Below are 111,575 nucleotides of genomic sequence, written 5' to 3'. Positions count from 1 at the left end.
CGGGAGAGCGAGGCGGCCCTGCGCCGCAGCGAATCCCTGCTCTCGGCGACGCTGGAGCGGCTTCCGGTCGGCGTGATCATCGCCGACGCGGACGGGCGGATCGTGCGCGACAACGCCGCCAACCGCGAGATCTGGGGCATCCCGCCGGAAACCGCGAGCTGGGAGGGTTACGGCGACTGGGTCGGCTACTGGCCGGAAACCGGCGAGCGCCTGCGCGCCGAGGAATGGGGCATGGCCCGCGCCCTGCTGCACGGCGAGACCGTGCGCGGCGAACTCGTGGAGATCGAGCGCTTCGACGGCGGCGGGCGGCGGCTGTTCCTCAACAACGCCGCGCCGATCCGCGACCGCGCGGGCACCATCGTCGGCGGCGTCGTGGCCGAACTCGATGTGACCGAGCGGATCGAGGTCGAGCGGCGGCTGCGGGAGAGCGAGGCGCTGGCCCGGGTCAATGCCGAGCGGGTCCAGCTCGCGCTCTCGGCGGGCGCGATCGTCGGCACGTGGTTCTGGGACCTGCCCACCGACCGCTTCACCGTGGACGAGGCCTTTGCCCGCACCTTCGGCCTCGATCCGGCGCTCGGCCGCGAGGGCCTGAGCCTCGCTCAGGTGGTCGAGACGGTCCATCCCGACGACAAGGCCGGGCTGGCGCAGGCGATCAACGCCGCCATCGCCCGCGGCGGCGCCTACGCCCACCAGTACCGGGTGCGGCAGGCGGACGGGCGCTATTACTGGATCGAGGCCAACGGCCGGGTCGATCACGCGCCCGACGGCACGCCGCTGAGCTTCCCCGGCGTCCTGATCGACGTGGAGGAGCGCCGCGCCGTCGCGGAAGAGCGCGACCGGGCCATCGTGCTCCTGCGCCGGCTCAACGAGACCCTGGAGGAGCAGGTCGCCGCGCGCACCGCCGAGCGCGACCAGATCTGGCAGGCCTCCAGCGACCTCCTGGCCGTGGCCGATCTCGATGGCCGCTTCGTCAGCCTCAACCCGGCCTGGAGCGCCACGCTGGGCTGGAGCGAGGCCGAGCTGAAGGCCGCCCCCTTCCTCGATTTCGTCCATCCCGAGGATCGGGAGCGGACGCTCGCCGCCGCCGCCGACCTCGCCCGCGGCGAGATGCGGCTCGGCTTCGAGAACCGCTACCGCACCCGCGACGGCGGCTACCGCTGGTTCTCGTGGAACACCGTGCCGCGCGACGGCCTCATCTACGCCTCGGTGCGCGACGTCACCGCGATCCGGGAGCAGGCGCGGGCGCTGGCCGAGGCCGAGGAGGCCCTGCGTCAGAGCCAGAAGATGGAGGCGGTGGGCCAGCTCACCGGCGGGCTCGCCCACGACTTCAACAACCTGCTCGCCGGCATCTCGGGCAGCCTGGAGCTGATGCAGACCCGGATTGCCCAAGGCCGGCTCAAGGACGTCGACCGCTACATGGGCGCCGCGCAAGGGGCGGCCAAGCGCGCCGCGTCGCTGACCCACCGCCTGCTCGCCTTCTCACGACGCCAGACCCTCGACCCGCGACCCACCGACGTGAACCGGCTGGTGATGGGGATGGAGGATCTGATCCGGCGCACGGTCGGCCCCACGGTCACCATCGAGGTGGTGGGCGCGGCCGGTCTCTGGCCCTCCCTGGTCGATCCGCCCCAGCTCGAGAACGCGCTGCTGAACCTCTGCATCAACGCCCGCGATGCGATGCCAGAGGGCGGGCGCATCACCATCGAGACCGCCAACACGTGGCTCGACGCGCACGCCGCGCGCCAGCACGAGGTTCCGCCCGGCCAGTACCTGTCTCTATGCGTGACCGACACCGGCACCGGCATGAGCCCGGACGTGCGGGCCAAGGCGTTCGACCCGTTCTTCACCACGAAGCCCACCGGCCAGGGGACGGGGCTCGGCCTGTCGATGATCTACGGCTTTGCCAAGCAGACGGGCGGGCAGGTGCGGATCTATTCCGAACTCGGTCAGGGCACGACGGTCTGCATCTACCTGCCCCGCTATCACGGCGAGGCGCATGAGCCCGATTCGCTCGGGACGCTGGTGGACGCGCCCCGCGCCGAACGGGGCGAGACGGTGCTCGTGGTCGATGACGAGCCGACCGTGCGGATGCTGGTGACCGAGGTGCTGGAAGACCTCGGCTACACCGCGATCGAGGCCGCCGACAGCGCGTCGGGCCTGAAGGTGCTGCAATCGGATGTGCGCATCGACCTGCTGATTTCCGATGTCGGGCTCCCCGGCGGCATGAACGGCCGCCAGATGGCCGATGCGGCCCGGGTGTCGCGGCCCGACCTCAAGGTGCTGTTCATCACCGGCTACGCCGAGAACGCGGCGGTGGGCAACGGCCATCTGGAGCCCGGCATGGCGGTGCTGACCAAGCCCTTCGTGGTCGAGACTCTGGGCCTGCGCATCCGGGAGATCATTTCGCGGGGATAATCATAACATATTTTATAATTAAGCATGGCCACGGCTTCTGTCATTCCATCGCAAAATTAACATTTGGCTATGTTTTCGATCCTGTGAAGCTTGCGCCTCGGTTTCCACACGAAAATCAACTTTCTCGTTCTTCGAGGCTCGCAGAATCGATATTTGCTACTGTAAATAGATTGGTCTCTGGGGTTAGAGCCAAAACGTGAAAATCATAGCGAAATTTGAAGGCGGTGTAGCTGAACGCCACATACTTCCTGCTTTTGAGGGATCTCAATCTATTGATGGATTATCTCGCGCATTGACTTTGACAAGTCATTACCTCGTTACGGGAACGGTGAGAAAAAAGTATCCGTTCAATAATATGGCAAGAATATATATCCATCCCCCTCGGGAGGGTAGCTTTGAAGCAATTTATTCTTTATTTACTGATAAAGACACTGTCGCAACGACAACTCTTTATGGTACTGTTGCTGTCGGTGTGTTCGGTGCGTTTCTAAAAGATGCTATCGAATTGATATTCAAGAGAATCATTGGGAGCGATCACAAGCCAAAGACTGATCAACTTAAAAATCTTCTGGCAAACAGGGCAGGTGAGCTGGAAGCGCTCGGTGAGGCCGTGCAGCCCTCTCTTATTCGGGCGCATTCTGTTATAAATCACGGCGCCGGCAGTATCAATATTATTAGTGGCAGTAACAACATCATAACATTTAACGACAGGTCTAAGAGGTATTTAACAACCAAAGTAGAGGATCCTACTCTTAGGCAGAAAATTGTGAGCTGTGGCATGCTGAATGTTAATACTAGAAATGGGCGCATATTTGATATTGAACTTGAGCGGACTGTTCCAATACGTGTTCCGCGCGAAGCATCTCCCAACACTTTGTCTGCTCTTGCGGGAAGTTTGCAAAGATACAGTTCAAAAAAATTCGGCATATCCGGTAGTGAGGTTTCGATAAGTTATACAATAGAAGCTGACCAGGACGGGGTTGTAAAAAGATATATTGTTTTTGATGCGCAAGAGGTAAGGCCTTAGATTTGTTTACCATTTTTGACGCTATGTGAAAAACCTCGTAATATGTCGAGCCGCCTGATCCGGCCGCTCCCGGTGCGGAAAGTGCCCGGTCTCCTCGAACGGGGCGAGGTCGAGATCCGAGAAGGTCTCGCCGAGGCGGTCGGTCCATTCGTAGGGGAAGAGCGGGTCCCGCGTGCCCCAGCGGATGCAGGTCGGCACGCGGATCGGCGGCAGCGCGGGCGCCTCGCCCCGCACCATCGCGAGCCGTTCCGCCTGCTGGCTCAGATACCAGTTGAAGCCGCCTTGCAGGTTGCCGGGCACGAGGAAGTTGTCGGTGAAGGCGTCGAGCACGTCGTCGAAGGCGGAGGGATTCCCGCCGGCCCAGTGGCTCAGGAAATGGCCGATATAGGCGCGGCAGCTCTCGCGGCTGGCGCCGACCACCCCGGCCGCGAACGGCTTGAGGTGGAAGGATTGGTACCAGATCTCGGCCAGCATCTCCGGTCGGGCCAGCCGCGGGCCGATGCCGGGATAGGGGCAGTCGAAGAAGAACAGGCCGGTGAGCCGGTCCGGGTTCGCTCGGCCGAGGGCCTGCCCGACGGAGGCGCCGACATCGTGCGCGACGACGCCGACGCGCTCCAGGCCCAGGGCATCGAGCAGGCCGACCAGATCGGCGGCGTGGACCTCCGGGCCGGCCCTGTCCGAGGGGCCGGGATCGGGCTTCTCGCTGGCGCCGAAGCCGCGCAGATCCGGCGCGATCAGGCTGAAACGGTCGGCAAGCCGCGCCATCACCGGCTCCCAGGTCAGCCAGAATTCCGGCCAGCCGTGCAGCAGGACCAGGGGACGGCCGGCGCCCGCCCGGGCGACGTGCAGCTGCACGCCGTTCGCCGTCACCGTCTCGTGCCGGATCTCCACCATGCCCGCCCGCGCTCCCCGTGATGCACTGTGCCGTACTGTGCCGTACTGTGTGCCGCCGGGGCAACGCGGCAGCCCCCAGGCTCCGTTCCGGCCGCCGCCGCAGCCCTGCGCGCGGGGCCGGCGGCGACAAGTTCGGACGCGCCGGCTTGACCGGGCAAGCTGGACTGTTTCAATGCGCCCGTTCCTGCCGTTCGCGGAGGATGGCGCGGGAGATGGCACGCGGATGAGGCGCCCGATGGCGACGACGGTTCGGCGGTTCGCGCTCCCGCTCGTATTGGGCGGCAGCCTCGCCCTCTCGGGCTGTACCGGCTTCGGCTACATCTCGCAGACCTATGTCAGCCAAGTGCCGCAGGTCGTGACGATCGGCTGCAACGAGCCCTACGAGATCTACGACAACCGCCAGCGCCGCCGGGTGCTGGTGGTCTCGAACGCCCTGCGCGAGGTGACGGGCTGCGATGTCGGCCAGCTCGGCGCCGGCCGTCCGCCGGCCGAGACCCGGGCCGCGCGCTTCCGCACCGCGGCGCGCACCTATCTCGATGAGACCGTGCGTGAGGATTGCAAGATCACCGGCGAGACCGTGTTCAGCGACCTCCAGACCGAGTTCGCCTATGCCTGCGACGCGCCGGTGGAGAAGCGCGGCACGGTGGTGCCCCGCCTGCCGGGACGGCGCATCCAGCGCTGACCGGCTGCGCCGTCAGGTCTCGTGAGGTCCGACGAAGGTCCGCTCGGTCGCATCGCCCGCTGCGGCGAGCAGCGCCCGGGCGAAGGCCCGCGCCTCCGTCCGGTCGAGGCTGAGGATCGCGGTGACGGGGCGTCCGCCGAGATCGGGCAGGCCCAGTTCTAGGCGCACGCCCTCGCCCTCGGCCCGGGCGGACAGGCTCCAGCCCCGCTCGCCGCCGGTTCCAACGCCCGTTTGAACGCCCGTTTGACTCCCCTCGCCGGGCTCGCTCATCGCATCGATCCTTCCGGTCCGTGTTGGCAAGTGGGGTCGGCGATTGAGATGGAGGGTTTTTCCGCCGCCGACCAGGGGCGTGGCCCGCACTACGCGTCCGGCGAAGGTGATTGACGCGCGCGGCCGGGGATGATGTCTGCGCGCCGACCGCCCGCCGGGCGCGACGTCACACGACACGCAAGGGATGACCGACATGTCCGAGATCTGGTTCCGCACCGGCGAGGCGACCGTGCTCGCCGCCGAAGGACAGTTCACCGACGCGATGCCGGAGGTGCTGATCGGCTCCACCCGCGGCCCCGTGGGCCACGCCTTCGCCGGCATGCTCGGGCAGGTTCAGGGCCACACCCGCATGTTCGTGGTGCGCGACCTCAACCAGCTCGTGCGCCCCTCCACGATCATGACCACCAAGGTCACGATCCACACCGCCGAATACGCCGAGCTTCTCGGCGGCGTGGTCCAGGCGGCCACCGGCGACGCCATCGTCGATTGCGTGATCGAGGGCATCCTGCCGAAGGACGGCCTCGACGAGCTGTGCATGATCATCACGATCTGGCTCGATGAGCGCTGCGGCAAGGACGAGAACCTCGACCGCAAGGATCTCTACCGCACCAACTACGAGGCGACGAAGCTCGCCATCGCCCGCGCCATGAAGGGCGAGCCGACGATCGACGAGCTGATCGCCAACCGCAAGACGGTGAAGCACTACGCGCTCGAAGACATCATCGAGTACTGATTCTTTGGCTGTGGTGGGGCGCGGCTCGGGCCGTGTCCCGCTTGAAGCGGTCGGGCTCGGCCAGGGTGGATTCCTCGAGTCCGCACCCAATCAGCCTGACCATACAAGGGAGCCGTTTTCGACCCGTTGCAGACCGTTTGAGTCCTGGGACGAGGATCAGACCCAGTTCGCCGGTTTGTGGATCTGCGTCCCGTCAGCGAGCGTCAGAGGGTTTGGGAATTGCGCGGCCGTCAGATGCCCGATGCTCAGACGGCGCACGAAGCTCGACGCTGCCGCAAGGTCAGGATTGGGAACCGCTACGGGCGACAATAGCCCCACCACCTTGCCCAACTCCTGTGTGGCGATGCGGATCGGCTCGATCAGGTCGCTGTCCGCCGACAGTACCGCGGCGACGTCGAAATTGTCCCGGAAAGCGTCGAGCAGCAGATGGCTCGCGAGGTTGACGTCGCTGCCTTTCTCCTCGGTCTTATGGACCTTCACCACGGCCGGCCACGGTTGCGGCAGCTGGGCCGCCAGTTGCGGCCGGAATTGCGGGGGATGCACCAGACCCGCGAATTTCTTGGTGGCCAGGAATGTGCCCTGGTGGATCAGCACCTCCGGCACCGTGTCCAAAGCGTTGAAATACACCTGCTGTCGGCTCGGCGCGGTCGGATCGACCCGCGCGGAGACACGGGCTGTATAATAACGAACCTGAATGACCTGATTTTCGGGGCGAAGAGCCTGTTCAGACAGAAGCTTGGGATTGACCCATTTCAGATCAGGACGCTTTTGCAGCATCCGGAAATACAGGTTGAAGCCATCGATGTAGACAATCGTTCGCATCAAAACCGTATATCTGAAAAAGCGAAAGCCGCCTTGAGTTTCCTCTCGGCGGCTTTCGAGCCGACAGCACGCTGCCGGCGGGTAAGGCTTTATGATAGGGCCGATGGCCCTCCGTTACAAGATGCAACGGGCGGTGCATGCCACTGCAACGAGTCGTTGGTGGAACCTGCCGACAGCCGCTCCCCACCCTTGGCAGCCCTTCAACGTCGATCTGACTGAGTTCGATCTCCGGACAAGGCCACGCGCACCCTCAGAACTCGATCCCCTCCTGCGCCTTCACCCCCGCCGAAAAATGGTGCTTCACGCTGCCCATCTCGGTGACGAGGTCGGCGGCCTCGATGAGCGCCGGCTTGGCGTTGCGGCCGGTCACCACGACGTGGAGGTCGGGCCGGCGCGCCTGCAATTCGGCAACGACCGCGTCGAGGTCGAGGTAGTCGTAGCGCAGCGCGATGTTCAGTTCGTCGAGGACGAGCAGGCGGATGCTCTCGTCCGCCATCAGCGCGCGGGCGGTCTCCCAGGCGTTGCGGCAGGCGGCGATGTCGCGGGCCTTGTCCTGGGTCTCCCAGGTGAAGCCCTCGCCGAGCGCATGCCACGCGATCCGGTCGCCGAAGGTCTTCAGCGCGCGGGCTTCGCCGGTGTCCCAGGCGCCCTTGATGAACTGCACCACGCCGACCCGGTGTCCGCGCCCGAGCATGCGCAGCACGAGGCCGAGCGCGGCGGTCGTCTTGCCCTTGCCGGGGCCGGTATGGACGACGAGCAGGCCCTTCTCGATGTTTTTGGACGCGACCTCGGCGTCCTGTACCGCCTTGCGCTTGGCCATCTTTTCACGGTGGCGGGCGTCGTCGTTCATGCGGGATTCTCTCGTGAGGGTTTGACCGTCAGCGGCAGCCCCGCGACGGTGAGCACGACCCGGTCGGCGTCGCGCGCGAGCCGCTGGTGCAGCCGCCCGGCCGCATCGCGGAAACGGCGGGCCAGCGCGTTGTCCGGCACGATGCCGAGGCCGACCTCGTTGGCCACCAGCACCAGCGGACCCGGCGCGGCGGCGCAGGCCCGCGCCAGGGCCTCGGTGGCCGCGTCGAGATCGGCCTCGGCCAGCAGCAGGTTGGTGAGCCAGAGCGTGAGGCAATCGACCAGCACCGGCCCGGTCGCGGCGGCCACCGCCTCCGGCAACGCCGTCGGCACGTCGAGGGTGCGCCACGAGTCCGAGCGGCGCGCGCGATGCTCGCCGATGCGGACGCGCATCTCGTCGTCCCAGGCCTGCGCCGTGGCGATGTAGAGCCAGGGGGCGGGGCAGGCCTCGATCAGCCGCTCGGCATAGGCGCTCTTGCCCGAGCGCGCGCCGCCGAGCACCAGCGTCATCCGGTCGGGTGCAGCCTCCGTCATGCCCGTCCGTTTGCACCGGGCCCAGGCCCTCACGCAATGGCGCTTTGCATAGGCACCGACTCCGCGTTACAAGCGCCCGATGACGGTGCCCCGGCAACGGGGTGAAAAGGGAATGCGGTGAGAGGCTTTTTCGAAAGTCCCGATTCCGCGGCTGCCCCCGCAACTGTGAGCGGCGAGTTCCTGCCACGAGCCACCGGGTGTTCCGGGAAGGCGGCAGGCACGATACCAGCCGCGAGCCAGGAGACCTGCCGTCCGAAACGTTCTGTCCTCGAACGCCGCCGGTGGGGCGGCCGGAGCCCGTGACCCGATGACGACTGCGACCCTTCAGACCCAGGCCACCACCCGCTCGGCCGAGGGCGCCCGCGCGCTCATCGTCGCCGCCTTCCTCGGCCTCGGTCTCGTCTTCGTGGCGGGCTTCGCCCCGGCCACCGTGCTGCACAACGCGGCGCACGACTTCCGCCACGCGCAGAACTTCCCCTGCCACTGATCCGCGCATCCAGCGGCTCAAAGCGGTTCCATGATCACCCGGTTGCTGTCGGCGGCGCTCGTCGCCGGCTTCCTCGCGTCCGTCGTCGCGACGGGCCTTCAGCTCGCGCTGACCTCCCCGCTGATCCTTCAGGCGGAGACCTATGAGGGCGAGGGCGCGCATGCGGCCCACGCCCCATCCTTTGATGCGGCCCCCGCCGTCCAGTTCGCCGCGCTGATCGTCCCGGCCCACGCGCATGCACATGGCGAGGGCGGACACGACCACGGCAAGGCGGACGAGTGGCAGCCCGCGCCGGGCCTGCAGCGCATGGCCTTCACCGGACTTGCCACGCTGGTCGGCGGTGTCGGCTACGCGCTGCTGCTCGCGGCGGTGATGCTGGCCCTGCGCCGCGAGCCGACCCCGCAGGGCGGACTCGTTGTCGGCATCGCCGGCTTCCTCGCGGTGGCGCTCGCCCCCGCCATCGGCCTGCCGCCGGAACTGCCCGGCATGGGCGCCGCGCCGCTCGTGCTGCGCCAGGCGTGGTGGCTGATGACGGTGGTGGCCACCGGCCTCGGCCTCTACCTGATCGCCGTGCGGCGGGTGCCGCTGACGATCCTCGGCGGACTCGTCCTCATCGTCGCCCCGCATCTGGCGGGCGCGCCGCAATCGATCGACACGGTCTCGTCGCAGGTGCCGCCGGCCACGGCCGCGCAGTTCGCCGCGCGTTCGCTCGCCATCGGCTTCGTGTTCTGGGCGGTGATCGGGCTGGCCTATGGCTGGGCCTGGGGGCTGTTTGGCCGCGAGGCGGGCGTTCGCGCGAATGCCTGATCCCGATACGGCCGTCCTGTCGGTCTGCACCACCTGCCGCGCGGCGGGCGACACGTCCGAGCCGCGCGCCGGGGCCAAGCTCCTCGCCGCGCTCCTGGCGGAGGCCGAGCGCGAACCGGTGCCGGGCCTGACGATCGAGGGCGCCGAATGCCTCTCGGTCTGCAAGCGGCCCTGCACCGTCGCGGTCGTCTCACCCGGCCGCTGGACCTACGTCTACGGCGATTTCGACGCCCTCGACGATGCCGAAGCGTCGGCCCGCACTCTCCTCGCGGGCCTGCGCCGCTACATCGAGACCCCCGACGGCGTCGTGCCCTGGCGCGAGCGCCCGGAGGCGTTTCGCAAGGGTGTCGTCGCCCGCATCCCGCCGCACCGGAAGCCCTAGAACCATGAGCCTCGTGCAAAAAATCCCCTGCACCATCGTCACCGGCTTCCTCGGGGCCGGCAAGACGACGCTCGTGCGCCACACCGTCGAGAATGCCGGCGGGCGCCGGCTCGCCATCATCGTCAACGAGTTCGGCGATCTCGGCTTCGACGGCTCCTTCCTCGCCGCCTGCGGCATCGAGGGCTGCGACGAGGATTCGGTGGTGGAACTGCCCAACGGCTGCATCTGCTGCACGGTGGCCGACGACTTCGTCCCGGCGCTGACCAAGCTGCTGGACCGGCCCGAGCCGCCGGAGCACATCCTGATCGAGACCTCCGGCCTCGCCCTGCCCAAGCCCCTGGTCCAGGCGTTCCAGTGGCCGGCGATCCGCTCGCGGGTGACCGTGGACGGCGTGATCGCGGTCGTCGACGGCCCGGCGGTCGCCTCGGGCCTCTTCGCCGAGGATCCGGACGCGCTCGCCGACCAGCGCGCGGCGGACAGTTCCGTCGATCACGACAACCCGCTGGAGGAGGTGTTCGAGGACCAGATCCTCTGCGCCGACCTCGTGGTGCTCAACAAATCCGACCTGCTCGACGAGGCGGGGCGTCAGAAGGTCCGGGCCGAGATCGAGGCGCATCTGCCGCGCGCCGTCGAGATCGTCGCGACCGAGCACGGCCGCCTCGACCCGCGGGTGCTGCTCGGGATCGCCGCGGCGGCCGAGGACGACCTCGACGCCCGCCCCTCGCATCACGGCGAGGGCGAGGACCACGACCACGACGACTTCGAATCCGTCGCGATCCCCGTGGGCATCGCCGGCAGCCCGGACGATCTGTCCGCCCGCGTCGAGCGGGCGGCCGAGGTCGAGGGCGTGCTGCGGATCAAGGGGTTTGCCGAGGTTCGGGCCAAGCCGATGCGCCTCGTGGTGCAGGGCGTCGGCCGGCGCGTCGCCGCCCATTACGACCGTCCCTGGAAGGGCACGGAGCCGCGCGACGGGCGCCTCGTCGTCATCGGCCTCAAGGGGTTCGATCAGGACGCGGTCGCGGCCGCTCTGCGCGGATGAGCCGGGGCCGGGCCGGAGGTCGGCGAGCGCGCGGGCGATGGCACGCGCTTCTGCCGGCCGTCGTCCTTCTCGCCGGCTGCTCCGACAACCGGCGCGAGGCGGCCGGTGACCTGCGCACGGCCGCAGCGCCGGCCCCCGCGCCCTTCGTCTCCGCCGCGCGCGAAACGAGCACGGCCAAGCTCGCCTATCGCCACGACCTTACCGTCGGCCTCGCGCCGGACCGGGTGGCGCCGCACTTCGCCGCCGCCCGCGACCGCTGCCTCAACGAGACCGCGGGCTGCACCCTGCTGACTGCGTCGATCCGCGATGGCAGCGGCACGCGCCAGCCGCAGGCGCAGGTTCAGGTGCGGCTGCCGCACGCCGCGGTCGCGCCTTACGTCGCCTTCGTCACCGCGCCCCTGCCGGGCGAGGCGGCGGGCGACGTCACGCTGATCGAGCAGGCCACCCGCGCCGAGGATCTCACCGCCGCCATCAGCGATACCGGCCGGCGGCTGACCCAGCTCAACGACTACCGCAGCCGCCTGACCGCGCTCGCCGAGAAGCCCGACAACCGCGCCGAGGATCTGATCAAGATCGCGGGCGAGCTGGCGCAGGTCCAGAGCCAGATCGAGGAGGCGGAAGCGACGCGCCGCGGCCTCGACGAGCGCGTGGACACCGAGATCGTCACGTTGAACGTCCGCACCAGCCGGGCGCGGGCGGGGGCCTTCGCCCCGGTTCAGGAGGTCTGGTCCCGCAGCGGGCCGATCCTCGGCGAGAGTGCGGCTTCCGCCCTCCGGTTCACTGTCGCGAGCCTGCCGTGGCTGCCGATCGTCCTTTTTGCCGCCTTGCTCCTGCGGCTGGTCTGGCGCATCCGGCGCAAGCGGGCCCATCCGGCCCGCGTCCGCCTGGAGCCGTGAGGGCGCCCGCGCCATGCACCTGATCCGCCTCGATACGGTCTCCCTCGACGAGGGCGAGGCGGCGGTCGATCTCGGCCAGAGCCCGGGCGAGATCGTCTTTCTGTCGTTTACCGATACGGACTTGGCAGCCGTCGCCCGCGCGCACGCGGCCGAGCCCGGCCTGCCGTCGCTGCGGCTCGCCAAGATGGCGCAGCTGCGCCACCCGATGTCGGTCGATCTCTACGTCGACGGGGTGATCGCCCGCGCCAAGGTCTGCGTCATCCGCTGCCTCGGCGGGCTCGATTACTGGCGCTACGGCATCGAGCGCGCCGCCGCGGCGGCCCGGGCGCACGGTGTGCGGCTCGCGGTCCTGCCCGGCGACGACCGGCCGGACCCGCGCCTCGACGCCTTCTCCACGCTGCCGCCGGAGACCTGCGCCCGCCTCGACGCCTATTTCCGCGCGGGCGGGCCGGAGAACCTGAAGAACCTGCTGCGCTGCCTCGCGTCGGAGGCGGGCGCCGCCTTCGAGCCGGCGCCGCCGCGGGCGCTGCCTCGGGGCTTCGCGTGGTGTCCCGGCTGCGGGCCGCTCCCCGTCGAGGCGGCGATGCAGGCCGCCGGGCCGGGACCGCTGGCGTTGCTGCTGGTCTACCGCTCGGCGGTGCTCTCCGGCGAGACCGCGCCCGCCGCCCGGCTTGCCGCGTCCCTCACCGAACGCGGCATCGGCTGCGTCACGCTCGCGGTGTCGAGCCTGAAGGACCCGGAAGCGGTCGCCGTCCTGCGCACGGCGTTGGCCGCGCGCCGGCCCGACATCGTGCTCGCGGCCACCGCCTTCTCCGCCCGCGACGATGCCGGCTTCGTGCTCGATGCCGCCGCCTGCCCCGTGATCCAGGCCTACACGATCGGCGCGCCCCGCGACGCCTGGGCCGCCTCGGGCCGGGGCATGAACGCGGCCGACCTCGCCATGCAGGTGGCCTTGCCGGAATTCGACGGGCGGCTCTCGGGCTTCCCGATCTCGTTCAAGGAGGAGGCCGAAGCGGTCGAGGGGTTTTCCGAACGCCGCGCCGTGCCCGACCCCGCCGGCATCGCCGCGCTCGCCGACCGTGCCGCCGCCTGGATCCGTCTGCGGCGGACGCCGCGCGGGAAGCGCCGGCTCGCGATGGTGCTCTCCGACTATCCCGCCCGCGGCGGCCGGGCCGGCTACGCGGTCGGCCTCGACACGCCGGACAGCGCCCGTGCCATCGCCGCCGACCTCGCCGCGGCCGGGTTTGCCGCGGGCGCGTTGCCGGAGGCGGGCGCACTGATGGCGGCGCTCACCGCGGGCGAGCCCGGCTTTGCGGTCCCGCTCGCCGATTATGCGGCATGGTTCGAGGCACTGCCGGACGAGCGGCGGGCGGAACTGACCGAGCGCTGGGGCGCACCGGAGGCTGACCCGCTCTGCCGGGATGGGGCGTTCCGGTTCCGGATGGTGCGAGCCGATGTCGCGCACATCGAGAGGCTCGAGCTGAAACGCCCCCTCACCGTCGCTCCCGCTTGTCGCGCCGACGACGAGGTCGTCGCGACCCGCTCCCCGCGTGCGGGGAGAGGGGATGCGCACGACGACGCGCGTGAAGCCGACCGCGCAGGTCTTGCCCTCTTCCTCCAGCCCGACCGCGGCCGCGCCGCCGACCGCAAGGCCGGCTACCACGACCCCGACGAGCCGCCGACCCACGCCTATCTCGCCTTCTATCTCGGCCTGCGCGAAGGCTTCGACGCGCTGATCCATCTCGGCACCCACGGCACCACCGAGTGGCTGCCGGGCAAGGCGGTGGCGCTGTCGCCGGATTGCTGGCCGGCGCGGGCGGTCGGGGCGCTGCCGGTAATCTATCCCTTCATCGTCGACGATCCCGGCGAGGCCGCGCCGGCCAAGCGCCGGCTCGGCGGGATCGCACTGGGACACCTCACCCCCACGATCGAGGCCGCCGGCCTCACCCCCGAGGCCGCGGCGCTCCGCGAACTCGTCGAAGAATACTCCGCGGCGAGCGTGCTCGACCCGCGCCGGGCCGGGTTGATCGCCGAGGCGATCCTGGATGAAGCCGCCTCCGCCGGCCTGCTCGCGGGTGCAGGGATCGACGGCGACACGCCGATGGCCGACGCGCTGACCGCCCTCGACGCGCATCTGTGCGATCTGGGCGAGACGCCGTTCCGCGACGGCCTGCACGTGTTCGGCCGCGCCCCCGCGGACGCCACAGAGCCGGTCCGCGCCAGTGCGGAGGCCGAGCGCGCGGCCCTCGTCGCCGCTCTCGATGGCCGCTTCGTCGCGCCGGGTCCGGCCGGCTCGCCCTCGCGCGGGCGACAGGACGTGATGCCGACCGGCCGCAACCTGACGACGCTCGACCCGCGCAGCCTGCCCACCCGTGCCGCGACGATGCTCGGCGCCAAGGCGGCCGACGCCGTGGTGCGCCGCTACCTGCAGGACGAGGGCGAGTATCCGGCGCGCATCGTCATGGATCTGTGGGCCTCGCCGACTTTGCGCACCGGCGGCGAGGACGTGGCCCATGCCCTGGCGCTGATGGGCGTGCGCCCGGTCTGGGACCATGCCTCGACCCGCGTCACCGGCTTCGAGGTGCTGCCGCTGGCCCTCCTCGACCGGCCGCGCATCGACGTGACCTGCCGCGTCTCCGGCGCCTTCCGCGACACCTTCCCCGAGACCCTGGCGCTGCTCGACCGCGCCGCCCGCGCCGTCGCCGCCCGCGAGGAGGAGGACGAGGAGAACCCCCTCGCCGCCGCCCGGCGCCGGGGCGAATCCGCCGCGCGCATCTACGGCGCCGCTCCCGGCCGCTACGGCGCGGGGACGGCCGAGACGGCGCTCGACGGCGCCTGGGAGGCGCGCGCCGATCTGGGTCGGGCCTATCTTGCCGCCACCACCCATGCTTACGGCGATGCGGACGGCGCGGACGCGGATTTCGCCGCCCGCGTCGCGGCGGCGGACGCCTATGTCCACGCCTTCGACGTCGCCGAGCGCGACCTGCTGGACGGCGACGCGGCGGCCGACGCCATGGGCGGGTTCTTCGCCGCCGCCGCGTCCGAGGGGAGGGCGCCCGCCCTCTACAGCCTCGACGTCTCGAACCCGGAGGCGCCGCGCACCCGCACCGCCCGCGAGGACGTCGCCCGGCTGATCCGCGGCCGGCTCGGCCATCCGCGCTGGATCGCGGCGCAGCTCCGCCACGGTTACCGCGGCGCGCAGGAACTGGCGCAGGGGCTCGACGCGGTGTTCGTGCTCGCCGCCGCGACCGATGCGGTGTCGAGCGAGGATCTCGACCGGCTCTACGGCGCCTGGATCGCCGATCCGGAGACCTTCGAGGCCTTGAAGGCGGCCAACCCGGAGGCGACCCGCGCCATCCTCGAGCGCTTCGAGGAGATGCGGGTCCGCGGCCTGTGGCAGAGCCGGCGCAACGCGGCGCCCACGGATGCGATGATGGCTGCCGAATGAGCCCCCGCCGCTCCCTCCCCGAAGGCGCCCGCCGCGGCTGGTGCCCCTCCCTCGCCCGACCGATGCCGACCGGCGACGGGCTGCTGGCCCGCATTCACCCACCGCTGGGACACCTGACGCCGACACAGATGCGGGCGGTGGCCGAGGGCGCGCGGAAGCATGGCAACGGCCATATCGACGTGACCGCCCGCGGCAATCTCCAGATCCGCGGCGTCAGCGACGCCAGCGCACCCCATCTCGCCTGCGCCCTCGCGGAAGCGGGGCTGAGCGACAGCCGCGACGATGGCGGCCCGCAGCGCCTGACGCTGACCGATCCGCTCGCCGGCCTCGATCCGGCGGAGAGGATCGACGTGCCGGCGCTCGCCCGCGCCGTGGAGGCGGCAGGCCGCGCCGTGCCGGGCCTGCCGCCCAAGACGCTGGTGGCGATCGATGGCGGCGGCGCCCACGGCCTCGGTACGGTCGAGGCCGACTTCTTTCTGTTCGCCGAGGAACCCGGTCGGATCGCCTTCGGACTCGCGGGCGAAAGCGGACCCTTGCGATGCGGCGTGCTGCCGGAGCGCCAGGCCGTCGGCGCCCTGGGCCTCGCGCTGGCAGCCTTCGCCGAGATCGGCGGACGCCGGATACGCGATCTCGAGCCGCGCCAGCGGGCCGTGGTCGCCGCCGTGGCCGGCTTCTTCCCGTTCGAGCCGACGCCGCTCGCACCGTCCCCCGCCCCGGCCGCACCGGGGCTCGTCACCCTGTCCGGGGAGAGAGCGGCCCTCCTCATCCAGGCGCCGTTCGGCCGCTGCACCGCCGACCGGCTGGAGCGGGTCGCGGCTCTGGCCGGCCCGGACGGCGTGCGGCTGAGCGCCGAGCGCGGGTTCGCCCTCGTCGCTCCCGCGAGCCGCACCGCCGCCCTTCAGGCGGAACTGGCGGCCGCCGGCTTCATCGTGACACCGGACGATCCGCGCCGCCGGGTCGCCGCCTGCCCCGGCGCGCCGGCCTGCCGCTCCGGCACGACGCCGGTGCCCGACCACGCCGCCCGGCTGGCGCAGGCGCTGGCCCCGCTCGCCGGTGTCGGATTCTCCGCACATGTCTCGGGCTGCGCCAAGGGCTGCGCCCATCCCGGCCCCGCCGACCTCACCCTGGTGGGCCGCGACGGCGCCTACGATGTGGTGCTCGCCGGGCCTCCCTCTGCCGAGCCGGCAACGCGTCTCGCTTTCGAGGCGGCGCTGGACCGGATAAGGAAGGCCGCAGCCGCCGGGCGTCCGGCGCTGGATTCCGTGTTTCAGGACGACGTCAGATGAGTGCCCGCCACGACTACATCCGCGACGGCGGCGCGATCTACGCGCGCTCCTTCGCGATGATCCGCGCCGAATCCGATCTCGCTCGCTGGTCCGGCGCGGCCGAGCGGGTCGTGGTGCGGATGATCCATGCCTGCGGCATGACCGATCTGCCCAGGGACGTGGAGATGTCCCAAGACTTCGCCGCCGCCGGCGAGGCGGCCTTGAAGGCCGGCGCGCCGATCCTGTGCGACGTGCGCATGGTCGCCGACGGTGTCACCCGCGCCCGGCTGCCAGCCAGGAACGAAGTCATCTGCACGCTCGGCGATCCGCGCGTGCCGGCTTTGGCGGCGGAGATGGGCACGACCCGCTCGGCTGCGGCGATGGAGTTGTGGCGGGAAAAGCTGCCCGGCAGCGTCGTCGCCGTCGGCAACGCGCCGACCGCCCTGTTCCGCCTGCTCGAACTCCTCGACGAGGGCGTTGCGCCCCCGGCGGCGGTGATCGGCATCCCCGTCGGCTTCGTCGGCGCGGCGGAATCGAAGGAGGCTTTGGCGCGGGACGGGCGCGTGCCCTTCGTCGTCGTCCATGGCCGCCGCGGCGGCAGCGCCATGACGGCGGCCGCCGTCAACGCGCTCGCGAACGAGATCGAGTGATGGAGGGGAGCGTGCGCATCGACGCCCCGGTCGAAACCACGGATAGCGGGGGCGAGACTCCCGCCGTCGCGAAGACCGGAACGCTCTACGGCGTCGGCATGGGGCCGGGCGATCCGGATTTCCTCACCGTGAAGGCCATGCGGGTGCTGGAGCACGCCCCCGTGCTCGTCCACTTCTGCAAGCGGGGCAAGCGCGGCAACGCCCGCACGATCGCCGACGCGGTGGTCTGCGACCCGACCCGCGAGTTTCCGCTAGCCTATCCCTACACCACCGAGCTTCACCCCGATCACCCGGAATACGTGGCCGCGCTCGCCGGCTTCTACGACGAGGCGGCGGGCCGGCTCGCCGACCATCTCGGGGCAGGGCGCGACGTGGCGATCCTGTCGGAGGGCGACCCCTTCTTCTATGGCTCGTTCATGCATCTGTGGCGGCGCCTGAAGGACCGCTTCCCCGTGGAGGTGATCCCCGGCGTGACCGGCATGTCCGGCTGTTGGACCCGGGCCGGCACGCCCATCACCTGGGGCGACGACGTACTCACCATCCTGCCCGCGACCCTGCCGCGGGCGGCGCTGGTGGAGCGGATGAAGGGCACCGATGCCGCCGTCATCATGAAGCTCGGCCGGCATCTGCCGAAGGTGCGCGGCGTGCTGGCCGAGACCGGGTTTCTGGCCCGCGCCGTCTATGTCGAGCGCGGCACCATGGCCGGCGAGCGGGTGGTGCCGCTCGCCGAGAAGGAGGACGACGTCGCGCCCTACTTCTCCATGGTGCTGGTGCCCGGCGAGGGCCGCCGCCCGTGAGTGAGGAAGAGACGGAGGCAAAGGGAAGCGTCACGATCATCGGCCTCGGGCCGGGCGATCCGCGCCTGCTCACCGAATCGGCCCGCATCGCCCTCGACCGGGCGCAGGATCTGATCGGCTACATTCCCTATGTCGCCCGCGTGCCGGAGCGCGAAGGACTGGTCCGCCACGCCAGCGACAACCGCGTCGAGGTCGACCGCGCCCGCCACGCGCTCGAACTCGCGATGTCCGGCCGCCGCGTCGCGGTGGTGTCCGGCGGCGATCCCGGCGTGTTCGCCATGGCGGCGGCCGTGTTCGAGGCGGTGGAGCAAGGACCCGCGGACTGGCGCAACCTGACGATCGAGGTTGAGCCCGGCATCACCGCGATGCTCGCCGCCGCCGCCCGGCTCGGCGCGCCGCTCGGCGGCGATTTCTGCGCGATCTCGCTCTCCGACAATCTCAAGCCGTGGGACGTGGTGACCGCCCGGCTGGAAGCGGTGCTGCGGGCAGGCCTCAGCGTCGCCCTCTACAACCCGATTTCCTCCGCACGGCCCTGGCAGCTCGGCCGGGCGCTGGCGCTCGCCGCCGAAATCCTTGCCCCCTCGACGCCGGTGATCTTCGCCCGCGCCGTGACCCGGCCCGACGAAGCGCTGCGGGTGCTGACCCTGGAAGAGGCCCGCACTGCGCCGGCCGATATGGCGACGATGGTGATCATCGGAGCGCCGACGACCCGGCTGATCGAGCGGGACGGGCGCTTGCCCTTCGTCTACACGCCGCGGAGCGTCACGGCCTGAGGCGAGCGCAGCGGATGGCCGAAGACGAGACGAGCGCCGTTCGAGGTTTCAAGGCTCGGTTCCGGCGCCCGGAAGGTTTTAGAACACCCCGAAGAACCAAAGCAGAAGAATGATCGGCAGGGGGATGCCGATCAGCCACAGAAGTCCACCTTTGAGCATCGTGCTGGCTCCCATCCGATGGCGCGCCGATACGCACGCCTTACTTTAAAGACCAGCGAAGCTCGGTTCGCGTTCCTCTTTTGTGCAAAAAATCATAGCCGGTCGCGACCGGAGTCGATGTCGAAGCCGTGCGATCGCGTCCATTTCCTGACTTAATTCCTTCGACGCTGCAAAAATAGGAATTAAGAGATTGACAGCGCGACGCTCCTCGGGTAGGTAGAGGGCACGCTCAAGAAGTGTGAATGGAGACGCCGCGATGCCGGACCCCTCCGAGCCACGCGGTGAGCCGACGCCGAGCGTCTCTTCCAAACCAAATTCCAAGACGATCCGGAAGCGGGCGCCCGATGCCAGGAGGCTGCGGGCGCAGCTACGCATTCACATCGAGCGGCAGATCGCGCGGTTCGATGCGGCGCTCGACGCCGAGCCGCCGCCGGCCGGGTTCGATTCAGGCAAGGTCCTGCGCGATCTCGGCGGCCTGAAGAACCTGCTCGACGACATGAAGGGGCCCAACCGGGCCGCGGGGAAGGGGGAGACGGATGGCACAACCGGCCAACCTTCCCTGTCCGTGGCCGACCTCGTGGCCCTGCGCGCGGATATCGCGCGCCGCTATGCTGCATTCGCGGCGGCGGAGCCGGACGACGGCGTTCTTGACCCGCCTCTCGACGGCGCATCTGCGCCTGCTTGAGGCCGATTGGCTCCATCGCGCGCGGCACGACCAGCTTCCCCCGCCGGGCGACTGGACGACCTGGGCGGTGATCGGCGGGCGCGGCTCGGGCAAGACCCGGACCGGCGCCGAATGGGTGCGCGGCCTCGCTCACGGCGATCCGGTTTTCACGGCGGAAGCTGTCGGTCGCATCGCGCTGGTCGGCGAAACCTTCGCCGATGTCCGCGACGTCATGATCGAGGGGCCGTCCGGCCTTCTCGCTCTGCCGCGGCTCGGCGGCCCGCCGCCGGTCTGGCAGCCGTCACGGCGGCGGGTGATGTTCGGCAACGGTGCGGTGGCGCTCGCCTTCTCCGCCGAGGAGCCGGATTCCCTGCGCGGTCCCCAGTTCGGCGCCGCGTGGTCCGACGAGGTCGCCAAGTGGCGCGAGGCGGAGGCCGCCTACGACATGATCCAGTTCGGGTTGCGGCTCGGGGCGCATCCGCGCGGCCTCGTCACCACGACGCCGCGTCCGGTGCCGCTGATCCGGCGATTGCTCGCCGATCCGCGAACCGTGGTGACACGCTCGCGCACCGCCGACAACGCGCAGAACCTCGCGCCGCGGTTCCTGGAAGAGGTCGTCGGCCGCTATGCCGGCACCCGGATCGGGCGGCAGGAACTCGACGGCGAACTGATCGAGGATCGGCCGGACGCCCTCTGGACCCGCGACGGCATCGAGCGGGCACGCATCCACGCGCCACCGCCGTTGCAGCGCATCGCCGTGGCGGTCGATCCACCGGCTTCCTCTCGGGCCGGCGCCGATGCCTGCGGGATCGTTGCAGCGGGGATCGCGGCGGACGGCACCGCCTACGTGCTGGCGGACGCGACACTGGAACGGGCAGCGCCGGCCGCCTGGGCACAGGGCGCGCTCGCGCTCTATCACCGGCTGAAGGCCGACGCGCTGGTGGCGGAGGTCAATCAGGGCGGCGAGATGGTCGTCGCGGTGCTGACCGAGGCCGATCCGAGCGTCCCGGTCGTCACCGTGCGGGCGACGCGGGGCAAGTTGCTGCGGGCCGAGCCGGTTTCGCTGCTCTACGCCCAGGGGCGGGTCCGCCACGTCGGGCCGCTGCCGGCGCTGGAAGACGAGATGTGTGCCTTCGGTCCCGGCGGCCTGCCGGGCGGCGGCTCACCCGATCGGCTCGATGCGCTGGTCTGGGCGCTCACGCATCTGATGCTCGTGCCGAACGCGGAGCCGCGCATCCGCCGGCTCTGAGCGTCGGCGCGGTTAATTTCACGTGAAACATCGCGAGCGGGGAACGTGCCATGGCTGGATTCATCGCGCGGCTCGCGCGGGCCGCGGGCTACGTGCCTGCGACGAAGGCCGCAGCAGCGGTGGCGCTCTATGGCGAGGCGCGCGCGGTGTGGACTGCCCGCGACTACGGGGCCCTCGCCCGCGAGGGTTTTCAGCGCAATGCCATCGTCCACCGCGCCGTCCGGCTGGTCGCCGAAGCCGCGGCCTCGCTGCCGCTGACGCTGGCCGGCGCCGACGAGGCGCATCCGCTGCTCGACCTGCTCGCCCGCCCGAACCCGCGCGAGGGCGGAATGCGCTTCCTCGACGGCGTCTACGGCCACCTCCTGGTCTCCGGCAACGCCTATATCGAGGCGGTCGAAATCGATGGGAGCCCCCGCGAGCTGTTCTCGCTGCGCCCCGACCGGATGCGGGTGATCGCCGGAACCGATGGCTGGCCGGTGGCCTACGACTACACGGTCGGCGGCCGCCGCATCCGCTACGAGCAGGCGGGTGCGGTGCCGCCGATCCTGCACCTGACGCTGTTCAACCCGCTCGACGACCATTACGGCCTCTCGCCGATGGAGGCGGCGGCCGTGCCGCTCGACATCCACAACGCCGCCGGCGCCTGGAACAAGGCACTGCTCGACAACGCCGCACGCCCGTCCGGCGCCCTGGTCTTCGCACCCAGCACGGGCGCGGCCTTGAGCGACACGCAGTTCACCCGCCTCAAGGCGGAGCTGGAGGCGAGCTATCAGGGCAGTACCAATGCCGGCCGCCCGCTTCTCCTCGACGGCGGCCTCGACTGGCGCCCGCTCTCGCTGTCGCCGAAGGAGATGGACTTCGTCGAGGCCAAGGCCGCCGCCGCCCGCGAGATCGCCCTGGCCTTCGGCGTGCCGCCGCTGCTGCTCGGGCTTCCGGGCGACAACACCCACGCGAACTACGCCGAGGCCAACCGCGCCTTCTACCGCCAGACGGTGATCCCGCTGGTGCGCCGCACCGCCGATTCCCTCGCCCGCTGGCTGGAGCCGGCCTTCGGCCCGGCGCGGCTGGAGCCGGATCTCGACGCCGTCGAAGCGCTGGCGACCGAGCGCGAGTCGCTGTGGCGCCGGGTGCAGGGGGCGGATTTCCTGTCTGCGGACGAGAAGCGCGTGGCTGTGGGGTATCCCGCGCAAGTCCCGGGGTCCGGGGCCTGAGGCCGGAGCCTGAGACCCCTGCGGGATCCGGGCAGAGCCCGCTCTTCACTCCCCTCTCCGAGGTTCGTTCGATGGATGGCCATTTCACCGGCTACGCCAGCCTGTTCGGCGTGCCCGATCTCGGCCGCGACACCGTCGCGCCGGGTGCCTTCGCGGCGAGCCTCGCCCGGCGGGGCGCGGGGGGCGTGCGGATGCTGTGGCAGCACGATCCGGCCGAGCCGATCGGCTCCTGGCTCTCCCTCAAGGAGGATGGCCGCGGCCTGCGGGTCGCGGGCCGGCTCAATCTCGCGGTCCAGCGCGCCCGCGAGATCGACGCGCTGATGCGCGAGGGCGCCCTCGGTGGGCTCTCAATCGGCTTTCGCGTCGTGCGCGCCGCGCCCGAGCGCGGCGGGCGCCGGCTCCTCGCCGTCGATCTGTGGGAGGTCTCGCTGGTGACCTTCCCGCTCCAGCCCGATGCGCGGGTGATCCGTGCCGCGGCACCGCGCCCCTTCGTTCCGCCGCGCCTGCGCCTCGCCGCTGCGCTCGCGGCGCGGGCCTGACCCCTTTCCACCCCGAAAACCGATGAGGATGCCATGACCGAAATGCGTTTCGAGACCAAGGCCCCCGCAGGCCTTCCCGAGAACAAGGCGGCGCTGTTCGGCACCGAGTCAGTGCTCGACGAGTTCGCCCGCGCCTTCGAAGCGTTCAAGGAGGCCAACGACACCCGGCTCGCCGAGATCGAGACCCGCCTGACGGCCGACGTGGTGACCGAGGAGAAGCTCGCCCGCATCGATGCGGCCCTGGATCAGGCGAAGTCCCGTCTCGACCGGATCAGCCTCGACCGCGCCCGGCCGCCGCTCGGCGGGGCGGAGCCGCCGCGCGATGCCTCGGCCACCGAGCACAAGGCGGCGTTCGACCTCTATGTCCGCGCCGGCGAGAGCGCCGGCCTCAAGCGGCTGGAGGAGAAGGCGCTGTCGGCCGGCTCCGGCCCGGATGGCGGCTATCTCGTTCCGCCGACGATCGAGCGCGAGGTGTTGCGGCGCTTGGCCGAGATCTCGCCGATCCGCGCCATCGCCACGGTCCGGACCGTCTCCGGCGGACAGTACAAACGGGCGGTCACCGTCAACGGCCCCGCCGCCGGCTGGGTCGCCGAGACCGCGCCGCGACCGCAGACCGACGCGCCGAGCCTGTCCGAACTCAGCTTCCCGGCGATGGAACTCTACGCCATGCCAGCGGCGACGCAGACGCTGCTCGACGACGCCGTGCTCGACATCGATGCGTGGCTCGCCGAGGAGGTGGAGACGGCGTTCGCCGAGCAGGAGAGCGTCGCCTTCGTCACCGGCAACGGCATCGGCCGGCCGAAGGGCTTCCTCAGCTACGACACGGTCGCCAATGCGAGCTGGGCGGCGGGCAGGCTCGGCTTCATCACGACGGGGGCGTCGGGGGCCTTTGCCGCGAGCAATCCGAGCGACGTGCTGTTCGACCTGATCTACGCGCTACGCGCCGGCTACCGCCAGGGCGCGAGCTTCGTGATGAACCGGCGGGTGCAGAGCGCGATCCGCAAGTTCAAGGATGCGGACGGCAACTACCTCTGGCAGCCGCCGCTCGCCGCCGACCGGGCCGCGACCCTGATGGGCTTCCCCCTCGTCGAGGCCGAAGCGATGCCCGACATCGGTGCCGGCAGCCACTCGATCGCCTTCGGCGACTTCAAGCGCGGCTATCTCGTGGTGGACCGCGTCGGCCTGCGCACCCTGCGCGACCCGTACTCCGCCAAGCCCTACGTCCTGTTCTACACCACCAAGCGCGTCGGCGGCGGCGTGCAGGACTTCGCCGCGATCAAGCTGCTGCGGTTCGCCTGAGCGGCTTCACGGCGTGGGCACCCGCTTGGGTAGCCCACGCTCTCGTCCTACCCCAGGTTGGAAATTATGCACCACCTCGTAAAATTCAGGAGAAAAATCAATCTAGAGATATTTTTCGAGGAACCGCAGACTCCCGCAGCGCTTGAATGTGTCTTAAGATGCGACCGTAGTAACGTCGGGAAGCTGTGGTATGAATTTCGACGGGGTGAAAAACGCTAAGGCCGAGGTTTTCGCCGACGCATTCAGGTTCCAAGAGATTTTGTCCGCACGGGGCGTCGACAACACGGGTCCGACATTCGGTCCAATGTCGGGCACCGAAGTCTACGAAGATATTGCCGCTGCGCGCCGACAGAGGAAGGTCGATCCGAGAGAGATGATCGCCGTCGGAATCCTGCGCTCGGATGGACACAATGCAAATCCAGACGAGTTGCAGCTTGGCATCTTCATTCAGCACAACAAGTTGCGCCAGCATCCAGTCGTCGAGCGCGCTGCACGGATCGCCCGTGGTGAAGTCCGGGTCATCTTCACGGGACCTGCCCGGCGCCGTGCTGTCCTCAATGGGGGACGATACCGTCCCCTGACGATCGGGGCTTCGGTCGGTCATCGCCGCATCACGGCTGGAACATTGGGCTGCTTCTGCCGTAGCCGTCAGGGTGGGGGCATCGGATTGCTGTCGAACAATCATGTCCTGGCGAACAACAACAGGGCCAGACCGGGTGACATCATCCTCCAGCCGGGAAGAGCCGATGGCGGACAACACGGCAATGCGGCGGATGGCGTCGCAGCGCTCTATCAGTTCGTCGAGTTGGATTTCTCCCCTGGTGCCGTGAACCGCGTCGATTGCGCCTTCGCCTATCTCTTGGCGGATGTCGGATGCGATCCCGATCGCTTCAGCGACCCGCACGATGCGAAGAATGTCTGGCCTGTTGGTGCAATCGACGACCTGCTCCTCGAACAGGATTTCGTCCACAAGGTTGGGCGAACCACGGGATACACCAAGGGAAGCGTGACGGCCGTCGAGGTCGACAACCTCGTCGTCCAGATGGATTTCGGTTCCGGCGCGAAACTTGCTCGCTTCGATGGGCAGATCGCGATCGAAGGAAGGGACGGTCAATTTTCCAAGGGTGGCGACAGCGGCTCCATCATCTTCACGAAGGATGGGCGCCCCGCAGCCCTGCTCTTTGCCGGAACCGAAACCCGCAGCAGGGGTACATACGGTATCACCTATGCGAACCCGATCGGTTTGGTTCTCGAGCAACTCGATCTAGATATCTATACAGGCCATTGAGGGAGTCGATCATGTCGAACCAGCGCGATAAGCTGCGGTCGTCCAAGCCGGCTGCCCAGGCTGCGAAGGATGCCTTCGCCTCGAAATACGTGGCCGGTCGAGACGATTTGGCGGTCGGGCTCGGTCTGAACCAGAGTGGCAGCAACTGGGCCATGAAGGTCTTCGCGCAATCACTCTCGGCAGCCGGCGAGTTGCCCGATCACTTCGGCGATTTCGATGTCGAAGTTAAAGTCTCCGGCCGTGCCAAGGCCTTCTGATCGCGAAAGAGCCGGTCTCCGGCCGGCTCTTCTTTCCTGATGACAAGCTCGGTGACGGAGTGCCGGCTCAGTTTCGGCGACGGCCGGGCCGGGCCATCCACTCGGTGCGTCCGGCCTGCGCTGCCGCCATGTCAGCGGGCATCGCTTCCATCTCGGCAGTGCGCGAGGCGATCCAGCTCGCGTGCTCGCCGGTGGGCGTCACGGCGGTGAAGCCGCCGCAGGCGGTGCGGGCGCGCCGGTCCTGGCGCATGGCGCCGCTCGACCAGCTCACCACGCCGACCATCTGGCCGCTGCGCAGGATCGGGCCGCCGGAATCGCCCAGGCACGCGCCCGCGCCCGCGGTCTCGGCCATGCGGCGCGCATCCGTGACGACGGTGACGCGGTTGGCGACCTGCAGCGAGCCGATCGAGACGAGATGCGCCGTGCGCAGCGTCCGCGCGGTGTTGCGGCGGTTCTCGGCGAGCACCCCGAAGCCGGCAATGTCCACATTGTCGCCGGTGGTGATCGCACCACCACGGGGATCGAGCGGGCGGAAGCCCGCGCCGACCGGCTGTTCCAGCTTGATCAGGGCAAGGTCGATGCCCGGCTGCTCCTCCGGCGTCGTGCCGGGCACGAATTCGGGATGCATCGAGACCGCCACGGCGCGCAGGCGGCGCTGACGGAAGTTCGGATCGACCACGACCACGTTGTAGCCGGCCTTGTGCATCACGCAGTGGGCGGCGGTGAGCACGATGTCCTGGGCGATCAGGGTGCCCGAGCAGATTTCGCCCTGCGTGCTCTCGATCCGCACCACCGACGCGCGAAGCCCGCCGGGATCGCGGGAGGTGCGGCCCTCCACCACGGCTTGCGCCGAGAGCGGGACGAGCCCCAGCAGGGCACCGAACAGGCACGCGCGAAGGGGGCTCGCAACCATCTTTTCTGTTCTCCCAGGGCCTGGGCCCGCTCCGCAGGGGGCTGCGGCCGAATCCCGGACCGGTTGAAGCGTATCCGAAGGCAATTCGGCGGCCAAGCTCCGGTTCCGCGTGGGCCGCGGCGCCGCAGTCACGATCCGTTAAGGACGTCACCAGCGGGCCGTGACGCCCCAGCCGGAGAGCGTGCGGTCGATCCAGTCGCGCTGCGGTCCGAGCAGGATGCCCTGGGTGAGGCCGCCGCAGGCATCCTTCACCCAGGCGGCGAGCGCCACCACGGCCTCGCCATCGAGGATCGGCCCGCCGGAATCGCCCTGGCAGCCGCCGGCTCCCGGCGCCTTCAGCCACACTAGGATGCGGCTCGGACCATAGGGCTCGACGACGGAGAGCGCCGCGCCGCGATAGCGGCCGATCGAGCGCCGGTCGTTGCCCCGCGCCGCGCCGTAGCCGGCGAGCGTCAGGCTCTGGCCCGCCCGCGGCATCGCGGCGCTGAGAGGGGCGGGCGCGAACCGGGCGGGCAGGGGATCGTGGGTGCGGAGCAAGGCGAGGTCGATCGAGCGGGTGCGCCCGCGGATGGCGTCGCCGTCATAGGCCGGATGCAGGAGGCGGGCAGCGACCTCGGCCAGGACCGGGCGGCCCGCCGCGTCGCGGTAATGCACGCGGTTCTCGCCCACCCCGGCCACGCAATGGCCGGCGGTGAGCACTGCGTCGGGAGCGACGACGACTCCTGAACAGACCCCGCCGCCGGAGGTCAGCACCATCACCACCGAGGCCGCGCCCGGTATCCCGGCGCCCTCCCGGCCGCCGACGATGGCCTGCGCCGGAGCGGCGCCGAGCAGGATCGCGAGCGCCGCGGCCCGGAGAGCGTGGCGGGCGGCGGACGGGTTCGGCGCGCGCATCGGTTGCGAGAGACGCTTTCAGGAGAGGCTGGCATGACCCCGATACGCGTCGAGGAGACCGGCGTCGAGCCGGTGAGCGTGGCGGAGATGCGTGCCTATCTCCGGCTCGCCTCCGACGAGACCGCCGAGGATGCGCTGATCGCCCGCCTGATCCCGGCGGCGCGCGCCGCGGTCGAGGCGCAAGCGCGCCGGCTGCTGCGGCCGGCTCGCTTCCGGGTGGTGCTGGCGGCCTGGCCCCGGCTCGGCCTGCTGCCGCTGCCGCTGAGCCCCCTCGTCGCCGTGCTCCGCGCCGGCCTCGTCGATGCCCGCGGGACGCTCACCGAAATCGATCCGGGGCCGGTGCGGATCGGCCCCGATCCGTGGGAGGCGCCTTGCCTGAGCTTCGGGCCGGACCTGCCTCCGCTGGGCGCGGCCTCCGCGCTGATCGAGGTGAGCGCCGGCTGCGGCGGCGACGGACCGCCTGTGCCCGAGCCGCTGGTCCAGGCCCTGCGCCTGACGGTCGCCGACTGGTTCGAGAACCGGGGCGATGTGGGCGGCGCGGGTCCGCCCCGGGCGCTGCCGCCCGAGGCGGCGGGTCTCGCCGCCGCCTGCCGCCGGATGCGGCTCTGACCTCATCGCATGGAGACCGACCATGACTCGCAGGCCGCTCGGCGCGCGGCGACGGCGCCTCGTGCTCGAACTCCCGGTGGACGAGCCCGACGGCTTCGGCGGCCGGCTCCGCCGCTACGTCGCCGGACCGGTGCTGTGGGGCTCGCTGGAAGCGCTCGGCGCCGCCGCGCCTCGCGGCGGGCGCAGCGACCGGCCCGGTCTCTACCGGGTGGGTCTGCGCTACCGGCCCGGCATCACCCCGGCGATGCGGCTCGCCGACGGAACCCGCCGCTTCGCGATCCGCGCCGCGGACGACCCCGACGGGCGCCGCCGCGACCTCGTCTGCGAGGTCGAGGAGGTGATCGAGGAGGCCGCCCCGTGACAGCATCGAGCCCGCTCCTGGCGCTGCGCGCCGCCCTCCTCACACACCTTGCGGGTGATACCGCCCTCGTCGCGCTGATGGGCGGCCGCCTGCGGCTCTACGACGAGCCGCCGCGGGGCGTGGCGCCGGTCTACGCCCTGTTCGGCCCGAGCGAGGTAAGCGACGATTCCGTCGACGGCGCCCGGCGCCATCGCCACGCCTTCGCTCTCACCGTCTTCGCCAAGCCGGGCTCGGCCCGCTCGGCTCTTGAGGCGGCCGAGCGCATCGCCGGAAGCCTCGACGCCGCGGACCTTTCTCCGAGCGGTCACACCCTCGTCCTCCTGCGCCTCAAGAGCCTCACCAGCCTGCGTGACGAGCGCACCGGCGAGGCGCGCGCGACCCTCTCCTTCGAGGCGGTGACCGAAGTCGCCGCCTGACCGCATTCCCAGCAAACCGGAGCCGCGAGCATGAGCGCACAGAAGGGCAGGGACCTCCTGGTCCGGGTCAGCAACGGGGCTGGCGGCTTCGTCGCGGTGGCGGGCCTGCGCGCCCGGCAACTCGCCTTCAACGCCGAGACGGTGGACGTCACCAACGCCGATTCTGCCGGGCGCTGGCGCGAGCTGCTGGCGGGTGCGGGCGTGCGCCGCGCCGCGGTCGCCGGCTCGGGCGTGTTCCGCGACGAGGCTTCCGACGCGCGCCTGCGCCAGATGTTCTTCGACGGCGTGATCGGCCTGTTCCAGATCGTGGTGCCGGATTTCGGCACGATCGAGGGCCTCTTCCAGATCACGAGCCTCGAATATCGTGGCGAGCATGCGGGCGAGGTGACCTTCGACATCGCCCTCGACTCCGCCGGTCCCTTGAGCTTCGCGGGGGCGTGAGCATGGCCAACCGTCGACGCGGCGAGGTGCCGCTGACCTTAGGATCGGAGCGCTACACGCTCTGCCTCACCCTCGGGGCGCTCGCGGAACTGGAGGATGCGCTCCGGGCGGGCGACCTCGCCGGCCTCGCCGAGCGCTTCGCCGGGGGACGGCTCGCCGCCCGCGACGTGATCGCGCTGCTCGGCGCGGCCTTGCGCGGCGGCGGCCACGCCCTCGACGACGAGGCGGTCGCCCGGCTGCCCCTCGATGGCGGCCTCGCTGCGGTGACGGCGGCACTCGGCGAGGCGCTGGTGGCAGCCTTCGGCGTGGCACCGCCCGCGGACCCTTGATCCTCACGGGAAGCCCCGCGCCGGAGACGCCCGTCTCCGCCTTCCCGTGGGATTCGGTGCTGGGGCTCGGTCTCGCGACCCTGCGCTGGCGCCCGCGCGACCTCTGGGCCGCCACGCCCCGCGAACTCGCCGCCGCGGCGGGGCTGAACCGGCCGGTGCCCGACGCACCGAGCCGGGCCGATCTCGACCGGCTGCTCGCCGCCCATCCCGATCCGGAGGCCCGCGATGACCGAGAGTGACCGCAGCACCGCCGAGCGCGCGCGGCAGCTCGAAACCCTGGACAAGCTGGCGCAGCGCTTCGGCCAGAGCCTGTCCTCGGCCTTCGACCGCAACCTGAATGCCGGGCGCCAGCTCGACGGCTTGCTCGGCTCCCTGGCGAGCAAGCTCTCCAATGTCGCGGTCAAGGCGGCGCTGGCGCCGGTGAAGGCGGGGGTGAAGAGCCTCGTCGACAGTCTGCTCAGCGCGGCCTCCGAGGCGGGCGGCACCACGGCGCTGGCCAAGGGCGGCCTCGTCTCGGACCGGCGGATCGTGCCGTTCCGCCTCGGCGGGGTCTTGGGTGGCGGGCAGGTGCGGCCCTTCGCGGCCGGCGGGGTCGTCGCGGCGCCGACCTACTTCCCGCTCGCGGGCTCCGACGGTGGCACCGGCCTGATGGGCGAGGCCGGGCCGGAGGCGATCCTGCCGCTGCGGCGCGGCAGCGACGGCCGCCTCGGCGTCGCCGCGGGCGGGGCCGAGCGCCCGGTCGCGGTCACCGTCAACATCGCGACCCCCGACATCGAGGGCTTCCGCCGCTCCGAAGCCCAGGTCGCTGCCCGCCTCGCCCGCGCGGTGGCGCGCGGACGCCGGGCGTTGTGAGGAGCACCGCGATGCCGACCGACTTCCACGAGGTGCGCTTCCCCCTCGACGTCGCCTTACGCGGCAGCGGCGGTCCGGTGCGGCGCACCGAGATCGTGACGCTGGCCTCGGGCCGCGAGCACCGCAACAGCCGCTGGGCCGATTCCCGCCGCCGCTACGATGCCGGACTCGGCATCCGCACCCTCGACGCGCTGCACGCGGTGTTGAGCTTCTTCGAGGAACGGCGCGGCCGGCTCTACGGCTTCCGCTACCGCGACCGGGTCGATCACCGCTCCGGGCCACCCTCGCGGCCACCCGCGCCGACCGACCAGCGGATCGGCACCGGCGACGGCGCGACCCGCCATTTCGCCCTCGCCAAGACCTACGGCAGCGGGCCGGACGCCTATCGCCGGGCCATCGTCAAGCCGGTGGCCGGCAGCGTGCGCGTGGCCGTGAACGGCACCGAGGTCCCGACCCAGAAGTTCACCATCGATCCCGCGACCGGTCAGCTCACCTTCGCCGCCGACGCGGTGCCGCCGCCGGGCGCTGCCGTCGCCGCCGGCTTCGAGTTCGACGTGCCGGTGCGCTTCGACACCGACGAACTCACCGTCGATCTCGCCGCCTTTACAGCCGGCGAGGTGCCGCGGATCCCGCTGATCGAGATCGTGCCCTGAGGGGAAGCCGATGCGCGCCATCCCGCCCGCCCTCGCCGCGCGCCTGAAGGAGAGCGCGACGACGCTCTGCCGCTGCTGGGCCCTGCGCCGCCGCGACGGGTTCGTCCTCGGCTTCACCGACCACGACCGCGACCTGTCCCTCGGTGGCGTGACCTACGCCGCCCGAAGCGGGCTCGAGGCCGCGGAGGCGAGCGCGGAGCTGGGCTTCGCCGTCGGCGGCGGCGAGGTGGCCGGGGCGCTCACCTCCGCCGGCATCACCGAGGCGGACGTGGCGGCGGGCCTCTACGACGGGGCCGGGGTCGAGACCTGGCTGGTCGATTGGGCCGAGCCCGAGGCGCGCCTGCTCCTCGACGTGGCGACGCTCGGCGAGATCCGGCGGGCGGGTTCGGCCTTCGTCGCCGAACTGCGCGGACTGATGCACCGCCTCGACGTCACTGTCGGGCGCAGCTTCCGCGCCGCCTGCGACGCCGATCTCGGCGATGGCCGCTGCCGCGTCAGCCTCGCCGATCCGCGCTTCCGCACCACCGGCACGGTGCGGGCTTTGCCCGAGCCCGGCCGGCTCACCGTCGCGCTGGCCGGCCCATTCGCGGCGGGCTGGTTCTCCGGCGGACGCCTCACCTGGGACGGGGGCGCCAATGCCGGCGGCAGCGCGGATCTGCGCGGCCATCGCCGCGAGGCCGAGATGGTCATCCTCGATCTCTGGGACCCGCCGCCGCGCCCGGCGGCCTCCGGCGACGCCTTCACCCTCACGGCGGGCTGCGACAAGAGCCTTACCGCCTGCCGCGACCGCTTCGCCAATACCGTGAACTTCCAGGGCTTCCCGCACATGCCCGGCAACGACTTCGTGCTGCGCGCCGGCCCCGATGCGGGGGCGCGCCTCGACGGTTCCAGCCTGTTCCGATGAGGTGGCCATGGACGACGCGTCACCGCTTGCCGGGCGGATCGTGGCGGAGGCCCGAGCCTGGGCCGGCACGCCCTACCGGCACCAAGCCTCGCTGAAGGGCGTCGGCTGCGACTGCCTCGGCCTGCTGCGCGGTGTCTGGCGGGCGGTGCTCGGCCCCGAGCCGGAGGCGCCGCCGCCCTATGCCGCCTCCTGGGCTGAATCGGCATCGGGCGACGACCCGCTGCTTTCCGCTGCCCAACGTCACCTCGTGCCGATCACCGAGCCGTTGGCTGCTTACCGACCCCGGGCGGGCGACGTCCTGCTCTTCGCCTTCCGCTCACATTTGCCGGCAAAGCATTGTGCCATCGCCACCGGTCCAGCGGCGATGATCCATGCCCATGACGGAGCGGCGGTGACCGAGGTCGCGCTGACGCCGTGGTGGCGCCGCCACCTCGCCCACGCCTTCCGCTTCCCCGAACCGTCCTGAACCGTCCGCCACAGGAGGCTCCGCCAATGACGACGCTCGTCCTGCAGACGGCCGGCGAGGCGGTCGGCAATGCCCTCGGCGGTCCCATCGGCGGGATGATCGGGCGCGTCGCCGGCGCGGCCGGGGGAGCGGCCCTCGACGACGCCCTGTTCGGCACCGGTACCAGCCCGCGCTTCGTGGATGGCCCGCGGCTCTCCGAACTCGGCGGCCTCGCCTCCACCGAGGGCGCACCGATGCCCCGCGTCTACGGTCGCGCCCGTATCGGCGGCACCCTGATCTGGGCGACGCGCCCGCTCGAGGTCGCCAACACCACCGTCGAGCGCAGCCGCTCCGGAGCGAAAGGAGGGGCCGGCGGGCAGAGGACGGTCCGCACCGCCTACAGTTACTTCGCCAATCTCGCGGTCGGTCTCTGCGCCGGCGAGATCGCCCTGGTGCGCCGGATCTGGGCCGACGGCACCGAACTCGACCTGACGACGCTCGCCTTCCGCATCCATACCGGTTCTGCGGCACAGGAGCCGGACCCGCTCATCGTCGCCAAGGAGGGCGCGGAGAACGCGCCCGCCTATCGCGGCCTCGCCTATATCGTGTTCGAGCGCCTGCCGCTCGCCGCCTTCGGCAACCGCATCCCGCAATTCGCCTTCGAGGTGATCCGCCCCGTGGCCGGGCTGGCCGACAGGATCCGAGCGGTGTGCCTGATCCCCGGCTCCACCGAGTTCGGCCTCGACCCGCTCGCCGTCAGCGAGGATGCGGGATTGGGTTCTACAAAGCCGGCTAATCGTTTTCAGTTGCAGGGCGCCAGCGACGTCGTCGCCTCCCTCGACGCGCTTCAGGCGCTCTGCCCGCACCTCGCGCGGGTGTCGGTCGTGACGAGCTGGTTCGGCGACGACCTGCGCGCCGGCCACTGCACGGTGATGCCGCGGGTCGATGCGACCGTGAAGGCAACGACGGGAGAGCCCTGGTCCGTCGCCGGGCTGACCCGCGCGACGGCACACGCCGTCTCCCGCGCCGGTGACACAGCCGCTTATGGCGGCACGCCGTCCGATGCCGGCCTCGGGCGGCTGGTGGCAGAGCTGGTGCGCCGCGGCCTCGCGGTCGTGCTCTATCCCTTCGTGATGATGGATGTGCCGGCCGGCAACGCCCTGCCGGACCCGTACCGGGCCGGCGCGGTGCAGGCCGCCTATCCCTGGCGCGGGCGCATCACCTGCGATCCCGCGCCCGATCACCCCGGCAGTCCGGACGGTGCGGCCGCGGCCGCCGATCAGGTCGCCGCCTTCTTCACCGGCCCACGGGGCTATGGGGCGATGATCCGGCACTATGCCGGCCTCGCCGCCGGCTGGGCGGCGGCGGGGGCAGGGCTCGCCGGCTTCGTCCTCGGCAGCGAGTTCGTCGGCCTGACACGGGTGCGCGGACCGGCGGGCGCCTACCCGGCCGTCGATCACCTGCGCCGCCTCGCGACCGAGGTCCGTGCCCGACTCGGGGCAGGCGTCCGCCTCGTCTACGCCGCCGATTGGACCGAATACGGCGCCCACGTCCGCGCGGGCGGCGCCTCCCTGCGCTTCCCCCTCGATCCGCTCTTTGTCGATCCGGCTATCGATGCGGTCGGCATCGACTACTACCCGCCCCTGTCGGACTGGCGCGACGGGTCCGATCACCGCGACGCGGCGGAGGCCGCGAGCCCCTACGACCGCGCCTATCTCAAGAGCCGCCTCGGCGCGGGCGAGGCGTTCGACTGGTATTATGCCAGCCCCGAGGACCGCGCCGCGCAGCGTCGCACGCCGATCACCGATGGCGCCTACGGCAAGCCGTGGATCTACCGCGCCAAGGATCTGGTGGCGTGGTGGTCGAACCCGCATGTCGAGCGCGAGGGCGGCGTCGAGACCGGGCCGACCGCCTGGGTGCCGCGGGGAAAGCCGATCTGGCTCACCGAGATCGGCATTCCGGCGGTCGATCGCGGCACCAACGGGCCGAACGTCTTCCCCGATCCGAAATCCTCGGAGAACGCCCGCCCGCCCTTCTCCCGCGGCACCCGCGACGACCTGATCCAAGCGCGTGGCCTCGATGCCGTCCTGTCCCGGTTCGACCCTCAGACTGACGGTTTTGAGCCGGCTCACAATCCGGTCTCGCCACTCTATGGCGGCCGGATGATCGCGGCCGAGGACATCTTCGTCTGGGCCTGGGACGCGCGGCCCTTCCCGGCCTTTCCCGATTTCACCAGCGTGTGGTCGGACGCCGCCAACTGGGACCTCGGCCACTGGATCACCGGCCGGATCGAGGGGCTGGAACTCGACCGGCTGGTCGCGGCGATCCTGGCCGATCTCGGCATCGATGCGCCACTCGACATCGACGCCGCCGGCTTCCTCGACGGCGCCGTCCTCGACCGGCCGCTCTCGGCCCGCGAGGCGTTGGAGCCGCTCGTCCGGCTGTTCGGCCTCGACGTCTCGGTCACCGCCGGCCGCTTGCGGATTCGCGACGGGCGGAGCCGCGCGCCCGCCGTAATCGACGCGGGCGACCTCGTCCTCGGCGAGGAGGATGCTCCTTTACGCCGGGTGCGGGCGCAGGAGAGCGAGTTGCCGCACGCCCTCGCGATCGGCTTCTCCGATAGCGAGAGTTCGGATTACCGCCGTGCCACCGCCGCCGCCGCGCGCCCGGCCGGCGGTCGGCGGCAGGAGGTGCGTGTCGAGGCGGCGGTCGTCACCCGGCGCGAGGCCGCGCAGGCGCTCGCCGAGGCCGTCCTCGACACCGCGCTCGCGGGCCGCGACACGGCGGCCTTCGGGGTGAGCCCGTGCCGGATCGATCTGGAGCCCGGCGACCTCGTCGCCCTCCCGGGCGACACCCGCGGGACGCTCCATCGCATCACCCGCATCGACGACGGGCCCACGGGCCGCCGGATCGAGACCCGTGGCGTGCCGCTCCCCCGGCCCGATCCCGTATCGGCCACAAGCCTGCCTCGACCCGGCCGGATGCCGCCGGCCCTGCCGGGGCCGGTCTTCGCCCTGCCGCTGGTGCTGCCGGTGGAGCGCGGCGATCCGGTGCCGCTCTCCTACCTCGCGGTGTCGGCCGATCCCTGGCCCGGCGCCGTCGCGGTCTGGCGCGCGGCCGGGGAGGGGGCGCCGTTCGGGCTCCACCGCAGCCTCGACCATCCGGCTTGCCTCGGCCGCACGCTGACCCCGCTGCCGCCGGGCCCGCTCTGGCGCTTCGACCGCAACGCCCGCCTCGACGTCGCCTTGCGCCACGCGGACGGCTTGAGTTCGATCGGCGAGGCCGCCGCGCTCGCGGGCGGCAACCTGTTCGCGCTCCTCGGCGCGGACGGGGCGGCCGAGATCCTGTCGGCGGCCAAGGCCGAGCTGATCGGCGCCGGCACATGGCGGTTCTCCGGCCTGCTGCGGGGGCTCGCCGGCAGCGAGGCCGCCGCGGGCCGGCGGGCCGAGGCGGGCAGCCTGATCGTCCGTCTCGACGACGGCGCCGTCGGGCCCCTCGTCGATCGGATCGACGAGGCCGGCCGCCGCTTCCTCTACCGGGTCGGCGCGGCGGAGCGCGATCCGGCCGATCCCAGCGTCGTCGGCTTCGCGGCGACGGCGGACCTGACCGCCTTCCTCCCCTTGAGTCCGGTGCATCTGCGCGCCCGCCGCGAGGCCGAGGGCATCCGCCTGAGCTGGACCCGCCGGGCGCGGCGCGACGCCGACGCCTGGGAGCCGGCCGACATCCCGCTGGACACGGACAGCCAGGGCTACCGCGTCGACATCCTCGGCCAGGAGGGGCGGACCCTGCGCAGCCTGACCGCCGAGGCGACGAGCGCGCTCTACGCCGGAGCCGACGAGATCGCCGATTTCGGCACGGCGCTGACCGAGATCGCCTTCTCGGTAGCCCAGCTCGGCAGGCTGGCCGGCCCCGGTCCGGCCCGCCGGGCGCGGGTGAGCCTGCGCACCTGACATCCGATCCCGCGACGGAGTAGCCCATGGCCGACGCAACCCCGAGCCTCGCCCTGCCGCTGATCGCCGGCGGGCAAGCGCAGAAGCACGTCACCCACAACGAGGCGCTGGCGCTGCTCGACACGCTGGTGCAGCTCACCGTTCTCGACAAGGACCGCGCCGCGCCGCCCGCGAACCCGGCTGACGGCGACCGCTACCTGATCGCCGCGGGCAATCCGGACGGCGCCTGGACCGGCTGGTCCGGCCGCATCGCCCGGTTTCAGGACGGGGCATGGCTGTCGCTCAAGCCGCAGGCGGGCTGGACCGCCTACGTCGCCGACGAGGCCGAGCCCTACCTCTTCACCGGCTCGGCCTGGACGCCGCTGCGGGCCACGCTCACCGCCCTGCAGAACCTGTCCCGCCTCGGAATCGGCACCGGGGCGGACGCGGAGAACCCCTTCGCGGCCAAGCTCAACAAGGCGCTCTGGACCGCGCTGACGACCGCGGAGGGCGGCAGCGGCGATCTGCGCTACACCCTCAACAAGCAGGCGTCCGGCAACGTCCTCTCCCTGTTGCTGCAGAGCGGATTTTCCGCCCGCGCCGAGATCGGCCTGACCGGCGACGACGAGCTGCGCGTCAAAGTCTCGCCGAATGGCGGCGACTGGTTCGAGGCCTTGCGGATCGACCGGACGACGGGGCGGGTGGCGTTCTCCGGGCGCATCACGAGCGCGGACGTGCCGGTGCTGACCGGGCAGGTGATCGCCGGCAATAGCGGGCCGGGCGCCGTCGCCGCCGGGGCGACGCGGTACTTCACCCACGCCCTCGTCGGCGGCCATCAGAGCGAGGTCTACGCCGCCGCCGGCCGGCGGGGACGGTTCCGGCACTTGCGGGTGGTGACCCAGGGCGCTCCGGGGGCCGGCGAGAGCTGGACCTTCACGCTCCAGAACCTGGTCACCGACACCGCCCTGACCTGCACGATTTCCGGGGCCGGCTCCAACCAAGCGGCCGACCTCGTCAACAGCGCGGTCTTCGACGCCGACCAGCGCTGGTGCCTCAAGATGGTGTCGAGCAGCGGGGCGCGCCCCACCACCAACATCCTGTTCTCGCTGCTGTTCGAGGGCCTCGATTAGGCCGCTCGCCGCACCGCTCGATCCCCTCTCACATCGGAGACTTGCGATGGACCTCAGTGCCGTCGGCCGCGCCGTGCTGATCGCCCGGGAGGGGCGACGGCTGGAAGCCTACCGCGACAGCGTGGGCGTCTGGACCATCGGCATCGGCCACACCGCCGCCGCCGGGCCGCCGATCCCGCGGGCCGGCCTGCGCATCGATGCGGCGGAGGCCGACGCGATCTTCGCCCGCGACGTGGCGGCCTTCGTCCGCACCGTCGCCGAGGCGCTCCCCGAGCCGCTGCCGCAACACGCTTTCGACGCGCTCGTCTCCCTCTGCTTCAACATCGGCCCGGCGGCCTTCCGGCGCTCCTCCGTGCTGCGACGCCTGCGGGCCGGCGATCGCCTGGGTGCGGGCGAGGCGATCCTGATGTGGAACCGCCCCGCCGCGATCATCCCCCGCCGCCAGGGCGAGTTCGACCAGTTCCGCACGCCCTACGAGGCCGCCCTGCCGCGGGCCCGGCGCGGCGACGCGCAGCCCGTCTCGACCCCTGTCTCCGCTCCAGTCCCGGCCGCCCGTCCCACCGTGCCGCCCGCGGCCCGCCCCAGCTGGCGCGCGCGCCTGCGGGACTGGCTGGCGCGCGCCGCACTGACCGCTTCCCTCCGCCCCGATCAGGATCGCTCTCATGACGTCCACTGAGTTTTTCGCAGGAATCGCGGTCCGCCGCTTCGCCCGCAGCGTCATCGTCAGGCCCGTCCTGCCGCTCGGCCTTCTCGTCCTCTCGGGCTGCGTGCCGGCGCACGCGGTCCCGCTCCCCGCCACCGACGCCGCCGCGTTCGTGCTGCCCTGGGGCGATGCCGTTCTGGCGTTGGCTCAAGGCTTGGCAACCCTGTCGATGCCGGTCGTCGCCGCCGGGGTCGCGGCGGCGCTCGCCCGCTTCGGCGGCCCCTTGCGCCTTCTCGTCACCGACGCCCTGGTCGAACGCCTCGTGCGCAACGCCACCGACTACGCCCTGAACGCCGTCGCCGGGGCGGTCCGCGGGCGCCGGCTGACCGTCTCCGTCGGCTCGGCGGTGATCGCCCAGGCGGTGCAGCGGGCGCTCGATCAGGCGCCGGCCTGGCTGATCCGGGCGGCGGGCGGCGGAGAGGGCGTCGCGGCGAAGGTGTTCCGGTCCCTGCCGCTGGAGGCGGCGGCGACCGCCGGCAACACCCTCGAACCTGCGCTCGACCGCGTCTTAAGGCGCGGACCCGCGCCGACGCCTCGCGAGACCGCCTGATCCTTCGGGCGTGCGGGAGGCCGGAGCCGGCGTTCCCGGGAGACCACGCCAGGGAAGGGCCGGGATCGGGGCCGGAGATGGAGCCGGGAATCGGGCCATGGACAAGATCGCTGCGGAGGCCGCGCGCCTCCTCTTCGCCGACGGAGGCGCCGGCTGGATCGTCGCGGTGCTGTTGGGGCTGGCCTGCCTTCATCTCTACCGCGACGGCCTGCGCGTGCTGGAGGCGCGCATCGCCGAGACCGGCGCCACCGCCGCGGCCTTGGAGCGCGCCTCGCAGACCAACGCGGCGGTGGCCGCCGCCCTGGAGAGCCGCACCCGGGTGCTGGAGGATCTGGTCCGGCTCACCGGCGAGACCGCCCGGGCCGTCGCGCACGGCGACGAGCGTGCGCGGGAGCGGTTCGAAGACCTGCTGCGGCGCATCGGCGAGTTGCAGCACCGGGCGAATCACTGACGAGCGGAGAGGAAGCGTATGTCCGCACAAATGTTCGCGGGGCACCCCGACGGCACCGGGCGGTTCGCCTCGCGCCGGAGCCGCTCCCGCGCCGCCGCCGGCCGCCTGGAAGCGGCGCGACACGGCTTCGAGCGCTCGCTGATCGCCCTGCGCAAGGCCGCGCTGGATGCCGTCGACAGCGGTGATCTGGCACAACGGGCCCTGCACCGATGGCGCGACCTCCACCCCTGCGCGATCGGCGAAGGGGTGGCGTGAGGCGCCCAGCCCCTGCGCAATCGCGTCACGGGAACCGCTGCGGCGATCCCGCCTTGTCACCGGCAACATCGCTGACCCGGGACATGGCCTCCGACCGCAAGACTGCTTTCGCCGCCCCGAAAGGGACGGCTCCGGCAAACATTCAGGGCGCATTCAGTGCGCTGGCGCGACAGTCACCCTCGATGCGCCAAGCTTTCGCCCTGCTGATCGCCGTCTCGACCGCCGCGGTTCTCGCGGCGGGGGCGGTCGGCCCGCTCGCCGAGGAGACCGGTGCCCTGGCGCCCGTGCCGGCGCAGCAGCGCGAGCCGCTGAACCGCGGCGACGATTGCCTGTCGCCCGCCGACCTGCGCGAGGCGGTGGCCGAGAAGCGCGTCGTCCCGCCCATCGCCGCGATCCGCGCGGCGCGCCAGATCATCCCGCGGGCCGAGATCCAGCGCGCCAGCCTGTGCCGGCACGAGGCGGGGCTCGTCTACCTGCTGACGGCCTTGCGCCGGGACGGGCAATTCATGCACGTCATGGTCGATGCCCAGTCGGGACAGGTGAGCGGGCAGTGGTGAGCGGGGCGGCGTATCGCCCGGGATGAGGAGGGACCGACCGTGCGTCTGCTCGTGGTCGAGGATGACCGGGACATCAACCGACAGGTCGTGGCGGCCTTGGAAGAGGCCGGCTACGTCGCCGACAAGGCTTTCGACGGGGAGGAGGGCGGCTATCTCGGCGAGAACGAGCCCTACGACGCCATCATCCTCGATATGGGCCTGCCCAAGGCCGACGGCGTCACCGTGCTCCAGAACTGGCGCCGGGCCGGGGTGAAGACCCCCGTCATCATCCTCACCGCCCGCGACCGCTGGTCGGACAAGGTCGACGGCTTCGATGCGGGCGCCGACGACTACGTCACCAAGCCCTTCCACATGGAGGAGCTGATGGCCCGGGTGCGCGCGATCCTTCGCCGCGCGGCCGGGCACGCGTCCAGCCAGATCTCATGCGGGCCCGTCACCCTCGACACCCGCTCGGGCCGCGTCTTCGTCGACGGCGCCCCGATCAAGCTGACGAGCCACGAATACCGGCTGCTGTCCTACCTGATGCACCACACCGGCCGCGTCGTCTCCCGCGCCGAGCTGACCGAGCATCTCTACGACCAGGATTTCGACCGGGACTCCAACACCATCGAGGTGTTCGTCGGGCGCCTCAGGAAGAAGCTCGCCGTGGACCTGATCCAGACGGTGCGGGGGCTCGGCTATCTGATCGATCCGAACCAGCCGCCCGGGCGGGGGTGAGGCGGGTTACGCGCCGCCGAGATCGGTGAGCGCGAAATCCTCTCCCTTGTAGAGGAGCGGCACGCCATGACCTTGCGCAACGGCGTAGGCGAAGCAGTCCCCCATATTGAGGCGGGCCGGATGCCCTGTTCCCTTGCCGTAGCGCTCGAAGGCCGCCAAGGCGCGGTCCCCGTCCTCCGGAGTGATCGGGACGAGGCCAATCCGGGCGAGATCCAGCAGCATCGCGATATCCGCTCTGGCCGCCTTGAGCCCACCTTGTTTCTTGCGGGCAATGCCGAGGGCCGCCTCGTAGACGGCAACCGGCGAAGTGATCGGCACCACCGCCGCCTCGAGACGTTCGGCGAGGGTTTGTCCCTCCGGCTCTTCCGTGATGATTGCGATCAGGGCGGAGGCATCGACGAACATCACTCGTCGTTCAGCCCGTCGAAGAAGGCCTTGTCGGCTTCGAGGCCCGTGGAGGGTCGTGCCGCCACGCGCTCGTGCAGCGGCTTCAAGCGTTCCCATAGGCCGGGACGTCGCTCCTCCCGCTCCAGCTCGTTGAGGACGGCGACCTTGACGGCTTCCGTGAGCGGAACACCCTTCCGCTCGGCGAGGAGGCGGACGAGGCGGTCCGTCTCCGCGTCGCGAATGTGCAGGGCCATAAGCACCTCGCTGGCGGCCAGTGTAGAAAGTCGGCACGCATGATGTACATGCCCCCGCTTCTGCGGGCGAGCCGAGATTCGAGCCAGGATTCATGACCGACCGCCTCGCCTGGCTCCCCTTGCGCCGCCGCTCCATCGCGGTGCGGCTCGCGGTCTCCTCGTTCCTGTCGAGCACCGCGATCCTCGTCATCGCGGCCTTCATCCTCACCACGCTCTACCGCGAGAACACCGAGCGCGCCTTCGACAGCCGCCTGCTCGTCTTCGCCAACAATCTCGCCACCGATCTCGTCAGCCCGAGCGATCCCGAGACCCGCTCCTTCTCGCTCGGCGACCCGCGCTTCGACCTGCCCCTGTCGGGCTGGTACTGGCAGGTCGGCCGGCCCGACGCGAAGCCGCGGGACCTGCGCACCTCGCGCTCGCTCGTCGGCGTGCCGCTGAAAGGGCCCGATCAGGCCGGCACCGCCACCATCGGCCAGATCCGCCAGGGCTACGGCAAGGGGCAGGACGACCGGACGCTGCGCATCGTCGAGCGCGACGTCGATGTCGGGGCGGACGGGCGCTATACCGTGCGGGTGGCGGGGCCAGCCGACGAAATCGTCAACGATGTCGAGCGCTTCCGCTTCTCGCTGTTCATGACCTTCGGTCTGCTCGGCTTCTCGCTCGCGGCCACGGCCTTGCTGCAGATCCGCTTCGGCCTCGCGCCCTTGCGCAAGCTGCGCACCGCCCTCGGCACGATCCGCCGCGGCGAGGCCGACCGGATCGACGGCGAGTACCCCCGCGACATCGCTCCGCTGGCCGGCGAGATCAACCTCTTGATCGAGACCAACCGGGAGATCCTGGAGCGCGCCCGCACCCAGGTCGGCAACCTCGCCCATGCGCTGAAGACGCCGCTGTCGATCATCGTCAACGAGGCCGGGAGCAGCGACGCGCCGCCGGAGCTGTCGGAGAAGATTCGCGAGCAGGCGGCGGTGATGCGCGATCAGGTGAACTACCACCTCGACCGCGCCCGCGCCGCGGCGCTGGCCGGCACCCTCGGCACCTCGACGGACGTCGAGCCGGCGCTCGCCGGCCTCGTGCGGACGTTCGGAAAGATCTACCGCGACAAGGACATCGCCTACGAGGTCCACGTGCCGCCCGGCCTGCGCTTCCGCGGCGAGAAGCAGGATTTCGAGGAGATGATCGGCAACCTCGTCGACAACGCCTCGAAATGGGCGACGGGCCGGGTCTCGATCTCCGCCGCGCCGACGAACGATCACGACTATCCCCATCTCCTCGTGGCGGTGGAGGACGACGGGCCGGGCCTGCCGGAGGAGGACCGGGCGGCGGTGCTCAAGCGCGGCCGGCGCCTCGACGAGACCAAGCCTGGCTCCGGCCTCGGCCTGTCGATCGTGGCCGATCTCGCCGCGCTCTACCGCGGCCGCTTCCGCCTGGAGGCGGCGGCGCTGGGGGGCCTGCGCGCGGTCATCGAGGTGCCGGGCGACGCGCCCGCGGGCGTCGGACAACGCTGAGTGGCATCGTTGCGGTGAAGGTTACGGGCGGGTCCGCCTGTGCTATGGCCCTGCTTCGCCCCGCGCGTGACGACGTGTCACCCGGAAGCGATGTCGTGCGGGCCCCGCTCGGGCTCTACACGGGGCCGAGCTTAAAATTTTGGGTCTGATGACGGCGATCTGGTTCATCCTGGCGGCCATGACCGGCGCAGCCGTGTTCGCGCTGCTCTGGCCGATGTCGCGCCGCCGCCGGCAAGGGGCCGGACCGCAGGCGCAGGACGGCAACGGCCTGGCCACCGAGACCGGCTTCTACGAGGATCAGCTCGCGGAGATCGAGCGCGATCTCGGCCGCGGCCTCATCGCCCCGGCCGAGGCTGAGGCGGCGCGGGCCGAGGCCGCGCGCCGGCTGCTGCGGGCGAGCCGCGAGGAACAGGCGGGCGGTGCGGGGCCAGCGCCGATCGCCGAGCCGCATCTGCGCCAGCGCCGGGCGGCCTCCGCCTTCGCCCTGTCCACGATCCCGCTCGTCGCGCTCGTCGTCTACGGCCTCTACGGCTCGCCGAACCTCCCCTCCCAGACCGATGCCGACCGCAAGGCGACGCGGGCCGGCGCGCAGGATCTGATGACCGCCATCGGCCAGATCGAGGCGCGGCTTGCCAACCATCCGGACGATGTCCGCGGCTGGAGCGTGCTCGGGCCGGTCTATATGCGGCTCGGGCGCTTCGACGACGCGGCCCGCGCCTATGCGGCGCTCGTGCGCCTCAAGGGCGAGGACGCCCAGGCCCTGTCCGATTGGGGCGAGGCCCTGGTCGCGGCGGCCGACGGCACGGTCTCGCCGGAAGCGCGCAAGGTGCTGGGCCGGGCGCTCGCCGCCGACCCGAAGGCGGCCAAGCCCCAGTTCTATCTCGCCCGCGGCGACGAGCAGTCCGGCGACGTGGCCGGCGCCGTGCGGCGGCTCGAGGCGATGGCGGCCTCGGCCCCCGCGGACGCGCCCTGGCTGTCGGCGGTGCGGGACAACCTCGCCCGGCTGAAGGGCGAGACCGCCGCCGCGCCGAAGGCCGACGGGGACGCCAAGGACGGCGTGAAGCCCGAGGCCCCGGTGGCCGGGCCCGGCAGCAACATCCAGGCCCTGCCGCCCTCCGAGCGGATCGACGCGATCCGCGGCATGGTCGAGGGGCTGGAGCGGCGCCTGGCCAAGCAGGGCGGCTCCGCCGACGAGTGGCTGCGCCTCGTGCGCTCCCATGCCGTGCTCGGTGAGCGCGACAAGGCGCTGGACGCCCTGGAGCGGGCGCGCAAGGCGTTGCGCGACGACCGGGCGGCGCAGGAGCGTCTCGACGCGCAGGCCCATGAACTCGGTCTCGCCCAGACCGGCGCGGCGGCGCCTCCGAGGGCCGAGACCAAGCCCGACACCGGCGACAAGGCCGGCGAGCGGAGCGCCGTCGAGCCCGATGCCGCAGCTGCCGCGATCAAGGCGATGCCGCCGGCCGAGCGCGAGTCGGCGATCCGCGGCATGGTCGCCAGCCTCGACCGCCGCCTTGCCGCCAAGGGCGGGTCCGCCGACGAGTGGATGCGGCTCGTACGCTCCTACGGCGTCCTCGGCGACCGCGCGGCGGCGGCCCAGGCCCTCGACCGGGCCAAGATGGCGCTCGCCGCCAACCCGACCGCCGTCGAGCGCCTCGACGCGATGGGCCGGGAGCTCGGCCTGAACCCGCCCCAGCCGTAGCAGGCCGCATCCCCTGACAATCGGTCCCGCCCGTCCAACCTTGACCCCGCGGGCGGTCGGGCCGAAACCGGTTGCCTGATCGACAGCACAGGTCGGACCGCCTTCAGGCCTTCGTCAGCCTGATGGAACGAGAAGAAGCCGACGAACCGGGACGGAACCGTTGTGACCCGCAAGAGCCGCCGCCTGATCCTCATCGCCGCCTGCGGCGCCGTGCTGGCGCTGGCGCTCGGATTGATCCTGTCGGCGATGAGCGGCTCGATCGTGTTCTTCCGCTCCCCCGCGGAGGTGGCGTCCCAGGGCGTCCCGCCGGGCACCCGCTTCCGCCTCGGCGGCCTCGTGAAGGACGGTTCGGTGAAGCGCGGGCCGGACCAGAACGTCGAGTTTTCCGTGACCGACACCAACGCCACGGTTCCGGTGCAGTATCGCGGCCTGCTGCCCGACCTGTTCCGCGAGGGCCAGGGCATCGTCGCCGAGGGCACGCTCGATGCCGGCGGCGTGTTCCGGGCCGACACGGTGCTGGCCAAGCACGACGAGAACTACATGCCCCGCGAGGTCGCCGACGCCCTCAAGGCGCAGGGGCGCTGGCAGGAAGGCGGGGGCAAAGAGGCTCCGAAGGACGCGGCGAAGCCGGCCTCGGCCGACGCCACCCTGGGCCAGCGCAGCGAGCGGTGAGAGATCCCATGACCATCCGCACCGAAACCGCGCGAGGAGACCGCCGGTGATCGTCGAGATCGGCCATTACGCGCTGGCGCTGGCGCTGGCGCTCTCCCTGGTGCAGGCGGTGATGCCCGCCTGGGCGGCCCGCTCGGGCGATGCGGCCTTGCGCGAGGTGGCGGGCCCCGCCGCGCTCGGCACCTTCGCCTGCATCCTGTTCGCCTTCTGCGCGCTGACCTACGCGCATGTGACCTCGGACTTCTCGGTCCAGAACGTCATCGAGAACTCGCACACCGCCAAGCCCTTGATCTACAAGATTTCCGGCGTCTGGGGGAACCACGAGGGCTCGATGCTCCTCTGGGTGCTGATCCTCGCCCTCTTCGGGGCCTGGGTCGCCACCGCCAAGAATTCGGTGCCGCCGGTGCTGCGCACCAACGCGCTGATGGTGCAGGCGAGCGTCACCTTCGTCTTCGTGCTGTTCATCATCACGACCTCGAACCCGTTCGCCCGCGTCGCGCCGGCACCGCTCGAGGGCAACGACCTCAATCCGCTGCTGCAGGATTTCGGCCTCGCGATCCATCCGCCGCTGCTCTACCTCGGCTATGTCGGCTTCTCGGTCACCTTCGCCTTCGCCGTCGCCGCCCTGATCGAGGGGCGCATCGACGCCGTCTGGGCGCGGGCGGTGCGGCCCTGGGCCCTGATCGCCTGGAGCTTCCTGACGCTCGGCATCGCCATGGGCTCGTACTGGGCCTATTACGAACTCGGCTGGGGCGGCTGGTGGTTCTGGGACCCGGTCGAGAACGCCTCGCTGATGCCGTGGATCGCCGGCACCGCACTGCTGCACTCCATCGTCGTCATGGAGAAGCGCGACGCGCTCAAGGTCTGGACGGTCTTGCTCGCCATCCTCACCTTCTCGCTCTCGCTGGTCGGCACCTTCATCGTCCGCTCAGGCCTGCTCACCTCGGTGCACAGCTTCGCCTCCGATCCGAGCCGCGGCGTGTTCATCCTCGCCATCCTCGCGCTGTTCATCGGCGGCTCGCTGAGCCTGTTCGCGTGGCGCGCGCCGACGCTACGCCAGGGCGGCCTGTTCGCGCCGATCTCCCGCGAGGGGGCGCTGGTGATGAACAACCTGTTCCTCGTCGCGGCCTGCGCCACGGTGTTCGTCGGCACGCTCTACCCGCTGCTGCTGGAGATGCTGACCGGCGAGAAGATCTCGGTCGGCCCGCCCTTCTTCAACTGGACCTTCATCCCGCTGGCGCTGCCGCTCCTCGTGATCGTGCCGTTCGGGCAGGCGCTGGCCTGGAAGCGGGGCGATGCCGCGGCCGCCGCCCAGCGCCTGTTCGCGGCCTTCGCGGTGGCGCTCGTCGTCGGGCTCGGCGCGGCGGCGTTCGCCTGGGGCGGCCCGGTCATGGCGCCCGTGGGCCTCGGCTTCGGCGCCTACCTGATCATCGGCTCGGCGCTGGAGATCTGGGCGCGCGCCCGCGGCTACGGCCAGAGCCGGACCCACGACCTCGCCACCACCTGGCGCCGGGCGATCGGCCTGCCGCGCTCCGCCTGGGGGACGGCACTGGCGCATGCCGGCGTCGGCGTCGTCGTGCTCGGCATCGCCGGCCAGGGCTGGGCGACGGAGGGTCTCGCGACGATCCGGCCGGGCGGTCAGGTCGCCTCCGGCCCCTACGTCGCCACCCTCGACCGGGTCGGCCCGACCAAGGGCGAGAACTACGAGGAGACCACCGCCTTCCTGACCCTGCGCAACCGCGCGGGCGACTATGTCGGCACGGCCGAGACCGGCAAGCGCTTCTACCCCTCCCGCCGGATGACGGTGACCGAATCCGGCCTGAAGACGGTCGGCGTCAGCCAGATCTACGCCAGCCTCGGCGAGGTGATGCCCGACGGCTCGATCGGCATGCGGCTCTACTACAAGCCGCTGGTGCTGCTGATCTGGATCGGTTCGCTGATCATGGCGGCGGGTGGCGGCCTCTCCCTCACCGACCGGCGCATGCGCGTCGGCGCCCCGGTCAAGGCGCGCGCCAAGCTGCCCCCCTCCGCGGTGCCCGCCGAATGACCCGCCTTCGCTCCATCCTCGCCGCGCTGACCTTGAGCCTCGCCGCCCTGCCGGCGCTCGCCGTGCAGCCCGACGAGGTGCTCAAGGACCCCGCCATGGAGGCGCGGGCGCGGGTGATCTCGGAGGGGCTGCGCTGCCTCGTCTGCCAGAACCAGTCGATCGACGATTCCGACGCGCCGCTCGCCAAGGATCTGCGCGTGCTGGTGCGCGAGCGGCTGAAAGAGGGCGACAGCAACGGCCAAGTGGTCGATTACGTGGTGGCCCGCTACGGCGAGTTCGTGCTGCTGCGCCCCGTCTTCGGCTGGCACACGCTGCTGCTCTGGCTGAGCCCGCTGCTCGCGGTGGGCCTCGGCGCCTTCGGCATCTGGCGCCTGTCGCGCCGCCGCGCGCCGGTGCGGGCGGAGGGGCTGTCGGCGGCCGAGCAGGCCGAGGTCGAGGCGCTGCTCAAGCGGCCTTAGGGCGGGCGCGCCCTGCTTTCGCCCGATCGGACAGGCAGGGTCCGGAGCACCGTCCGACCCGCTTCGACCCGAGCGTCATGCCGTGATCGCCTCTCTCCGACGTCTCGCCCTCGCCGCCGCGCTCGGCCTCGCCGCAGTCGCCCCGGCCTGCGCCCACCCCCACGTCTGGATCACGGCCAAGGCCGAACTCGCCTACGAGGCGGGCCGCGTCACCGGCATCCGTCATGCCTGGACCTTCGACCCCGAATACACCGCCTTCCTGACTCAGGGGTTGGATGCGAACGGCGACGGCACGGTCTCGCCCGAGGAGCTTCAAGGCTCGGCCAAGGAGCATGCCGCCAACCTCGCCGAATTCGCCTACTTCACGAAGCTCAAGGTCGCGGGCAAGGAGCAGGCCTTCGCCGAGCCGCAGGAGGCGCGCATGGCGATGGAGGGCGGCAAGCTGACCCTGAGCTTCCTGCTGCCGCTCAAGACCCCCACCGCCCAGGGCAAGGGCGTTGCGGCCATCGAAGTCTACGATCCGACCTACTTCATCGCCTTCAGCCTCGCCGAGGGCGCCGACGCGGTGCGCCTCGCCGGCGCCGCCCCCGGTTGCAGCATGACGGTGACGCGGGCGAAGAACGCCGAACCCGCGGTGGCCTCCGCCGGCCAGTCGATGACCGAGGCGATGTTCGAGGCGCTCACCGCCGCCGCGAATTACGGTGAGCAATACGCCAACCGGGCCATCGTCGCATGTCCGTGACCGCTGCCCTGCGTCCCGCGGGCCTGACGGGCGGGCGGTGGACGCTCCGGCTGATCCTCGCCGCCGGGGCGGTGTTGGCGGCGGCCGGCCTCCTCGCCGGGATCGCCTGGCTGCTCGGCCCCGCCGCCGCACCGCCGCCGCGCTCGCCCTTCGGCATCGGTTTTCGCGAGGCCGCCCCGGCGACGACCGGGCTCGGCGGCTGGCTGCTGGCGGTCCAATCGAACTTTTCGAGCCAGCTTCGGGCGGCCGTGTCGGCGCTGAAGGCGGGGGGCTCCTGGATCCCGCTCGTCGTGATGGGCTTCGCCTACGGCGTGTTCCACGCCGCCGGGCCCGGCCACGGCAAGGCGGTGATCGCCGGCTACATCGTGGCGGGCGAGCGCACGCTCCGGCGCGGCTTCGCCCTGAGCGCCGCCGCCGCCCTGCTGCAGGCCTGCGTCGCCATCGCCATCGTGCTGATCGGCGTGTTCGTCCTGCGGGCGACCGCCGCCGGCATGGCGCGGGCCGGCACCCTGATCGAGACGGTGAGCTTCGCCCTCGTGGCAGGGCTCGGCGCCGCGGTGACGTGGCGCAAGGCCGGGCGGCTTTCCGCCCTCGCCAGCGATGCCCCGGCCGAAGCCTGCGGCCCCGGCTGCGGCCACGCGCACCTGACGGACGCCGCCGCCCTCGACCGCCTCGGCACCTGGCGCGAGCGGGCCGGTGTGGTGCTCGCCGCCGGTTCCCGCCCCTGCGCCGGGGCGGTGCTGATCCTCGTGTTCTGCGCCGCGCAGGGGATGCTCGCCGCCGGCATCGCCGCGACCTTCGCCATGGCGCTCGGCACCGCGCTCACCACCGGCGCGCTCGCAAGCCTCGCGGTCTTCGCCAAGGCGCTGGCCCTGCGGCTCGCCGGCGGGCGCGGGCCGGCCGGCGCTCTCGCGGTGGGCGGTCTCGAACTTCTGGCAGGGGCCTTCGTGCTGGTGCTGGGGCTCGCCATGCTGTCGGGGCTGGCCACCGGCATGGGTGGCTAAACGCCCCCTCGCCAAGCCGCTCGAAGCGGTGCAAGCTTTCCGCCCGGATCGGGAGGAGCCCTGCTTGAGCGAACGCCATGTCCTCGACGCCTTCGCGCCCATCCTCAACTGGCGCCTGCTGAAGGGCTCGCACGCCTTTCCCGGACCGGATGGGGGCACCTGCATCAACGAGGCGGCGATGGTCGCGGCCGGGCTGCCCTACCGGGCGATCACCGCGACCGAGGATTGCCCGCCCTGCTTCTCGCGCCCGCTCGCGGCCTATGCGCTCGGCCTCAACGACGCCATGCCGGAGGCCGAGCGGCAGGGGCTGATGGCCTTCGTGCTGCGGCTCTCCGGCTCGGCGGATGCGCCGGCCATCGAGGCGGTCCGCACCGGCTTCCTGGCGCTCGAGAGCGTGCGCCGCATCCTGCCGCCGCTCCTCGACGCGGCGGGCCTGCCGGCGCTCGCCGCACGCTGTGAAACGGCCTCCGATTCCCGCAGCGCCGTCGAGGCCCTGCGCACCGCCGAGGTTCAGGGCGGCGCGCTCTCTCACGCTGCTGCCGGCCGCCATGCCTGGATCGCGGGCGCCCGCGCCTCGGCGGTCGCGCGCACCGCCACCGCCGCCATCCGCGCCTTCGCCGATCCGCGCAGCGCCGCCGAGGTGGCGGAGGGCGCTGCCCCCTTCGCCGAGGGCATCTGGCGCACCGCCCTCACGATCCTCGATGAGGCGCTAAGAATCGGCCGGCAGGCGCCCGCGATCGATCTCGTCTCCGCCCGCGACCGTCTGGAGGCGGCCCGGGCTCAGCCGTAGGCGCGCGGGCGCGGCTCGTCGGCGAGATCGACGTCGAGCGCCTCGCAGTTGGCAAGCCAGCGCCCGGTCAGGTGGTAGAAGAAGGTGCAGTGGCCGACGACCGCGATGGTACGCTCCGGCCGCGCCCGCAGCCAGTCGCGAAACCCGGAGACCCGCTGGTCGAACAGCGTCCGCGGCTCGACGTGCCAGCCCTCCGGCCCGGCCGCGCCTTCGGCGTACCACCACGTCTCGGGCAGGTGATCGACCCGGAAGGCCGGAAACTCCTGCGCCAGCACCGAGGCGGCGCGGCCGATGTCGCAACTGCTCTCCTGGCATTCGCGGTGGAGCACCTCGACCAGCACGTCGGGCCGGGCCGGATGGTCGGAGAAGATCCCGGCGGTGGTCTGGAGCGCGCGGGTCAGCGGCGAGGTGACGACGAGTTCGAAGGGGACCGCACGCAACGCCTCGCGTGCCGCGGCGACCTGGGCATGGCCGCGCTCGGACAGGCGGGCATCGATATGGCCGGGGTCGCGCCCCGTCGCCTCATGATGCGCGTTGAAGGTCGATTCGCCGTGGCGGATGCAGACGATCCGGGTGGCGGAGGCGGGAGACGAGCGGGACATGAGCCCGATGTAGGCGGTTCGCGCGCCCCGGACAGCCGTCCGCGATGCCGCGCCCGATCCCCGTACCGATCCGGACGAGACGTCACGGGAGGCCGCACACGGCGCCGCTTTCCGGACAGGCGCGGACCTTCCGGTGCGGAGCCGGGCCGAAGCTGGGCGAAGCGTCCCGTGGCGGCGGGGCGCCCGCTGGAGGAGCCTTGGCAGGAGCCGGCCCTCCGCGCCGGCCTCTTCCGATGGAGGCTCCCATGCTCCCCCTGTCCCCGCATCACCCGGCGCCGCTGGCCCGTCCGGCCCCGGGCCTGCCGCGCAACCTCCTGCTCGGGCCGCTGATCGCCCTCCTGCTCGCGCTGATCGCCGGCATCGGCCCGGTGCGGGCGCAGGACGGCAGCGGCACGCTGCTGCTCCGCTTCGAAGGCGGCGCCCCCGTCGAGGCGCCCCGCCTCAGGGCGGACGCCGCCATCACCGTGAGCGGCCCGACCGCGCGGGCGACGATCACGCAGGTCTTCCGCAACACCACCTCGGCGTGGGTCGAGGGCACCTACCTGTTCCCGCTGCCGGAGGATGCGGCGGTCGATACGATGAAGCTCGTCGTCGGCGACCGGGTCATCCTCGCCGAGATCCGGGAGCGCGAGGCAGGGCGGCGCGTCTACGAGGCGGCGCGGCAAGAGGGCAAGGCCGCCGCGCTCACCGAGCAGCAGCGGCCCAACCTGTTCACCAACGCGATCGCCAATATCGGCCCCGGCGAGACGGTGCTGGTGCAACTCGAATACCAGCAGCCGGTGAGACAATCCGGCGGCACCGCATCCTTGCGCCTGCCGACCGTCGCCGCCCCGCGCTACAGCCCGGCTCCGCCGGCGGTGACGTCCGCCGCGGCGGGGGCCGGCGCCGCCGACCCCGTCCCCGATCGGGAAATGATCGAGGCGCCGGTGCTCGACCCGGCCCGGCAGGCGCCGATCAACCCGCTTTCGCTCTCGATCGACCTGAGGGCCGGCTTCGCGCTGGGCGCCGTGCGCAGCGCCACCCACGCCATCCGCATCGAGGAGGTGTCCGAGAGCGAGCGCCGGATCACGCTGGCCGACGGCGCCACCGCGGCCGACCGCGACTTCGAGCTGACCTGGAGTGCGGCCCCCGGCACCGATCCGTCCGCCGGCCCGGCCGTCGGCCTGTTCCGCGAGCGCGTGGCGGGGGCCGAGACCGTGCTCGCCCTGGTGACGCCGCCGGAGGGGGCGGCGCCGGCCGTGGCCCTGCCCCGCGACGTGGTGTTCGTGATCGACAATTCCGGCTCGATGGGCGGCGCCTCGATCCGGCAGGCCAAGGCGAGCCTGCTCATCGGCCTCGACCGCCTGCGACCCGGCGACCGCTTCAACGTGATCCGCTTCGATCACAGCTTCGACACCCTGTTCCCGGACGTGGTGTCGGCCGACGAGAGCCATCTCGCCCGGGCCAAGCGCTTCGTGGCGGGGCTGGAGGCGAGCGGCGGCACCGAGATGCTGGCCCCGCTGCGCGCCGCCCTGGCGGACGCGACGCCGGAGGATACGGCCCGCCTGCGCCAGATCGTGTTCCTCACCGACGGCGCCATCGGCAACGAGGCGCAGATCTTCTCCGCGATCGCGGCGGAGCGCGGACGCTCGCGGCTGTTCATGGTCGGCATCGGCTCGGCCCCGAACGGCTACCTGATGAGCCATGCCGCCGAACTCGGGCGCGGCAGCTTCACCCAGATCGACACGCCGGATCAGGTCTCCGAGCGGATGCGGGCGCTGCTCACGAAGTTGGAAAGCCCCGCCGTCACCGAGCTGACCGCGGTCTTCTCGGAGGATGGCGTCGATGTCACGCCGACCCGTCTGCCCGACCTCTACCGCGGCGAGCCGCTCACCCTCTCCGCCCGGATGCGTACGGCCCGCGGTACGCTCACCCTCACCGGCCGGATCGGCGCAAATCCCTGGAAGGCGGTGCTGTCCCTCGACACGGCGCAGCCCGGCACCGGTATCGGCAAGCTCTGGGCGCGGGCGAAGATCGCCGAGGCCGAGACCGCGCGCCTGACCGGCCGGCTCCCGGCGGAGGCGGCCGATGCCGCGATCCTGCGGCTCGCCCTCGATCACGGGCTCACGACCCGACTGACCTCGCTGGTGGCCGTCGACGCCACGCCGCGCCGGCCGGAGGGTGCGCGCCTCGCCCGCACCGACCTGCCGCTCAACCTGCCGGCGGGCTGGGATTTCGCGCGCGTGTTCGGCGAGGGTGACACGCCGCTTCCCCCGCCGCCGCGCCAGCGCCGGGCCGAGGCGCCGGCGCTCCAGATCGCCGCCGCCCGCGCGGTGCCGCTGCCGCAGACCGCGACGGATTTCGAGATCCGCGCGTGGCTCGGGGGCCTGCTGCTGGCGCTCGGTCTTCTCCTCGCCCGCCGCCGCCGGGTCGCGGCGTGAGCGGGAGCGCGAAACCGGGCGCCGCGTCGCGGCGGCCCGGCCGGCGGGGCATCGCGGCCCTGCCGGCCACCTGCCTCGTCGCCGCCGGGCTCGTCCTGCTGGCGCAGGCCGCCTGGATCCCGGCCAAGGCCGCCCTGGCGCAGGTGCTGCTGGAACGCGCCTTCGCCCGAACTCTCGCCGAGGGCGTCAGCGTGCGCCCCTGGCCCTGGGCCGACACGGTGCCGGTCGCCCGCATCGTCTTCCCGTCCTTGAGCGAGCGCTACGTCGCGCTCGCCGGAGCCAGCGGGCAGGCGCTGGCCTTCGGCCCCGGCCATGTCGAGGGAACCCCGGAGGCGGGCGAGCCCGGCACCGCGGTCTACGCCGCCCACCGCGACACGCAATTCCGCAGCCTCGGCCGGCTCGCCGCCGGGGATCCGGTCGAGGTCATCCGCCGCGACGGCCGAAGCGTCCGCTTCCGCGTCACCGGGCGCCGGGTCGCGCGCTGGAACGCCTCCGGCCTCGATCCGGATGCACCGGGCCGCCGCCTCGTCCTCGTCACCTGCTGGCCCCTCGATGCGGTGACGCCGGGGCCGGAGCGGCTGCTGGTGGAGGCGGTGACCGAACCTTGACGGTTCACACCCCGGTGCGGTTCTGTGCGGATCCGTCCGGAACCCGCACCATGCCGCCGATCGAGGCCGAACTTCCCGAGACCGAGCTGCCCGACGGGCAGAGCCGTCTCATCGCCGCGGCGGTGCGCGAGGCCCTGGCCCGGCGCCGGATGTCGCGGCAGGCGCTGGCGGACGCGGCCCGCATCAGCATCTCGACCCTGGAGAAGGCGCTGTCCGGCCGCCGGCCCTTCACGCTGGCCACCACGATCCGCCTGGAAGAGGCGCTCGGCCTCCCCCTGAGGACACAGGCCCCTGCGCCGGTCGCGGTCGCGGAGCGGGCGCGCCACGCCCCGGAGGAGTTCGGCTCCTACACCCGCGAGGCGGTGGCCTTCCTCGAAGGGCGCTACCTGACCCTGCGCCCCTCCTTCGGGCAGGCGGGGGCGATCTTCGCCTACCGCACCGAGATCGCCTGGGACGCCGACAGCGCCCGGCTCGTCTTCCGCGAGGCCGAGCGGCTCGACGCGCCGTTCGCGCAATCCGGCACCGTCTCGGTGCCGAACCAGTCGGGCCAGATCTACCTCGTCACGAACTTCCAGGGGCAGTACCGCCTCGCCGTGCTCGGCCGCCCGACGATCCAGGGTGAGATGTTCGGCATCCTCACGACCCTGTTCTCCGGCCGCGGCACGCAGCTCACGCCGGCCGCGACCCCGATCGCCCTGGTGCCCGAGCGTGGGGCGCTGGCCGAGAGCGCGCAGTACGGGCGCATCGCGGCGGGAATGGCCTGCGAGCCGACCTACCGGCGCCTCCTCGACCGGGTGCGCGAGGACGTGTTCGCGGTGTTTCCCGGCTGCGGGGAGGGCACGGCCTGAGACGTCAGGCGGTGCTCGACAGCTTCATCAGCACGAGGCCGCTGACGATCAGCACCGCCGCCAGGATGCGCATGACGTTCATCGCCTCGCCGAGGAAGGCGATGCCGACGATGAAGGCGCCCACCGCGCCGATACCGGTCCAGATCGTGTAGGCGGTGCCGAGCGGCAGGCTGCGCATCGCCCAGGCGAGGCAGGCGAAGCTCAAGCCCATGGTGACGAGAGTAATGACGCTCGGCCAGAGGCGGGAGAGCCCCTCCGATTGCTTCATCGCGAAGGCCCAGACGACCTCCAGCAGACCGGCGACAACGAGAACGATCCAGGCCACGGCAGCCTCATGCGGTTCATGAGCCGGGCCGTCCCGGACTTGGACCCTGATGGGGGAGGACGTTGCCTCGCGAAAGGTGAGCTAAAGTCCGGGGCGCGGGAGTCACGTGTGCCATCGCACGGCGGCGGGCGCGGCGCGCTATTCCAGCCGCACCACCACGCTGTCGCTGGCGCCCGCGGCATCCATCACCGAGATGCGCGCAAAGCCCGCGCCCTCGGGGCTCCATTCCGATTGCCGGCGCATCGCCTCGGCCACCGGCAGGCCGTCGACCATCCAGGTCAGCGGCGGCTGGCCGCCGAGCGCCTTGAGGGCGAGGCGGGCCTGCGCGCCCTCCCTGATTCCAAGATCGACCCGGGCGCCGTCCGGCGGGTAGGCGATCTTGAGCGGCACGCCGAGCGTCGCCGCGAAGGTCTTGGGGGCATCGCGCCGGATGTGGCGCAGGGGTGGGGGCAGGGCCATGGTCGCGGCGACGAGGGCGTCGCGCGGGCGGGGCAGCGCTTCCGGCTCGCCGCCGAACCGGGCGAAGGCGTCGAACAGGATCGGGGCGGCGTGGGCACGCCCGACGAGGCCCGGCACCGAGGCGCCGTCGGGGCGGCCGATCCAGACGGCGATGGTGACGCGGGCATCGAACCCCACCGCCCAGGCATCGCGGTAGCCGTAGGAGGTGCCGGTCTTGAAGCTGATCCGGCCGGGCAGGGCGTTCTCCGGCGGCGGAGCCCCGCGCAGGATGTCGGCGACGTACCAGGCGGCGACCGGGTCGGCGATGCGCCGTTCCGGCTCGGGCGCAGTAACGGGACCGTCGAGCCGCCGGATCAGCGCCGGGACGCTGCCCCCACGGGCGAGACCCGCATAGAGGCGGGCGAGGTCGGTGAGCGTGATGCCGAGGCCGCCGAGGGCCACGGGCAGGCCCGGCGCGGTGTCGCGCGGCAGCAGGATCGTCGCGCCCGCGCCCCGCAGCCGCGCGACGAAGCGGGCGGCACCGACCGCGTCGAGGAGATCGACCGCGGGCAGGTTCAGCGATTGCTGGAGCGCCAGCCGCGCCGTCACCGTGCCGCGGAACCCCATGTCGAAGTTCTCCGGGGCGTAGCTCGCGGCAAAGCGGGCCGGGCGGTCGTCGAGGAGCGTTTCCGGATGGGCGAGCCCGTCCTCGAAGGCCAGCGCGTAGATGAAGGGCTTGAGCGCCGAGCCCGGCGAGCGCACGGCCGCCGTCGCATCGACCGCGCCGGCGCGGGCCGCATCGAGATAGCCGGCGCTGCCGACATGGGCGAGCACCGCGCCGGTGCGGTTGTCGAGGGCGAGGATCGCGGCGGAGAGCGCCGGGCCGGCGGCGGCCGCGCGCTCGGCCGCCAGCGCCTCGAGGCTCGCCTGGAGGCGGGCATCCAGCGTCAGGTGCTGCACTCGCGTCTCCGGGTCGGCGGCGTGGGCCTGCTCGGCGGCATGGGCTGCGAACATCGGGAAGTGTTTTCGCGCAACCGGCACCGGCTCGGCCTTGGCGGCCTGCGCCTCGTCGGCGGTGAGCACGCCGCGCGCGGCGGCGATGTCGAGCACCCGGTCGCGGGCGCGTCGCGCATTGGCGGCGAAGCGGTCGGGCCGGCGCGCCTCGGGTGATTGCGGCAGGGCGACGAGGAGCGCGCTCTCGGCAAACGACAGGCGCGCCGGCTCGCGGCCGAAATAGGCGAGGCTCGCCGCCCGCACGCCCTCGACCGGGCCGCCATAGGGGGCCAGCGCGAGGTAGAGGTCGAGCACGCCCGACTTGCCGAGCGTGCGCTCCAGTTCGACCGCGCGGACCATCTGCCGGAGCTTGGCGGGCAGCGAGCGTTCGCTGCGCGGCTCGACGAGGCGGGCCACCTGCATCGACAGGGTCGAGCCGCCCGACACGATCCTTCCGTGGGTGAGCCATTGCCACGCGGCGCGGAGCGTCGCCGCCGGATCGAGGCCGGGATGGCTGTCGAAGCGGCGGTCCTCGTAGGCCTTCAGCATGGCCAGGTACCGTGGATCGACCGCATCCGCCGTGACGGGCAGGCGCCAGCGCCCATCGGCGGTGGCGAAGGGGCGCAGCAACTGGCCCGTCCGATCGAGGATGACGGCGGAGCGGAGCGAGGCCTGGGTCAGGTCGAGAGGCGGGAGGCTGGCGGCGTAGCGCCAGAGGGCGCCCGCCGGCAGACAGGCGACGATGAGGAAGAGGGCGAAAGCAATGACGACGCGTCCCCCTCTCCCCGCGCGGGGGAAGAGGGGATCTCGTTCGACGGCCATGGCCCTACTTCGCCGCACTCACCTCGACCGATCCGAACGCGGTGCGTCCGAACCGCTCGGGGCGGTACATGTCCTCCACGCTCGCGCCCGGATGGACGTAGCTGCCCGGCGAGACCACGCGCACGGTGTAGGCCGCCGAGAAGAAGGCGGATTGCTCCGGGGTGCGGTCGTAGGCGGCCACGAAGCGGTCGTCGCGGAACTCGGTATGGACCGGAGTCAGCTCGCTCTTGGCGAAGCTCAGCGCGGAGAGCGCGTCGGCGTCGAGCAGCTTCGGGTTGTCGATCTCAAGCCCCGCGGGCAGGCGGTCGACCAGCAGCAGGCGCCCGGCGCTGGCCTTGGCCTCGGTCACCTTCAGCACCACCACGAGGCGGTCGTTCTGGCGCAGCGGCTTGGCCAGATCCACCGGGCTGCCGTCGAGCCGGTAGAAGGCGCGCTCGACCGTGAAGCCCTGGGAGGCCGCGGGCTCCGGTGCGATCGGGTTGCCCTGGACGCCGACCGCGACCGGCACCGCCTCGCGGCCCTCATTGACGATCCGCACCGGCCGGGCCTCCAGGGCAGGCGCCCGGTAGAGCCGCGAGAGCGGGCCGGTCTCGGTCTTGCCGTCGATGGTCAGCGAGAGGCTGTCCGACTCCTTGGCGAGGCTTTGCGCGGCCAGCACCATCCAGGCGTTCTCCTGAGTGCTGGTGGAGCGGCCATCGGCCCGCTCCTGTCCGAGCACGGCGGCAACCGGCTGAAGCGTCGCTTGCGAGAACCCGGCCTCGGTCGAGAGCGCCAGAAGGGCGGCGCCATCGCGCAGGCGCGAGCCGTAATCGGCCCGGTAGGCGCCCTTGTCGCGCTCGGCCTGGAGCGTCTGCACGGCCGCTTCAAACCCCTTCTGCGCCCGGCCGCGATCTCCCAGCAGGGCAAGGGCGGCGGCGAGCTGCCCGCGGCCGAGCGGCGTGGCGAAATCGGCGAGCCGCGTATCGGCGAGGTAGCGCAGGTCGCCCATCACCGGGCGGCCGTTCCGAGCGAGCACATAGGCCGCGTAAGCGAGGTCCATGCCGCCGTTCTCGACATTCGTCGTGTTGGCCACCGTGTTGCGCAGGCGGTCGAGCGCGCTGTTGAAGGCCGTCTGCGGCACGGCGAATCCGCGCTCGCGGGCGCGGGTGAGGAAGTCGGTGACGTAGGCGGTCAGCCACGTGTCGCCGGCATTCTCCGTGGACCACGCGCCGAAGGCGCCGCTCGAATCCTGGCGCGCCAGCACCCGCTCGATCGCCCCGCGCACCCGCTCGTCGAGCCCGCCGTCGAGGCCGAGCTTCTCGCCCGCCGCCAGCGCGTTGACGTAGAGCAGCGGCATCGCCCGGCTGACGATCTGCTCGGAGCAGCCGTAAGGGTAGCGGTCGAGGGATTGCAGCAGGGCGGCGACGTCGATGCCCCCTAAGCGGTTGGCCGAGACGGAGACCGCCCCGGTGCCGGGCAGGATGTCGGCGAGCAGGTCGGGCGTCAGGTCGAGCCCGGCGCCGGGCTCCAGCGGGCGCACATTGCGTCGCACGAGGGCGCCGGTGCCGGGATTGATCCCGAGCGCGAAGGACTGGCCGGCGCTGCCCTGGATGCCGGGGCCGGTGAGGCTCACGTCGAGCCGGGCCGTGCCGGGGCCGGCGGCGGTGATCGGGATCACGAGCTGACCCTTGGCCCCGGCCTCCAGCCGCATGGTGGAGCGCACCGCCTCGCCCGCCACCACGACGGGGCCGGTGAGGTCGAGATCGACGGTGTAATCGCCGGCCGCCCCCTCGACGTTGTCGAGGGCAACGAAGAAGCGCGAGCGGTCGCCGACATTGAGGAAGCGCGGCAGGGTGCCGGTGAGCACCACGGGGTCGCGTACGATCACGTCGGCCTGGGCTTGGCCCACCCTGGTCTTGGTCCAGGCGGTCGCCATCAGCCGGGCGGTGCCGTTGAAGGCGGGCAGCGCCAGCGGGATCCGGGCCGTGCCGTCGGCGCCGACCGTGACCACGCCGGAATAGAGCGCGAGCGGTGCCTGGGTCGGGGGGGCGTCGGCGAGTTCCGTCGCGCCGCCGTCGCCGCCGGAGCGGATCGCGCCGAGCGTGCCCTGCATACCGTCGATCAGGTAGCCGTAGAGGTCGCGGATCTCGGGGCCGAGCGCCTTCTGGCCGAAGAAGTAGGCGAAGGGGTTGGGCGCCTCGTAGCGGGTCAGGTTGAGGATGCCGACATCGACGGCCGCCAGGGTCACCCGCGCCTCCTCGCCGGGGCCGAGGCCGGCGAGCTTCACCGGCACGGTGAGGGTGCCGCGGGGGCGCACCTTCTCCGGCGCCTCGATCGACACGGAGAGGCCGCGCTTCTCCTTGTCCACGGCGAACCACGCGACCCCGAGCGCCCGGCCGGGCATCCGCTTGGCCGATTGGTCGAGCGGCCGGTAGGCGGTGGCGACGAGGTAGGCGCCCGCGCCCCATTCCGCCTTGACCGGGATGTCGACGCTGGTGCCGCCCTCCGCCACCGCCACGTCGCGGATCTCGTGGACGCGGTCGCTGACGATGGCGAGCGTCGCGGTGCCGGCGAATTTGGGTGCAAGCCGGGCGCGCAGCCGCTCGCCCGCGGCGTAGGCCGGCTTGTCGAGGGTGAGGTCGAGGAGGTCGGGCACGTCGGCGGTCTCGGAGCCGCCCCAGCCGACGGTGAAGGAGACGCTTGCGGCCGCCTGCGGCTGGCCCGGCACGCTCGCCTCCAGGCGGTACTGGCCGAAGCCGACGGGCACCGCGATGCGCGCGGGCGCTTCCGCGGTCGTCGCCACGCGCCCGTCGGCGACGCGGCGGCTCGACTTCACCGGCTCGAAGCTCCAGCGCCCGTCGGCGCGGTACCATTGGTAGGTCCGCTCGACCTTCGACAGCGTCCAGGCCACGCCGTCCTGCGGCAGGCGCCGCCCATCGGGCGCGGCCATCACCACGTCGAAGGTCGCGGTCGCGTTCTCGGCGAGATCGGCGGAAAAATTCTTGCGAATGGCTAGCACGGCTTGAGCCGGCAGGATCGGCAGGGTGACGCTGCGGCTGAGCGCCCGGCCGCCCGGCTCGCCGACGGCGAGGGTGATCTTGGCCTCCAGCGCGCGCGGAGCGGCCACCTCCTGCACCGGCACGGTGATGCTGGTTTTTCCCTGCGCGTCGGTGGTGGCCTTCCCGTCGATTTCGGCGGTCGTCGCTTCCACCGCCTCGTCATCGAGGCCGATGGAGAAGCCGTCGAGCCCCCTGATGCCGGGATTGGCCGCCGCCTGCACCGCGACCGAGCCCGAGACGTCGAGCCCCGAGCCCGGCGCGCCGTAGAGGTAGCGCGCGGCGACATCGATGACCGCCGGCTCGCCGCGGGTGAGGGTCGGCGTCTTCGGGGTGAGGCTCACCTCCAGCCGCTCGGGGACGTAATCCTCCACGAGCCAGCTCGCCTCGCCGACCGGCGGTGCCTTCGGATCGGTATAGGCGGAGACGCGCCATGTGCCGTGCATCGCGCCCGCCATCAGCGGCAGGGCGAGCGAGCGCCCGCCGAGTCCTTCGTCGGCGACGGCTGCGCGGCGGTACTCGACGCCGTCGGGCCGCTTCACCACCAGCGTCAACGGCAGGCCGGCCAAAGCCGCCCCCTGCGGGTCGCGAAGGAGGGCTGTGAGCTGTACCGTCTCGCCGGAGCGGTAGACCCCGCGCTCGGGGAAGACGTAGGCCTCCGCCCCGCCCGGCGCCGGGCGGCCCTTCACCCCGCGGTCGGAGAGATCGAAGGCGCCGAGCGCCAGATCGAGGAAGCCGTAATCGTCGCCGAGTTGCGCCACCACGAGGCCCGGCGCCAGCCCGCCCTCGCCGCGGGCGAGGCCGGCGGGGAAGGCGGCATGGCCCTGGCCGTCGGTCTTGGCGGTCGCCAACACGTCGTTGTTGCGGGCGATCAGCCGGATCTCGGCACCGGAGACGGTCTTGGCGCTGGCAAGCGAGCGGGCGAAGACGTGGACGCCGTCGCGGCCTTTGAAGGCGGTGAGCCCGAGATCAGAGACGACGAACCACTGCGTCGCCTGGGCCTCGTAGCCGCCGTACTCGTCCTCCGACGAATCGGTGGTGCCGGTGGGCTTGGCCAGCATCAGGTAGAGGCCGGGCTCCAGCTTGCCGACCGCCTGGAGCACGGGGAAGGCGGTCACCGCCTCGCGGTTGGTCTCGGCCTTGGCGGTGTCGAGGGTGCCCTTCCAGACGCGCTGGCCCTTCTGGTCGGCGATGGTCTTGGCCGTCGAGCCGCTGAGCTGGCTCAGGAACTCCTCCGAGCGCAGCGCCGGCAGCAGGCCGCGGTCGCCGATGCGCAGCACCTCCACGTCGAGCTTGTCCGCATTGACCGAGACCAGCGGCACGCCCGCCTGTCCGGTGCGCGGCAGGACGTAGTTGCGCCCGGTGAACCGCACCTGGGGCGAGCGGTCGCGAACGTAGATCTCGTAATCGGCCGATTTCAGCAGGTTTTCGCCGACCGACGAGGGCAGGCCCTGGCGCACGACGAAGGCGTAGCGCTCGGAATGCTTGAGCCCGTCGACGCAGACCTGGGAACCTTCCGCCGTCACCGCGGCGTTGGCCGCCCCGGAGACGGCGATGTAGGGCGCGTAGTCGGTCTTCGGGACGAGGCTTTCGGAGAAGGTGAAGCAGACCCGCGGTGCGGCGGCATCCGAATCGACCTTGTAGTCGAGGATGCGGAAGCCATGCTCCTCCCGCAGTTTCTCGTAGGCCGCGCGCGTCTGCGCCTCGTCACGGATGGCGAGGCTCGCCCGGTAGGCCTCCAGAGCCGGCCGCCACTCGGATTGGGCCGCCTGGATCTCGCCGAGGCGGGCCAGTGCCCGCGCCTCGTCCGCCGGGCTTTTGGCGCGCAGGTAGCCCTGATAGGCGGCGGCCGTCGCGCGGCCCTTCAGCTTGAACCGGGCGGAATAGTCGGATCGCTCCTCGTCGTTGCCCGCCGCATTCGCCGCGCTGGCATAGTCGAGCCAGTTCCGGACATCGTTCGGGTCGGCGGCGACCGCGGCGGCGTAGGCGTCGAGTTCGGCGTCGGGCTCCCCGCCCTCGCTGTTCGCGGCGGTTTCCGCTTGCCGGCGCCACTGCGCGGCGGTCTTGGCGCCGGGGGGCGCCTCGCTCTTGAGGGCGGCCTCGAGCCGGACGCCCGCGCTCGCCAGCGCCTCGCGCATGAAGGTTTTCGTCACGGGCGCGGTCGCCGATCGCGGCGGTGCGGCCGGGCGCGGGGCCTGGGCCAGCGCGGGGACGCCGAGCAGCGTCGCGCCGATCAAGGCCGCGCCGAAGCGGCCGAGACGGTTGCCCTGGGACATGCTCTCGTCTCCTCCGACCGGCGCCCGAAGCAGGGGCGTCCGCGGCCGGCACGCTATCACTTGCCGCGCCGGCCGCAACGCTTGCCCGCGGCGATGGGCGAGGAGGGACATCGGAAGCCGCAGATCAGGGCGACGGCGGCGTCGGCACCGATGCGCCGGATCAGGACGATGGTTCCGACGACGTGGCGTGTGCCGAGCCGCCCGTCGCCGCTTGTCGGGGGCGCGTCCCCCCTGCCATCATCGAGCGCGCATCGAATCGAGCGGCGGCGATGAGGGGACGGATGAAGGCTTTTCGCGGCGCTCTGCCGGCTGTGCTCGCCGCCGGACTTGCGACCGGTGCGCTTGCTCAGGCGCCCGCCCCGCAGGTCCGACGGACACCCGCCGCCCCGGCCACGCCCGTGCCCGATCCCGCCTTCGAGGCGGCGCGGGCCGCCTTCGAGGCCCTGCCCGAGGCGGAGCGGCGGGGGCTGCAGGACGCCCTCGTCTGGACCGGCGACTATAACGGCGTGACCACCGGCGCCTTCGGCAAGCGCAGCTTCGAGGGCATCCAGGCCTACCAGACCCGCACCGGCACCGCCCCGACCGGCCTGCTCACGCCGCCCGAGCGTATCGCGCTCAAGCGCGAGGCGGAGGAGGCGCGCCGGGCGGCGCGGTTCAGGATCCAGCCCGATCCGGCGAGCGGCGCCGTGGTCGGCGTGCCGGAAGCGCTCCTGCCGAAGAAAAGCGCGATCCCCGGCGGCACCCGCTGGCAGAGCGCCGACGGGCGGGTGACCCTCGACACCAAGTCGTTCCCGCAGGGCGAGACCAGCCTCGATGCCCTGTTCGAGCGGGCCACCGCCGCGATGCCCGGCCGCAAGGTCACCTACAAGCTGAAGAAGCCGGATTTCATCGTCGTCACCGCCGAGACCGCGGGGGGGCGCGCCTATATCCGCTATGCCGAAGGCCCCCAGGGCATCCGCGGTTTCACCCTCGGCTATGACCGGGCGCTGGCGGACACGGTCGATCGTCTCGTCATCGCGGTGGCCAACACGTTCACGCCCTTCCCCGAGGCGACACCGGCCGCCGCTCCGCCGGCCGCTCCGGCGACGGCTGCTTCGGCGGCTTCCGGCCCGGCCCCGCGCCCGCCTGCCTCCGGCATGGCGGCCGCGCCGGCCCTGCCGCCGCTGCCCGGCGCGACCGCCGAGGTGCGCCCCGCCGCGACCGGCCTGCGCCTCAGCGGCGGGCGGGTGCTGACGGCGGCCTCCGCCCTCGAATCCTGTGCCGCGCCGCGCATCGACGGCGCGGTGGCGCGGATCGAGCGGCGCGACGCGTCGGGCAGCCTCGCGCTGCTCTCCGCCGAAGGACTTCCGGGTGGTTCGGCGCCGCCGCTGCGCATCGAGCCGGTGGGCGAGGGCGAGGCCCTGCTCGTGCTCGGCGCGCAGGCGAAGGGCGCCCCGAGCGTTGCCCCCGCCAGCGCCGGAGCCGAGGGTGTCTATGCCCCGCTCCAGCCGGGCGCCGCTGGCGCGCCGGTGCTCGACCGGTCGGGCCGGCTCGTCGGGCTCGTCGCCCGGTTTCCCACCGCGCCCCGGCTGATTGCCGGGGTGATGCCGCCGACGCGCTACGCCCTGGTGCCGGGACAGGCCGTTGCGGTCTTCCTGGCGGAGGCCGGCCTGCCCGCCGGGGCGGACAGGGGGAAAGCCGCGACCACCCTGGGCGGGGCGGCGGCGCCCGCTCTCGGCGCGGTCGTGGCGATCACCTGCGCCCGGTAAGGCCCGGCGAGGCCGTAGGTCAGATTCGGCCCGTCGCCAGCAGGACGATCAGGATGATCAGCAGAATGCCGCCCAGGCCGAAGCCGGGACCGCGGAAGCGGCCGCCGCCGTAGAAGTTGCCGCCGCCGAACAGAAGCAGGATCAGCAGGATGAGCAGAATGGTGGTGAGCATCGACGCTACGTCTCCGGGACGCTCAAACACCGTTGCCTGAGCGCCCACAGCAACGCTTGGTCCGGCGATTCCGTTGCCGGCTCAGTCGGATCCTGCGCGATCTCCGGATTCAGGCCCGCCAATCGGGCAGGGCATCGGCGGACGGGCCGAGCCAGTCCGGGGCCGGCAGGCCGCGCTCGCTCAGGAAAGCGGGGTTGAACAGCTTCGAGGCGTAGCGCGCCGCCCCGTCGCAGAGGATCGTCACGATGGTGTGGCCGGGCCCGAGTTCCCGGGCGAGTCGGATCGCGCCCGCGACGTTGATGCCCGACGAGCCGCCGAGCGACAGGCCCTCCTCCCGCATCAGGCCGAAGATGATGCCGAGCGCCTCCCCGTCCGGGATCCGGAAGGAGAGGTCCGGCGTGAAGCCTTCGAGGTTCTTGGTCACCCGGCCCTGGCCGATGCCCTCGGTGATCGAGGAGCCCTCGGCCTTGAGCGTGCCCGTGGTGTAATAGGCGTGGAGCGCCGATCCCTCCGGATCCGAGAGGGCGATCTTCACGCCGGGCTTGGCCGCCCGCAGCGCCTCGGCCACGCCCGCGAGCGTGCCGCCGGTGCCTGCGGCGCAGACGAAGCCGTCGACCGCGCCGCCGGTCTGCGCGAAGATCTCGGGGCCGGTCGCCTCGATATGGGCGCGGCGGTTGGCGGTGTTGTCGAACTGGTCGGCGAAGAAGGCGCCGGCGGCTTCCGTCTCAGCCAAGCGCTCGGCGAGGCGGCGGGCGGCGTGGACGTAGTTGTTCGGGTTGGCGAAGGGGACGGCGGGCACCTCGACGAGCCGGGCGCCGGCCAGCCGCAGCGTCTCCTTCTTCTCCGCCGACTGCGTCTCGGGGATGACGATGACGGTGCGGTAGCCGCGCACCGAGGCCACCAGCGCCAGACCAATCCCGGTATTGCCCGCCGTGCCCTCGACGATGGTGCCGCCGGGCCGGATCAGGCCGCGCGCCTCGGCGTCCCGCACGATGGAGAGCGCCGCCCGGTCCTTCACCGACAGGCCGGGATTCAGGAACTCCGCCTTGCCGAGGATGGTGCAGCCGGTCTCCTCGGAGGCGCGGCGCAGCCGAATCAGAGGCGTGCCGCCGACGGCGGCGAGCACATCGGGGGAGACGGCGGAGGAGCGGGACATGCGGCCTTCCTGTGCGCCCGCGCAGGGCGCGGCGGATCAGGCAGGCTTACTCAACGGATTTTCAGGAATCCAGGTAGCCCGCCGCCCGCAGGGCGTCGGCAACCGCAGTAAAGAAGGGATCATCTGCCGCCTCCGCCTCCGGCGACAGGCTTCTTCCCTCGGAGAGCGGCGTCGCGTCGTCGGGGGAGAGGTCGAAGGCCGACGCCTCGACCGCGCTTCCGACCGAGGCCGCGGAGGCGCCGAGCCCGAACAGGCCGGCAGCGGTGAGGAGGGTCTCGCTCAAGGATGTCATGGCCGGGCCCTGTCTCGAAACGGGACATCGCGAGCCTAGTTCGTTAACCAAATCTTGGCAATATTGCGGGGGTGAGCCAAATCAGCCGACCGGATTTGCGTCGAATCCGCGGTTGTTGCGGCCGTGCACGCGCCGCGGTTCAGGATCGGTTCAAGCGCGGCAGCGCAAAGCGGCGCCTGTGGTCTTCCTGCATCGGTTTTGGCGAACCGGGCCTAGCCTGCGCCGCAATCGAGCGGGATGAGCACTCCGTCAAGCTTCTCCGGCTAGACCCTTCCTTCACGGCGGTCTCCCACCGCCCTCCATGCCTGCCCGATTTCCTCTCAGCCGCGAAGCGTATCCATGACGGTCGTCGTCCTCATCGCCTGCAACCTGCTGCTGGCCGGCCTGTTCTCCCTCGTCGCCGTCGCCCTCGACTGAGCGCCCGGCGCCCTCACGCCAACCCCGCCGCAGAATCGAACCGCCCTGGCCGCTCCGGATCGGCCGGGGCTTCCGGCGTCGGTCGTCAGGAACGGGTTGCCCGGTCCTGCGGCTCGTCCAGGCGGCCGATGAGGGCCTCGAGGCGCTCGCCGACCGGTTCGGTGAGGCTGTCGGCGTAGTGGTTGCGCAGGCTCTTGCCGAGGTGGCGGCGCACGGTCGGGCTCAGTGGCGGCGCGGTGCTCCCGCCCGCTGCAGGCTTCGTCTCGGCGACTGGCTTCGTCACGGATCGTCTCCCGTCCGGCGCCGGAAGCGGCTGTGAGGCGACGATCTTGGGCGCTGGAGGGTTAAGACGAGTTTTACTGCGGGCCCCAAGAGACGATTAACCAAACGAAGAACCCTCCGCGCCCGGGGCGCGGAGGGTTCGTCGTTCCGCGAGAGCGTCGTTTCGGTTGCACGATCCGAAACGCCGCTCCCGATCGTTGTGTCCGGGGCGTTTCAACAACCCCGCCGATGACGTCTCGGGACGGCGATCCCGCGGTTCACCGCGTCGTCGGCAGCAGCAGGTCCGGCAGCCACAGGGCGATGCCCGGCACGAGACAGAGCAGGACGATCGCGACACCCATCAGGATCACGAAGGGCAGGGTGCCCCAGATGATGTCCTTGAGCGGGATGTCGGGGGCGATGTTCTTGATGACGAAGATGTTGAGGCCCACCGGCGGGTGGATCAGGCCCATCTCCATGGTGATCGTCATCACCACGCCGAACCAGACGAGGTCGAACCCGGCGGCCTTGAGCGGCGGCAGGATGATCGGCGCCGTCATCAGGATGATCGAGACCGGCGGCAGGAAGAAGCCGAGCGCGATCACCAGGGCCAGGATCGTGGCGAGCAGGACCCAGGGCGAGAGCTGCATCGCGACGATGGCCTGGGCCGCCGCCTGCGAGATGTGGAGGTAGCTCATCACGTAGGCGTAGAGGAGCGACATGCCGATGATCAGCATCAGCATGGTCGATTCCCGCAGCGTTGCCGTGAGGATCGGGTCGAGATCGCGGAAGCGCCAGACGCCGTAGATCACCGCGATCAGAGCGAGCGCCAGCAGGCCGCCGAGGCCGGCCGTCTCGGACGGCGTGGCGTAGCCGCCGTAGAGCGCGACCATGACGCCGGTGAGCAGCACCACGAAGGGCAGCACCCGCGGCAGCGTCGAGAAGCGCTCGCGCATGCTGTAGCTGTCCTCCCGCAGGATCGGGTGCTCCGTACCCGTCCGCTCGTAGGCGAGCTTCGCCGCCGCGAACTCGGAGCGGAAGCGGAACACCGACCAGCCGGCGAACAGGGCGACCAGCAGGAAGCCCGGCCCGATCCCGGCGAGGAACAGGCGCCCCAGCGATTGCTCGGCGGCGACCGCGTAGAGGATCATGGTGATCGAGGGCGGCAGCAGGATGCCGAGCGTGCCGCCCGCGGCGATGATCCCGGCGGCGAAGCCCGGCGAGTAGCCGCGCTTGCGCATCTCCGGGATGCCGGCCGAGCCGATCGCCGAGCAGGTGGCGGGGGAGGAGCCGGCCATCGCCGCGAACAGGGCGCAGGCGAACACGTTGGCGATGCCGAGCCCCCCGGGGATGCGGTGCATCCAGGCATGCATCGCCGAGTAGAGATCCTGACCGGCCCGGCTCCGGCCGATCGCCGCACCCTTCAGGATGAAGAGCGGGATCGAGAGCAGGGTGATCGAGGCCATCTCCTCGTAGACGTTCTGCGCCACCGTATCGAGCGAGGCCGCGGGCATGAACGCGTACATGAAGGCGAGCGCCACGAAGCCGAGCGCGAAGGCGATGGGAATCCCTGAGAGCATCGCCCCCAGCGTGGCCCCGGCATAGAGGAAGCCGATCGCGGCGGTGCTCATGCCTTGCCTCCCGTCCTCGTCGCCGGCCGAATCGGGGCCGCCTTCGGTGTGATCGTGCTCTCCAGGATGTCCGGCCCCTCGGGCGTCAGATCGGGGCGGCCGCGCAGGTCGCGGTTGACGTCCGCCCCGATGCCGATCTTGGGCTTGGCCCAGCCGGCGGTGCGGGGGCCGTAGAGCACCGCCTCCGCGATCTGCAGCACGAACTGGACGGCCAGCAGGCTCATACCGGCCGACATCAGCAGGTAGGGGATCCAGAGCGGCGGCCCCCAGGTCGATTGCGAGATCTGGCCGTCCTCCCAGGCCTCGTGGAACAGGCTCCAGCTCTTCCAGGCGAAGAAGGTCACGAAGGCGAGGCTGACGATGTCGACGAGGACGAGACGCGCCCGGTTGGCCGCCGGCGGCAGCAGGCCCGTGAGCGCCTCGATGGCGACGTGGCCGCGCTTGGCCTGGACGCCCGCCGCCGACAGGAAGGTGGCGCCGACGATGAGGAACACGGCGGTCTCGTCCTGCCACTCGGTCGGCTCGTGCAGGACGTAGCGGATCAGCACCGAGTAGCTGAGCACGAGGCAGGCGGCCACCAGCGCGAGGCCGCCCAGCACCAGGATGAGGTGGTTGAGCCGGCGCGTGGCCCGGTCGAGGATGCCGAGGAGGCCCGGAACCCGCGCCTCCTCGACCTTGTGCGTCTCGGAAGCGGCCGAGGCCGCGTCGAAGGCGTGGCTCATGCGACCTTCTCCGCCAGCTTGAGCAGCTCGGCGCAGCTCGCGTTCTTGTTGGCGAAATCCTTCCAGGCGGTGTCGCGGGCGATGTCGCGCCACTTGCCGAGATTGACCTCGTCGAGCTGCACGACCTTGGCGCCGGCCTTGCCGAACACCTCCTCGACGCGGGTATCGTCGGCCTTGGCGCCCTCCTGGCCGAAGCTCTCGAGTTCGGCGCCGACCGCCATGATCAGATCCTGCTGGTCCTTGGGCAGGCCGGAGAACACGATCTTCGACATCATGATCGGCTCCAGCATGAACCAGTAGGAGCGCTCGCGGCCCGAGGTCAGGGCCTTGGAGATCTCTTCGAGGCGGAACGAGATCAGGCTGGTCGAGGAGGTCAGCACCGCGTCGCAGGCGCCGGTCTGCATCGCGGCGTAGGATTCGTTCGAGGGCAGCGAGAGCGTGGCGGCGCCCGCCTGCTTCATCATCAGGTCCATCTCGCGCGAGCCGCCGCGGACCTTCATGCCCTTGGCGTCCTCGGGCGTCAGCAACGGGCGCTCGCGGCTGGCGATGCCGCCGGCCTGCCAGACCCAGGACACCAGCACGATGCCCTTGGCATCCAGGATCTCGGTGAGCTTGCGGCCGACCGGCGCGTCCTTCCAGGCCACGGCCTGCGCGTAGGAGGAGACCAGCGCCGGCATCAGGCCGATATTCATCTCTGGCACCTCGCCGCCGGCATAGGGCGAGGGATAGAGCGAGAGGTCGAGCGCGCCTTTGCGCATGGCGCTGAACTGCGCGTTGGTCTTCATCAAGGAGGAGCCGGGATAGACCTGCACCTCCATCGCGCCCTTCGAGCGCTCCTTGAGGGCGGCCGCGAATTTCCGGCACATCCGATCGCGGAAATCGCCCTCGTCGATCGAGCCGCCGGGGAACTGGTGCGACAGCTTCAGGGTCGTGGCGGCTTGGGCCGGGCCGGTCCCGAGCTTGAGCAGCGCGGGCGCGGCCAGTCCGGCCGCGAGGAGGTGGCGGCGGTTCAGGGTCATGGCGTTTCCTCTCGAATGCCGCTTTCGCGGATTCTGATCGCGTCCGTTGTTCGGACTTTTGTGCGGCGCACAATATACGTTTCACCGCAGCATTTAATGCAGGATCGCGTCATCTTGCATATTTTGTCAACGCCCTTGAATATGCTTCGGCAGGAAATCGCCGATGACTCGACCGATGAACCAGACCCAGCGCCTCAGGCAGACGATCGAGGACGAGATCGTCGAGGGGCGCCTCGCCCTCGGGGCGCGGCTCGACGAGACGCTCCTCGCCGAGCGCTTCGGCGTCTCCCGCACCCCGATCCGCGAGGCGCTGCTGCAACTGGCCGCGACCGGCCTCGTGGAGACCAAGCCGCGCCGCGGCATGGTGGTGAGCGCCCCCGAGCCGGGGCATCTCCTGGAGATGTTCGAGACGATGGCGGAGCTGGAAGCCGCCTGCGGCCGGCTCGCCGCGCGCCGCCTCACGCCGGAGCTGGAGGCGGAGCTGACGGCAGCGGTCGCGGCCTGCGCGCGGGCGGCCAAGGCGGGCGATCCGGAGGCCTATTATGGCGAGAACTACGTCTTCCACACGGTGATCTACCGGGCCTGCCGCAACGATTTCCTGTGCGGGCAGGCGCTGGCACTGCACCGCCGCCTCTCGCCCTACCGGCGGCTGCAACTGCGCGCCCGCCACCGGGTGGCGCAGTCGCTTGCCGAGCACGAGGCGGTGGTCGCGGCGATCCAGGCGGGCGACGGTGCCGCGGCGGCCGATCAGCTCCGGCGCCACGTGCTGATCCAGGGCGATGGGTTTTCGGAGCTGGTGGCCAACCTGCGGGCGCTCGATCACAGCGCGGCGTGAGCGGCGCGGCAAAGCCGCACCGTCCCGAATTCCGGCGCAAGGCATGGCGCGGACAATCGCCTTCTGCCTCTGATCCTCTGGCCGGGCTGAAAGCGAGACCGTACACTCGAGCGTCACGGCTCGCCCCAGGGGTTCCTTCTTGTCCCGCCGCGCGGTTCCCTGTGTTCTCTCGGGCGTGCTCGCCCTGATGGCTCTCGCCTGCCCGCCGGCGCTTGCGGAGGAAACCGGGCGGCCGGTCTACGAGGGCGCGGGCGGCGATCCGCGGATCTCGGTGTCCCAGCCGGAATCGACGAGCCAAGCCTCCGGCGGCTACGTGCGCTCGATCGAGCCCTCGCTCGGGCCCCTCGGCGACCCGTTCGGCCTGCGGCCCGTGTTGAAGGCGCGGGGCATCGAGTACAGCCTCACCTACATCGCCGAGACGCTGGGCAACCCCGTCGGCGGCCTCCGCCAGGGGGCGATCGTCGAGGACCGGCTGAACTTGCGGCTCAACCTCGACCTGAAGCGGCTCGCGGGGTGGGACGGCGCCACGGTCCACGCCAACGCCTACTTCATCCACGGCACCGGCCTGTCGCGCTACTATGTCGGCAACCTGCTCGCCACGAGCGTGATCGAGGCGCTGCCGGCGTCCCGCCTCTACGTGCTGTGGCTCGACCAGCAGCTCTTCGACGGGAAGCTGGGCCTGCGGATCGGCCAGCAGGCGGCGGACACCGAGTTCTTCGTCAGCCAGACCGCGACCCTGTTCGTGAATTCGACCTTCGGCTGGCCGGCGATCACCGGGCTCGACCTGCCGAGCGGCGGCCCGGCCTACCCCCTGGCGTCCCCCGCGATCCGGGCCAAATACGTGCCGGGCAACGGCTTCTCGCTCCAGGCCGGGCTCTACGACGGCGATCCGGCCGGCGCCAACCGCCCCGGCGACGACCCGGAGGCGCAGCGCCTCGACCGGACCGGCACCAATTTCCGCACCCGCGACCCCGCCCTCGTCGTGGCCGAGGCGACCTACGCCTTCAACACGCAAGAGGGTTCGAAGGAACTGCCCGGCGACGTCACGCTCGGCGGCTGGCAGCATTTCGGCCGCTTCGAGAGTTTGCGCATCGACAACACCGGCCTGCCGCTCGCCGACCCCAATTCCACCGGCATCGGCCGCCCCTTGCGCGGCAATGCCGGGATCTACGCGATCTACGACCAGACGCTCTACCGGGAGACGGGCAAGGACGACGAGGGCCTCGGCTTCTTCGTCCGGGCGGCATGGTCGCCGACCCGCTCCAGCCTCGTCTCGGCCTATCTCGATACGGGGCTCGCCTACAAAGGTCTGTTCGAGGGCCGTGACGACGACACGGTCGGGATCAGCCTGGCGCATGCCCGCCTCTCCGACGACGCGCGCCGCTCCGACATCGACACCATCGTCTACACCGGCACGGCGATGCCGCGGCGGCGGGCCGAGACGGTGATCGAGGCGGCCTATCAGGCGGTGGTGGTGCCGGGCTTCACGGTGCAGCCGGATGTGCAGCTCATCCTGCATCCGGGCGGCGGCATCGCCAACCCGCGCGATCCGGAAGGCCGCCGGGTGCGCAACGCCGCGGTGCTGGGCCTGCGCGCGACGGTTCAGTATTGAGGGGCGGGCCTGCTCGGCTTGCAGGATTCCGTCGAGCCCGGCCTCCTACGATGCGATGTCCAAGTCGGTGTGGATGAAGCCCCGGCCTTTGAAGAGTATCGGAACGCGATCCGTGGCGGCGCAGGCATAGGACAGGCAGTCGGCGAAGTTGAGTTGCGCCGGGTGACCCCGGCCCTTGCCGTAGGTGTCGAAGGCCTGCGCCGCCCGGCGTGCGACGGCATCGTCGATCAAGACGACGGTGATCCCGGCCGTTGCCAGGAAAGCGTCGTACATCTCCTGGGCCACCGAGACCGGAAGGCCGAGGATGCGCGCGAGGTTGATCGTCGCCTCAAGGCGGACATGCGGCCCGGTTTCCCGGCGTCCGGCCGCCTCGATGCAGGCGATGAAGGCAGGCGCTTCGGGCTCACCGGCCAGAATGGCCACGACCGCCGACGTGTCGATGAACATTCAGCGTGTCCACAAGGCGTCGCGCTCGTCCTCGCTCAAGGGTGGCGCGGGCGGCCGGTCGGCTTTCGCCAGGGCCGCGGCGCGGATCGCAGCCACGCGCTCGACCAGGGGGAGCGCCTCCTCGGCGCGCTTGATCTCGCGCTGCAGGGCAAGCTTGATCGCGGCCGTGAGGTTGGGGGCGCCGGACTTCCTCATGACGGTTTCGGCGAGGGTTCTGACTTCCTCGTCCCTGATGCTGAGCATGACCGCCCTCCGTATCGACCATCGTTGTCTATACGGATCGGCGGTGAGTGTTCATACGGGGTGGATGCCGCTGCGGGCCGATGACGGCCGTTCTTCGCATCGAAGCGAATCCGTCACCCGCACTTGATATCGGCGCCCACCGGGAGCCGACACCCATGTTCCAGGCGGTCACCCTCAGAACGAGGCCCGCACGCCCCCGAACACGCTGCGGCCGTTGCCCGGAAAGAACGCCACCGGGCCGCCGGCCACGGTCGCCGCGTTGGTCACGACCGCGATGTCGGAGACATAGCGCTCGTCCGTCAGGTTGCGGGCATCCACGAACAGCGAGACGCCGTTGGCGAAGTCGATGCCGGTCTGGAGGCCGAGCAGGGCGTAGCCCGGCACCTTGAGGGTGTTGGCGTGGTCGGCGAAGGCGCCCTCGGGCACCCAGTCGAGGGCGGGGGCGAAGTAGAAGCCGCTCGGATGCCGGTAGCTGAGCACCGTGCGCAGCACGTTCACCGGCACGCCGGCGATGCGGTTGTTGCCGAAGACCGGGTCGCCCACGAAGCGGAAATCGTTGTGCGTCCAGATCTGCGTCAGGGAAAGCCGGTCGCCGATGCCGGTCAGATCCTCGGTGAGGTCGAGGGTCACGGCCGCCTCCACGCCCTGGTGGCGGGTGCGCGGGGCGTTGAAGGTCGCCGCCGGGATGTTCAGGCCCGGATTGGGCGTGAAGTTGATGAGCGCGTCGCGCAGCTCCGCCCGGTAGAGCGTCACGTCCCAGGCGAGCCGGTCGATCCGGCCGCGGGAGCCCGCCTCGTAGGTCCAGGCGCGCTGGGCCGCGAGCGGCACGAAGGTGGTGCCGAGCGTATTCGTCTGCACGAGGTCGGAGAAGTCGGGCACGTCGCGCGAGCGGGTGACGTCGGCGAACACCTGAATGTCGGGCAGCGGCTGCCACAGCAGGCCGAGCTTCGGGTTGATGCCTTCGTAGGTGACATTGGCGAAGCGGGCGGTGGGGCTTGCCGGCAGGCCGCCCCGGTTGCTGTAGGTGCGGTTCGAGGAGAACAGCTTGGCGCCGGTCATCAGGGCCACGTCCGGCAGGAACCAGAACCGGTTCTCGGCATAGGCCTCGTAGTTCGAGGCGCTCTGGCGCGCATCGAGCGTCTGGGCGCCGCGTAGACCCGCCACGTTCACGAATTGCCGCGCCTCGTTGATGCCGGCAAACGCCCGCAGGCCGAGGATCAGGTCGTTGCGGAAGCCGCCGAGATCGAACGTGCCGGCCCAGCGCGGCGCGACGCCGTAGGTCCAGCCGTCCTGGTCGATCACTTGGAAGATCGGGTGCTCAAGGTTCTTGTGAATCGCCCAGGAATCGATGTCGAGGCGTCCGACTTCCAGTTCGAACGAGGTGCGGTTGGCGATCCGCTCCGTCGTGACCTTTCGCGATTGATTGCCGGTGATCGCCGCCGGGTTGGCGAGGCGCGGAGTGTTCAGCGCGTTGAACAGCGTGAGCGAGCCGGGCAGCTTCTGGTCGGTGTCGTAGAAGCCGAGATAGAACCGCGTCTCGATGCCGGGCGCCAACTGGTACCCGAAATTGGCGTTGAAATTGCGCGTGCGCTGGGTCTCGTGATCGCGGAATCCGTCGGAATTGGTGAGCGTGCCCGAGATCAGGACATCGGCCGGGCCGGAGATCCGCGAGACCTGGAAGTGCTCGCGGATGGTGTTGAAGCTGCCGCCGTCGATCCGCAGGACGTTCGGCGCCAGGGCCGTGTAGGCGGTCGGCGTCACGAAGTTCACCGCGCCGCCGAGCGTCGTCGCACCGAAGGTCAGCGCGTTGCCGCCCTTGTAGACCTCGACCGAGCGCAGGGAGAGCGGATCGATCTGATAGAAGTCGCCGCTGCCGTCGGCGAGGTTGAGCGGGATGCCGTCCTGCAGCAGTTCGATGCCGCGGACATGGAAGCCGCGGGCGATGCCGGAGCCGCGGATCGAGAGGCGCATCTCCTGGCCGTAGCGCTCCTGCACGAACACGCCAGGCACGTCTTTGAGCACGTCGCGCACGGTGTTGGCGTAGCGGTTCTGGAAGGTCGTGGCGTCGACGAAGGCGACCGAGCCGACGGTGGCGTTCACCGCCGCCCGCTGTGCGGCCACGCTCGGCACGGTGAGCGAGCCGGCGGTCTCGGCCGGGCCGGCGGGGCGGCCGGTGCCGGAGACGCTGATTTCGGAAAGGGTGGCCGCGCTCTCCGGCGCGGTCTGGGCCGTCACCGGAGTAGCGAGGGCGAGGCTGGAGACGAGCAGGGTTGAGGACAGGGCGGCGCGCGGCACGGCCCGTTGACGGGAAGGCATGACGAAAGGTCCGTTGTCTGAAGGATCGGGAGGGCGATCGATCAGGCGACGGGTGGGGCGCGGGCGCTCGGGCGTGTGCCGGGCGGGGCGCGGGGTGCGGCGACGATCTCGGGCCGCCACGCGACCGGGGCGGTCCGCTCCGGCGGCCATGCGATGACGGCGTGGGCGGGCTCCGGAACGTCGAGGCTCGGCAGGGCGTGCGCGGCCTGGCAGCAGGGCAGGTGACCGTGGGCCGGGTGCGGCGTCGCCGGCGCGTCGGAATCGGCCGCACCGGGCGCGCAGAGGATGTGGAGGCGGCTGCTGTCGGGACCGACGGTTCCCGCGAGTGCGGCGGCGCCGAGCACGACCTGCAGGGCGAGCGCGTAGAGCACGGCCACGGCGATGACCGCGCGGCCCACGGACCATCCCGGCAAGCGCCCACGCATGCCGGTCAGCTATGGCCAAGCTTGCGCGGGCGTCAACGGCTTTGAAGGGAGGGCGGCGCTCGTTTTGGCCGCAACGCGCCGCCGGACCGGTATGGTCAGGTGCTGCGACCGTCGGCGACCAGTTTCCGCAATTGCTTGAGGGCGAGCGCGTGCCCGGCATTCAGGTCGAGCGGACCGGCGAAGCCGCCGTTGCGGTCCATCATGTAGACCATCAGCGTGTGCTCCAGGGTGTAGTCGCCGCCGGGCAGCGGCACCCGCTTCAGGGAGGCGCGGTAATCGCGCGCCACCCGCTCGATCTGCTGCGGCGTGCCGGTCAGACCGGTGATCCGGTCGGTGAACGAGGCCATGTATTCCTGCATCACGGCCTGCGTGTCCCGCTCGGGATCGAGGGTGATGTAGTAGGCCTGGACGTCGCCGCCCTCCGCTCCGAATGTGTCGAGCAGGGTGCCCAGATCGGCGAGCGTCGTCGGGCAGATGTTCGGACACTGGGTGAAGCCGAAGAAGACGAGGAAGGGCTTGCCCTTCAGCGCCTGCGAATCGACGACGCCGCCCTTCGAGGAATCGAGCCGGAACGGGCCGCCGATCACCGACAGGGCGGAGGGCCTGTCCCCCCGCGGCAGGAAGGCGACCGTTGCCGCGACGATGCCGACGAGGGCGAGCGCGAAGGCGGCGAGGATCAGGGTGCTCCCCCGCCGCGCGGCGGGGGAGGGGGGCCGGGGGTCAGTGGCCATGGTCATGTCCCGAATGATCGTGCGCCGCCGGCTTCTCCTCCGGCGCCTTGGCGGCGAGGCTCTCGACGGCGAACTCCACCGGAACGGTGCCGGCCCGCTCGAAGCGCAAGGCGCCCTTCACCCGCTCGCCCTTCTTCAGCGGCGTCTTCAGGTCGAGGAACATCAGGTGGTTGCCGCTGGGAGCGAGCGTCACCGTCTGGCCGGGCGCGATCTCCAGGCCGTCGGGAAGCGGCGCCATCTTCATCACGCCGCCCTCCATCGACATCGTGTGCAGTTCGCCGCGTCCGGCCGCCTCGATCGTGCCGCCGGTGAGCCGCTCGGGCTCCGTGCCGGTATTCGTCACCGTGAGGTAGCCGCCCGCGACCTTGGCCCCGCCGGGCGTGGCGCGCGACCAGGGATGGCCGATCTTGAGCGGGCCGACGCTGTAATCGTGGGCGTGAGCCGGGCTCGCGGCGGCCAGGCCGAGGGCGAGGAGCAGGGCGGATGAGAGGGGGTGGGCGCGCATGGATCGTGTCTCCGCTCGGAGGGGAAAGGGGAAGGGCTCAGCGGCCGGGGCATCGGGATGCGCTGCGCCGCGCGCATGGCGGCGGACGCGGTCAGTGGTGGTGCTGATGGCCGCCGGCTTCCGGCGCTGCGGCGGCGGGGGCTGCGGTGCCGGGCGCCTGCGCGCCGATCGGCGCCACCGTGAAGGTCACCGGCACCGTTCCGGCCCGCTCGAAGGTGAGCGTGCCCGAGACGGTCTCGCCTGCCTTCAGCCCGTCCTTCAGGTCGAGGAACATCAGGTGATAGCCGCCGGGCTTGAGCGCGACGCTTGCCCCCGGCGCCAGGGCGAGGCCGCCCTCGACCGGGGCCATCTTCATCACGCCGCCCTCCGTCGTCATCGAATGGATCTCGGCCCGGCCCGCCTGGGGGATCGCGGCGCCGGTGAGCCGGTCGGGCTCGGTGCCGGTGTTGCGCAGCGTGACGTAGCCGCCGGCGACCTTCGCGCCGCCCGGCGTCGCCCGCAGCCAAGGCGTCTCGATCGCGATCGGCCCCGCCTTCGCCGCGGGGGCGGCCGGTGCCTGCGCAGCCGTTCCCGGGCTCGCTGTTCCCGGGCTTGCCGTTCCCGGGTTCGCTGTTCCTCGGGCGGCGACGATCCGCACCGCCGGGGCCGGCGCCTTCAGCGCCTGCGCGGTTCCGTCCTCGGACGGAACATCGCTCCAGCGGTAGCTGCCCTCGGTGCAGTCCTGCTCGACCGGAAAGTAGATCGTCGCTCCGGGCGCGAAGGCGTCCGAGATCCGGGCGAAGAAGGTGAACTCGTCGATCTGCTCGTCCGGCAGGCTGCCGCCGCTCCAGGTGATCCGGGTGACGCCCTCCGAGACCGTCCCGTGGAAGGAGGGATAGGGGCGGGCATAGGCCGACTTGACCGTGCTGATCGTCCAGCCGGGCTTCGGCATCGGCTTGGCGCCGGTCACGCCCTCGGGAATGGTGACGCTGACGCGGGTGGTCGGCCGGCCGTCGCAGCCATGCATGATCTGGACGACGCCGCGGTAGGCGGCGTTGGGCACGGCCTCCTTGCGCTCCAGCACGGCGTGGGCCGAAGCGGTGGAGACGAGGGCGGAGACGAGAAGCGGGACGAGCGGAGGGCCGATCAGGGCGAGCGGCCGGGCGGCGCGAAGCGGAGCGCAGGGGCAGGAGCGGGGCATGGGACGGTTCCGGTTGTCTGACGTCGAGGGATCGCTTTGCGAGGAATCGCTTGGCCAAGAAGCGCTTGGCGAAGATTCGATTGGATCGAGCGCGTCAGGCGGCCAGCGGAGCCCGGGCATGGGCGAGGGTGAAGGGCGGCGGACGGGCCGTCCGGTGTGGGGCGCGAAACCAGTCGGCGCGGCCGGCATCCCGTTCGGGCCAGACGGCTGCGGTCGAGACGAGAGGCGGGAGCGCGGCGGCGAACGGATGGTGCGCGGCCGTGCAGCAGCCGGTGTGGTGCGAATCCGGGGCCGGGAGCCCGTCCTTTGCCGCGGCCTGAGCGGAGGCGGCGCCGTCCGCCGCCTGCAGGCAGAGGATGGCGGGGGCACCCGCGACGGGAAGGGCCGCGATGCCGCCGAGCAGGGCCTGGAGCACCAGCGCGTAGAGCGCGGCCACGGCCGTCAGCCCGCGCAGGATGCGCGGCGCTCCTCCGGTCCGGTCGCGGCGTGGGGTCGGCATGCACGAGCCTTACGCCGCTTCGCGCCCGGCCGGTAGGGGCCTCAGCCGGCGCCCCATTGCCGCCCTGTCGCCGCGCCCGACGGCTCCACGGAAGGGCTGGTGCGTGCGCCGCCACACCCGGACGCCACAATATGGCCCGGAACGGCATGGCTTCTTAACCACGAGACCGCAACAACCGCGACACGAGGACTTGGCCGAGACTTGGTTCTTTTACGCCTTGGCGTTTGAGCCGTCAGTCCCGGCCGGATCCACCGACCGCACCCTCATCCAGAGCCCGGATCGATGCTGCAGACCGCGCGCCACTCCCGTTTCCGCCCCCTCGCCGCCGCTTTCCTGGGGGCGACGCTGCTCGCCGGCCCGGCATTCGCGCGCGAGGCCGGCTTCGCCCAGGCCGAGTGGGCGCAGGATTATTCCTCGCCCACCACCATGCAGGTGCACCGCTCCTCGACGCCGATCCTCTCGCCCGACACCATCGCGGCGACCGAGGCGATGGTCGAGAAGTACCGCGCCATCGTCTCGCGCGGCGGCTGGCAGGCCGTGACCGGCGCGGCCGGCCTGCGGGTCGGCTCCCGCGGCCCGGCGGTGGCGGCGGTGCGCCAGCGCCTGATCGTCACCGGCGACCTCGACGCCACCGCCGGCGGCGCGGGCGTCTACGATTCCTACGTCGCGGCCGGCGTGAAGCGCTTCCAGGCCCGCCACGGCCTGTCGCAGACCGGCCAGATGAGCCCGGCGACCCAGGCGGCGATGAACGTGCCCGCCGACGTGCGCCTGCGCCAGCTCGAGACCAACGTGATCCGCCTGCGCTCGTATTCGGGCGATCTCGGCCGGCGCTTCGTCATCACCAACATCCCCGCCGCCCTGGTGCAGACGGTGGAGAACGGCCAGGTCGTGACCCTGCACGCCGCGGGCGTCGGCAAGATCGACCGCCAGTCGCCGATCATGAATGCCAAGGCGGTCGAGATCAATTTCAACCCGACCTGGACGGTCCCGGCCTCGATCGTGAGGAAGGACCTGATCCCGAAGATGCAGAAGGATCCGAACTACCTCACGGACAACAAGATCCGCATCCTCTCGGGCGGCCAGGAGATCTCGCCGCGCTCCGTGAACTGGAACTCGGACGAGGGCACCCGCTACACCTACCGCCAGGACTCGGGCGCCGACTTCAACTCCATGGGCGTCGTGCGCATCAACATCCCGAACCCGCACGGCGTGTTCATGCACGACACCAATTCCCGCGGCGTGTTCGGCGACGACTTCCGCTTCATCTCCTCGGGCTGCGTGCGCGTGCAGAACGTGCGCGAGTACATCACGTGGCTCCTCAAGGACACGCCCGGCTGGGACCGTGCCCATGTCGAGCAGGCGGTGGAGAGCGGCCAGCGCATCGATGCCCGCCTGACGCAGCCGGTGCCGGTCTACTGGACCTACATCACCGCCTGGGCGACCCCGGACGGCACGGTGCAGTTCCGCGACGACATCTACAAGCGCGACGGCGTGAACGTGCCGTCCACCATCGAGGCGCCGACCCCGGTCGCCAGCGCCGCCTCGACCCAGCCCGAAGTGTTCGAGCCGGGCGACGAGGAGAACTGAGGGCGCGGGGAAGGGCGTAACGCGCCCACGACGTTGGGATGAACACAGCCCCGGGCCGGATTCGACATCCGGCCCGGGGCTGTGTCTTTATGAGGACTTGGATCGAGAGGAGGACTTGGATCGAGTCCGCGCAGAACGCCGGACCGGCCTTCAGCCCCTGTTTCGGCCCCCTCCGAAAATTTTTCGGAATTTTTTTCAGCGGGGCGGAATAAAGCCGCCGGGCAGACGTCAACGGTTTATGGTGCTCGATAGAACGCGCTCGAAACGCTCCGATATCGTCGACCTGCTGGTGCCGTTGCGGCGCTACGCCCGGTCGCTGACGCGGGATTCGCTCAAGGCGGATGACCTCGTCCACGACACCATGGTTCGCGCCCTGGAATCGCGCGCGAACCTGCGGCCCGATACGAACCTGCGCACCTGGATGATGACGGTGCTGCACAACGTCTTCATCGACGAGCAGCGCCGCAAGCGGGTCGAGGCACGCCATGCCGACGTGCTGGTGCAGCTCTCCGAGGAGGTGGCCCCGCCGGCCCAGGAGGGGCAGGTGCGGCTCATGCAGATCCGCAAGGCGTTCGAGGACCTGCCCGAGGAGCAGCGCGCCGCGCTCCACCTCGTGACCCTCGAGGGCATGGCCTATGCCGACGCGGCGGCCGTGCTCGGGATCCCGATCGGCACCCTGATGTCCCGGCTCGGCCGCGGCCGGGCGGCCCTGCGCGCCTTCGAGGAAGGCGGGCGCAAGGGCAAGGCCGCCGCCGGCTCTACCGACGATGGTCCTGAGCGTGGCCGGTCACATCTTCGCGTTGTGGGTGGGAATTGAAGACCCTGTTTGGCCGTTAACAACAACAACGCCGAAAAACGAAGAGGTTGGACGGTGGGCAAGCAGGGCAGTCGGAGTGGGCTGATGGTCGACCCGGTCACGGAAACCGATCTTATCGCGTATGTCGATGGCGAGCTCGACCGGATGCGCCGCGTCGAGGTCGAGGCGCATCTCGCGCGCAATCCCGAGGACGCGCTGAGGGTCATGGCCGACCTGCGCGACCGCGACGCCTTGCGGGAGGCCTTCCTGCCGGTGCCGAGCCTGCCGCCGGAGCGGCTGCGCTCGGACGCGCGCCGGATCGACCGCGCCTTCGCGTGGCAGCGGGTGCGCTCTCGCCTGCGCCGGGCGGCGGCCGTCGTGGTTCTGGTGGGGGCGGGCTGGCTCGCCCATACCGAGAGCGGCAGCTTCGGCGTGCCCGAATCCTTCGCCTCGCCGATCGACCCGTCCTTGGCCGAGGAAGCGAAGCAGGCCCGCGAGGCCGTCCAGATCCGCGCCCGCACGTCGAGCCAGCCCATGGCCTCGGCCTACGATCCCGCCGACCTCGAGGCCGCGACCGGTGTCGACCTGCCGCCGCTGCCGACGGGCTGGTCCGTCCGGGACGTGCAGATTTTCCCGAGCCGGAACGGCACCGGAATCGAGATTTCGATCCAGTCGCCCGAGATCGGCGAACTCGCCCTGTTCGCCAAGAACAGCAGCGGAGCCCCGTTGCCGGACGGCGCGGAGCCGGTGGCCCGTTCGAGCGACGGCACCACCGCCTATTGGCGCAACGGCACCACCGCCTACGCGCTCAGCGGCTCGCGCGACGACCCGGCCCTCCATGCCGCGGCCGCCCGCCTCGCCGCGATCCGCGAGTAAGGCGCCCCGAAGGAGCGCCAAGCCTCGGAGAAGGCACCATCGAGCAAGCCCGGATAGGCCGGCGCGGATTCCGTCCGCCCGGCCTATCCGGGCTTTGTTGTTCCGGCGGCTGCGGTGAGCAGGGGACCGCCTGGATGGGGCTCAGGCGGTGGCGAGCAGCCGCGCCGTCCGTTGCTGCCGCGTCAGGATCTCACGCAAGTGGGTGACGGCGACCTCCTGCAGGCCGCGCAGCGCCTGCGGATCCGTCTCGGCGTCGCGCCGCATCGAGACGTAGAACTCGAACCCCTCCGGCTCCGTCCCGGCGATCCGGTTCAGCACGAACGGGAACAGGCCGAGCCGCGCCGCCGCCTCGACGACGTCGAGGAAGGAGAGGGGCGTGAACACCCAGCAATGGCAGAGCTGATAACGGCGCGAGGCGAGGCTCTCGGCGGCCTGCTTGTGCGCGAGTGCCAGGGCGAACTCGCCGCATAACCGCGGCGCGCGCCTCGGATCCTCGCCTGCCCAGACCGCGCCGGGCTCGACGGCGAGGGCCTGATAGGTATGGGCGAAGATCTGGCGCGGGCTGGGCCGGTCGTAATCCAGCAGGTCCGCCTCGACCAGCTCTGCGATGGTGCTGTCGCTCCGGCCGGCATCGAACATGAAGCGCCGGTCGGGCAGCGAGAGGTTGAGCACCCCGCCCGGCCGCAGGACGGCATGGATGCCGCGAAACCAGCCGAGCAGGTTCGGCACGTACTGCGCGACCTGCGCGGCGATGGCGAAGTCGAGGCCGTTCTGTCCCAGCGCCTCGTGTCCGAGCGCCGCTGCCAGCGAGCCCGAGCCGGCCCAGGCATGATCGACCGGCACGGCATTCGGCAGGTCGGCCGGGGCGTCCAGGGCGTGATCGACATAGGCGACGCGGAAGCCCTCCGGCAAAGCTGTCGGATTGTTCGCCGGCCCGAATTCGAGACCCCGTGCCTTGGGCAGGGGAACGTCGTGCGTGAGGCGGGCGAGGCGTCTGTCCGCGGACCGGCGGCTCAGGAAGGCGTCCAGCGACAGGCCACCGGGATGCATGCTGCGGACGTCTCACCGTTCAGGGAAGGGAACGCCGAGTAACGTTCTTTTCCGCTGGCGTGCAATCGTTCGAAGCGGGCCTCGGCCGAGCCAAGGCATCGAGCGCCGCGGAAGCCGAGGCTACCATCGTTTGAGGCCGGACGCGTTCGAGCGGCGGCTCCGAGATGTTGGGCGGAAGCTCCGACAGCCCTGCTCCGCGAGCGGCAGCCCTGGTGCTCTCAATCACAGGTTCTTTGGAGGTGGTCGGTCCCGAATGGGACAGCGCACCGCTTTCGCTCGCGTCGGAGTGATCGGAAGCGGCGTGCGGGCTCTGGCAATTCGGCGCACATGTCATACAGAGAGGAGCGTATTTCGTCGGTGGAGAGCCTATCCATGCGCCAATCGGTGTGGGTGAGAGGTAATTTCAGGGCGTGATGAGATCCGTGTTCCTGGGCGTCCGGTTTGATGACGCATTCGTAAGGCCTGTCACCGGATTGAAATAGGGAGGCCGTCGGATCCTTCCTGAAGATCGTGGATCAATCCACGCATGAGGTTGCCGGCGTTGTTCAAGCGTAGCTTGCAGTTGCTCTCGAAGCAGGTCGGCCTGGGCAAGATTTCGCGCAGCGCGAGGATCCGCGTCCCGAGGGCGCTGATCGGCCAAGGCGGCTTCGATCCGGTCTTCTATCGGCGCTACTATCCCGACCTCGCCATCCTGGGCGACGACCGCAAGCTCCTCAGGCAGCACTACGCCAAGCATGGGCGGAGAGAGGGGCGGGCGCCGAACGCCGCCTCCCTGATCGCCGCATTGGAGGGCGAGAGCGGCCCGCTCCCGGCGGACTTCATCCCGTCGCATTACCGGGCGCTCCACGACGATCTGACGGCTCTGACCGAGCCGTGGGAACTCGGCGAGCATTATCTGCGCTTCGGCCGGTTCGAGGGGCGTACTTACGCGGCCGACCTGTCGGCCCTCGAGCAGGAATACGAAGCCATGCTCGCGTCCCGCGCTGCGCCGGGCGGGCTCCGCCTCGCGGCACGCCCTGCCGAAAGCTTCGTCCAATTGCTGGTCGGCGCGCGCGTTTCGCCGGGAGCCTGGCTCGACCTGTTCATGCTCCACGAATTCGGGTTGCTGAACGAGGCGTGGCTGCCGCGCCCGCCCGCCTCACGCATCGAGGGGCTGGTCGTCTTCCTCACCGAGGGGGTGGGACGCCTCGCGCCGATCTCCCTGCGCCTGCGCTTCGATCCCGATTTCTACCGCTCGAACAACCCGGACGCGCCCGTCGGCGTGCGCGATGTCGACCTGTACCGGCACTGGCTGAGCGAGGGCGTGCCGAAGCGTGAGCCCGGGACCGAGGCCGCGGCGCTGCTCCAGCTCATCGGGGAGGAGACCTTTCCGGAGAGCTTCGACGAGGCGGTCTATCGCTCGCTGCTGCCCGAAGGGGTGCCCCCGCCGCCGCCCGGGCGTTTGAACGCCCTCCGGCATTTCATGAAGCTCGGCTTCCAGCTCTGGGAACTCGAGCCCGTGCGGCAGGCCTGCTCGGCCCAGCTCCTGGAGCAGATCGGCGAGCATCACCTCGAGAACGGCAACGCCATCGCCGCCAAGGAGGCGTTCGATCGGGCGCTCAAGGCCGGCCACGTCTCGGGCCGCCTGCATCATCGGCGCGGCGACGCCCTGCGCATGCTCAGCCGCACCAACGATGCGGCGCGCGCCTTCGCGCATGCCTCGGACGCGCCGGGCGCCGCGGTGTGGAGCCACATCCACGCGATCGACGGCCTGCTCGCGCAGTCGAGCGGTGTGACGGAGGCTCTCGACCGTGTCCGTCGCTCGGCCCGGGACTGGCACGCCAGCGCCGAATGGCGCGCTGCCGCGCACCGGACCCTCCAGGCGTTCTTCGCCCGCACCAGCGAGGAGGCGCGGATCGACTACATGGCCGGCCGGCGGCAGGAGGCGGATGATCGCCTCACCGCCTGCCTCGACCAGATCGGCAGCCTGATCGAGGCGGTCGATCCGCTGCCGGCGCGGCTCGCGGCCCCGGCGAACGGGCACGTCGTCATCGTCGCCAACCGCGACCTTCCCCAATGCGACCATTACCGTGTCGTGCAGAAGATCCAGCAGCTCGAGCATGGCGGCTGGACGGTCGAGGTATTCCGGCAGGACGAGGCGGCCGATTGCCGGCCGGCCCTCGACCGGGCGGCGGCGGTGATCTTCTACCGGGTGGCGGCCTTTCCCGGCGTCCTGCACGCCATCCTCTACGCGCGGGCGCTCGGGTTGCCGACGATCTACGAGATCGACGACATCGTCTTCGATGCGGCTCTCTTCCCGGACCCGCTCGAGAGCTTCGAGGGGCAGATCACGCACAAGCACTATGTCGAGCTGCAATTCGGCGTGCCCCTGTTCCGCTACGCGATGCAGGCCTGCGATATCGGCCTCACCTCCACGCCGGCGCTGGCCGAGCGGATGCGTCCGCTCGTCCGTTCGGGCGTCTGTCACGTGCTGCGCAACGGTCTCGACGCGCGCAATCTGCCCTTCCTGAAGCGACCCCGCGCGCCCTTCTCGGATACGACGCTGACGATCTTCTACGGATCCGGCACGCGCGCGCACAACAAGGACTTCAACGACCTCGCCGCGCCCGCGCTTCTCGCGATGATGGAGCGGCATCCGCAGATCCGCCTCGTGACCGCGGGCTACCTGCGGCTCGGCGACGGCTTCCGGCGCTTCGCGCACCGCGTGCGCCAGCTCGGCTTCACCGACGACGTCTCGGCCTATTGGGAGGCGCTCTCGGGGGCGGACATTAACCTCGCCGTCCTCGCGCCCGGCCTCTTCGCGGACGCCAAGAGCGAGATCAAGTGGTTGGAGGCCGCCATGTGCGGCATTCCCTCGATCGTCAGCGCGACCCGCACCTACCGCGAGATTCTCGTCGATCGGGAAGACGCTCTGCTGGCGCATTCGGTTCAGGACTGGACGAGGGCGCTCGCCGCGCTGATCGAAGATCCCGCGCTGCGACGGAGGATCGGGGATCGAGCGCGGACCAAGGCGTTGGCCTCCTACGGTCTGGACGCCGCCGTCGATGTCCTCGAACGACTCCTCGCCGGCTCGCCCCGGCGCTCCCGGGAGCCGGCCGCCCCGTCCCTGCCGTCCGGCACCGCACCGGCGGCCCGCGCGCCCTCGGACGAGGCTTGGGCCGATCTCGCCCGCGAGGATGCGTCGCCGCCGCAAGACGGGCCGAAGCCCGCCGCGCGAAAGCGCCGGGAGGGCAAGCCGCGCCTCCTCGTGATCAACGTCTACTTCCCGCCCCAGACGGTCGGGGGTGCCACGCGGGTCGTGCGCGACAACATCGACCATCTCCTCGATCACGCCGCGGACCGGTTCGAACTCGCGGTGGTGGCCTCGGACATGGAGGTCGAGCCTCCCTACCGGACGCGCATCGACGCCTATCGCGGGATCCCCGTCTTCCGCATCGCCACGCCGCGCGAGCCGAACATGGACTGGCGCCCGTTCAACCCGAACGTCCGCGCGGAGTTCGAGGCCCTGCTCGACCGCTTCGAGCCCGACCTCGCCCACGTTCATTGCGTTCAGCAACTGACCGCCAGCGTGGTCGAGGCGGTGCGGGACAGGGCGATTCCCTACATGATCACCGTCCACGACGCGTGGTGGATCTCCGACTTCCAGTTCCTCATCGACGAGGACGGCTTGGTGCAGATGCCGTCGCCCGACCTCCTCGCGGACGCGACGAGCCGCTCCGTCACACCGGCGGGATCGGTCGCGCGCCGCCGGAGGCTGGCACGGGTGCTCGGCCCCGCCGCAATCATCGCCGCGGTGTCGGAATCCTTCGCCGACATCTATCGCAGGGCCGGCTTTCCCCGGACGATCGCGATTCCGAACGGCGTCCCGCGTCTGGCGCCGGTCGTCCGGCGGCAGGGGCCGGCGGGCCGGGTCCGCCTCGGCCATATCGGCGGCCGTACGGCTCACAAGGGCGCCACGCTGATCGAGGCGATCCTGCGGGCGGGACGGTTCGAGAACCTGAGCCTCACCCTCGTCGATCACGCCCGCTCGACCGATTACGCGAGCGAGGAGACCTGGGGCGCCACCCCCGTCCGGATCCTCGGCAAGGCGCCGCAGGAGCGGATCGGCGAGCTCTACGCCGACATGGACGTGCTGCTCGCTCCCTCCCTGTGGCCGGAGAGTTTCGGACTGGTGACGCGGGAGGCGCGCGCGGCGGGGCTGTGGGTCGTGGCGAGCGAACTCGGCGCGATCGGCGAGGACATCGAGGAAGGCGTCAACGGCTTCCGGGTCGATGTCGGATCGCCGGACGGGCTGCGCGCCGCGTTGAAGCGCATCGATGCTGATCCCGAACGATTCCGCGCGAGCCCACCGCCACCCTCGCAGCCGCTCCGAACCGCCGCGGATCAGGGCGAGGATCTGATCGCTCTCTACGACAGGCTGCTCGCGCAGTAAGAGCGCGGCGGTGCGCCGAAGCGGCCGGTCGGTGTCGGCTGGGTCGCCGGACGACGAGCGATGGAGGATGGGGCTGGCGACCCCGGTAGGGCTCGAACCTACGACCTGCCGCTTAGAAGGCGGAGCCTCTCAATATTACCCAAAGGCTCATTCCCGCTCTGGGCCCAGGCGGCATCACTCCATCTGACTGGTCGTAAGCCACTGACGAAAAAGGCCTATGCGTAGCAAAGGGCACTTCACTTCCTAGACGATTTCGGCCGTTTCGACAGAAAAGCATTGCACATCAAATCCATGCTTGGTTTTCTGAGGCTGTCCTAGGGCTGTCCTAGCCTGCGGGTGCTCTTACGGCCGGAGGGAGCATGGGGAGCCAGCGCGTCGAGATCCGATCCACTACCCTCGACGCCGCCCGGAAAGATGCGGCGGCGGGGGGCAGGCGCGAGATCGTCGATATAGGCGGGCATGGCCTCGTCCTGCGCGTGCAGCCGTCGGGTTGCGTCTGGCAGGTCCGGGTCCAGCACAAGGGCAAGCCGTACCGGGTGACCCTGGGCCCGCTCGACCTTTGGCCACTCGGCTATGCCCGGGAAGCCGCCCAATCGGTTCGGTGGCACATCACCACCGACCATGGGGTGCCCGATGCCTACTGGATGAAGTCCATGCTGGATCGCCTGGCTTGGCAGGACCGTAACAAGGGCAAGGCCGCTAAGGACCCCAGCGCCGACCCCGAGCCGCACCACCAGGTCGTGCGGGCTCGGGAAGAGCGTGTGACGACATGGAACTACCTGCAGGCGCGGACCGCCTGGGGGCGGCATCTGGAGGGCGAGGCCAAGGTAGGTAACCTGACACCTGAAACGGTGCGGAATTATACCAGCGTGGTCGGCTGCCCGGCCATGCGCGAACTCGACCTGACCCCAGTCGCCAGGATCACCGACGTGATGTTCGACAAGGTCGTGAAGAAGCTCGTCCTGGAAGGTAAACGCTCCCAAGCCAACGACGTCGTCCGGGTCGGGAAGCGGATGTGGAACTGGCTCTACGAACCTGCGAACCGAGAGGCGTCCGGCGTCGCCCGCGGAGTCCTCGCCGACGTGAAGGCGCCGAGCCTTGGGGACGTCAAGAAGCGGCAGAGGTTTCCGGCTCTGGAGCGCCTCGGCCTTGTGGTTGCTGCCGCGCGCAGCGGTGCCTTGGACCCGGTGATCTCCGCCGCCCTTCATCTGCTGGCCTGGACGGCACAGCGGCGCCTGACCATCGCCCGCGCCCACGTCGAGGAGTTCGCGCCCTGGGACGAACGCGAGGGGTGGGGCCTCTGGCGTGTCGGGCACCGCAAGGCCCATGATGATCAGGAAATCGTCCACACCATCCCGTTGCCCCCCTCCGCCTGGACCGGGGTCTTCACGCATCTCGCCTGGTTGAAGGAGCACGAACCGACGTCCTCGTGGCTGTTCCCCAGCCGCCGTGAGGCCAAGGCAGGTGTTCCGGCGCGACAGGGGCACCTGGATGTCGGCACAATCACGAAGAGCCTCCCGACAATCCCGGGTGCGGGCATGACGCCGCATGACGTCCGGAGGTGCTTCCCCTCGACGCTCTCGAAGCACGGTCATCACCTGACCTTCATCGGCTACATCCTCGACCACCTGTCCCTGGGCTCGACCACGACCCGCGACGAGAACAGGATGACGAGGCGCTACACCGACGACGAGATGCTGCACTTCAAGGTGCCGGTGATGGAGACCTGGCAGGCGCTCCTTGAGCCCGCTGCGCAGGCCGCGACCCTCCTGCCCATGGCCGAACTCAAAGCCGAGATCATACGCCTGCGTGATGAGCGGCGCGGGCTCGACAAGGGTAAGGAAAAGGCTCGGTTGCAATACGTCAACGCCAAGCGTTACGCGGCCGGGCTGACGCTGAAGCAGCGGAAGAGGGTGGCCACAGTGTGACCTGATTCCCCAAGCAGTGCCGGTTGGCCTTACCGTTCTGGCGTGCCTGCCGCATAGCTTGCCTCTAGGACTAATTCTTCAGCGCACGGCCAGCGCGAGCGAGACGCCGACATGCCTCCAATCATTCCATTCGAATTCGAGCCTGACTCTTCGCATTTCGAGACAGACCATTTGACGTATGAGGCGGTTGAGAACGGTGAGTACGTTTCATGGCCGCCAGGGCATGTAAGAGTATTTGTACCACCTCATGAATATTATCCAAGACCGGACGAGCTTGAAAAAGCAAATCCGACCTATTTCCAAATGTTTGGCGCGAAAGGATTCATGGCTGGGTCGTATGCCGAGATTCTGGTAGGTCAAGTTTCCGCTTTTATGTCTCTCAAGATGGGAAACATGGAGGTCAGCTTCGGACAGGCGTCGCCATTCGCTGCATATGTATTCGATTACATTCATAGGCCTAAATATTTCGGCTCCTGGGATGTGATACATACAGCTCGCATGACGGGTGTTGCTGTGGATAATGTAGAGGCTGCTTTTTTGAACGCCTGCATACAATACCATGAGCGGACAGGAGATTTGCCCTCTCCTTTCGCCATGGACGACGGTTTCCTCTGGGACGAAGAGCAGGATGCGCCAGAGCCGGTGTCTTTGTCCTTGGGACCGATTATAAAAGACTTGGATCCGTTGCGTTTCTACCATTTCGGAATTGCACAAGCTGATAATGCGGCGGCATGTATCTACTTTTATAGAACGCTAGAATATTTCTCTTTCCTGACAAATCAAACCAAACTGACGAAGCTTCGCCACGATGGTACGGTGTCGGAAGCCGAGTTCGCGAAGCGCGTCATGGACGTGGTATTCAAAGATGAGAAGGGGCCCCTTCTTCATCTCGTAAATCTGATTTCAGATACAGTCATTTTGAATAAAGCTGTTGAGGATAATATTATACAAGCAAGTAGCAGTGGTGCCCTTGGAGAGGCAATCTACGCGTTCAGGAATTCCATCGTCCACGGCAAGTTCAGCTATGGCTATACTTTGCAGTCTGGCTCCGTCCTAGACGACGATGCGCACCTGCCCAAATGGCGTCATCTTCTTCAGACGTTAGCGCGGAAAGCCATAACTAGGTTCGGATCGACGCTAATTTAATCGGAACACGGAAGGATTTGCTGAGACCGCCGGCGTCCTTCCGATAAGCCAACGGCGCTGTTACCTCGCGACCGACCGGTTACATTATGTCGTCACCGCCGCGTTCAGAGCCCTGGGCACGCCCCTGCTGACGTATCGCGAGCCGATGGACGAGAAGCACGGTGGTCTTGGCGAGGACGAGCTCGCCGTCAGGGCGAGCGTGCTCGACGAGCGGTTCTCTTCCCACTTGTCGAGCTTGGCCGATGTTGGTCAGGTCATTGCGCTGAAGAACACGGGCCTGCCGGCCGGGATCTCGATTACTGGAACGGTGACGATCTTCACGAAACGGATCCGCCCCGACATGCGATATAGGTTCTTCCCTATCGACTGAGGGTTGAGGGCCTCAGTCTCGTGTTGTCACGGCCAGCCTCCACAATCCTGGGCACAGCGGTCGGCGGGACGAAATTTCGTCCCGTAGGTTTCCCGAAGGTTTTGGTTTGCCCGAGTGGATGAACCCGCTTGCGGCCGAACCAGACCGAACCGGGCTCGATGGAAATCAATGGGTTACAGCCAGTCGGTTTCTTGCCCACCAACCACGAGTCCCTCGGGGCCCAGGGCCGCTCCCGACGGTTTCCCGACGAATCGCGAAGGACAGGGCCGCCGGATCCGCCGCACGCGTCCGCTCAGGGACAGGGCACGGGCTCCAGCGCGGCGACCTGGATCGCCAGGATCTTGCCCTCCAGAACCTGCCGTGAGGTCGCCGTGTTCGCCTCGGTCACCACGTCTGCCTCGGTGACGACCCATCGCTTCATGGCCTGGGTCGCCGCTTCGGCATTGACCGAGCCGAACACGGCGCCGGACAGGCCCTTCAGTTCGAACACGAACCGCACGACGTCATTGCCACCCGCGCCGTGGAAGGGGAGCGGGATCACCTCCACGCGCACCGTTCCGTCCGTAAGGCAACGCCGGTAGGCAGCCACGGGCCGATCCTCGGTGCCGCCTAACTCGGCTTGGGCAGCGACGCAGGCGTCGTAGGTCTCCCGCACCTCGCCGCCGTAGGCCTGCGTCAGGATCTCGATGAGCTTGTCCTTGACCGCTTGGTTCACGCTCGCCACTCCATGCGGCCGATCCGCCGGTCGGCCCATCGGCCATATGGGGTCTGACCCGAGGTCGCGCATCCTCGGCCCGCGTGCCAGGCACCGTTGGCGAGGGGCGGCCCGTTCGCGATCCGGACGACTGACTGGAACGGGCCAGCTTGGCCTGAAGGCGGCAGCGGTGGTGACATCCCTGCCGGCCTCATCCGTCACATGGCGAACGCTATGGTTCGGGGAGCCGGTGAAGCTCACGTGGCGCGTCATACCCGGGCACCGGCAGAACAGTCGTGTTCGGGGGCGTTGCGGCCGCGGCGTCCGTACCCGGCTCTCGCACTGACGTTCCCGACGGTGCGGATGCCGCGACCGATACCACGCCCGCCGCCGACGGTCCGGCAGCAGCCGGGAGCCCCACGGCGAGGAGGTAGGCTACCGCCACGACGTAGAGGAGCGCTACGAACGGAAGGATGGCGTGGTAGACGCGCCGGCCACGCCGGATCGGCTCCTCGACCAGCCTGTCCCACTCCGTATCCGGCAGGAAGGCGTAGAGGCGGCTGCGCCATTGGGAGCGTCCCTCGTCCGCGAGCCGGTTGAACCGGTAGTTCGACAGGAGGGTGACCACGAGGCTCAGCAAGAGGACCGCAGCCGTCGCGAGGGTCACCCATCGCAGGGTCGGCGCCGACGCGATCTGCGCCGCGGCCGGGGACCGGAGGGCGAGGACGATGCCGGCGACGCCAAGGTCCCGCCACAACGTGGAAAGTAGGTCCCGCGTGGCGGACTGTGCCCGGCCGACCTCGTCCTGCAGAGACTTGCGCAGGTCGCCGAGGGTCTTCAGGGCATCCTTGCTCTGGTCCTGCAGGTGGAAGGCATAGGCCTCCCGGGCGCTCGCCAGGCTGCCCGGCAGCGTGCGCGCCAAGCCCCCGGGCCATGTCTCCGCCTCTCTCCAGCCAACCGAGAGGTGGTTGTTGAGGAACTGGAAGCGCGCCTCGGTCTCCCGTGGCAGGCCGTAAACCCAGTCCGCCGCCTCGACGAGCACCGGGAACGCTTCGGCCGCCCATCCCGACGGGACCGGGCCGACAGGAACCGGTGAGGAGCGCGGTCCCTTGAGCACCACGGCCAAGCCATCCTCGAAAGGCCTGATCTCGCTCGGTAGGCAGGCGGCCAAGCGGTCGGCGGCCTTGCCGCGCCATGCGGCGAAAACGGTCGAGTCCGCAGGGATCGGCCCGGCGGGCAGCCAAGGGGCGACCTCCGACGGCGTGCGCCCGTGCGTCAGGTCGCGGACGTACTTGCGCGGGCGCTCGATCCGCTCGCCCGGAGACGGCGGCTCCTTCGGACCGCCCCAGGGCGCAACGGACAGGGTCGCGGTCGCGAAGGGGTCAAAATTCCTGGCGACCCAGATCGCGCACGGCGTTGCGGCGAAGGCGTCGTCGAGGGTGCCGTCGAAACCGGCCACCGTCACGAAATAGCACCAGTTCGGCTCCCGATGCTTGGTCAGCACCAGCGCCAGCGCCTCCCCGGCAACGTCGTCCAACGTGCAGTCGGTCGTGTCGAGCTCGCCGGCGACGCTCGCGTAAACGCGCAGCGTCCCGCAGCCCTCCGCCGCCGCAAGACGCGCGGCTTCCGCGATCCGGGCGAGCGTGGCGGCGTCATCGCAGGCGGCGCCGTCCAGGCGGCAGTGCGTGGCCGTTTCCGTAAGGGCCGCCCCCGGGGACCGCGCGAGCTCGTCGGCGAGCTCGGCGAAGAGGGGGCCGAACCGAGCGCTCATCGCTCGGTCACGTGACCTGTCCGGATGCGGACTACCGTGGACCCGTCCTCCTGCTCCTCGAACGCCACCGTGTCGCTCGCCTGCTCGGGGACCACGATGCTCACGCCCTCTCGGGTGCGGAAACGGCGCTGGCCGACGGCGGGAAGTGCCGTCGGTTCGAAAGTGAAGCTCTCGCCGTCGAGGCCAAGCCGCGCGAGGTTGGCGTCGAACCCGGCGCGGACCGCCTCCGACCCATGGGCCCCGAAGAAGTCGGCGAAGAAGACATCGGGCTCGAAGTCGGGGCGTTCCTGCGCGATCTCGACCAGTCGCGGCCGGACGCGGGCCGTGATCCCCACCGGGAGCGCATCGGCATGCTCCTGCACGGTGCGCACAAGGGCCTTGGCCAAGGTCGCGGTCATCTCTCCTTCCCCGTGGAGGCGCTCGACCTGAAGGAAGTCGCGGAAGAAGTCGGTGATGCCGGTCGGCTTGCTGCGGTCGACCACGACGAGTTGACCCCCACCCTCGGCCAGCTCGATCAAGGCTGACTTCTGCAGGGCCTTGCGGGATTCGGTCAGGCCATTCACCACGTCGCGCAGGGCGGCGCCGGCATCGACGACGTCGAAGGCCACCATCCGCTCATGGTCGTACTTGATCAGGGAATGGAACCGGCGCTCGCCGGTGCGCAACGCGGTGACGATGAGGATGCCGCGTTGGAAGCGTCCGTCGTTCCTGTGGAACCGGCGGGCGAGCGCCTTCGATGTCTCGACGAATTGGGTCGGGTCGTCCTGAGCCGCCCTGAGGGCTGCGTGCGTCTCGGATCCGTCGGTGAACACGAAGCGGTTGCCCGAGAGGGTGTCGATGATCCGCCCGACGAAGAAGCGTTCGAAGTCACCGATCGGCGTGCTCTCGAAGAGGAGTGGCTCCGCGCCTCCGTGGTGTACGACGTGGAAGATGAAATGCTCGACCGTGAGCGCGTCACGCTCCTGTTGCGTCAAGACCGGCATGCCCCCCCGCTGCGACCGCCTACTCAGTTCGCCATTTGTTCCAAACTAGCACGGCCACGGCTGCATACCAGCCCACCATGACGGGAAATCCAGCTTTCGCGTGGGGCGGGGAATGACGGTGCCGGACGGCCCCCTGCCAACCCGCGGGCGCCCATCCGGAAGGATCCGGTCTAATAGCCAGCGTGCGGTCATTGCCGAGGGTTGGGCAGCCTCCTAGGCGGGCTTGCCGCCCCGAATGCCTGCCGGCTCGTAACCGACCCGAGCCCGCAGGCTCGCACCGTTGGCGCGGACATGGTCGCGCTTGCGCCGCTGTGCGACGACGGGGTGCGCGCGCGGCGGATCTCCGACCGGAGGCGCAAGCACGTCCGGCGCGGGAGCCGGCCTCGGGACCCCGAAGAAGGTCGCGGCCTTGACCCCGGCGCCGTTCGCGAGCGCGTCGGCCGCGTCGTCCTGGCCCTCCAGGGTCCACTGCCCGTAGATGCGCACCATCGTCTGGATGCTCATGCCGAGCAGGTCGGCGGCGGCGCGCACGTCGACGCGCGCGATCCGTAGCCAGGTCGCCGCCGTATGCCTCAGGGTGTGCCTCACCACGTCGCTGCCGATGCCGGCGTCGGCCATCACGGAGTTCCACAACCACATCGGGGTGGACAGGTACCTCTCGCCGTTCGGTTGGTGGATGATGTAGTCGATGCCTGCGGCTTGGTCGGCCTGCCGCCAACGTGCCACCGTCGACGCGAGCTTGCGGGAGATGCGGGAACTCGCTCGCGGCTTTCCCTTGCTCGGATCGAGGCCGAACCCGCGCCGGTGGATGTAGCGCCCGTCGACGTCGATGCAGCCTCCGTCCGCCGAGCACTCCCAACGGAGGTCCCGCATGGCTCCGCCTCGGGTCCCGGTGTAGAGGCCGAGGGTGACGAGGCGGCGGAGAACTTTTCGGTTCGCAATCATCTCGGGATCGCGCATCACATGGCGGGTGACGACCTTGCCCGTATCGTCAACGACGGTCTCCCGCTTCCAGTCCTGGGTCGCCACGTCCCAGACCCTGCCGCGGATCGCCCACAGGATGCGGGCGACCTCGGTGCGCCGGAGCCAACGCGTCCGACCCGGGCCGGACTTCGGCACGTAGACTTCCGGATGCCAGGCGAGGGCGTTCTCGTCGGCGTAGAGGTTGATCGCCTTCTTGAGTTCGAAGAGATCCTCGCGGGCGCTGGCCTCCGTGGCCAGCGGCGCATCGGGGCTGCCGGGCCGGTAGCGGGCGTCCGGCTGTTCGGTGCGCCACTCGATGAATTTCTTGCACCGCGCCGTCGTGACGTCCTTGAAGACGGCGTTGTCGAAGTAGCGCGACAAGGTCGCCAGCCGGGTTGCCATGGCGGCGTACTTGGCATGCTCGGTGTCCGGCGCCCCGCGCGGGGGCCGGGCTGCGTCGAGGAGATGAGCCAAGGCCGCGGCGACAGGCACCATCCGGGGGCCGATGATGCCCCGCTCCCGTGCTCCCTTCTGCAGCCGATACAGGTCGAGCAGGGTCTCGGCTTCGGCGCGGCGCTCCGGCGGAAGACGGGTCGAGGTCTCGTCTCGCCCGTCCCGGATGTACAGGGTGACCTTGTCCGGGTCGGTGCGGGAGCGCCGCTCGACGAGGTGCGGGCCTTTCGGCGCCGGGCCGCGCCTGCGGTCCATTTCAGGGATGGCCGCCGCGGTTGTCATCAGCGCGGCGCGAATTTCCTCGGCGGCGCGCGCGAGGGCGCCCGCTTGCATCGTCTCTCGCACGATTCTAGGGTCCTGCTTCCTTAGTCCGCACGCGTGCGGGCGTTGTGGGAAGGAGGACGCGGGGCGGATCTTCCGCCAAGTTGAACGCGCCCCGTGTCCGCCGCCTACTGCCCCGCCCTGCCCTTGGGGGCCGGCGCGGCAGGTCTCTCCGCGGCACGCTTGGGGCGTGCGCGTTCGCGCCCGAGGCGCTTCGCTTCGGCGAGCTTCACCTGGAACAGCGCCTGCGCCGAGACGTCCGGCACCGCCTCCGGTGTCCGCGCCACTGGGACCGGGTGCTCCGCCCCCATCCGGCGCACCGCCATCGGGGTGGTGAAGAACTTGCCTGCGACCCTCGTGATGGCCAGCGTGCCTTGGTGGCCGGCCGTCCGCAGGGTGTTCGTGGTGATCGGACCGTCCGGCCAGAAAAGCGCCGCGGCCTCGGGCAGGGTCAGAAGCTCGTCATCGGTCCACTCCTCGCTGCGCGGCCTCGCCGAGACCCGCGGGGGAATGCGGCGCCTCGGCGAGGTCGCCTCTCCCGCACGATGGAGACTCCGCTCGGCCGGCAGGTCAACCGCGGCCTCGGGCACCGGGGCGATCCCAACCAAACCCTGGGCGCCGCCCTCGTCGGAAGTCACCGCGCTGGCGCAAGGATCGAGTGTACCGTCCTTGCGAGCGTCATACCCTGGTCGCTCGGAAGTCCCAGACGTGCCAGGAAAAACCACCTTTTGCACGTCGTCGGGGGGCGATCCCTCCGAGACCGGTTCGCGCGCATTTAATCCTTCATTTTGGTGCCGTGGAACCATTGATGGCACCGGCTCAGGGCAAGGATTACCGTTGTCCGGATCGGGCCAGGCCTGCGACGTTTTGGCATCGGCGGCGTGCTCAATCGGCCGATTCGGTCGAGCCGCTTCAGGCCCTGATTGCCTCGTTGGCAGGGCTTCTGCGGCGACAGCCAAGGTTTCGCGGTCCTGCTCAGACGCGGCTGTCGTCTGCCGCGACGACGGCGCGGGAATCAGGTCGTTTGTGCGCGACAGGATCGTTACCGGGTCCATGGGCGGGAGCCCTGGGGATGCCGCCGCAGGCGGCGTCCTTTGGACGGCATGCGTCAGCATGCCGGCCATGGCTGGCTCAACGTGACTTTCATGCGCAGACCGGTCCCGGACTGGAGCGGAACCCCGGTTGGCTACCGCGAGCGGCGGCGTGACTGCCCGGTCCAAACGGGGCTTGCGGGGTCCCGATGAAATGCTTGGCGGCAGGAAGCCAATCCATCGGAAGAGCGTCGTCAGGGTCGGGTGCATCGTTGAGCCTCGTTCTGGTCGAGGCTGGATTGTTCCAGTGCAGATCCGTTCTGCCAAATGGCGCGCCCTAGTATCGAAGCGCAAGCCATAGTTGGCATCCCACTTCATGGATGAATAGAACGTTTGTTCCTATGCAAATGCGCCGATTCGGCCTGTGCACGTCGCCTGAGAGGCAGCTAAGAATGGCATGCCAATTCGCCTTTGTCGGATCGGTATGGCGCATTTTATCGAAAAATCCGAGATAACTCTCAGACAACATTGTCGAAGGAAAAGATGGCATCCCACTAGGAATATAGAGCGAGGGTGCTTTCATCGCGTGCGCGGCGTCCGCCCCCGGGCGCCGGGACCGGTCACCATGTTCTCGCGCTTCCGACGTCGCCGCACCGCGGCTCCCGCCGCTTCACCCTCCGTTGCGATCCTGCCTTTGTGCGTCGCCCCCTCGGCCGAGACGCCCGGCCGGACGCGCGTGCCGTCCCTGGCGACTGCGACCCGCGACTACGCGCGCGCCCTCGACGCCGGTCTCATCGACAGCCTCAGCGCCCATGAGATGACACGTCTCTACCTCGGCATGGGCGGCGAGATCTGGGCTTGGCAGCGCGCTCGGCGCCTGGTCGGGCTTCCGGCATGGCGGGCGAAGCCGGTTCTCGTGGAGAGCGGCGAGCGGGAGGCCGCAGCCACATGGATGCTTCAGGACATCCCGATGTGGGAACGCGCGCTTACCGCCCTGGAAGCGGAAGCGGCCCGCGCCCGTCGCTACCACATGCCCCCACCGGCGCCGCTGGTCGTGCCCCCCGCGGTCATGGCCGCGATCAAGGCCCATCGCGATGCCGCCCTGGAGCGAGCGCTCCGCCGACGCGGTCGCGGGGACGAGGGTGGCGGGGGCCCGGATCTCGTCCCCACCGCTCCGACGGCCGGGCCGCCGCCCGGACGGTGAGCCCGCTCCCCCCCGAACGGAAACCTCAAGACACCATCGCCATGCACGACGCACCGTATCGCCCGATCCTGCCCCTCCCACCTGTCCCGCCCCGAACCGGTCCCGCTCCCGCACCGCTGGCCGGCGTGAAGAAGCGGAGGAGTGGGTTGCACGTAAGGTTCGTGACCCGGATGAGCGGTGAACTCAGCGCAGCCATCGGCCGGGCCGCGCGCCGGGACGGCCTCACGGGAGGCGCTTGGGTCCGACGGCTCCTGCTGGAACGGCTCGACCTGCAGTCCGCCGACGATGCGCGGAGTGGCCGGCCGGTACGGATCCCGGAGGCGCATCAAGCCGCCGTCGCCGCAGCCCTGCGCGAACTCGCAGAAGCCGGCAGCGCCGTCCGTGCCAGGGACGAGGCCGAAGCAGCCCATCGCCTGCAAGCGGCGCGCACGCATCTGATTCCCCTCGCCCTGGGGCAGGCGGAACCGTGATCTCAGGTGCGACCCGCGGTACCGGGCGTGGGGGCGCCCTGGCGCGGCACCTCCTGAAGGCCGAGAACGAGGTCGTCGTGATCCCGACGCGCGGCCTCGGGAGCACGACCCTGACGGAGCAGCTCCGCGAGTTGGTGGCGCAGTCCGCGGGCGGTCGCACCGACCGACCTGTCTATCACGTCTACTGCAGCCCCGATCCGGCCATCGCCGACAACGCCGCGGCCCGGGCACGCTTCTGGACCCTGTTCGAGACCGAGTTCGGCATGACCGGTCAGCCCTATTGCGGCGTCGAGCACGCCAAGGGCGGTCGCCTGCACGAGCATCGCGCCTATGGCTTGGTCCGTCCGTCGGGCGCGGTGGTCGATCTGTCCTGGGACTATGCCCGCCGCGAGAAGTGCGGCCGGATCGTCGAATGCGAGTTCGGGCTGGCGCCGGTGCCCTCAAAGCATGCGCGGACGGTAGCCCATAGCCTTCGGCGCGAAGGCCACTCCGGCGTGGCCGACTGGCTCGTCGCCTCCGGGTCCACCGAAGCGAAGCGGCCGGTGGCGCGCCTCACCCCACGGGAGCGCCTGATCGAGGAGCGCACCGGGGTCGCGCTCGACGACTTGCGCCGGCTGACACTGGCGGCCTGGCGCGAGACGGCGGATGGGCCGGGCTTCCTCACCGCCCTTCGGGCTCGCGGCCTCGAATTGCGGTTGGGACGGGCCGGTCCCGTCGTCGTCGACGCCAGCGGAACCGTTCACCCCGTGACCCGCCTCGTCGGCGCTGCGACACGCCGCGTCGAGGGGGCACGCATTCCCGCGGCGGAGGTGAGGCAACGATTGGCCGGGCTCAGCCTCGAAGGAGTGGGACGTGGAAGACCAGCAGATCACGCAGCGCCTTACCGCGATGGAGGCCCTGCTGAAGGGTATCCTGGAGGCCCTGGCGCCCCCGGAATCGGAGGGGTCGGGCTTCGACGACATGGTGGAGGCGCTGTCCGACCTGACGGTGGCGGTGGCGGACATGGCCGAGACGGTCCGGGCGCTGCGCTCGAACGGCTCCGTGCCGCCTCGGGAGCCCGCCGCGCGGTGATGCGCAGGCATCTTTCTGGTTTCGACGTGTCGCAGGAGCGATACCGAGGTGCCGCCGAGCGTGCGCGCAAGGCGTCCGAACGCCTCGACGACATCGCCGCGGACCGTCAGCGGCGCGGCTTGGCGCTCTGGGGGCTCACCGACATTTGGGGACTTCCGCTCCGGTGATGTTCGTTCTCGTCGCCAGGGCGAAGGTGCACCTGTCATGGCTACGGGATTCCTGAAGTGCCGGAGCCCACGCCGGCCTACATCGGCCCGCCGGACATGGGATCAGAGACGGATATCGGCGGTGACGTCCTCGGGTCGGAGCGACAGCACGAACCGGATGGCGACCCCGGCATCCGTGCGCCTGACGACATGAGCGCGACGCCGCCCCACGGTCAGGGGAGCGCCCATCGGGGGTGGCACCGCCATCTCCAGCGCCGCTCCGGTCGCGGACAAGTCGGCGATCCGGGCCGATACATTCGTTCCGTCCGCCAGGGCCACCTCGACGACCGGGTCGAGGGGCGTGACCCGGTCGGCGCCTCTCCTGTCCGCTTGGCCGTTTAGCCTGGCCCGATGCCAAGCAAGCCGCATCGCGAGGCGAGCTTTGCGGTTCGGCGACCCTTGCAGGGACAGTCGAAGGCCGTCACTCGAAACGCGGTTGACCGTCGCGTCGACGACGCCAAGCCCATCGACGTGGCAAACGACCCGGGAGCCGACAGCGACGTCCCTCTCGATGACGGCGCGCAGATCGTCGTCGCCCGACGACAGGAAGCGGCAGGTGCATTCCTCGCCTTGCGGGAGCAGGATGCGTCCGGGCAACATGACCGCTGAGGCCCGGCTCGTCGTGCCGGCTCCCTCCATCATCGGCTCCCAGACCGGAGCGGCGGAATGACCCTCGGCAGCGTGACCGATCTCCGGGCCGCGCATCTCAGAGGTCCTTCATCCAGGACATCAATGTCGCGCCGTTCTCCCGATAGGCATCGACCCGATGGCCCGTTCCGACATCCCGCGGGTTCACGCCGTAGTGGGCGTGGAAAGCTTTGCTGAAGCTTTTCAGGTTCTCGTAGCCGCAGGCGTAGGCTACGCCGGAGACGCGGGGCGGTCCCTCCTCGACCCCGGAGAGCATCCGCATGGCCTGCGCAAGGCGCCGATTGCGGATGTAGGTCATCACGCCTCCATCGGCTTCGAACAGGGCGTAGACCGGTGTGCGCGATAGCCCGAAACGGGCGCAGAGCATCTCTACGCCGAGGTCGGACCGTCCAAGATTGGCCTCGATGAATTGTCGGATCTCGATAGCGACGACGGCCGGACGGTTGTAGGCGCTGTCCGAAGCGGGTGTGAGCATCGCGTTGCATATCGAGACCGTCGCTGTTGCGAGCATGGTTCTCTGTGCCTCGTCCGACGTATCCAGGCAGTCCTGCATGTTCCGCATGTGGTCCGAGAGCAGCTTGTTCAGCGGGTTCCCGGTCCGGGCGAACCTGCTCCTGTGCAGCCGCCCCACTTCCCCCACCCGGCTATCGAATAGGCGGCGAGGAATGCAGAGGCTGGTCCCGTCAACGCTCGTCGTCGAGCGACCGAAGACGGGCTGCGCCATGTCGACCAAGACGATGGTCCCGGCTGGTATCGCCTGCTCGTCGGACGCCACCTCGACGCTCGAATGTCCGGTCAGGTGCTGCTGCAGATAGACGTGATCGACGGCGAGGGTCGCGACCTGCGACCGCGTCCGCTCCACGGTCTGGGGTGAGGAGTACGTTTTGTAGAGATGAATGCCGCCCACCTTCCAGCCGCGGAAGCTGGCCTGCCAGGGGCTCGCCGCCGTACGGTCCGGAGCAGCCGTCCAGATCGGCGCGACCGTCTCGATCCAGACCTCCCGCCGAAGGCGTTCGTCTTGGAGGCCGGAAATACCCGGGTCGATAACGTCCGGCTCCATAGGCCCCTCAGAGTTCCCTGATCCAAGACAGAAGGGTCGCGCCGCTCTCCCGGTGGGCATCGATCCGGTGGCCTACGTCGATCTCGCGCGGGTTCACGCCGTAGCGTGAATGGAAGGCCTTGCTGAAGCTCTTCAGGTTTTCGTAGCCGCAGGCATAGGCCACGCCGGAGATGCGGGACGGCCCTTCTTCGACCCCGGACAGCATGCGCATGGCCCGGGCGAGACGCCGGTTGCGGATGTAGGTCATCACGCCCCCATCGGCCTCGAACAGGGCGTAGACTGGCGTGCGCGACAGCCCGAAACGGGCGCAAAGTATCTCCACGCCGAGGTCGGACCGTCCAAGGTTGGCCTCGATGAACTGTCGGATCTCGATGGCGGCGACTGCCGGGCGGTTGTGGGCGCTATCGGAGGTCGGCGTCAACGCGGCATTGCAAAGGGCGACCGTCGCCGAGGACACAAGCGTTCGCTGCCATGCGTCCAGGCCGTCGATGCTCTTCCAGACGTTGTGCATATGGTCGCCGAGTAGGCGGATGAGCGGAGCACCCTCCTGGTCGAAGATGCGAAGATGCTGCGCGGAGAGTTCACCGACGCGGACGTCGAACAGTCTGCGTGGGAGGGCTAGATTCAGCCCTTCCATCTCGTGGGTGACGGAGCGGGCACGCTGCGCGAGATCGAACAGAACCACTCCCCCACGGGGGATCTCGGCTTCGCCGTCGGCGGTGTCGATGCCGGTGCGCCCGGACGTGTAGAGGCGCAAGACGACATGATCCACACCCTGCGTCGCGATCTGTGAGCGCGTCCGCTCGACCGCCTGGGCAGAAGCTCGCATGTGGTTGAAGAGCACGTGCCCGAGCTTCCACGAACGAAAGCTTACCGTCCGCGGGACCGGAGCCATCTTGTCGATCTGCGTTTCGTAGACCGGCGCAATCGCCCGAACCCAGGCCTCCCTACGGAGGCGCTCGTCGTCGATCAGCGAAAAGTCCGTCTCAACCGCCTCTGTCTGCATCCCGAGGCCCCCCACTTGGCCCCCTCCATTCAGCACCGGTGAGGTGAGGTCAAGCACCGCCTCGAAAAACACCGCGAATAGCGCACTGAAATTTGGAACGGGACGTCAGTAGACATAGTCGGGACGATAGTAGACACAATACATCTAAGCATGGAAGAAATATTACCCACCAATAAACCTTGAGAAGAGAGCATTTGGGGCATCCGACATCGTGCGTCGGACACGCAAGGATCCTCGCTCCATGTCCTCATCGATCACCTTGTCCGCCGCGACGCGTCAGAACCTGCTCTCGCTGCAGGACACCGCCGCCCTGGCTGCCACGAACCAGAACCGGCTCTCGACGGGTAAGAAGGTCAACTCGGCTCTCGACAACCCGGTGAACTTCTTCACCGCCCAAAGCCTCTCCGACCGCTCCTCCGCCCTGTCGGGCCTGCTCGACGGCATCTCCAACGGCATCCAGACCATCCAGGCCGCCAACACCGGTGCCTCGAAGATCGCCGACCTCGTGAAGTCGCTGCAATCGACCATCGCGCAGGCCCAGTCCGACGCCGCCGCCAATCGGCCGACCGTGACCGGGACGGCCCTCGCCACCGCCGCCCAGGCGAAGGCCGCCGGCACCAGCCTGCGTACGACGGTGATGAACATGGCGCTCGGAGGGACCGCCGCTCCCCCAAGCGACACGGCGGCCGGGGCGCTCGGCATCTCCGGAGCCGCTCTCTCCGTCACGCTGACGGACGGCGAGAACACCTTCACCCGCGCCCTGACCCCGACCTCGACGGTCGGCGACCTCGTCGACGCGATCAACGCCTCGGGCCTTGCCACGGCCGCGGTCGACGACGCCGGCAAGCTCACGGTGACGGGCAACTCCGACAAGCTCAAGGTCGGCATCGGCGGCGGCGCGACCGCGGCTGCCGCCTTGACGGATGCCCAGAGCGGCAACGGCAACGACGAACTCGGCCTGACGGCGGGCGCCTACACGACCGGCCTGACCAACGACAAGACGTCGGCGGCCCGCACGGCGCTGGCCTCGCAGTTCAACGACCTGCGCACCCAGATCGACCAGATCGCCAAGGATTCCGGCTTCAACGGCACCAACCTGCTCGGTGGCGACGCGCTGAGCGTGATCTTCAACGAGAAGACCGGGTCCGACCAGTCGAAGCTGACCATCGCCGGGCGCAAGCTCACCGCCGACAGCCTCGGCGTGTCGAAGGCGGTGAACGGCACTGCGGCGACCGGCGAGTTTAACATCCAGACCGACAAGGGCCTGTCGGCGATGCAGGACACGCTGAAGACCGCGCTCGCCAGCCTGAAGAGCCTGCAATCGGGCTTCGGCTCGAACCTGTCGAACGTGCAGGTGCGCCAGGACTTCAGCCGGCAGGTCGGCAACATCCTCGACACCGGCGCGGCCAATCTCGTCAACGCCGACATGAACGAGGAGGCGGCCAACAGCCAGGCGCTGTCGACCCGGCAGTCCCTCGGCGTCTCGGCGCTCTCGCTCGCCAACACCGCCCAGCAGGGCATCCTCCAGCTCCTGCGCTGAGCCTCGGCCCCATGCGACCCGGCGGCTGGCTGGGTCGCTCATCCCGCACGGGCCGGGGCTTCCGTCAGCCCCGTTCACACCTTCGCATCACCCGACCTCCCCGCAGGACAAGCCGCCCGTGACCTCGGCAAGAACGCTGTCGCTGATCCTTCTGGCAACCGTCATCGGTCCTTCGGCGGCGCGTGCCGGCCCGATCAAGGACCAGTGGGCCGCCGAAACCTCGCAAACCCGCCATGGGCGCACGGTCCGCACCGTCGTGACATTCTCCTACGACGGGCAGGTGCGGAACGGCCGCGCCCTTTGGCTAGTCGACGTCCGCTGCGAGACGCGCGCTCCGGGGACGGGCGAGGTCTCCGCGGTCACCGGTTCGGGCACCGCCATGCTCGCCCAGGGTAGCTGGAGTGGCAACGCACCGCCCATCGGTGACGTGTCCGTCATCGAGCCGGAGAACGACCTCCAGGGTGGCAAGGGCAGGCTTGAGGTCGGCAACCCAGCCTGCGCATCCGGCCTCCCAACCATCAAGCGGAGCTCTGAAGGGGCGGCGGCGCCGACGCTGCCGAAGGTCGAGCCGACCGGTCGGCCGTGGATGCACAACGGCAGCATGGTCATGATCGACCCCGAAGCCGGGATCATCGCCTATCGCGATCCCAGAGCGTCCCTACGCCCTGCGGTGAGCGTCGGTAGCGTGCTGTTCCGAGGCTCCCTCAAGCCCGGCGGCGGTGCGCACGGCACCGCCTACGCCTTCAAGCAGGGCTGCCCGCCCGCACCCTACCCGGTGCGCGGCCGGTACTCCGACCACGACTACACGCTGACCCTGCGCGGCGCCGGTCCCGTCCGGCGTGGCTGCGAGGTCATCGGCTACTCCGCCCAGAGCCCGCACACCTCCCTCCTGTTCACATACCTCCTCGACGATTGAAGGCCGCACCATGCACGAAGTCATCAAATGCACCTTCCTCGGCATCGGCTCGGTCGCTCTGGGTGACCTGCAAACCAATCCGTCGGGTCGGGAGGTCTGGACGGGGGTGCGCATCAGGACCGATGCCGGCAAGACCCGGTTCCTGAAGGGCATGCTGGTCGAGGCGGAGGCCGCCCTGATCATCAACGAGGCGATGGACCGGGGGACGGAGCTTGAGATTTGGTTCTCGGGCAAGGAGGAGCGGGCCTATCCTTACGGGATCAAGTCCGCCACGGAGGAGTGGTACCACGATGGGTACAGCGACTACCTCCGTCGCCAGGGGATAAAATTCCTGGTGATCGGCGTCCTGATGCTGCCCCTGCTCGGAATTGGCGTCTTCGGCATCATCCAGGCGTTCGTCTTCTTCGGCGCCTCGACGACGTTCGCCGCGTACTACTCCCGGCAGACATTCGAGCGGGGGTACGAGGAAGGCGTGCTGAAGCCGAGGGCTGAGAGGGCGGCCTACAGGCAGATGAGGGCTGCCTAAGCGAATACTGTCATGTCTCAGGCCGCCTCGTCTGCCGGCAAGGTAGAGGTCACCTCCGCGACCGTGCGGAATGATTCGAGTAGGTCCGGGTATCGAGAGGCCAGAAACCGATGCACCTCCTGATTGGCGAGCATCCGGGAAAGGTAGCCTTTGGCCACCGTCAGATGGAGGTTGTCGCGGCTGAACGTCTCCTGGATCGCGCCGACGGACATCTGCAGGTTTTCAAGTTCGCGCTCCATGCGGGCCATCGCGGCCGGCGTCACGCCCTTCGGCTTGGCCTTCGCACCCGCCAGGAGTTCCGATTGGGGTGTTCCGGCCAGGATCGCCGAGGCGTACGCCACGCTGTAGTTGTTGTGCTGGATCATGAGGTCGGCCGCGGCCATCTGCCGGAGGGGCTTCATCTTCCGCAGGATGTCAAAGACCGACAGCGGGCAGTGACGGTCCGCGAGTTGGCCCACAACCTCCTCGCAGATCCCGTCGAGGATCTTCACGCGGCGCTTGATGCTGACGACGTCCATCGACATGGCGGCCGCGATCTTCTCCTGTGGCACGCCTCGTTCCATCGCACGCACGATCATCGCGCGCTCCATCACGGGGGAGACCCGGCTGACGCTCCGGTTGTAGGTGAAGGCCTCGTCGTCCTTGGAGACGAGGCACTCGACCTCCGTCTGCCCTGCGTCCTTGAGGATCTCCACCCGGAGGTGACCGTCCAGCAGGAGGTAGCGCCCTGGGGCGGCAGCGTCGCGCGCAATGACCGGTGGTTCCACGACGCCGATTTCCCGGATGGATTGCGCGATCTGGGTGTACTTGTGGCTGGCTTTGACGGTCGGCCTCAGGGTCTTCACCGGCATCAGGGCATTGATCGGCACGACCACGATCTCGGGCTCGAACCCGAGCACGAACGCCTTCTTTCCCTTCTCGCTCATGTCGCCCTCCCGGAAACGCGGTCGTCGAGATCGGCCGGCATGGCATCGAGCCGCTCCGCTCGCAGCAACGCCACGAAGGCGGCATCACCCCTGAGCTTGCGCATGGCCTCGACCACGAACATTAGGCGCGACTGCGTGAGTTCGGCCTTCTTGACCAGCACCCTCTCGCGCCCGGCCTCCTGCTGGAAAACCTTGAGCAGCGCGGCCGTGGATGTCGGCCGCCGCGGTGTCTCCTTCCGCCCGAAAGGGTTCGCGTCGGCCTCCCGACCACGCTTCCGGCGCGCTTCAAGCAGGCGGCGGACCTTGATCAGTTTCCCGCCGGACAGCTTCTTTTCAGCGTAGGCCTGCGCCAGAAGGGCCTGAACCCCCGTCTCGTCCGCCTTGGCGATCTCGACGGCGACGCTTACGGGAAGGATCCCCGTCTCGACAGCCGACAGCAGCCGCTCCTCGCCGCGCTCGATCAAGCCCCCGACCATGGAGACCCATTGCGGCGTACACCCGATCTTCGCCGCGATTTGAGTGTCCGTGTAGCCGCGCCCCCGCAGGGCACCTACATCGTGTAGAAGGTCCGCGGGCCGATGCTTGCGGCGGGCGCAGTTCTCCACGAGGCTCATGACCAAGCAGTCCTGCTCGCTCGCCTCGATCACGATGGCGGCGACCGTCGTTTCGCCGAGGTCGATGCAGGCTTTCAGCCGTCCTTCGCCGCAAACGACGCCGTAAGCCTCTTGCCCGTCTGTAGACGGGATCCGCGTGACCGTGATCGGGCGCTTCAGGCCCACCTTGCCGATGTTTTCCACGATTTCGCGGAAACGCTGCTTCTCGCGCGAACGCGGGTTGAGCACCGTGATCCGGTCGACTGGGATCGTGGCGATTCGTCTGCTGACCCGTTCCGTCATGCCGCCTCCGTGAAGCTGGCTCGTGCCGCGAGCGAGAAGAAGAAGCCAAGGTCGTCGAAGCGGTAGCCGTCGAGGGAGAGCCCGTTGCTCTCGGCGAGGCGCAGGTGCGACTCGGTCATGTCGATGCGGGGTAGGACGTAATAGTCCAGCGGCGCTGCGTTGCCTGCGTCCATGCGGACCGCGACCGTCACGTCCGGCGCTAGCCCGCTATCGAGGCGGATGCGCCAGCGCGCCGAGCCTGCGGCCGTACTGCGATAGCGGGCGATGACCACGGAGGCGGTGAACTCGCCGTTGACGTCGAGCAGGTCGGTGACCGGGTCGCAGGCGACGGTGCCGCCAGCCCGCTCCAGGCCGGTCCTCACAGCGGTGAGGACCTCGGGATGCAGGGCGCGCAGGTGCCGGTTCGCCTCGATGTAACGATAATCCCGGTCGGGCGCGTAGCCCACCAAGCGATAGGCGCGCAGAAGGCTTCCGAAGCGACGTCGATAGACGCTGCTCGACGGCATGTCTTCGCGCTCGTCGATGACGAGGCTCGACAGCGCGCCGGTCGCGCGCAGGAGCCGAGCGAGCAGGTCGAGCAGTTCCGCGTCGTCGTAGCGGCGGCTTCGATCCTCGACAATGGTGCGAGCGCGCTCGAAAGCCTCGGCGTCCACCACCGGCCTGAATGCCCCCTTGGCGACGACCCAGAGCGCCGGGGCGTTCGTGACCCGCCGCTGCTTTAGCTTGTTAGAGACGCGGTTGTAGACGTTGTCGCCGACATACTTCGGGTTCGTCAGAATCTGGTGCACCGTTCCCCGCGTCCACGGACGCCCGAGGTCGGTCGAGATTCCCTCCCGGTTGAGCCTTTCGGCGATGGCGCGTTCCGGCTCCCCTGAGACGAACAGGGCGTAGATCCGCCGAACCGTCGCCACTTCGGCGTCGGGCCCCGGCACGAGGATGACCCGGTCGGTCTGCAGGCTCTTACGCTCGCCATGGCGCAGTTCGGCCTTGGTCGCGCCGTGCTCGTCGATGAGCAGGCGGCGCAGGCCGTACCCCGCCATACCTCCTTGGCGGTAACCCTTTTCGACCAAGCGGCACTGCCCGGCGAAGACCTTCACCGACAGTTCCCGGCTGTACTCACCGGCCATCACGCGCTTGACCGCTTTAAGCAGCGTCGACCCGATGCTGCCGTCGTTGTCGAACTGCTCGGCGCAGTAGTGGACCGTGATGCCTGCCTTGCGACAGGTGTGCTCGTGATGCGCCCCCTCGTCGGCGTCCTGAAATCGTCCCCAACGGCTGACGTCGTAAACGAGGATCGCCTCATAATCGGCCCGTCCGCACTCGACGTCGGCCAACAACCGGCGCATGGCGTCCCGCCCCTCCAGCGTCAGCCCGCTGCGGCCGGCATCCTCGTAGACTCGGACGATCTCGAAACCCCGCTCCTCGGCGTAGCGCCGAATGAGCGCAAGCTGGTTCTCCGGCGAGAAGGTCTGCGGCTCGGTCGACATACGCACGTAGGCGGCCGCCCGCTTCGGCCCGTGCGGGTAGTGGTCCTGGGCGATGCCTCTACGGATCGACCTCAACCGACGGCCTCCGCTCATGTGCAGCTTACGGCAGGGGGCACCCACGCGGCCGGAAGCAATTCCCTTCCGAACCTAGACGTAGGAGGTCGGGAATGTCGTTTCCGAAAGAGGGCAATGAGTTTCCCCGGGCCGGTCGACGGCGATCCGGGCGGACGGTGGCCACGGAGATCGCTGGGGCACTGCGGCGGGAACTCGGAAACACACACGCAGCCGTGAAGACGGCTGCGCAGTGGACGGGGGCCAGCGAGCGGGCCGCCAAGAACTGGTTAGCCGGACGGTATGCCCCGAGCGGTGAACATCTCGTGGCGCTGACCGAGCGATCGGAAGAGGTACTGTTTGCGCTCCTAGTCCTGGCGCGTCGGAAGGAGGTCGCGTCCGTGGTCGCCGCGGCGGATGTGCGCGAACGCCTACGACGGGCCCTGGCCGCCCTTGATGAGATGCCCTGATGCAGCGAGGAGGATCTCGGTCATCCACCGGGTACGGGAAGATGCGAAATACCCGAAGATAAGCGCGGGATTCCCTGAGGATGGCCCCTAGGCCCCCCCGCGTGGGAGGCGAGGTTAGCAGCGTTCACGGAGCTACCACCCCACTATGCTGGGCGATTTCTGCCCGTGGCACGCCTTCCAGCTAGCGCTTTGCCTCCGACCGAAGGATCGACACTGTCCTAAGGCTGTCCTAAGCCGATACCCAAAGGCCGAGGTGCTTCGCTAAGTGACTGTAAATGCTGGCGACCCCGGTAGGGCTCGAACCTACGACCTGCCGCTTAGAAGGCGGCTGCTCTATCCAGCTGAGCTACGGAGTCTGCGTGCCACGAGGGCCAAAAGGCACGGGACCGAGCCGGGGTCAAGCCTCGCCGCCACCGCGCGCTTTTCCCTCGGAATAGAGCCCGGGCGCCTCTTCCCGGGCTGCGTCCGACAGGGGCGGATCAGCGCCCAAGCTCACCCTGGCGCGGCGGGGTCACAGGCCATCCACCGGCTGACAGGCGGTGAAGCAGCATGCCGGCCAGCATCGCCGCGACGAACACGGCGACGGGCGGCAGGCCGAGCACGAGGCCGGCGAGAGCCGGGCCGGGGCAGAAGCCCGCAAGCCCCCAGCCGATGCCGAACAGCGCAGCACCGCCGATGAGGCGGGCATCGAGCTTCGATGTCGTCGGGATCTCGAAGCGCGGGGCGAGCAACGGCCGCGCCATCCGCGCCCGGATCAGGTAGCCGAGTCCCGAGACGCCGACCGCGCCGCCGAGGACGAAGACGAGGCTCGGGTCCCACGCCCCCGCGATATCGAGAAAGCCGAGCACCTTCTCGGGATCCATCATGCCCGACAGGGCGAGGCCGAAGCCGAAGAGCAGGCCGCTGACCAGCGCGGTCGCCGAGCGGAGGAGGTTCATCGTGCCACTCCGTGCCGGACCAGGAACACGGTGATCATGGCGGTGGCCATGAAGGTGGCGACCGCTGCGAAGGAGCGCGGCGAGAGCCGCGCAAGGCCGCACACGCCGTGGCCGCTCGTGCAGCCGGAGCCGAGCCGCGTGCCGTATCCGACGAGCAGGCCCGCGATCACGAGCACCGGCCAGAAGGCGCTCAGGGGAGCTCCAAGGCGTACGTCCGGTCCGTGTCCGGCCGCCAGCCGGAACAGGACCGGACCGAGCAGAAGGCCGACGAGGAAGGCGATCCGCCAGCCGGCCTCGCGGCCGCTTAACCCGAGCAGTCCGCCGACGATGCCGCTGATCCCGGCGATGCGTCCGTTGGCGAGAAGCAGGAGTGCCGCGGCCGTGCCGATCAGTGCACCGCCCGCGAGAGGGGCAAGGAAGGTCGTCATTCCCGATCTCCGATCTGTTCGAACGAGGCGGTCGCCCCCCAGGCTCGGCTGGGAATCACGAGCCGTCCGGCGATACGCCCCACTCGGTAGCACCGCTTGCGCGCTCGGTCCCCATGCCTTCTCCAGTGGTCGAACCTGCCGAGAGGAGGACCGAAGCGGCAAGCGTCCTCGCCCAGCGAAGGCAGCGTGGTGGAGTGCCGATGGCACGAGCCTCTTCCACCGGGATGGCCGAAGTCCACGAACATCCTGCCACGAACATCCTGGAGGATGAGTGCTCACAGCTCGAGGCAGAAGGATGCGTCGTCAGAAGGCCTCTGCGCGGCGCTTAGAAAGGCCGTGGCGGCGTCTTTCGCGCTTTCTGCGATTTTCCGATTGACGAGGCGTGCCGGGCTCCGTATACCCCCTTTCACCGACGGGGCGCCGCGGTCCACCACTGGGTGGCCGAGAGCTTCGACGGTCTTCGGGATTGTTGGTGGAGCGGAGCTGATCCGGGTGACTGGATCGGGCGATCGCTGTCCTTCTCGTCTCGGGGTGTTGGTCGTCTCCGGCGCAGTGGCGCTTTCGCGGGGCGGTTGACAGGACGGTTCGCCGGCTCTAGACGCCGCGGACCGCTGGCGGCGGACTTCGATCCGGCCGCGGACTTCATC

109 protein-coding genes, 1 tRNA gene and 1 riboswitch (1 of these 111 running past the window's edge) are annotated in these 111,575 nt (G+C 70.3%); of the genes, 67 read left to right on the top strand and 43 right to left on the bottom strand.

Going from position 1 to position 111,575, the window contains the following annotated elements:
• Together HNR51_RS19285 and HNR51_RS19280 are read left to right on the top strand one after the other, a co-directional pair.
• A protein-coding gene (locus tag HNR51_RS19285; protein WP_182556058.1) for a PAS domain S-box protein crosses the window boundary here: on the top strand, window positions 1-2,415 show its 3' portion. Its footprint begins 486 nt before the window's first position; 2,415 of the gene's 2,901 nt are visible here — the last part of the coding sequence; its start codon lies beyond the left edge, outside the window; its stop codon occupies window positions 2,413-2,415.
• A gap of 196 nt (window positions 2,416-2,611) precedes the next feature.
• On the top strand, window positions 2,612-3,442 hold the full coding sequence (locus HNR51_RS19280; RefSeq protein WP_182556057.1) for a DUF7946 domain-containing protein: 831 nt from the start codon (window positions 2,612-2,614) through the stop codon (window positions 3,440-3,442).
• A gap of 21 nt (window positions 3,443-3,463) precedes the next feature.
• Here the strand turns inward: HNR51_RS19280 and HNR51_RS19275 are convergent, their stop codons facing one another.
• Entirely contained in the window at window positions 3,464-4,336 is an 873-nt protein-coding gene (locus HNR51_RS19275; protein ID WP_182556056.1) for an alpha/beta fold hydrolase, read from the bottom strand.
• A gap of 235 nt (window positions 4,337-4,571) precedes the next feature.
• Here HNR51_RS19275 and HNR51_RS19270 point away from each other — a divergent pair, with 235 nt between their 5' ends.
• Window positions 4,572-5,018, top strand: a complete 447-nt coding sequence (locus HNR51_RS19270) for a hypothetical protein (RefSeq protein WP_012453362.1) — start codon at window positions 4,572-4,574, stop codon at window positions 5,016-5,018.
• A gap of 12 nt (window positions 5,019-5,030) precedes the next feature.
• Here HNR51_RS19270 and HNR51_RS19265 read toward each other — a convergent pair whose 3' ends face one another.
• Window positions 5,031-5,288, bottom strand: coding sequence for a hypothetical protein (locus HNR51_RS19265; protein ID WP_182556055.1), 258 nt, complete (start codon window positions 5,286-5,288; stop codon window positions 5,031-5,033).
• Window positions 5,289-5,481: 193 nt separating this feature from the next.
• Between HNR51_RS19265 and fae the strand changes: the two genes are divergently transcribed.
• Window positions 5,482-6,021 carry a formaldehyde-activating enzyme gene (gene fae / locus HNR51_RS19260; RefSeq protein ID WP_012453360.1) on the top strand — a complete coding sequence of 180 codons (540 nt, stop codon included), beginning with the start codon at window positions 5,482-5,484 and terminating at the stop codon, window positions 6,019-6,021.
• Between the two features lie 156 nt (window positions 6,022-6,177).
• Here fae and HNR51_RS19255 read toward each other — a convergent pair whose 3' ends face one another.
• The 3 genes from HNR51_RS19255 to cobU form a co-directional block, all read right to left on the bottom strand.
• On the bottom strand, window positions 6,178-6,843 hold the full coding sequence (locus HNR51_RS19255) for an NYN domain-containing protein (protein ID WP_012453359.1): 666 nt from the start codon (window positions 6,841-6,843) through the stop codon (window positions 6,178-6,180).
• Between the two features lie 250 nt (window positions 6,844-7,093).
• Window positions 7,094-7,693, bottom strand: coding sequence for a cob(I)yrinic acid a,c-diamide adenosyltransferase (gene cobO, locus HNR51_RS19250; RefSeq protein WP_182556054.1), 600 nt, complete (start codon window positions 7,691-7,693; stop codon window positions 7,094-7,096).
• On the bottom strand, window positions 7,690-8,226 hold the full coding sequence (gene cobU, locus HNR51_RS19245; protein WP_012453357.1) for a bifunctional adenosylcobinamide kinase/adenosylcobinamide-phosphate guanylyltransferase: 537 nt from the start codon (window positions 8,224-8,226) through the stop codon (window positions 7,690-7,692). The genes cobO and cobU overlap by 4 nt, the downstream gene beginning before the upstream one ends.
• A 66-nt stretch (window positions 8,227-8,292) precedes the next feature.
• Window positions 8,293-8,493, top strand: a riboswitch (cobalamin riboswitch).
• Between the two features lie 40 nt (window positions 8,494-8,533).
• Between cobU and HNR51_RS19240 the strand changes: the two genes are divergently transcribed.
• From HNR51_RS19240 to HNR51_RS19160, 17 genes are all read left to right on the top strand, one after another.
• Window positions 8,534-8,713, top strand: coding sequence for a CbtB domain-containing protein (locus HNR51_RS19240; RefSeq protein ID WP_012453356.1), 180 nt, complete (start codon window positions 8,534-8,536; stop codon window positions 8,711-8,713).
• A 30-nt stretch (window positions 8,714-8,743) separates the two neighbouring features.
• Window positions 8,744-9,520, top strand: coding sequence for a CbtA family protein (locus tag HNR51_RS19235; protein ID WP_182556053.1), 777 nt, complete (start codon window positions 8,744-8,746; stop codon window positions 9,518-9,520).
• On the top strand, window positions 9,513-9,902 hold the full coding sequence (locus tag HNR51_RS19230) for a DUF1636 family protein (protein ID WP_012453354.1): 390 nt from the start codon (window positions 9,513-9,515) through the stop codon (window positions 9,900-9,902). Before HNR51_RS19235 ends, HNR51_RS19230 begins: the two co-directional genes overlap by 8 nt.
• Window positions 9,903-9,906: 4 nt before the next feature.
• Window positions 9,907-10,941, top strand: a complete 1,035-nt coding sequence (cobW, locus tag HNR51_RS19225) for a cobalamin biosynthesis protein CobW (protein WP_182556052.1) — start codon at window positions 9,907-9,909, stop codon at window positions 10,939-10,941.
• Complete coding sequence (locus HNR51_RS19220) at window positions 10,938-11,837, top strand: DUF4349 domain-containing protein (RefSeq protein ID WP_182556051.1); 900 nt, start codon at window positions 10,938-10,940, stop codon at window positions 11,835-11,837. Before cobW ends, HNR51_RS19220 begins: the two co-directional genes overlap by 4 nt.
• A 13-nt stretch (window positions 11,838-11,850) precedes the next feature.
• Entirely contained in the window at window positions 11,851-15,285 is a 3,435-nt protein-coding gene (cobN, locus tag HNR51_RS19215) for a cobaltochelatase subunit CobN (RefSeq protein ID WP_182556050.1), read from the top strand.
• The gene (gene cobG, locus HNR51_RS19210; RefSeq protein ID WP_182556049.1) at window positions 15,282-16,571 is read left to right on the top strand and encodes a precorrin-3B synthase; all 1,290 of its coding nucleotides are present in this window, start codon (window positions 15,282-15,284) and stop codon (window positions 16,569-16,571) included. Before cobN ends, cobG begins: the two co-directional genes overlap by 4 nt.
• Window positions 16,568-17,200: a precorrin-8X methylmutase gene (locus HNR51_RS19205; protein ID WP_012453349.1), complete on the top strand. Its 633-nt coding sequence runs from the start codon at window positions 16,568-16,570 to the stop codon at window positions 17,198-17,200. Before cobG ends, HNR51_RS19205 begins: the two co-directional genes overlap by 4 nt.
• On the top strand, window positions 17,200-17,997 hold the full coding sequence (locus tag HNR51_RS19200; protein WP_012453348.1) for a precorrin-2 C(20)-methyltransferase: 798 nt from the start codon (window positions 17,200-17,202) through the stop codon (window positions 17,995-17,997). Before HNR51_RS19205 ends, HNR51_RS19200 begins: the two co-directional genes overlap by 1 nt.
• On the top strand, window positions 17,994-18,770 hold the full coding sequence (cobJ, locus tag HNR51_RS19195; protein ID WP_182556048.1) for a precorrin-3B C(17)-methyltransferase: 777 nt from the start codon (window positions 17,994-17,996) through the stop codon (window positions 18,768-18,770). Before HNR51_RS19200 ends, cobJ begins: the two co-directional genes overlap by 4 nt.
• Before the next feature lie 415 nt (window positions 18,771-19,185).
• Window positions 19,186-19,614 (top strand): hypothetical protein, encoded by a 429-nt coding sequence (locus HNR51_RS19190; RefSeq protein WP_141950883.1) that lies wholly within the window; start codon window positions 19,186-19,188, stop codon window positions 19,612-19,614.
• Window positions 19,577-20,842, top strand: a complete 1,266-nt coding sequence (locus HNR51_RS19185; RefSeq protein ID WP_182556047.1) for a DNA-packaging protein — start codon at window positions 19,577-19,579, stop codon at window positions 20,840-20,842. Before HNR51_RS19190 ends, HNR51_RS19185 begins: the two co-directional genes overlap by 38 nt.
• Window positions 20,843-20,892: 50 nt before the next feature.
• A complete protein-coding gene (locus HNR51_RS19180) occupies window positions 20,893-22,053 on the top strand; it encodes a phage portal protein (protein ID WP_182556046.1) in 1,161 nt (386 codons plus the stop codon).
• A gap of 71 nt (window positions 22,054-22,124) precedes the next feature.
• Entirely contained in the window at window positions 22,125-22,592 is a 468-nt protein-coding gene (locus tag HNR51_RS19175; RefSeq protein WP_182556045.1) for an HK97 family phage prohead protease, read from the top strand.
• A gap of 33 nt (window positions 22,593-22,625) precedes the next feature.
• A complete protein-coding gene (locus HNR51_RS19170) occupies window positions 22,626-23,891 on the top strand; it encodes a phage major capsid protein (protein WP_182556044.1) in 1,266 nt (421 codons plus the stop codon).
• Window positions 23,892-24,081: 190 nt separating this feature from the next.
• A complete protein-coding gene (locus tag HNR51_RS19165) occupies window positions 24,082-25,179 on the top strand; it encodes a hypothetical protein (RefSeq protein ID WP_182556043.1) in 1,098 nt (365 codons plus the stop codon).
• An 11-nt stretch (window positions 25,180-25,190) separates the two neighbouring features.
• A complete protein-coding gene (locus HNR51_RS19160) occupies window positions 25,191-25,436 on the top strand; it encodes a hypothetical protein (protein ID WP_182556042.1) in 246 nt (81 codons plus the stop codon).
• Between the two features lie 67 nt (window positions 25,437-25,503).
• Here the strand turns inward: HNR51_RS19160 and HNR51_RS19155 are convergent, their stop codons facing one another.
• Entirely contained in the window at window positions 25,504-26,349 is an 846-nt protein-coding gene (locus HNR51_RS19155; RefSeq protein ID WP_182556041.1) for a S1 family peptidase, read from the bottom strand.
• A gap of 147 nt (window positions 26,350-26,496) precedes the next feature.
• Entirely contained in the window at window positions 26,497-27,243 is a 747-nt protein-coding gene (locus HNR51_RS19150) for a trypsin-like serine protease (RefSeq protein WP_182556040.1), read from the bottom strand.
• Between the two features lie 33 nt (window positions 27,244-27,276).
• Between HNR51_RS19150 and HNR51_RS19145 the strand changes: the two genes are divergently transcribed.
• The 18 genes from HNR51_RS19145 to HNR51_RS19060 all read left to right on the top strand — a co-directional run bounded on the left by HNR51_RS19145 (window position 27,277) and on the right by HNR51_RS19060 (window position 40,545).
• Entirely contained in the window at window positions 27,277-27,852 is a 576-nt protein-coding gene (locus HNR51_RS19145; RefSeq protein WP_182556039.1) for a head-tail connector protein, read from the top strand.
• 22 nt (window positions 27,853-27,874) lie between these two features.
• A complete protein-coding gene (locus tag HNR51_RS19140; protein WP_012453338.1) occupies window positions 27,875-28,213 on the top strand; it encodes a head-tail adaptor protein in 339 nt (112 codons plus the stop codon).
• Window positions 28,210-28,629, top strand: a complete 420-nt coding sequence (locus HNR51_RS19135) for a DUF3168 domain-containing protein (protein WP_182556038.1) — start codon at window positions 28,210-28,212, stop codon at window positions 28,627-28,629. The genes HNR51_RS19140 and HNR51_RS19135 overlap by 4 nt, the downstream gene beginning before the upstream one ends.
• A gap of 30 nt (window positions 28,630-28,659) precedes the next feature.
• Window positions 28,660-29,070: a phage major tail protein, TP901-1 family gene (locus tag HNR51_RS19130; RefSeq protein ID WP_182556037.1), complete on the top strand. Its 411-nt coding sequence runs from the start codon at window positions 28,660-28,662 to the stop codon at window positions 29,068-29,070.
• Between the two features lie 2 nt (window positions 29,071-29,072).
• Window positions 29,073-29,399, top strand: a complete 327-nt coding sequence (locus HNR51_RS19125; protein WP_012453335.1) for a gene transfer agent family protein — start codon at window positions 29,073-29,075, stop codon at window positions 29,397-29,399.
• A complete protein-coding gene (locus HNR51_RS19120; protein ID WP_182556036.1) occupies window positions 29,396-29,638 on the top strand; it encodes a phage tail assembly chaperone in 243 nt (80 codons plus the stop codon). The genes HNR51_RS19125 and HNR51_RS19120 overlap by 4 nt, the downstream gene beginning before the upstream one ends.
• Window positions 29,625-30,251 carry a phage tail tape measure protein gene (locus HNR51_RS19115; protein WP_182556035.1) on the top strand — a complete coding sequence of 209 codons (627 nt, stop codon included), beginning with the start codon at window positions 29,625-29,627 and terminating at the stop codon, window positions 30,249-30,251. The genes HNR51_RS19120 and HNR51_RS19115 overlap by 14 nt, the downstream gene beginning before the upstream one ends.
• An 11-nt stretch (window positions 30,252-30,262) precedes the next feature.
• Window positions 30,263-30,904 carry a DUF2460 domain-containing protein gene (locus tag HNR51_RS19110; RefSeq protein ID WP_182556034.1) on the top strand — a complete coding sequence of 214 codons (642 nt, stop codon included), beginning with the start codon at window positions 30,263-30,265 and terminating at the stop codon, window positions 30,902-30,904.
• A gap of 10 nt (window positions 30,905-30,914) precedes the next feature.
• Window positions 30,915-31,808: a phage/gene transfer agent baseplate hub protein gene (locus tag HNR51_RS19105; protein ID WP_182556033.1), complete on the top strand. Its 894-nt coding sequence runs from the start codon at window positions 30,915-30,917 to the stop codon at window positions 31,806-31,808.
• 7 nt (window positions 31,809-31,815) lie between these two features.
• Window positions 31,816-32,274: an NlpC/P60 family protein gene (locus tag HNR51_RS19100; protein WP_182556032.1), complete on the top strand. Its 459-nt coding sequence runs from the start codon at window positions 31,816-31,818 to the stop codon at window positions 32,272-32,274.
• A gap of 26 nt (window positions 32,275-32,300) precedes the next feature.
• A complete protein-coding gene (locus HNR51_RS19095; RefSeq protein ID WP_182556031.1) occupies window positions 32,301-36,203 on the top strand; it encodes a baseplate multidomain protein megatron in 3,903 nt (1,300 codons plus the stop codon).
• Window positions 36,204-36,229: 26 nt separating this feature from the next.
• On the top strand, window positions 36,230-37,312 hold the full coding sequence (locus tag HNR51_RS19090) for a DUF2793 domain-containing protein (protein ID WP_182556030.1): 1,083 nt from the start codon (window positions 36,230-36,232) through the stop codon (window positions 37,310-37,312).
• Between the two features lie 46 nt (window positions 37,313-37,358).
• Window positions 37,359-37,988 carry a lysozyme gene (locus HNR51_RS19085; RefSeq protein ID WP_012453327.1) on the top strand — a complete coding sequence of 210 codons (630 nt, stop codon included), beginning with the start codon at window positions 37,359-37,361 and terminating at the stop codon, window positions 37,986-37,988.
• The gene (locus HNR51_RS19080) at window positions 37,975-38,565 is read left to right on the top strand and encodes a hypothetical protein (RefSeq protein ID WP_182556029.1); all 591 of its coding nucleotides are present in this window, start codon (window positions 37,975-37,977) and stop codon (window positions 38,563-38,565) included. The genes HNR51_RS19085 and HNR51_RS19080 overlap by 14 nt, the downstream gene beginning before the upstream one ends.
• Window positions 38,566-38,662: 97 nt before the next feature.
• Complete coding sequence (locus tag HNR51_RS19075; protein WP_012453325.1) at window positions 38,663-39,016, top strand: hypothetical protein; 354 nt, start codon at window positions 38,663-38,665, stop codon at window positions 39,014-39,016.
• Window positions 39,017-39,034: 18 nt separating this feature from the next.
• Window positions 39,035-39,271, top strand: coding sequence for a hypothetical protein (locus HNR51_RS19070; RefSeq protein WP_012453324.1), 237 nt, complete (start codon window positions 39,035-39,037; stop codon window positions 39,269-39,271).
• A gap of 182 nt (window positions 39,272-39,453) precedes the next feature.
• The gene (locus tag HNR51_RS19065; RefSeq protein ID WP_041371149.1) at window positions 39,454-39,828 is read left to right on the top strand and encodes a PepSY domain-containing protein; all 375 of its coding nucleotides are present in this window, start codon (window positions 39,454-39,456) and stop codon (window positions 39,826-39,828) included.
• Window positions 39,829-39,867: 39 nt separating this feature from the next.
• Window positions 39,868-40,545, top strand: a complete 678-nt coding sequence (locus HNR51_RS19060; protein ID WP_012453322.1) for a response regulator transcription factor — start codon at window positions 39,868-39,870, stop codon at window positions 40,543-40,545.
• A gap of 6 nt (window positions 40,546-40,551) precedes the next feature.
• Here the strand turns inward: HNR51_RS19060 and HNR51_RS19055 are convergent, their stop codons facing one another.
• Together HNR51_RS19055 and HNR51_RS19050 are read right to left on the bottom strand one after the other, a co-directional pair.
• A complete protein-coding gene (locus tag HNR51_RS19055) occupies window positions 40,552-40,950 on the bottom strand; it encodes a type II toxin-antitoxin system VapC family toxin (RefSeq protein ID WP_182556028.1) in 399 nt (132 codons plus the stop codon).
• A complete protein-coding gene (locus HNR51_RS19050; protein ID WP_182556027.1) occupies window positions 40,950-41,186 on the bottom strand; it encodes a type II toxin-antitoxin system VapB family antitoxin in 237 nt (78 codons plus the stop codon). Before HNR51_RS19050 ends, HNR51_RS19055 begins: the two co-directional genes overlap by 1 nt.
• 92 nt (window positions 41,187-41,278) lie before the next feature.
• Between HNR51_RS19050 and HNR51_RS19045 the strand changes: the two genes are divergently transcribed.
• The 8 genes from HNR51_RS19045 to HNR51_RS19010 all read left to right on the top strand — a co-directional run bounded on the left by HNR51_RS19045 (window position 41,279) and on the right by HNR51_RS19010 (window position 50,106).
• The gene (locus HNR51_RS19045; protein WP_012453319.1) at window positions 41,279-42,694 is read left to right on the top strand and encodes an ATP-binding protein; all 1,416 of its coding nucleotides are present in this window, start codon (window positions 41,279-41,281) and stop codon (window positions 42,692-42,694) included.
• Between the two features lie 148 nt (window positions 42,695-42,842).
• The gene (gene ccmI, locus HNR51_RS19040) at window positions 42,843-44,393 is read left to right on the top strand and encodes a c-type cytochrome biogenesis protein CcmI (RefSeq protein WP_182556026.1); all 1,551 of its coding nucleotides are present in this window, start codon (window positions 42,843-42,845) and stop codon (window positions 44,391-44,393) included.
• 162 nt (window positions 44,394-44,555) lie between these two features.
• Complete coding sequence (gene ccmE / locus HNR51_RS19035; RefSeq protein ID WP_012453317.1) at window positions 44,556-45,065, top strand: cytochrome c maturation protein CcmE; 510 nt, start codon at window positions 44,556-44,558, stop codon at window positions 45,063-45,065.
• A gap of 46 nt (window positions 45,066-45,111) precedes the next feature.
• The gene (locus HNR51_RS19030; RefSeq protein ID WP_182556025.1) at window positions 45,112-47,112 is read left to right on the top strand and encodes a heme lyase CcmF/NrfE family subunit; all 2,001 of its coding nucleotides are present in this window, start codon (window positions 45,112-45,114) and stop codon (window positions 47,110-47,112) included.
• Window positions 47,109-47,570, top strand: a complete 462-nt coding sequence (locus tag HNR51_RS19025) for a cytochrome c-type biogenesis protein (RefSeq protein WP_141950860.1) — start codon at window positions 47,109-47,111, stop codon at window positions 47,568-47,570. The genes HNR51_RS19030 and HNR51_RS19025 overlap by 4 nt, the downstream gene beginning before the upstream one ends.
• Window positions 47,571-47,652: 82 nt before the next feature.
• On the top strand, window positions 47,653-48,312 hold the full coding sequence (locus tag HNR51_RS19020; RefSeq protein WP_182556024.1) for a DUF1007 family protein: 660 nt from the start codon (window positions 47,653-47,655) through the stop codon (window positions 48,310-48,312).
• Entirely contained in the window at window positions 48,303-49,316 is a 1,014-nt protein-coding gene (locus HNR51_RS19015) for a nickel/cobalt transporter (protein WP_182556023.1), read from the top strand. The genes HNR51_RS19020 and HNR51_RS19015 overlap by 10 nt, the downstream gene beginning before the upstream one ends.
• Before the next feature lie 64 nt (window positions 49,317-49,380).
• Window positions 49,381-50,106, top strand: coding sequence for a hypothetical protein (locus HNR51_RS19010; protein ID WP_182556022.1), 726 nt, complete (start codon window positions 49,381-49,383; stop codon window positions 50,104-50,106).
• Here HNR51_RS19010 and HNR51_RS19005 read toward each other — a convergent pair.
• Entirely contained in the window at window positions 50,097-50,708 is a 612-nt protein-coding gene (locus HNR51_RS19005) for a histidine phosphatase family protein (RefSeq protein ID WP_182556021.1), read from the bottom strand. The genes HNR51_RS19010 and HNR51_RS19005 overlap by 10 nt on opposite strands.
• Before the next feature lie 245 nt (window positions 50,709-50,953).
• Here HNR51_RS19005 and HNR51_RS19000 point away from each other — a divergent pair, with 245 nt between their 5' ends.
• The 3 genes from HNR51_RS19000 to HNR51_RS18990 are packed head-to-tail and all read left to right on the top strand — an operon-like array spanning window position 50,954 to window position 54,584.
• The gene (locus HNR51_RS19000) at window positions 50,954-53,128 is read left to right on the top strand and encodes a marine proteobacterial sortase target protein (RefSeq protein ID WP_182556020.1); all 2,175 of its coding nucleotides are present in this window, start codon (window positions 50,954-50,956) and stop codon (window positions 53,126-53,128) included.
• Window positions 53,125-53,736: a class GN sortase gene (locus tag HNR51_RS18995; RefSeq protein ID WP_182556019.1), complete on the top strand. Its 612-nt coding sequence runs from the start codon at window positions 53,125-53,127 to the stop codon at window positions 53,734-53,736. Before HNR51_RS19000 ends, HNR51_RS18995 begins: the two co-directional genes overlap by 4 nt.
• A 50-nt stretch (window positions 53,737-53,786) precedes the next feature.
• Window positions 53,787-54,584: a helix-turn-helix domain-containing protein gene (locus HNR51_RS18990; protein WP_182556018.1), complete on the top strand. Its 798-nt coding sequence runs from the start codon at window positions 53,787-53,789 to the stop codon at window positions 54,582-54,584.
• A gap of 4 nt (window positions 54,585-54,588) precedes the next feature.
• Here the strand turns inward: HNR51_RS18990 and sugE are convergent, their stop codons facing one another.
• The 3 genes from sugE to HNR51_RS18975 all read right to left on the bottom strand — a co-directional run bounded on the left by sugE (window position 54,589) and on the right by HNR51_RS18975 (window position 62,473).
• Window positions 54,589-54,909, bottom strand: coding sequence for a quaternary ammonium compound efflux SMR transporter SugE (sugE, locus tag HNR51_RS18985; protein ID WP_182556017.1), 321 nt, complete (start codon window positions 54,907-54,909; stop codon window positions 54,589-54,591).
• A gap of 138 nt (window positions 54,910-55,047) precedes the next feature.
• Entirely contained in the window at window positions 55,048-57,162 is a 2,115-nt protein-coding gene (gene pbpC, locus HNR51_RS18980) for a penicillin-binding protein 1C (RefSeq protein ID WP_182556016.1), read from the bottom strand.
• Between the two features lie 4 nt (window positions 57,163-57,166).
• Window positions 57,167-62,473, bottom strand: coding sequence for an alpha-2-macroglobulin family protein (locus HNR51_RS18975; RefSeq protein WP_182556015.1), 5,307 nt, complete (start codon window positions 62,471-62,473; stop codon window positions 57,167-57,169).
• Between the two features lie 281 nt (window positions 62,474-62,754).
• Between HNR51_RS18975 and HNR51_RS18970 the strand changes: the two genes are divergently transcribed.
• The gene (locus tag HNR51_RS18970; protein ID WP_182556014.1) at window positions 62,755-64,221 is read left to right on the top strand and encodes a S1 family serine peptidase; all 1,467 of its coding nucleotides are present in this window, start codon (window positions 62,755-62,757) and stop codon (window positions 64,219-64,221) included.
• 19 nt (window positions 64,222-64,240) lie between these two features.
• On the opposite strand, the gene HNR51_RS18965 is transcribed toward HNR51_RS18970, so the two are convergent.
• From HNR51_RS18965 to dctP, 7 genes are all read right to left on the bottom strand, one after another.
• Window positions 64,241-64,393, bottom strand: a complete 153-nt coding sequence (locus HNR51_RS18965; RefSeq protein WP_012453303.1) for a DUF3309 family protein — start codon at window positions 64,391-64,393, stop codon at window positions 64,241-64,243.
• Between the two features lie 109 nt (window positions 64,394-64,502).
• Window positions 64,503-65,549, bottom strand: a complete 1,047-nt coding sequence (locus HNR51_RS18960; protein ID WP_182556013.1) for a cysteine synthase A — start codon at window positions 65,547-65,549, stop codon at window positions 64,503-64,505.
• Window positions 65,550-65,610: 61 nt separating this feature from the next.
• Window positions 65,611-65,841 carry a hypothetical protein gene (locus HNR51_RS18955; RefSeq protein ID WP_012453301.1) on the bottom strand — a complete coding sequence of 77 codons (231 nt, stop codon included), beginning with the start codon at window positions 65,839-65,841 and terminating at the stop codon, window positions 65,611-65,613.
• A gap of 502 nt (window positions 65,842-66,343) precedes the next feature.
• Entirely contained in the window at window positions 66,344-66,541 is a 198-nt protein-coding gene (locus tag HNR51_RS18950) for a hypothetical protein (RefSeq protein WP_152276314.1), read from the bottom strand.
• A 256-nt stretch (window positions 66,542-66,797) separates the two neighbouring features.
• Window positions 66,798-68,150, bottom strand: a complete 1,353-nt coding sequence (locus tag HNR51_RS18945) for a TRAP transporter large permease (protein ID WP_012453299.1) — start codon at window positions 68,148-68,150, stop codon at window positions 66,798-66,800.
• Window positions 68,147-68,872 carry a TRAP transporter small permease gene (locus tag HNR51_RS18940; RefSeq protein WP_012453298.1) on the bottom strand — a complete coding sequence of 242 codons (726 nt, stop codon included), beginning with the start codon at window positions 68,870-68,872 and terminating at the stop codon, window positions 68,147-68,149. The genes HNR51_RS18945 and HNR51_RS18940 overlap by 4 nt, the downstream gene beginning before the upstream one ends.
• On the bottom strand, window positions 68,869-69,891 hold the full coding sequence (gene dctP / locus HNR51_RS18935) for a TRAP transporter substrate-binding protein DctP (RefSeq protein WP_012453297.1): 1,023 nt from the start codon (window positions 69,889-69,891) through the stop codon (window positions 68,869-68,871). The genes HNR51_RS18940 and dctP overlap by 4 nt, the downstream gene beginning before the upstream one ends.
• 163 nt (window positions 69,892-70,054) lie before the next feature.
• On the opposite strand from dctP, the gene HNR51_RS18930 reads away from it, so the two are divergent.
• Window positions 70,055-70,726 (top strand): GntR family transcriptional regulator, encoded by a 672-nt coding sequence (locus HNR51_RS18930; protein WP_012453296.1) that lies wholly within the window; start codon window positions 70,055-70,057, stop codon window positions 70,724-70,726.
• A gap of 139 nt (window positions 70,727-70,865) precedes the next feature.
• The gene (locus HNR51_RS18925) at window positions 70,866-72,338 is read left to right on the top strand and encodes a carbohydrate porin (RefSeq protein ID WP_182556012.1); all 1,473 of its coding nucleotides are present in this window, start codon (window positions 70,866-70,868) and stop codon (window positions 72,336-72,338) included.
• 45 nt (window positions 72,339-72,383) lie between these two features.
• On the opposite strand, the gene HNR51_RS18920 is transcribed toward HNR51_RS18925, so the two are convergent.
• From HNR51_RS18920 to HNR51_RS18885, 8 genes are all read right to left on the bottom strand, one after another.
• On the bottom strand, window positions 72,384-72,785 hold the full coding sequence (locus HNR51_RS18920) for a type II toxin-antitoxin system VapC family toxin (protein WP_182556011.1): 402 nt from the start codon (window positions 72,783-72,785) through the stop codon (window positions 72,384-72,386).
• Complete coding sequence (locus HNR51_RS18915) at window positions 72,786-73,028, bottom strand: type II toxin-antitoxin system VapB family antitoxin (RefSeq protein WP_152276309.1); 243 nt, start codon at window positions 73,026-73,028, stop codon at window positions 72,786-72,788. It lies immediately after the preceding gene.
• A gap of 174 nt (window positions 73,029-73,202) precedes the next feature.
• Window positions 73,203-75,344 carry a TonB-dependent receptor family protein gene (locus HNR51_RS18910; protein WP_182556010.1) on the bottom strand — a complete coding sequence of 714 codons (2,142 nt, stop codon included), beginning with the start codon at window positions 75,342-75,344 and terminating at the stop codon, window positions 73,203-73,205.
• A 41-nt stretch (window positions 75,345-75,385) separates the two neighbouring features.
• Window positions 75,386-75,742: a hypothetical protein gene (locus HNR51_RS18905; RefSeq protein WP_182556009.1), complete on the bottom strand. Its 357-nt coding sequence runs from the start codon at window positions 75,740-75,742 to the stop codon at window positions 75,386-75,388.
• Window positions 75,743-75,864: 122 nt separating this feature from the next.
• Entirely contained in the window at window positions 75,865-76,500 is a 636-nt protein-coding gene (locus tag HNR51_RS18900; protein ID WP_182556008.1) for an SCO family protein, read from the bottom strand.
• Complete coding sequence (locus tag HNR51_RS18895) at window positions 76,490-77,005, bottom strand: copper chaperone PCu(A)C (RefSeq protein ID WP_182556007.1); 516 nt, start codon at window positions 77,003-77,005, stop codon at window positions 76,490-76,492. Before HNR51_RS18895 ends, HNR51_RS18900 begins: the two co-directional genes overlap by 11 nt.
• A 91-nt stretch (window positions 77,006-77,096) precedes the next feature.
• Entirely contained in the window at window positions 77,097-78,185 is a 1,089-nt protein-coding gene (locus HNR51_RS18890; RefSeq protein ID WP_182556006.1) for a copper chaperone PCu(A)C domain-containing protein, read from the bottom strand.
• Between the two features lie 94 nt (window positions 78,186-78,279).
• Complete coding sequence (locus HNR51_RS18885) at window positions 78,280-78,684, bottom strand: hypothetical protein (RefSeq protein ID WP_182556005.1); 405 nt, start codon at window positions 78,682-78,684, stop codon at window positions 78,280-78,282.
• A 282-nt stretch (window positions 78,685-78,966) separates the two neighbouring features.
• Between HNR51_RS18885 and HNR51_RS18880 the strand changes: the two genes are divergently transcribed.
• The 3 genes from HNR51_RS18880 to HNR51_RS18870 all read left to right on the top strand — a co-directional run bounded on the left by HNR51_RS18880 (window position 78,967) and on the right by HNR51_RS18870 (window position 81,943).
• A complete protein-coding gene (locus tag HNR51_RS18880; RefSeq protein ID WP_182556004.1) occupies window positions 78,967-80,271 on the top strand; it encodes a L,D-transpeptidase family protein in 1,305 nt (434 codons plus the stop codon).
• 238 nt (window positions 80,272-80,509) lie between these two features.
• Window positions 80,510-81,088, top strand: coding sequence for a sigma-70 family RNA polymerase sigma factor (locus HNR51_RS18875; protein WP_063986935.1), 579 nt, complete (start codon window positions 80,510-80,512; stop codon window positions 81,086-81,088).
• 84 nt (window positions 81,089-81,172) lie between these two features.
• Window positions 81,173-81,943 carry an anti-sigma factor family protein gene (locus HNR51_RS18870; protein WP_182556003.1) on the top strand — a complete coding sequence of 257 codons (771 nt, stop codon included), beginning with the start codon at window positions 81,173-81,175 and terminating at the stop codon, window positions 81,941-81,943.
• Between the two features lie 141 nt (window positions 81,944-82,084).
• On the opposite strand, the gene HNR51_RS18865 is transcribed toward HNR51_RS18870, so the two are convergent.
• The gene (locus tag HNR51_RS18865) at window positions 82,085-82,993 is read right to left on the bottom strand and encodes a methyltransferase domain-containing protein (protein WP_182556002.1); all 909 of its coding nucleotides are present in this window, start codon (window positions 82,991-82,993) and stop codon (window positions 82,085-82,087) included.
• 526 nt (window positions 82,994-83,519) lie between these two features.
• Here HNR51_RS18865 and HNR51_RS18860 point away from each other — a divergent pair.
• The 4 genes from HNR51_RS18860 to HNR51_RS18845 all read left to right on the top strand — a co-directional run bounded on the left by HNR51_RS18860 (window position 83,520) and on the right by HNR51_RS18845 (window position 90,869).
• Complete coding sequence (locus HNR51_RS18860) at window positions 83,520-87,425, top strand: glycosyltransferase (protein ID WP_182556001.1); 3,906 nt, start codon at window positions 83,520-83,522, stop codon at window positions 87,423-87,425.
• A 359-nt stretch (window positions 87,426-87,784) separates the two neighbouring features.
• A complete protein-coding gene (locus HNR51_RS18855) occupies window positions 87,785-89,353 on the top strand; it encodes an integrase family protein (protein WP_182556000.1) in 1,569 nt (522 codons plus the stop codon).
• A 111-nt stretch (window positions 89,354-89,464) separates the two neighbouring features.
• On the top strand, window positions 89,465-90,499 hold the full coding sequence (locus tag HNR51_RS18850) for a hypothetical protein (RefSeq protein WP_182555999.1): 1,035 nt from the start codon (window positions 89,465-89,467) through the stop codon (window positions 90,497-90,499).
• Window positions 90,500-90,644: 145 nt separating this feature from the next.
• Window positions 90,645-90,869 (top strand): hypothetical protein, encoded by a 225-nt coding sequence (locus HNR51_RS18845; RefSeq protein ID WP_182555998.1) that lies wholly within the window; start codon window positions 90,645-90,647, stop codon window positions 90,867-90,869.
• A gap of 292 nt (window positions 90,870-91,161) precedes the next feature.
• On the opposite strand, the gene HNR51_RS18840 is transcribed toward HNR51_RS18845, so the two are convergent.
• The 5 genes from HNR51_RS18840 to HNR51_RS18820 all read right to left on the bottom strand — a co-directional run bounded on the left by HNR51_RS18840 (window position 91,162) and on the right by HNR51_RS18820 (window position 96,644).
• Entirely contained in the window at window positions 91,162-91,584 is a 423-nt protein-coding gene (locus HNR51_RS18840) for a hypothetical protein (RefSeq protein ID WP_182555997.1), read from the bottom strand.
• Between the two features lie 211 nt (window positions 91,585-91,795).
• Complete coding sequence (locus HNR51_RS18835) at window positions 91,796-93,334, bottom strand: hypothetical protein (protein WP_182555996.1); 1,539 nt, start codon at window positions 93,332-93,334, stop codon at window positions 91,796-91,798.
• Window positions 93,331-94,317, bottom strand: coding sequence for a nucleoid-associated protein (locus tag HNR51_RS18830; RefSeq protein ID WP_182555995.1), 987 nt, complete (start codon window positions 94,315-94,317; stop codon window positions 93,331-93,333). Before HNR51_RS18830 ends, HNR51_RS18835 begins: the two co-directional genes overlap by 4 nt.
• Window positions 94,318-94,530: 213 nt before the next feature.
• A complete protein-coding gene (locus tag HNR51_RS26965) occupies window positions 94,531-96,078 on the bottom strand; it encodes a tyrosine-type recombinase/integrase (protein WP_182555994.1) in 1,548 nt (515 codons plus the stop codon).
• 104 nt (window positions 96,079-96,182) lie between these two features.
• Window positions 96,183-96,644 carry a hypothetical protein gene (locus tag HNR51_RS18820; RefSeq protein WP_182555993.1) on the bottom strand — a complete coding sequence of 154 codons (462 nt, stop codon included), beginning with the start codon at window positions 96,642-96,644 and terminating at the stop codon, window positions 96,183-96,185.
• Between the two features lie 1,177 nt (window positions 96,645-97,821).
• Here HNR51_RS18820 and HNR51_RS18815 point away from each other — a divergent pair.
• The 3 genes from HNR51_RS18815 (at window position 97,822) to HNR51_RS18805 (ending at window position 99,997) form a co-directional block, all read left to right on the top strand.
• Window positions 97,822-98,289 carry a hypothetical protein gene (locus HNR51_RS18815; protein WP_182555992.1) on the top strand — a complete coding sequence of 156 codons (468 nt, stop codon included), beginning with the start codon at window positions 97,822-97,824 and terminating at the stop codon, window positions 98,287-98,289.
• Between the two features lie 170 nt (window positions 98,290-98,459).
• On the top strand, window positions 98,460-98,759 hold the full coding sequence (locus HNR51_RS18810) for a hypothetical protein (RefSeq protein ID WP_182555991.1): 300 nt from the start codon (window positions 98,460-98,462) through the stop codon (window positions 98,757-98,759).
• Window positions 98,756-99,997, top strand: coding sequence for a relaxase/mobilization nuclease domain-containing protein (locus tag HNR51_RS18805; RefSeq protein WP_182555990.1), 1,242 nt, complete (start codon window positions 98,756-98,758; stop codon window positions 99,995-99,997). The genes HNR51_RS18810 and HNR51_RS18805 overlap by 4 nt, the downstream gene beginning before the upstream one ends.
• A 102-nt stretch (window positions 99,998-100,099) precedes the next feature.
• Here HNR51_RS18805 and HNR51_RS18800 read toward each other — a convergent pair whose 3' ends face one another.
• The 3 genes from HNR51_RS18800 to HNR51_RS18790 are packed head-to-tail and all read right to left on the bottom strand — an operon-like array spanning window position 100,100 to window position 102,750.
• On the bottom strand, window positions 100,100-100,741 hold the full coding sequence (locus HNR51_RS18800; protein WP_239681420.1) for a PilZ domain-containing protein: 642 nt from the start codon (window positions 100,739-100,741) through the stop codon (window positions 100,100-100,102).
• A gap of 1 nt (window position 100,742) precedes the next feature.
• Complete coding sequence (locus HNR51_RS18795; protein ID WP_182555989.1) at window positions 100,743-101,744, bottom strand: helix-turn-helix domain-containing protein; 1,002 nt, start codon at window positions 101,742-101,744, stop codon at window positions 100,743-100,745.
• Between the two features lie 7 nt (window positions 101,745-101,751).
• The gene (locus HNR51_RS18790) at window positions 101,752-102,750 is read right to left on the bottom strand and encodes a helix-turn-helix domain-containing protein (RefSeq protein ID WP_182555988.1); all 999 of its coding nucleotides are present in this window, start codon (window positions 102,748-102,750) and stop codon (window positions 101,752-101,754) included.
• Between the two features lie 241 nt (window positions 102,751-102,991).
• On the opposite strand from HNR51_RS18790, the gene HNR51_RS18785 reads away from it, so the two are divergent.
• The 3 genes from HNR51_RS18785 to HNR51_RS18775 all read left to right on the top strand — a co-directional run bounded on the left by HNR51_RS18785 (window position 102,992) and on the right by HNR51_RS18775 (window position 105,732).
• On the top strand, window positions 102,992-104,290 hold the full coding sequence (locus HNR51_RS18785; RefSeq protein ID WP_182555987.1) for a flagellin N-terminal helical domain-containing protein: 1,299 nt from the start codon (window positions 102,992-102,994) through the stop codon (window positions 104,288-104,290).
• A gap of 118 nt (window positions 104,291-104,408) precedes the next feature.
• Window positions 104,409-105,206 carry a hypothetical protein gene (locus tag HNR51_RS18780; protein ID WP_182555986.1) on the top strand — a complete coding sequence of 266 codons (798 nt, stop codon included), beginning with the start codon at window positions 104,409-104,411 and terminating at the stop codon, window positions 105,204-105,206.
• A 10-nt stretch (window positions 105,207-105,216) separates the two neighbouring features.
• Entirely contained in the window at window positions 105,217-105,732 is a 516-nt protein-coding gene (locus HNR51_RS18775; RefSeq protein WP_182555985.1) for a hypothetical protein, read from the top strand.
• Window positions 105,733-105,749: 17 nt separating this feature from the next.
• Here HNR51_RS18775 and HNR51_RS18770 read toward each other — a convergent pair whose 3' ends face one another.
• Genes HNR51_RS18770 through HNR51_RS18760 form a run of 3 tightly spaced genes read right to left on the bottom strand, consistent with a single transcriptional unit; the run spans window position 105,750 to window position 109,116 of the window.
• Window positions 105,750-106,658 (bottom strand): plasmid partitioning protein RepB C-terminal domain-containing protein, encoded by a 909-nt coding sequence (locus tag HNR51_RS18770; protein WP_182555984.1) that lies wholly within the window; start codon window positions 106,656-106,658, stop codon window positions 105,750-105,752.
• The gene (locus tag HNR51_RS18765) at window positions 106,655-107,554 is read right to left on the bottom strand and encodes a plasmid partitioning protein RepB C-terminal domain-containing protein (protein ID WP_182555983.1); all 900 of its coding nucleotides are present in this window, start codon (window positions 107,552-107,554) and stop codon (window positions 106,655-106,657) included. Before HNR51_RS18765 ends, HNR51_RS18770 begins: the two co-directional genes overlap by 4 nt.
• On the bottom strand, window positions 107,551-109,116 hold the full coding sequence (locus HNR51_RS18760) for a recombinase family protein (protein WP_210280151.1): 1,566 nt from the start codon (window positions 109,114-109,116) through the stop codon (window positions 107,551-107,553). The genes HNR51_RS18765 and HNR51_RS18760 overlap by 4 nt, the downstream gene beginning before the upstream one ends.
• 92 nt (window positions 109,117-109,208) lie before the next feature.
• Here HNR51_RS18760 and HNR51_RS18755 point away from each other — a divergent pair, with 92 nt between their 5' ends.
• The gene (locus HNR51_RS18755) at window positions 109,209-109,562 is read left to right on the top strand and encodes a hypothetical protein (protein WP_182555982.1); all 354 of its coding nucleotides are present in this window, start codon (window positions 109,209-109,211) and stop codon (window positions 109,560-109,562) included.
• A gap of 279 nt (window positions 109,563-109,841) precedes the next feature.
• On the opposite strand, the gene HNR51_RS18750 is transcribed toward HNR51_RS18755, so the two are convergent.
• The 3 genes from HNR51_RS18750 to HNR51_RS18740 all read right to left on the bottom strand — a co-directional run bounded on the left by HNR51_RS18750 (window position 109,842) and on the right by HNR51_RS18740 (window position 110,928).
• Window positions 109,842-109,918: transfer RNA gene (locus tag HNR51_RS18750), tRNA-Arg, on the bottom strand.
• Window positions 109,919-110,041: 123 nt separating this feature from the next.
• Window positions 110,042-110,500 (bottom strand): YeeE/YedE family protein, encoded by a 459-nt coding sequence (locus HNR51_RS18745; RefSeq protein ID WP_182555981.1) that lies wholly within the window; start codon window positions 110,498-110,500, stop codon window positions 110,042-110,044.
• Window positions 110,497-110,928: a YeeE/YedE family protein gene (locus HNR51_RS18740; RefSeq protein ID WP_182555980.1), complete on the bottom strand. Its 432-nt coding sequence runs from the start codon at window positions 110,926-110,928 to the stop codon at window positions 110,497-110,499. The genes HNR51_RS18745 and HNR51_RS18740 overlap by 4 nt, the downstream gene beginning before the upstream one ends.
• Window positions 110,929-111,575 lie beyond the last annotated feature (647 nt).

Origin of the sequence: Methylorubrum thiocyanatum, from assembly GCA_014138645.1 — a bacterium.
Taxonomy (GTDB): domain Bacteria; phylum Pseudomonadota; class Alphaproteobacteria; order Rhizobiales; family Beijerinckiaceae; genus Methylobacterium; species Methylobacterium thiocyanatum.
The sequence above is the reverse complement of the archived record's forward strand: the minus strand, read 5'-3'. Positions and strand labels throughout refer to the sequence as shown.

Coding starts and splice junctions, on each gene's coding strand:
- HNR51_RS19275 (WP_182556056.1), bottom strand. CDS start 4,336: ATGGTGGAGATCCGGCACGAGACGGTGACGGCGAACGGCGTGCAGCTG.
- HNR51_RS19270 (WP_012453362.1), top strand. CDS start 4,572: ATGGCGACGACGGTTCGGCGGTTCGCGCTCCCGCTCGTATTGGGCGGC.
- HNR51_RS19265 (WP_182556055.1), bottom strand. CDS start 5,288: ATGAGCGAGCCCGGCGAGGGGAGTCAAACGGGCGTTCAAACGGGCGTT.
- fae (WP_012453360.1), top strand. CDS start 5,482: ATGTCCGAGATCTGGTTCCGCACCGGCGAGGCGACCGTGCTCGCCGCC.
- HNR51_RS19255 (WP_012453359.1), bottom strand. CDS start 6,843: ATGCGAACGATTGTCTACATCGATGGCTTCAACCTGTATTTCCGGATG.
- cobO (WP_182556054.1), bottom strand. CDS start 7,693: ATGAACGACGACGCCCGCCACCGTGAAAAGATGGCCAAGCGCAAGGCG.
- cobU (WP_012453357.1), bottom strand. CDS start 8,226: ATGACGGAGGCTGCACCCGACCGGATGACGCTGGTGCTCGGCGGCGCG.
- HNR51_RS19240 (WP_012453356.1), top strand. CDS start 8,534: ATGACGACTGCGACCCTTCAGACCCAGGCCACCACCCGCTCGGCCGAG.
- HNR51_RS19235 (WP_182556053.1), top strand. CDS start 8,744: ATGATCACCCGGTTGCTGTCGGCGGCGCTCGTCGCCGGCTTCCTCGCG.
- HNR51_RS19230 (WP_012453354.1), top strand. CDS start 9,513: ATGCCTGATCCCGATACGGCCGTCCTGTCGGTCTGCACCACCTGCCGC.
- cobW (WP_182556052.1), top strand. CDS start 9,907: ATGAGCCTCGTGCAAAAAATCCCCTGCACCATCGTCACCGGCTTCCTC.
- HNR51_RS19220 (WP_182556051.1), top strand. CDS start 10,938: ATGAGCCGGGGCCGGGCCGGAGGTCGGCGAGCGCGCGGGCGATGGCAC.
- cobN (WP_182556050.1), top strand. CDS start 11,851: ATGCACCTGATCCGCCTCGATACGGTCTCCCTCGACGAGGGCGAGGCG.
- cobG (WP_182556049.1), top strand. CDS start 15,282: ATGAGCCCCCGCCGCTCCCTCCCCGAAGGCGCCCGCCGCGGCTGGTGC.
- HNR51_RS19205 (WP_012453349.1), top strand. CDS start 16,568: ATGAGTGCCCGCCACGACTACATCCGCGACGGCGGCGCGATCTACGCG.
- HNR51_RS19200 (WP_012453348.1), top strand. CDS start 17,200: ATGGAGGGGAGCGTGCGCATCGACGCCCCGGTCGAAACCACGGATAGC.
- HNR51_RS19190 (WP_141950883.1), top strand. CDS start 19,186: ATGCCGGACCCCTCCGAGCCACGCGGTGAGCCGACGCCGAGCGTCTCT.
- HNR51_RS19180 (WP_182556046.1), top strand. CDS start 20,893: ATGGCTGGATTCATCGCGCGGCTCGCGCGGGCCGCGGGCTACGTGCCT.
- HNR51_RS19175 (WP_182556045.1), top strand. CDS start 22,125: ATGGATGGCCATTTCACCGGCTACGCCAGCCTGTTCGGCGTGCCCGAT.
- HNR51_RS19170 (WP_182556044.1), top strand. CDS start 22,626: ATGACCGAAATGCGTTTCGAGACCAAGGCCCCCGCAGGCCTTCCCGAG.
- HNR51_RS19165 (WP_182556043.1), top strand. CDS start 24,082: ATGAATTTCGACGGGGTGAAAAACGCTAAGGCCGAGGTTTTCGCCGAC.
- HNR51_RS19160 (WP_182556042.1), top strand. CDS start 25,191: ATGTCGAACCAGCGCGATAAGCTGCGGTCGTCCAAGCCGGCTGCCCAG.
- HNR51_RS19155 (WP_182556041.1), bottom strand. CDS start 26,349: ATGGTTGCGAGCCCCCTTCGCGCGTGCCTGTTCGGTGCCCTGCTGGGG.
- HNR51_RS19150 (WP_182556040.1), bottom strand. CDS start 27,243: ATGCGCGCGCCGAACCCGTCCGCCGCCCGCCACGCTCTCCGGGCCGCG.
- HNR51_RS19145 (WP_182556039.1), top strand. CDS start 27,277: ATGACCCCGATACGCGTCGAGGAGACCGGCGTCGAGCCGGTGAGCGTG.
- HNR51_RS19140 (WP_012453338.1), top strand. CDS start 27,875: ATGACTCGCAGGCCGCTCGGCGCGCGGCGACGGCGCCTCGTGCTCGAA.
- HNR51_RS19130 (WP_182556037.1), top strand. CDS start 28,660: ATGAGCGCACAGAAGGGCAGGGACCTCCTGGTCCGGGTCAGCAACGGG.
- HNR51_RS19125 (WP_012453335.1), top strand. CDS start 29,073: ATGGCCAACCGTCGACGCGGCGAGGTGCCGCTGACCTTAGGATCGGAG.
- HNR51_RS19115 (WP_182556035.1), top strand. CDS start 29,625: ATGACCGAGAGTGACCGCAGCACCGCCGAGCGCGCGCGGCAGCTCGAA.
- HNR51_RS19110 (WP_182556034.1), top strand. CDS start 30,263: ATGCCGACCGACTTCCACGAGGTGCGCTTCCCCCTCGACGTCGCCTTA.
- HNR51_RS19105 (WP_182556033.1), top strand. CDS start 30,915: ATGCGCGCCATCCCGCCCGCCCTCGCCGCGCGCCTGAAGGAGAGCGCG.
- HNR51_RS19100 (WP_182556032.1), top strand. CDS start 31,816: ATGGACGACGCGTCACCGCTTGCCGGGCGGATCGTGGCGGAGGCCCGA.
- HNR51_RS19095 (WP_182556031.1), top strand. CDS start 32,301: ATGACGACGCTCGTCCTGCAGACGGCCGGCGAGGCGGTCGGCAATGCC.
- HNR51_RS19090 (WP_182556030.1), top strand. CDS start 36,230: ATGGCCGACGCAACCCCGAGCCTCGCCCTGCCGCTGATCGCCGGCGGG.
- HNR51_RS19085 (WP_012453327.1), top strand. CDS start 37,359: ATGGACCTCAGTGCCGTCGGCCGCGCCGTGCTGATCGCCCGGGAGGGG.
- HNR51_RS19080 (WP_182556029.1), top strand. CDS start 37,975: ATGACGTCCACTGAGTTTTTCGCAGGAATCGCGGTCCGCCGCTTCGCC.
- HNR51_RS19075 (WP_012453325.1), top strand. CDS start 38,663: ATGGACAAGATCGCTGCGGAGGCCGCGCGCCTCCTCTTCGCCGACGGA.
- HNR51_RS19070 (WP_012453324.1), top strand. CDS start 39,035: ATGTCCGCACAAATGTTCGCGGGGCACCCCGACGGCACCGGGCGGTTC.
- HNR51_RS19065 (WP_041371149.1), top strand. CDS start 39,454: ATGCGCCAAGCTTTCGCCCTGCTGATCGCCGTCTCGACCGCCGCGGTT.
- HNR51_RS19055 (WP_182556028.1), bottom strand. CDS start 40,950: ATGTTCGTCGATGCCTCCGCCCTGATCGCAATCATCACGGAAGAGCCG.
- HNR51_RS19050 (WP_182556027.1), bottom strand. CDS start 41,186: ATGGCCCTGCACATTCGCGACGCGGAGACGGACCGCCTCGTCCGCCTC.
- HNR51_RS19045 (WP_012453319.1), top strand. CDS start 41,279: ATGACCGACCGCCTCGCCTGGCTCCCCTTGCGCCGCCGCTCCATCGCG.
- ccmI (WP_182556026.1), top strand. CDS start 42,843: ATGACGGCGATCTGGTTCATCCTGGCGGCCATGACCGGCGCAGCCGTG.
- HNR51_RS19025 (WP_141950860.1), top strand. CDS start 47,109: ATGACCCGCCTTCGCTCCATCCTCGCCGCGCTGACCTTGAGCCTCGCC.
- HNR51_RS19015 (WP_182556023.1), top strand. CDS start 48,303: ATGTCCGTGACCGCTGCCCTGCGTCCCGCGGGCCTGACGGGCGGGCGG.
- HNR51_RS19005 (WP_182556021.1), bottom strand. CDS start 50,708: ATGTCCCGCTCGTCTCCCGCCTCCGCCACCCGGATCGTCTGCATCCGC.
- HNR51_RS19000 (WP_182556020.1), top strand. CDS start 50,954: ATGCTCCCCCTGTCCCCGCATCACCCGGCGCCGCTGGCCCGTCCGGCC.
- HNR51_RS18990 (WP_182556018.1), top strand. CDS start 53,787: ATGCCGCCGATCGAGGCCGAACTTCCCGAGACCGAGCTGCCCGACGGG.
- pbpC (WP_182556016.1), bottom strand. CDS start 57,162: ATGGCCGTCGAACGAGATCCCCTCTTCCCCCGCGCGGGGAGAGGGGGA.
- HNR51_RS18975 (WP_182556015.1), bottom strand. CDS start 62,473: ATGTCCCAGGGCAACCGTCTCGGCCGCTTCGGCGCGGCCTTGATCGGC.
- HNR51_RS18970 (WP_182556014.1), top strand. CDS start 62,755: ATGAAGGCTTTTCGCGGCGCTCTGCCGGCTGTGCTCGCCGCCGGACTT.
- HNR51_RS18965 (WP_012453303.1), bottom strand. CDS start 64,393: ATGCTCACCACCATTCTGCTCATCCTGCTGATCCTGCTTCTGTTCGGC.
- HNR51_RS18960 (WP_182556013.1), bottom strand. CDS start 65,549: ATGTCCCGCTCCTCCGCCGTCTCCCCCGATGTGCTCGCCGCCGTCGGC.
- HNR51_RS18955 (WP_012453301.1), bottom strand. CDS start 65,841: ATGACATCCTTGAGCGAGACCCTCCTCACCGCTGCCGGCCTGTTCGGG.
- HNR51_RS18945 (WP_012453299.1), bottom strand. CDS start 68,150: ATGAGCACCGCCGCGATCGGCTTCCTCTATGCCGGGGCCACGCTGGGG.
- HNR51_RS18940 (WP_012453298.1), bottom strand. CDS start 68,872: ATGAGCCACGCCTTCGACGCGGCCTCGGCCGCTTCCGAGACGCACAAG.
- dctP (WP_012453297.1), bottom strand. CDS start 69,891: ATGACCCTGAACCGCCGCCACCTCCTCGCGGCCGGACTGGCCGCGCCC.
- HNR51_RS18930 (WP_012453296.1), top strand. CDS start 70,055: ATGACTCGACCGATGAACCAGACCCAGCGCCTCAGGCAGACGATCGAG.
- HNR51_RS18920 (WP_182556011.1), bottom strand. CDS start 72,785: ATGTTCATCGACACGTCGGCGGTCGTGGCCATTCTGGCCGGTGAGCCC.
- HNR51_RS18915 (WP_152276309.1), bottom strand. CDS start 73,028: ATGCTCAGCATCAGGGACGAGGAAGTCAGAACCCTCGCCGAAACCGTC.
- HNR51_RS18910 (WP_182556010.1), bottom strand. CDS start 75,344: ATGCCTTCCCGTCAACGGGCCGTGCCGCGCGCCGCCCTGTCCTCAACC.
- HNR51_RS18900 (WP_182556008.1), bottom strand. CDS start 76,500: ATGGCCACTGACCCCCGGCCCCCCTCCCCCGCCGCGCGGCGGGGGAGC.
- HNR51_RS18895 (WP_182556007.1), bottom strand. CDS start 77,005: ATGCGCGCCCACCCCCTCTCATCCGCCCTGCTCCTCGCCCTCGGCCTG.
- HNR51_RS18890 (WP_182556006.1), bottom strand. CDS start 78,185: ATGCCCCGCTCCTGCCCCTGCGCTCCGCTTCGCGCCGCCCGGCCGCTC.
- HNR51_RS18885 (WP_182556005.1), bottom strand. CDS start 78,684: ATGCCGACCCCACGCCGCGACCGGACCGGAGGAGCGCCGCGCATCCTG.
- HNR51_RS18880 (WP_182556004.1), top strand. CDS start 78,967: ATGCTGCAGACCGCGCGCCACTCCCGTTTCCGCCCCCTCGCCGCCGCT.
- HNR51_RS18875 (WP_063986935.1), top strand. CDS start 80,510: ATGGTGCTCGATAGAACGCGCTCGAAACGCTCCGATATCGTCGACCTG.
- HNR51_RS18870 (WP_182556003.1), top strand. CDS start 81,173: ATGGTCGACCCGGTCACGGAAACCGATCTTATCGCGTATGTCGATGGC.
- HNR51_RS18865 (WP_182556002.1), bottom strand. CDS start 82,993: ATGCATCCCGGTGGCCTGTCGCTGGACGCCTTCCTGAGCCGCCGGTCC.
- HNR51_RS18860 (WP_182556001.1), top strand. CDS start 83,520: ATGAGGTTGCCGGCGTTGTTCAAGCGTAGCTTGCAGTTGCTCTCGAAG.
- HNR51_RS18855 (WP_182556000.1), top strand. CDS start 87,785: ATGGGGAGCCAGCGCGTCGAGATCCGATCCACTACCCTCGACGCCGCC.
- HNR51_RS18850 (WP_182555999.1), top strand. CDS start 89,465: ATGCCTCCAATCATTCCATTCGAATTCGAGCCTGACTCTTCGCATTTC.
- HNR51_RS18845 (WP_182555998.1), top strand. CDS start 90,645: ATGGACGAGAAGCACGGTGGTCTTGGCGAGGACGAGCTCGCCGTCAGG.
- HNR51_RS18835 (WP_182555996.1), bottom strand. CDS start 93,334: ATGAGCGCTCGGTTCGGCCCCCTCTTCGCCGAGCTCGCCGACGAGCTC.
- HNR51_RS18830 (WP_182555995.1), bottom strand. CDS start 94,317: ATGCCGGTCTTGACGCAACAGGAGCGTGACGCGCTCACGGTCGAGCAT.
- HNR51_RS18810 (WP_182555991.1), top strand. CDS start 98,460: ATGAGCGGTGAACTCAGCGCAGCCATCGGCCGGGCCGCGCGCCGGGAC.
- HNR51_RS18800 (WP_239681420.1), bottom strand. CDS start 100,741: ATGCGCGGCCCGGAGATCGGTCACGCTGCCGAGGGTCATTCCGCCGCT.
- HNR51_RS18795 (WP_182555989.1), bottom strand. CDS start 101,744: ATGGAGCCGGACGTTATCGACCCGGGTATTTCCGGCCTCCAAGACGAA.
- HNR51_RS18790 (WP_182555988.1), bottom strand. CDS start 102,750: ATGCAGACAGAGGCGGTTGAGACGGACTTTTCGCTGATCGACGACGAG.
- HNR51_RS18785 (WP_182555987.1), top strand. CDS start 102,992: ATGTCCTCATCGATCACCTTGTCCGCCGCGACGCGTCAGAACCTGCTC.
- HNR51_RS18775 (WP_182555985.1), top strand. CDS start 105,217: ATGCACGAAGTCATCAAATGCACCTTCCTCGGCATCGGCTCGGTCGCT.
- HNR51_RS18770 (WP_182555984.1), bottom strand. CDS start 106,658: ATGAGCGAGAAGGGAAAGAAGGCGTTCGTGCTCGGGTTCGAGCCCGAG.
- HNR51_RS18765 (WP_182555983.1), bottom strand. CDS start 107,554: ATGACGGAACGGGTCAGCAGACGAATCGCCACGATCCCAGTCGACCGG.
- HNR51_RS18755 (WP_182555982.1), top strand. CDS start 109,209: ATGTCGTTTCCGAAAGAGGGCAATGAGTTTCCCCGGGCCGGTCGACGG.
- HNR51_RS18745 (WP_182555981.1), bottom strand. CDS start 110,500: ATGAACCTCCTCCGCTCGGCGACCGCGCTGGTCAGCGGCCTGCTCTTC.
- HNR51_RS18740 (WP_182555980.1), bottom strand. CDS start 110,928: ATGACGACCTTCCTTGCCCCTCTCGCGGGCGGTGCACTGATCGGCACG.